The 115,343-nt window shown below is 32.9% G+C and carries 108 protein-coding genes, 2 rRNA genes and 1 pseudogene (2 of these 111 cut by a window edge); 59 read left to right on the plus strand and 52 right to left on the minus strand.

Annotated elements, in window-relative coordinates; translation table 11 throughout:
- Together NEF87_RS01535 and NEF87_RS01540 are read left to right on the plus strand one after the other, a co-directional pair.
- Positions 1–65, plus strand: the 3' end of a protein-coding gene (locus tag NEF87_RS01535) for a desulfoferrodoxin family protein (RefSeq protein ID WP_457918338.1). It extends 214 nt beyond the left edge of the window; only the last 65 of its 279 coding nucleotides appear in the window; its start codon lies beyond the left edge, outside the window; it ends in the stop codon at positions 63–65.
- Positions 66–105: 40 nt separating this feature from the next.
- Positions 106–609, plus strand: coding sequence for a rubrerythrin family protein (locus NEF87_RS01540; protein ID WP_457918339.1), 504 nt, complete (start codon positions 106–108; stop codon positions 607–609).
- 11 nt (positions 610–620) lie between these two features.
- Here the strand turns inward: NEF87_RS01540 and NEF87_RS01545 are convergent, their stop codons facing one another.
- The 5 genes from NEF87_RS01545 to NEF87_RS01565 form a co-directional block, all read right to left on the minus strand.
- Positions 621–1,577 carry a leucine-rich repeat domain-containing protein gene (locus NEF87_RS01545; protein WP_457918340.1) on the minus strand — a complete coding sequence of 319 codons (957 nt, stop codon included), beginning with the start codon at positions 1,575–1,577 and terminating at the stop codon, positions 621–623.
- Positions 1,578–1,629: 52 nt separating this feature from the next.
- A complete protein-coding gene (locus tag NEF87_RS01550) occupies positions 1,630–2,292 on the minus strand; it encodes a hypothetical protein (RefSeq protein WP_371804624.1) in 663 nt (220 codons plus the stop codon).
- Between the two features lie 311 nt (positions 2,293–2,603).
- Entirely contained in the window at positions 2,604–3,443 is an 840-nt protein-coding gene (locus tag NEF87_RS01555; protein ID WP_457920112.1) for a thiamine pyrophosphate-dependent enzyme, read from the minus strand.
- A 28-nt stretch (positions 3,444–3,471) separates the two neighbouring features.
- Positions 3,472–5,187, minus strand: a complete 1,716-nt coding sequence (locus tag NEF87_RS01560; protein ID WP_457918341.1) for a 2-oxoacid:acceptor oxidoreductase subunit alpha — start codon at positions 5,185–5,187, stop codon at positions 3,472–3,474.
- 133 nt (positions 5,188–5,320) lie between these two features.
- Positions 5,321–5,440, minus strand: coding sequence for a rubredoxin-like domain-containing protein (locus NEF87_RS01565; RefSeq protein ID WP_371804626.1), 120 nt, complete (start codon positions 5,438–5,440; stop codon positions 5,321–5,323).
- Between the two features lie 588 nt (positions 5,441–6,028).
- On the opposite strand from NEF87_RS01565, the gene NEF87_RS01570 reads away from it, so the two are divergent.
- The gene (locus NEF87_RS01570) at positions 6,029–6,175 is read left to right on the plus strand and encodes a hypothetical protein (protein ID WP_371804627.1); all 147 of its coding nucleotides are present in this window, start codon (positions 6,029–6,031) and stop codon (positions 6,173–6,175) included.
- Between the two features lie 115 nt (positions 6,176–6,290).
- Here the strand turns inward: NEF87_RS01570 and NEF87_RS01575 are convergent, their stop codons facing one another.
- The 3 genes from NEF87_RS01575 to NEF87_RS01585 all read right to left on the minus strand — a co-directional run bounded on the left by NEF87_RS01575 (position 6,291) and on the right by NEF87_RS01585 (position 9,593).
- Positions 6,291–6,929 carry a DUF599 domain-containing protein gene (locus tag NEF87_RS01575; RefSeq protein WP_457918342.1) on the minus strand — a complete coding sequence of 213 codons (639 nt, stop codon included), beginning with the start codon at positions 6,927–6,929 and terminating at the stop codon, positions 6,291–6,293.
- Between the two features lie 51 nt (positions 6,930–6,980).
- Positions 6,981–8,063, minus strand: coding sequence for an MBL fold metallo-hydrolase (locus tag NEF87_RS01580; protein ID WP_457918343.1), 1,083 nt, complete (start codon positions 8,061–8,063; stop codon positions 6,981–6,983).
- Positions 8,064–8,366: 303 nt separating this feature from the next.
- A complete protein-coding gene (locus NEF87_RS01585) occupies positions 8,367–9,593 on the minus strand; it encodes a right-handed parallel beta-helix repeat-containing protein (protein WP_457918344.1) in 1,227 nt (408 codons plus the stop codon).
- Positions 9,594–9,970: 377 nt separating this feature from the next.
- Between NEF87_RS01585 and NEF87_RS01590 the strand changes: the two genes are divergently transcribed.
- Together NEF87_RS01590 and NEF87_RS01595 are read left to right on the plus strand one after the other, a co-directional pair.
- Complete coding sequence (locus NEF87_RS01590; RefSeq protein WP_371804631.1) at positions 9,971–10,123, plus strand: rubredoxin; 153 nt, start codon at positions 9,971–9,973, stop codon at positions 10,121–10,123.
- A 51-nt stretch (positions 10,124–10,174) separates the two neighbouring features.
- Positions 10,175–11,029: an EamA family transporter gene (locus tag NEF87_RS01595; protein WP_371804632.1), complete on the plus strand. Its 855-nt coding sequence runs from the start codon at positions 10,175–10,177 to the stop codon at positions 11,027–11,029.
- Here the strand turns inward: NEF87_RS01595 and NEF87_RS01600 are convergent.
- Positions 11,026–13,137: a thioredoxin domain-containing protein gene (locus tag NEF87_RS01600; RefSeq protein ID WP_457918345.1), complete on the minus strand. Its 2,112-nt coding sequence runs from the start codon at positions 13,135–13,137 to the stop codon at positions 11,026–11,028. The genes NEF87_RS01595 and NEF87_RS01600 overlap by 4 nt on opposite strands.
- Before the next feature lie 179 nt (positions 13,138–13,316).
- Between NEF87_RS01600 and NEF87_RS01605 the strand changes: the two genes are divergently transcribed.
- Positions 13,317–13,877 (plus strand): nitroreductase family protein, encoded by a 561-nt coding sequence (locus tag NEF87_RS01605; RefSeq protein WP_457918346.1) that lies wholly within the window; start codon positions 13,317–13,319, stop codon positions 13,875–13,877.
- Between the two features lie 34 nt (positions 13,878–13,911).
- Positions 13,912–15,084, plus strand: a complete 1,173-nt coding sequence (locus NEF87_RS01610; protein WP_457918347.1) for a hypothetical protein — start codon at positions 13,912–13,914, stop codon at positions 15,082–15,084.
- Between the two features lie 41 nt (positions 15,085–15,125).
- Here the strand turns inward: NEF87_RS01610 and NEF87_RS01615 are convergent, their stop codons facing one another.
- On the minus strand, positions 15,126–15,467 hold the full coding sequence (locus NEF87_RS01615) for a phenylpyruvate tautomerase MIF-related protein (protein WP_371804636.1): 342 nt from the start codon (positions 15,465–15,467) through the stop codon (positions 15,126–15,128).
- Positions 15,468–15,554: 87 nt separating this feature from the next.
- Between NEF87_RS01615 and NEF87_RS01620 the strand changes: the two genes are divergently transcribed.
- Together NEF87_RS01620 and NEF87_RS01625 are read left to right on the plus strand one after the other, a co-directional pair.
- The gene (locus NEF87_RS01620) at positions 15,555–17,276 is read left to right on the plus strand and encodes an AMP-binding protein (protein WP_457918348.1); all 1,722 of its coding nucleotides are present in this window, start codon (positions 15,555–15,557) and stop codon (positions 17,274–17,276) included.
- 78 nt (positions 17,277–17,354) lie between these two features.
- Entirely contained in the window at positions 17,355–17,867 is a 513-nt protein-coding gene (locus NEF87_RS01625) for a DinB family protein (protein WP_457918349.1), read from the plus strand.
- 20 nt (positions 17,868–17,887) lie between these two features.
- On the opposite strand, the gene NEF87_RS01630 is transcribed toward NEF87_RS01625, so the two are convergent.
- The 6 genes from NEF87_RS01630 to NEF87_RS01655 all read right to left on the minus strand — a co-directional run bounded on the left by NEF87_RS01630 (position 17,888) and on the right by NEF87_RS01655 (position 23,282).
- On the minus strand, positions 17,888–18,922 hold the full coding sequence (locus NEF87_RS01630) for a zinc-binding dehydrogenase (RefSeq protein WP_371804640.1): 1,035 nt from the start codon (positions 18,920–18,922) through the stop codon (positions 17,888–17,890).
- Between the two features lie 35 nt (positions 18,923–18,957).
- Entirely contained in the window at positions 18,958–20,310 is a 1,353-nt protein-coding gene (locus tag NEF87_RS01635; RefSeq protein WP_457918350.1) for an acyl-CoA dehydrogenase family protein, read from the minus strand.
- Between the two features lie 166 nt (positions 20,311–20,476).
- Complete coding sequence (locus NEF87_RS01640; protein ID WP_457918351.1) at positions 20,477–21,118, minus strand: hypothetical protein; 642 nt, start codon at positions 21,116–21,118, stop codon at positions 20,477–20,479.
- 201 nt (positions 21,119–21,319) lie between these two features.
- Complete coding sequence (locus NEF87_RS01645) at positions 21,320–22,549, minus strand: FprA family A-type flavoprotein (protein WP_457918352.1); 1,230 nt, start codon at positions 22,547–22,549, stop codon at positions 21,320–21,322.
- A gap of 46 nt (positions 22,550–22,595) precedes the next feature.
- Positions 22,596–22,940 (minus strand): ferredoxin-thioredoxin reductase catalytic domain-containing protein, encoded by a 345-nt coding sequence (locus NEF87_RS01650; protein ID WP_371804644.1) that lies wholly within the window; start codon positions 22,938–22,940, stop codon positions 22,596–22,598.
- 42 nt (positions 22,941–22,982) lie between these two features.
- On the minus strand, positions 22,983–23,282 hold the full coding sequence (locus NEF87_RS01655) for a glutaredoxin family protein (protein WP_371804645.1): 300 nt from the start codon (positions 23,280–23,282) through the stop codon (positions 22,983–22,985).
- Positions 23,283–23,359: 77 nt separating this feature from the next.
- Here NEF87_RS01655 and NEF87_RS01660 point away from each other — a divergent pair, with 77 nt between their 5' ends.
- The gene (locus NEF87_RS01660) at positions 23,360–23,758 is read left to right on the plus strand and encodes a hypothetical protein (RefSeq protein ID WP_457918353.1); all 399 of its coding nucleotides are present in this window, start codon (positions 23,360–23,362) and stop codon (positions 23,756–23,758) included.
- 55 nt (positions 23,759–23,813) lie between these two features.
- Positions 23,814–25,004 carry an NAD(P)/FAD-dependent oxidoreductase gene (locus NEF87_RS01665; RefSeq protein WP_457918354.1) on the plus strand — a complete coding sequence of 397 codons (1,191 nt, stop codon included), beginning with the start codon at positions 23,814–23,816 and terminating at the stop codon, positions 25,002–25,004.
- 6 nt (positions 25,005–25,010) lie between these two features.
- On the opposite strand, the gene NEF87_RS01670 is transcribed toward NEF87_RS01665, so the two are convergent.
- From NEF87_RS01670 to arsB, 5 genes are all read right to left on the minus strand, one after another.
- Positions 25,011–27,656: an ATP-binding protein gene (locus tag NEF87_RS01670; protein ID WP_457918355.1), complete on the minus strand. Its 2,646-nt coding sequence runs from the start codon at positions 27,654–27,656 to the stop codon at positions 25,011–25,013.
- Positions 27,657–27,735: 79 nt separating this feature from the next.
- Positions 27,736–29,142, minus strand: coding sequence for a cation diffusion facilitator family transporter (locus tag NEF87_RS01675; RefSeq protein ID WP_457918356.1), 1,407 nt, complete (start codon positions 29,140–29,142; stop codon positions 27,736–27,738).
- A 15-nt stretch (positions 29,143–29,157) separates the two neighbouring features.
- A complete protein-coding gene (locus NEF87_RS01680) occupies positions 29,158–29,451 on the minus strand; it encodes an ATP-binding protein (protein WP_457918357.1) in 294 nt (97 codons plus the stop codon).
- 16 nt (positions 29,452–29,467) lie between these two features.
- Positions 29,468–31,231: a methyltransferase domain-containing protein gene (locus tag NEF87_RS01685; RefSeq protein ID WP_457918358.1), complete on the minus strand. Its 1,764-nt coding sequence runs from the start codon at positions 31,229–31,231 to the stop codon at positions 29,468–29,470.
- 45 nt (positions 31,232–31,276) lie between these two features.
- A complete protein-coding gene (gene arsB, locus NEF87_RS01690; protein WP_457918359.1) occupies positions 31,277–32,308 on the minus strand; it encodes an ACR3 family arsenite efflux transporter in 1,032 nt (343 codons plus the stop codon).
- Between the two features lie 122 nt (positions 32,309–32,430).
- On the opposite strand from arsB, the gene NEF87_RS01695 reads away from it, so the two are divergent.
- Together NEF87_RS01695 and NEF87_RS01700 are read left to right on the plus strand one after the other, a co-directional pair.
- On the plus strand, positions 32,431–32,850 hold the full coding sequence (locus NEF87_RS01695) for an ArsR/SmtB family transcription factor (protein ID WP_457918360.1): 420 nt from the start codon (positions 32,431–32,433) through the stop codon (positions 32,848–32,850).
- A 116-nt stretch (positions 32,851–32,966) separates the two neighbouring features.
- A complete protein-coding gene (locus NEF87_RS01700; RefSeq protein ID WP_457918361.1) occupies positions 32,967–33,818 on the plus strand; it encodes a pirin family protein in 852 nt (283 codons plus the stop codon).
- 95 nt (positions 33,819–33,913) lie between these two features.
- Here NEF87_RS01700 and NEF87_RS01705 read toward each other — a convergent pair whose 3' ends face one another.
- A complete protein-coding gene (locus tag NEF87_RS01705) occupies positions 33,914–34,264 on the minus strand; it encodes a hypothetical protein (protein ID WP_457918362.1) in 351 nt (116 codons plus the stop codon).
- A 327-nt stretch (positions 34,265–34,591) separates the two neighbouring features.
- Between NEF87_RS01705 and NEF87_RS01710 the strand changes: the two genes are divergently transcribed.
- Complete coding sequence (locus tag NEF87_RS01710) at positions 34,592–34,933, plus strand: cupin domain-containing protein (RefSeq protein ID WP_457918363.1); 342 nt, start codon at positions 34,592–34,594, stop codon at positions 34,931–34,933.
- A gap of 8 nt (positions 34,934–34,941) precedes the next feature.
- On the opposite strand, the gene NEF87_RS01715 is transcribed toward NEF87_RS01710, so the two are convergent.
- Positions 34,942–35,937 carry a tetratricopeptide repeat protein gene (locus tag NEF87_RS01715; protein ID WP_457918364.1) on the minus strand — a complete coding sequence of 332 codons (996 nt, stop codon included), beginning with the start codon at positions 35,935–35,937 and terminating at the stop codon, positions 34,942–34,944.
- Between the two features lie 18 nt (positions 35,938–35,955).
- The gene (locus NEF87_RS01720) at positions 35,956–36,603 is read right to left on the minus strand and encodes a helix-turn-helix domain-containing protein (RefSeq protein WP_457918365.1); all 648 of its coding nucleotides are present in this window, start codon (positions 36,601–36,603) and stop codon (positions 35,956–35,958) included.
- A gap of 92 nt (positions 36,604–36,695) precedes the next feature.
- On the opposite strand from NEF87_RS01720, the gene NEF87_RS01725 reads away from it, so the two are divergent.
- From NEF87_RS01725 to NEF87_RS01740, 4 genes are all read left to right on the plus strand, one after another.
- Positions 36,696–37,538 (plus strand): 4Fe-4S binding protein, encoded by an 843-nt coding sequence (locus NEF87_RS01725; protein WP_457918366.1) that lies wholly within the window; start codon positions 36,696–36,698, stop codon positions 37,536–37,538.
- A 115-nt stretch (positions 37,539–37,653) separates the two neighbouring features.
- A complete protein-coding gene (locus NEF87_RS01730; RefSeq protein WP_457918367.1) occupies positions 37,654–38,007 on the plus strand; it encodes a nuclear transport factor 2 family protein in 354 nt (117 codons plus the stop codon).
- A 49-nt stretch (positions 38,008–38,056) separates the two neighbouring features.
- Positions 38,057–38,572 (plus strand): PaaI family thioesterase, encoded by a 516-nt coding sequence (locus NEF87_RS01735; protein WP_457918368.1) that lies wholly within the window; start codon positions 38,057–38,059, stop codon positions 38,570–38,572.
- A 126-nt stretch (positions 38,573–38,698) separates the two neighbouring features.
- Complete coding sequence (locus tag NEF87_RS01740) at positions 38,699–39,316, plus strand: hypothetical protein (protein ID WP_457918369.1); 618 nt, start codon at positions 38,699–38,701, stop codon at positions 39,314–39,316.
- Positions 39,317–39,462: 146 nt separating this feature from the next.
- Here NEF87_RS01740 and NEF87_RS01745 read toward each other — a convergent pair whose 3' ends face one another.
- From NEF87_RS01745 to NEF87_RS01755, 3 genes are all read right to left on the minus strand, one after another.
- Positions 39,463–40,377 (minus strand): ATP-binding protein, encoded by a 915-nt coding sequence (locus NEF87_RS01745; RefSeq protein WP_457918370.1) that lies wholly within the window; start codon positions 40,375–40,377, stop codon positions 39,463–39,465.
- 132 nt (positions 40,378–40,509) lie between these two features.
- Positions 40,510–40,740: a hypothetical protein gene (locus tag NEF87_RS01750; RefSeq protein WP_371804665.1), complete on the minus strand. Its 231-nt coding sequence runs from the start codon at positions 40,738–40,740 to the stop codon at positions 40,510–40,512.
- Between the two features lie 255 nt (positions 40,741–40,995).
- Entirely contained in the window at positions 40,996–42,270 is a 1,275-nt protein-coding gene (locus NEF87_RS01755; RefSeq protein ID WP_457918371.1) for an Lcl C-terminal domain-containing protein, read from the minus strand.
- Between the two features lie 193 nt (positions 42,271–42,463).
- Here NEF87_RS01755 and NEF87_RS01760 point away from each other — a divergent pair, with 193 nt between their 5' ends.
- Positions 42,464–43,108: a helix-turn-helix domain-containing protein gene (locus NEF87_RS01760; protein WP_457918372.1), complete on the plus strand. Its 645-nt coding sequence runs from the start codon at positions 42,464–42,466 to the stop codon at positions 43,106–43,108.
- Positions 43,109–43,133: 25 nt separating this feature from the next.
- Here NEF87_RS01760 and hcp read toward each other — a convergent pair whose 3' ends face one another.
- The gene (hcp, locus tag NEF87_RS01765) at positions 43,134–44,807 is read right to left on the minus strand and encodes a hydroxylamine reductase (RefSeq protein ID WP_457920113.1); all 1,674 of its coding nucleotides are present in this window, start codon (positions 44,805–44,807) and stop codon (positions 43,134–43,136) included.
- Positions 44,808–45,080: 273 nt separating this feature from the next.
- Between hcp and NEF87_RS01770 the strand changes: the two genes are divergently transcribed.
- On the plus strand, positions 45,081–47,171 hold the full coding sequence (locus NEF87_RS01770; RefSeq protein WP_457918373.1) for a hypothetical protein: 2,091 nt from the start codon (positions 45,081–45,083) through the stop codon (positions 47,169–47,171).
- A gap of 142 nt (positions 47,172–47,313) precedes the next feature.
- Positions 47,314–47,550: a sulfurtransferase TusA family protein gene (locus NEF87_RS01775; protein WP_457918374.1), complete on the plus strand. Its 237-nt coding sequence runs from the start codon at positions 47,314–47,316 to the stop codon at positions 47,548–47,550.
- 4 nt (positions 47,551–47,554) lie between these two features.
- Here the strand turns inward: NEF87_RS01775 and NEF87_RS01780 are convergent, their stop codons facing one another.
- Both NEF87_RS01780 and NEF87_RS01785 read right to left on the minus strand, forming a co-directional pair.
- On the minus strand, positions 47,555–48,388 hold the full coding sequence (locus tag NEF87_RS01780; RefSeq protein ID WP_457918375.1) for a HesA/MoeB/ThiF family protein: 834 nt from the start codon (positions 48,386–48,388) through the stop codon (positions 47,555–47,557).
- A 26-nt stretch (positions 48,389–48,414) separates the two neighbouring features.
- Positions 48,415–49,485 carry a hypothetical protein gene (locus NEF87_RS01785; protein ID WP_457918376.1) on the minus strand — a complete coding sequence of 357 codons (1,071 nt, stop codon included), beginning with the start codon at positions 49,483–49,485 and terminating at the stop codon, positions 48,415–48,417.
- Between the two features lie 233 nt (positions 49,486–49,718).
- Here NEF87_RS01785 and NEF87_RS01790 point away from each other — a divergent pair, with 233 nt between their 5' ends.
- From NEF87_RS01790 to NEF87_RS01810, 5 genes and pseudogenes are all read left to right on the plus strand, one after another.
- The gene (locus NEF87_RS01790; RefSeq protein WP_371804672.1) at positions 49,719–49,961 is read left to right on the plus strand and encodes a sulfurtransferase TusA family protein; all 243 of its coding nucleotides are present in this window, start codon (positions 49,719–49,721) and stop codon (positions 49,959–49,961) included.
- Positions 49,962–49,975: 14 nt separating this feature from the next.
- Positions 49,976–50,344, plus strand: coding sequence for a DsrE/DsrF/DrsH-like family protein (locus NEF87_RS01795; RefSeq protein WP_457918377.1), 369 nt, complete (start codon positions 49,976–49,978; stop codon positions 50,342–50,344).
- Between the two features lie 50 nt (positions 50,345–50,394).
- Positions 50,395–51,561 carry a cysteine desulfurase family protein gene (locus NEF87_RS01800; RefSeq protein ID WP_457918378.1) on the plus strand — a complete coding sequence of 389 codons (1,167 nt, stop codon included), beginning with the start codon at positions 50,395–50,397 and terminating at the stop codon, positions 51,559–51,561.
- A gap of 27 nt (positions 51,562–51,588) precedes the next feature.
- Positions 51,589–51,993, plus strand: a pseudogene (nifU, locus tag NEF87_RS01805) (Fe-S cluster assembly scaffold protein NifU); the annotation flags it as partial.
- A 646-nt stretch (positions 51,994–52,639) separates the two neighbouring features.
- The gene (locus NEF87_RS01810) at positions 52,640–54,616 is read left to right on the plus strand and encodes a hypothetical protein (protein ID WP_457918379.1); all 1,977 of its coding nucleotides are present in this window, start codon (positions 52,640–52,642) and stop codon (positions 54,614–54,616) included.
- Positions 54,617–54,657: 41 nt separating this feature from the next.
- Here NEF87_RS01810 and NEF87_RS01815 read toward each other — a convergent pair whose 3' ends face one another.
- The gene (locus NEF87_RS01815) at positions 54,658–55,422 is read right to left on the minus strand and encodes a class I SAM-dependent methyltransferase (protein WP_457918380.1); all 765 of its coding nucleotides are present in this window, start codon (positions 55,420–55,422) and stop codon (positions 54,658–54,660) included.
- Between the two features lie 316 nt (positions 55,423–55,738).
- Between NEF87_RS01815 and NEF87_RS01820 the strand changes: the two genes are divergently transcribed.
- Positions 55,739–56,368, plus strand: a complete 630-nt coding sequence (locus tag NEF87_RS01820) for a hypothetical protein (protein WP_457918381.1) — start codon at positions 55,739–55,741, stop codon at positions 56,366–56,368.
- Positions 56,369–56,424: 56 nt separating this feature from the next.
- Complete coding sequence (locus tag NEF87_RS01825; protein ID WP_457918382.1) at positions 56,425–56,961, plus strand: hypothetical protein; 537 nt, start codon at positions 56,425–56,427, stop codon at positions 56,959–56,961.
- 115 nt (positions 56,962–57,076) lie between these two features.
- On the opposite strand, the gene NEF87_RS01830 is transcribed toward NEF87_RS01825, so the two are convergent.
- The 3 genes from NEF87_RS01830 to NEF87_RS01840 form a co-directional block, all read right to left on the minus strand.
- Positions 57,077–57,376 (minus strand): iron-sulfur cluster assembly protein, encoded by a 300-nt coding sequence (locus NEF87_RS01830; protein ID WP_371804679.1) that lies wholly within the window; start codon positions 57,374–57,376, stop codon positions 57,077–57,079.
- A gap of 137 nt (positions 57,377–57,513) precedes the next feature.
- Positions 57,514–59,008 (minus strand): 16S ribosomal RNA (locus NEF87_RS01835).
- Between the two features lie 588 nt (positions 59,009–59,596).
- Positions 59,597–62,782, minus strand: a 23S ribosomal RNA gene (locus tag NEF87_RS01840).
- Positions 62,783–63,085: 303 nt separating this feature from the next.
- On the opposite strand from NEF87_RS01840, the gene NEF87_RS01845 reads away from it, so the two are divergent.
- Positions 63,086–63,301 carry a hypothetical protein gene (locus tag NEF87_RS01845; protein ID WP_371804315.1) on the plus strand — a complete coding sequence of 72 codons (216 nt, stop codon included), beginning with the start codon at positions 63,086–63,088 and terminating at the stop codon, positions 63,299–63,301.
- 307 nt (positions 63,302–63,608) lie between these two features.
- Here the strand turns inward: NEF87_RS01845 and NEF87_RS01850 are convergent, their stop codons facing one another.
- A complete protein-coding gene (locus NEF87_RS01850) occupies positions 63,609–65,642 on the minus strand; it encodes a tetratricopeptide repeat protein (protein ID WP_457918383.1) in 2,034 nt (677 codons plus the stop codon).
- A gap of 245 nt (positions 65,643–65,887) precedes the next feature.
- On the opposite strand from NEF87_RS01850, the gene NEF87_RS01855 reads away from it, so the two are divergent.
- From NEF87_RS01855 to NEF87_RS01870, 4 genes are all read left to right on the plus strand, one after another.
- Positions 65,888–67,249 carry an FAD-dependent oxidoreductase gene (locus NEF87_RS01855; RefSeq protein WP_457918384.1) on the plus strand — a complete coding sequence of 454 codons (1,362 nt, stop codon included), beginning with the start codon at positions 65,888–65,890 and terminating at the stop codon, positions 67,247–67,249.
- Positions 67,250–67,424: 175 nt separating this feature from the next.
- A complete protein-coding gene (gene xerA / locus NEF87_RS01860) occupies positions 67,425–68,336 on the plus strand; it encodes a site-specific tyrosine recombinase/integron integrase (RefSeq protein ID WP_457918385.1) in 912 nt (303 codons plus the stop codon).
- A 68-nt stretch (positions 68,337–68,404) separates the two neighbouring features.
- Positions 68,405–69,250, plus strand: a complete 846-nt coding sequence (locus NEF87_RS01865; protein WP_457918386.1) for a DNA-3-methyladenine glycosylase 2 — start codon at positions 68,405–68,407, stop codon at positions 69,248–69,250.
- Positions 69,251–69,358: 108 nt separating this feature from the next.
- Entirely contained in the window at positions 69,359–70,102 is a 744-nt protein-coding gene (locus NEF87_RS01870; protein WP_457918387.1) for a hypothetical protein, read from the plus strand.
- Here NEF87_RS01870 and NEF87_RS01875 read toward each other — a convergent pair whose 3' ends face one another.
- On the minus strand, positions 70,103–70,522 hold the full coding sequence (locus NEF87_RS01875) for a secondary thiamine-phosphate synthase enzyme YjbQ (protein WP_457918388.1): 420 nt from the start codon (positions 70,520–70,522) through the stop codon (positions 70,103–70,105).
- 500 nt (positions 70,523–71,022) lie between these two features.
- Between NEF87_RS01875 and NEF87_RS01880 the strand changes: the two genes are divergently transcribed.
- From NEF87_RS01880 to NEF87_RS01890, 3 genes are all read left to right on the plus strand, one after another.
- Positions 71,023–72,054, plus strand: coding sequence for a hypothetical protein (locus NEF87_RS01880; RefSeq protein WP_457918389.1), 1,032 nt, complete (start codon positions 71,023–71,025; stop codon positions 72,052–72,054).
- Positions 72,055–72,158: 104 nt separating this feature from the next.
- Positions 72,159–73,361: an HD domain-containing protein gene (locus tag NEF87_RS01885; RefSeq protein ID WP_457918390.1), complete on the plus strand. Its 1,203-nt coding sequence runs from the start codon at positions 72,159–72,161 to the stop codon at positions 73,359–73,361.
- 466 nt (positions 73,362–73,827) lie between these two features.
- Positions 73,828–74,592, plus strand: a complete 765-nt coding sequence (locus NEF87_RS01890; RefSeq protein ID WP_457918391.1) for a hypothetical protein — start codon at positions 73,828–73,830, stop codon at positions 74,590–74,592.
- Between the two features lie 108 nt (positions 74,593–74,700).
- Here the strand turns inward: NEF87_RS01890 and NEF87_RS01895 are convergent, their stop codons facing one another.
- Positions 74,701–75,240 carry a hypothetical protein gene (locus NEF87_RS01895; protein ID WP_457918392.1) on the minus strand — a complete coding sequence of 180 codons (540 nt, stop codon included), beginning with the start codon at positions 75,238–75,240 and terminating at the stop codon, positions 74,701–74,703.
- A 157-nt stretch (positions 75,241–75,397) separates the two neighbouring features.
- Here NEF87_RS01895 and NEF87_RS01900 point away from each other — a divergent pair, with 157 nt between their 5' ends.
- Entirely contained in the window at positions 75,398–76,771 is a 1,374-nt protein-coding gene (locus NEF87_RS01900; RefSeq protein ID WP_457918393.1) for a glycosyltransferase family 87 protein, read from the plus strand.
- Positions 76,772–76,817: 46 nt separating this feature from the next.
- On the opposite strand, the gene NEF87_RS01905 is transcribed toward NEF87_RS01900, so the two are convergent.
- Genes NEF87_RS01905 through NEF87_RS01915 form a run of 3 tightly spaced genes read right to left on the minus strand, consistent with a single transcriptional unit; the run spans position 76,818 to position 79,800 of the window.
- Positions 76,818–78,419 carry a phytoene desaturase family protein gene (locus NEF87_RS01905; protein ID WP_457918394.1) on the minus strand — a complete coding sequence of 534 codons (1,602 nt, stop codon included), beginning with the start codon at positions 78,417–78,419 and terminating at the stop codon, positions 76,818–76,820.
- Positions 78,416–79,354 (minus strand): SDR family NAD(P)-dependent oxidoreductase, encoded by a 939-nt coding sequence (locus NEF87_RS01910; protein WP_457918395.1) that lies wholly within the window; start codon positions 79,352–79,354, stop codon positions 78,416–78,418. The genes NEF87_RS01905 and NEF87_RS01910 overlap by 4 nt, the downstream gene beginning before the upstream one ends.
- 5 nt (positions 79,355–79,359) lie before the next feature.
- The gene (locus NEF87_RS01915) at positions 79,360–79,800 is read right to left on the minus strand and encodes a nuclear transport factor 2 family protein (protein ID WP_457918396.1); all 441 of its coding nucleotides are present in this window, start codon (positions 79,798–79,800) and stop codon (positions 79,360–79,362) included.
- 484 nt (positions 79,801–80,284) lie between these two features.
- Between NEF87_RS01915 and NEF87_RS01920 the strand changes: the two genes are divergently transcribed.
- A complete protein-coding gene (locus tag NEF87_RS01920) occupies positions 80,285–80,761 on the plus strand; it encodes a hypothetical protein (RefSeq protein WP_457918397.1) in 477 nt (158 codons plus the stop codon).
- A gap of 7 nt (positions 80,762–80,768) precedes the next feature.
- Here the strand turns inward: NEF87_RS01920 and NEF87_RS01925 are convergent, their stop codons facing one another.
- The gene (locus NEF87_RS01925; RefSeq protein WP_457918398.1) at positions 80,769–81,791 is read right to left on the minus strand and encodes a DNA-methyltransferase; all 1,023 of its coding nucleotides are present in this window, start codon (positions 81,789–81,791) and stop codon (positions 80,769–80,771) included.
- Between the two features lie 207 nt (positions 81,792–81,998).
- Here NEF87_RS01925 and NEF87_RS01930 point away from each other — a divergent pair, with 207 nt between their 5' ends.
- On the plus strand, positions 81,999–82,745 hold the full coding sequence (locus NEF87_RS01930; RefSeq protein WP_457918399.1) for a CDP-archaeol synthase: 747 nt from the start codon (positions 81,999–82,001) through the stop codon (positions 82,743–82,745).
- Positions 82,746–82,971: 226 nt separating this feature from the next.
- Here NEF87_RS01930 and NEF87_RS01935 read toward each other — a convergent pair whose 3' ends face one another.
- Together NEF87_RS01935 and NEF87_RS01940 are read right to left on the minus strand one after the other, a co-directional pair.
- Positions 82,972–83,832, minus strand: a complete 861-nt coding sequence (locus NEF87_RS01935) for an MBL fold metallo-hydrolase (protein ID WP_457918400.1) — start codon at positions 83,830–83,832, stop codon at positions 82,972–82,974.
- 89 nt (positions 83,833–83,921) lie between these two features.
- Entirely contained in the window at positions 83,922–85,652 is a 1,731-nt protein-coding gene (locus NEF87_RS01940; protein ID WP_371804702.1) for an aminotransferase class V-fold PLP-dependent enzyme, read from the minus strand.
- Positions 85,653–85,898: 246 nt separating this feature from the next.
- On the opposite strand from NEF87_RS01940, the gene NEF87_RS01945 reads away from it, so the two are divergent.
- Genes NEF87_RS01945 through NEF87_RS01960 form a run of 4 tightly spaced genes read left to right on the plus strand, consistent with a single transcriptional unit; the run spans position 85,899 to position 88,885 of the window.
- The gene (locus NEF87_RS01945) at positions 85,899–86,405 is read left to right on the plus strand and encodes an Lrp/AsnC family transcriptional regulator (protein ID WP_371804703.1); all 507 of its coding nucleotides are present in this window, start codon (positions 85,899–85,901) and stop codon (positions 86,403–86,405) included.
- A gap of 5 nt (positions 86,406–86,410) precedes the next feature.
- The gene (locus tag NEF87_RS01950; RefSeq protein WP_371804704.1) at positions 86,411–86,971 is read left to right on the plus strand and encodes a TetR/AcrR family transcriptional regulator; all 561 of its coding nucleotides are present in this window, start codon (positions 86,411–86,413) and stop codon (positions 86,969–86,971) included.
- A 30-nt stretch (positions 86,972–87,001) separates the two neighbouring features.
- Entirely contained in the window at positions 87,002–87,721 is a 720-nt protein-coding gene (locus tag NEF87_RS01955) for an L-2-amino-thiazoline-4-carboxylic acid hydrolase (protein WP_457918401.1), read from the plus strand.
- Between the two features lie 24 nt (positions 87,722–87,745).
- The gene (locus NEF87_RS01960) at positions 87,746–88,885 is read left to right on the plus strand and encodes an NAD(P)-binding domain-containing protein (RefSeq protein WP_457918402.1); all 1,140 of its coding nucleotides are present in this window, start codon (positions 87,746–87,748) and stop codon (positions 88,883–88,885) included.
- A gap of 62 nt (positions 88,886–88,947) precedes the next feature.
- Here NEF87_RS01960 and NEF87_RS01965 read toward each other — a convergent pair whose 3' ends face one another.
- The 6 genes from NEF87_RS01965 to NEF87_RS01990 form a co-directional block, all read right to left on the minus strand.
- A complete protein-coding gene (locus NEF87_RS01965) occupies positions 88,948–89,814 on the minus strand; it encodes a hypothetical protein (RefSeq protein ID WP_371804707.1) in 867 nt (288 codons plus the stop codon).
- 30 nt (positions 89,815–89,844) lie between these two features.
- Positions 89,845–90,807, minus strand: a complete 963-nt coding sequence (locus tag NEF87_RS01970; protein WP_371804708.1) for a glycyl-radical enzyme activating protein — start codon at positions 90,805–90,807, stop codon at positions 89,845–89,847.
- 24 nt (positions 90,808–90,831) lie between these two features.
- Complete coding sequence (locus NEF87_RS01975; protein ID WP_457918403.1) at positions 90,832–93,360, minus strand: pyruvate formate lyase family protein; 2,529 nt, start codon at positions 93,358–93,360, stop codon at positions 90,832–90,834.
- 164 nt (positions 93,361–93,524) lie between these two features.
- On the minus strand, positions 93,525–94,100 hold the full coding sequence (locus NEF87_RS01980; RefSeq protein ID WP_371804710.1) for a hypothetical protein: 576 nt from the start codon (positions 94,098–94,100) through the stop codon (positions 93,525–93,527).
- 31 nt (positions 94,101–94,131) lie between these two features.
- Positions 94,132–95,964, minus strand: coding sequence for an ABC transporter ATP-binding protein (locus tag NEF87_RS01985; protein ID WP_371804711.1), 1,833 nt, complete (start codon positions 95,962–95,964; stop codon positions 94,132–94,134).
- A 1-nt stretch (position 95,965) separates the two neighbouring features.
- Positions 95,966–97,798, minus strand: coding sequence for an ABC transporter ATP-binding protein (locus tag NEF87_RS01990; protein WP_457918404.1), 1,833 nt, complete (start codon positions 97,796–97,798; stop codon positions 95,966–95,968).
- A 270-nt stretch (positions 97,799–98,068) separates the two neighbouring features.
- On the opposite strand from NEF87_RS01990, the gene NEF87_RS01995 reads away from it, so the two are divergent.
- The 10 genes from NEF87_RS01995 (at position 98,069) to NEF87_RS02040 (ending at position 107,391) form a co-directional block, all read left to right on the plus strand.
- Entirely contained in the window at positions 98,069–98,434 is a 366-nt protein-coding gene (locus NEF87_RS01995; RefSeq protein WP_457918405.1) for a response regulator, read from the plus strand.
- Between the two features lie 25 nt (positions 98,435–98,459).
- Positions 98,460–99,116, plus strand: coding sequence for a hypothetical protein (locus NEF87_RS02000; protein ID WP_457918406.1), 657 nt, complete (start codon positions 98,460–98,462; stop codon positions 99,114–99,116).
- Positions 99,117–99,152: 36 nt separating this feature from the next.
- The gene (locus NEF87_RS02005) at positions 99,153–99,761 is read left to right on the plus strand and encodes a hypothetical protein (RefSeq protein WP_457918407.1); all 609 of its coding nucleotides are present in this window, start codon (positions 99,153–99,155) and stop codon (positions 99,759–99,761) included.
- A 3-nt stretch (positions 99,762–99,764) separates the two neighbouring features.
- A complete protein-coding gene (locus NEF87_RS02010) occupies positions 99,765–100,349 on the plus strand; it encodes a hypothetical protein (RefSeq protein WP_371804716.1) in 585 nt (194 codons plus the stop codon).
- 24 nt (positions 100,350–100,373) lie between these two features.
- A complete protein-coding gene (locus tag NEF87_RS02015; protein ID WP_457918408.1) occupies positions 100,374–101,516 on the plus strand; it encodes a hypothetical protein in 1,143 nt (380 codons plus the stop codon).
- Positions 101,517–101,554: 38 nt separating this feature from the next.
- Entirely contained in the window at positions 101,555–102,988 is a 1,434-nt protein-coding gene (locus tag NEF87_RS02020) for a TPR end-of-group domain-containing protein (protein WP_457918409.1), read from the plus strand.
- A gap of 628 nt (positions 102,989–103,616) precedes the next feature.
- Positions 103,617–103,916 carry a hypothetical protein gene (locus NEF87_RS02025; RefSeq protein ID WP_371804719.1) on the plus strand — a complete coding sequence of 100 codons (300 nt, stop codon included), beginning with the start codon at positions 103,617–103,619 and terminating at the stop codon, positions 103,914–103,916.
- Between the two features lie 101 nt (positions 103,917–104,017).
- A complete protein-coding gene (locus NEF87_RS02030) occupies positions 104,018–104,860 on the plus strand; it encodes a hypothetical protein (RefSeq protein ID WP_371804720.1) in 843 nt (280 codons plus the stop codon).
- A 152-nt stretch (positions 104,861–105,012) separates the two neighbouring features.
- A complete protein-coding gene (locus NEF87_RS02035) occupies positions 105,013–105,744 on the plus strand; it encodes a chemotaxis protein CheW (RefSeq protein ID WP_371804721.1) in 732 nt (243 codons plus the stop codon).
- 18 nt (positions 105,745–105,762) lie between these two features.
- Positions 105,763–107,391, plus strand: coding sequence for a chemotaxis protein CheW (locus NEF87_RS02040; protein WP_457918410.1), 1,629 nt, complete (start codon positions 105,763–105,765; stop codon positions 107,389–107,391).
- Positions 107,392–107,582: 191 nt separating this feature from the next.
- On the opposite strand, the gene NEF87_RS02045 is transcribed toward NEF87_RS02040, so the two are convergent.
- Positions 107,583–107,846 (minus strand): hypothetical protein, encoded by a 264-nt coding sequence (locus NEF87_RS02045; protein ID WP_457918411.1) that lies wholly within the window; start codon positions 107,844–107,846, stop codon positions 107,583–107,585.
- A 226-nt stretch (positions 107,847–108,072) separates the two neighbouring features.
- On the opposite strand from NEF87_RS02045, the gene NEF87_RS02050 reads away from it, so the two are divergent.
- Entirely contained in the window at positions 108,073–109,350 is a 1,278-nt protein-coding gene (locus NEF87_RS02050; protein WP_457918412.1) for a zinc-ribbon domain-containing protein, read from the plus strand.
- A 661-nt stretch (positions 109,351–110,011) separates the two neighbouring features.
- A complete protein-coding gene (locus NEF87_RS02055) occupies positions 110,012–110,251 on the plus strand; it encodes a hypothetical protein (RefSeq protein ID WP_457918413.1) in 240 nt (79 codons plus the stop codon).
- 113 nt (positions 110,252–110,364) lie between these two features.
- On the opposite strand, the gene NEF87_RS02060 is transcribed toward NEF87_RS02055, so the two are convergent.
- Positions 110,365–111,486, minus strand: coding sequence for an actin family protein (locus NEF87_RS02060; protein WP_457918414.1), 1,122 nt, complete (start codon positions 111,484–111,486; stop codon positions 110,365–110,367).
- Positions 111,487–111,696: 210 nt separating this feature from the next.
- A complete protein-coding gene (locus tag NEF87_RS02065) occupies positions 111,697–112,266 on the minus strand; it encodes a Rab family GTPase (protein ID WP_371804727.1) in 570 nt (189 codons plus the stop codon).
- A gap of 275 nt (positions 112,267–112,541) precedes the next feature.
- Here NEF87_RS02065 and NEF87_RS02070 point away from each other — a divergent pair, with 275 nt between their 5' ends.
- The 4 genes from NEF87_RS02070 to NEF87_RS02085 all read left to right on the plus strand — a co-directional run.
- Complete coding sequence (locus tag NEF87_RS02070; protein ID WP_457918415.1) at positions 112,542–113,900, plus strand: hypothetical protein; 1,359 nt, start codon at positions 112,542–112,544, stop codon at positions 113,898–113,900.
- 221 nt (positions 113,901–114,121) lie between these two features.
- A complete protein-coding gene (locus tag NEF87_RS02075; protein WP_371804729.1) occupies positions 114,122–114,376 on the plus strand; it encodes a hypothetical protein in 255 nt (84 codons plus the stop codon).
- A 158-nt stretch (positions 114,377–114,534) separates the two neighbouring features.
- A complete protein-coding gene (locus NEF87_RS02080) occupies positions 114,535–114,975 on the plus strand; it encodes an FKBP-type peptidyl-prolyl cis-trans isomerase (protein ID WP_371804730.1) in 441 nt (146 codons plus the stop codon).
- A gap of 151 nt (positions 114,976–115,126) precedes the next feature.
- A protein-coding gene (locus tag NEF87_RS02085; RefSeq protein WP_457918416.1) for a hypothetical protein crosses the window boundary here: on the plus strand, positions 115,127–115,343 show its beginning. It continues 743 nt past the right edge of the window; the window shows 217 of its 960 coding nt (coding positions 1–217); the start codon lies at positions 115,127–115,129; its stop codon lies off the right edge, out of view.

Below are 115,343 nucleotides of genomic sequence, written 5' to 3' on the forward strand. Positions count from 1 at the left end.
TTGATGATGTAAACGTTCTTGCGCGCGAATATTGTAATAAACATGGCCTTTGGGCTAATAAATAAACTTTTTTCATTAACTATTTAATAAAATGTGATAAAAAATATGACTAAATCTGAAGAAGACCTGATGGCGGCCTTTGCTGGAGAAAGCCAAGCTAACCGAAAATATCTCGCATTTGCAAAAAAAGCAGATAAGGAAGGATTTAAACAAGTTGCAAAAGTGTTCCGAGCTGCTGCTGCTGCAGAAACAGTCCATGCACATAATCATCTCCGAGCTGCTGGAGGAATAAAAGATACTGTTTCAAATGTAAAAGCTGCTATAGAAGGCGAGCACTATGAATTTTCAAATATGTATCCGGAAATGTTAGAACATGCAAAGCAAGATGGAAATAAAAAAGCAGAGCAATCCTTCCATTGGGCAAACGAAGTCGAAAAAATCCATCATAAATTATACTCTGGTGCATTAGAAGCGATAGAAAAGAAGGAAGATCTCCCAGAACAAGAGATGTATATCTGTCCTGTCTGTGGTTTCACTGTTGAAGGTGAAGTCCCAGATCTTTGTCCCGTCTGTGGTGCTAAAGGATCCACTTTCCAGTTGATTGAATAAACCGAGAGAGATCATTTAATTTTACATTTTTTTTCCTTTAATTCTTGAAGCCATTTGGAGACTTCTTCTGATTCAATAGATATTTTATCTTTTCCAAACCAAAAATATCGCAATTTTTCTAAATGAATGAGAGAATCAGGTATTTTTTTTATGGGATTATCTGCTAATATCAAATTTTGTATTTCAGTCAAATTACCGACCCATTCGGGTATTTTTGTAAGTTCATTTCCGAATAAGTTAAAATCTTGTAAATTTTTTAGAGACTTTAAAGAATCGGGCAATTTTTTTATTTTATTTCTAAATAATGATAACTCTATTAGATTTTCAAGCTTCCCTATTTCATTAGGCAAATCTACCAAACAGTTATCACCGAGAGTCAATTCTTTTAATAAGCTCAGATCACCAATCCAAGTAGGAATTTTTTTAATTTTATTTTTATATAAAACCAATCGAGTTAATTGTGTCATTGTTTGAAGCCAATCTGGAAGTTGCTCTAAATTCAATCCAAATAAATAAATATGTTCTAATGTTTTAATAGAAGACAACCATTCTGGAATTTCTTGAAGAGGATTTCCCCCAATATTTAAAGCCTTAAGCTTCTTAACTTTACGAATCCAATTTGGTATTATTTTGAAATAATTATTTTGAATATGGAGTTCAGAAAATGCTTCTAAGTGCTGCAAATTTGAGGGAATGCTGGATATTTCATTATTGGCGATCCATAAATAATTAAGCGATCGTAATTTTGTAATGGAATCCGGAAGAATCTTCAATTTTTGATTTTGCAAAGCAAGTGCCAATATACGCCCTTCACGCGCAATAAATCCAAACATATTTCGATTAAAGCGAGAGATTGCAGGAATTGGTTTCGAAATAAGCTGCTCAATTTCAAGTAAACATTCGCACTCTTCTTTATGTAGTTCAATATTTTGATAAACTTCGAGATTTTGGGAGTTTTTATCTATCATTTAAATTCACCAATCAATAGAGAAAAAAAATCAAAAAATGATACTTAAGTGCTTAAAAATCATCATTATCTAGCATTAAAATACCAATCATAGCAAAAATGGAGACAATTTTTTGTAAAGGTGGTTGAAGATCTTGGTAAATACAGTTATTTGGAGTAGGACATAACACACCTCGCAGAATGGCTAATATCATATATCCAAGCAACAAGATGCATAAAAAGATCAAGAATATTTGATCATAATCGATTTTTTTCCCTTCTAATCTATCTTTTTGTTTTCGTTGTACTCTTAGGAATTGGCAGAAAATACAATAGATATAGAGACCCAATACAAAAATCATCGCACCAATCCGATGAATCATTGAGTATTTTTCAATGTTATATGGAAAACATGTCCCAATTGCACCTAAAAACATGGCATCTAGTGAAATTCCCTTCATTACATTCAATTTAGCCCTATTTTGCTTGGCAAAATATTCAAAGGACATTATAAGTCCAATTAGCCCCATTAGAATAAAACCTATAACAAAAATTAATCTCGATGTGGAATTATCACTACCTAAGATAGTAATAGTTGGTCCCAATTCGCTGATAAAGAATGTGAAGAACTTATAATCATCTGGATAAAAAATAATGGCTAAGCTTATGGTTGCAACAAATATAACCATTAAAATATAAATCATAGTTTTAATTTTTTTGACATTTACTACAGACATAATGTATTACTCCTATAAAAAATTGAATCAGTAAAAATATCTTAGTCAAAAAGCTTTAAAATTGTTTCTCAGTCAAATAAATTAACCTAAACATTTGCATTTTTAGTATCCTCCCTAAAAAATTCTACAATTTTTTTTTTAAAGATATAGAACTTATGATTTTCCCTAACAGATCCATCGACTCAAAATATGATTCTTGAATTGTAATTTAACCTGTATATTAGATAGTTGTTCTGGGGCCTGTCTATAATTTAGCTCAGAAGAGCCTTTGAAAAATTTGGACATTAAAAATAAATAATAAAAAAATAAAACTAGAAACGTTTAGAATCAATTAACTTTTGTAACTTCCCAAAATCTAAGGTTCTTTCATATAAGGGGGAAGAATTATGTTTATAGGCAGAACTTTCTTCAACGAAGGTTCGTTTATTCGTATTTTGATAAAAAATACCTGTGGGGTATTTTCCAGTTTCTAATGCTCTCGCAAAAGCCATCTGTTGATTTGATTTATCATGAGATGATTCGAGTTCGTAAGTATTTTCTTTATACCACTTGAAAGTATTAATTTTATTCATAGAAACACATGGTACAAAAGAATCTATCAAAGCATAGCCTTTATGCTGGATTGCTTGCTTTATGACTTCCTTAGTTTGTTCCATATTCCCTGCAAACACGCGAGCGACAAATGTTGCACCCATTGCAATTGCTACTGCTAATGGATTAAATGGTTCATTAGTTACCCCATTAACTTGAACGGGAGTAACTAATCCTTTTGGACTAGTCGGCGAAGCTTGTCCTTTTGTTAGCCCATAGATCATGTTATTATGCACGATTTGCACAATATTAGAATTTCGTGCCATTTGAGCTAAAAAGTGGTTTCCTCCTTCCCCATAGGAACAGCCATCGCCTGAATCAACGATTACAGTCAAATTTGGATTGCAAGCTTTTACAGCCATGGCTGCAGGTAAAGCGCGTCCATGTAATCCATTAAACATATGTCCTTTCGTATATTGAGGGAGTTTAGCGGCTTGTCCAATACCCGATACAAATACAAGGTTATCATTAGGAATCTCAAGATCTGCTAAAGCTTGTCGTAATACTTTTTGAAGTGTAAAGTGACCACACCCGGGACACCATGCTTTTTCATGGGGCATATCATAATCTTTTTCAGTTAAAGTCAAATTAATTGGCCTCCTTTTTAATAATATGAGTTATTTCTTCTACAGAATACGGTTTACCTGTATATCGTAGAAATTGTTGCTCTTTTGGTATTGAAATATCTGCATGGAGTTTTAATATATTTGCAAACTGACCAGTGGCATTATTTTCAAGGATTACAATTTTTTTTGGTTTCTGTAATAATTTTGTTGTTTCTGCAGGCAACGGATATAGTTGATGGAAATGTACTAAAGAAATGTTCTGATCATTCAATTTTTCTATAGCTTCTTTCACAACATGATAATTAGATCCCCAACAAAGGAAAGCAACTGAATTATCGAGATTTCCCTCAATCGTTGGCAACTCTGCAACTGCTTGAATTAAATCAAAGCGTTTGAATAGCCTTTTTTCCATCATTTTCGGCCGAATATACTCCATATCTTCAGTAATATGTCCATTTTCATCATGTTCATCGGAATCCGCACGAATTAATCCCGTCCCAAACCCTGGAACTCCCCGTGGACTAATACCGGACTCCGTAAACTTATATCGCTGATAATTATCCTGAGTTTCAACGATATTTTTATCAATTTGTAAATGAGAAATATCCAAACTTGGTATATTATAATAAGCATCTACAAAATCTTGGTCAGTTAAGACAAATACTGGGACTTGGAATTTATCTGCTAAATTGAATGCTTTTTGGGTTAAGTAAAATGCTTGCTGAATTGAACCAGGTGCAAAAATTATTCGTTGGAATTCACCATGACCGGCATATAAAGCCAAATTCAAATCTTCTTGAGCAGTACGTGTAGGTAAACCAGTAGCAGGTCCAGGACGTTGTGCGATATGGATGACTAATGGACTCTCCATAATTCCCGCTAAAGATACACCTTCGGTCATTAGAGCAAATCCACCTCCAGAAGTGGAAGCAATTGCCCGTGCACCCGCATACCACGCAGCAACAGTTTTATTTATTGCGGCAATTTCATCTTCAGCTTGATCTACAACAATTTCAAACTCATTGGAATTAGCTGCCAAAAATTGTAAGACTCCAGTGCTTGGTGACATGGGATAAGCTGAAATGAAATTACATCCGCCTGCAATCGCACCTAACGCGACAGCTTGATTACCATTGAATAATATTTCATTTTCTACTTCCGAATTTTTCTCAAGATTAATTTCAATAACTTTGTCCTTTAACATTTGAGTTCCAAGATCAAAACCCTTATTGAAAGCAAGAATATTTTGAGTTATTATTTTTTCTCCTTTCTTTTGAAATCGTTCCTTCAAATATTTCTCTGCAATTATTGGGTTTGCATTGAAAATCCCAACGATTACACCCGTCGCGACCACATTTGAGTAAATTTTACTTCCAAATTCAGATGCAATATTGTTGAAAGGAATTTCATGAGTATTGTTTTTATTCTTAATTAATTCTGAATTAATATTTGAGGGATCCGCAAAAATCACGGTTTCTTTACTGATCCGCGAATTTAAGTGGTTAAAAACGGCTTTAGACAATGGAATTAAAATATCGATCCGTTGAACATAGGCTGCGACTCGATGCGAAGAAATTCTCAATTCTGTTGAATTAGTTCCTCCTCGAACTCGACTTTCATATTCTTTTGTAGCAAAAATATGATACCCGCTCATTTTTAATATCCCCACCAGCATCTCTTCGACTGTTTTAACACCTTGTCCCGCTGCACCAGATATTACGATTGAATAATCTTTCACTTTGATCAACTTAATCTTTTATTAGTAAAATGACCTAAATAGTCTGTGATTTATTTTGAATGCAATTCTTATAAAAGGCTCGTTATAAAATAAAAGAAAAAATCGATGAAGAAACTAAACTTCATATCCTTAATTAAATACGTTCAAAATCATCTGGATCGGTAGCTCCACAAACGGGACATTGTTCAGGTGGATCTTCTGTTTCTATTCGTGATTTCCATCCACAAACGGTACATCGCCAATAACTTTTCATTTTTTTTAATCACCTTATTCTGATTCTTATTAGATTCGCAATTTGTTTTAGAATATTAACTTTTTTCTTTGATTTTTAAAGATTTTCATTTAACTCTAAAAACAGTATTTTAAAGAATCTAAAATCAATTTTGAATTCATCTGGTATATGTTTTTTAGTTTTTTTTTAACAGAGAAACTAATTAGAGGGTCAAGAATAACATCCAGATTGATTTTGATGGTTTTACGAAATTCTTGATTATAATCCAGAATTTTATAAAAATTCTAATATTATCTTCTGAAAAATCCACTTTTGGATTTTCCTCAATCGATTCATAGTGAAATGGATCATTTTAAGTTTTTTTTTTACCATAAGTCGAGAAAATATGATCATTTAACTGGGAGTATGGATCGGAGACAATCCATATTGCATTTAAATATGCAGACTAGTTTGTTGTAAATTATTTAATATATAAGGAAATGAGATGAAAATACGAAGGTTTTAATATTTAACTTGACTTAATTAATATAAGAAAATATTACTACTTTAAAACAACATCAAACAAACATTTATCAGCATTAGGTAATATTTATTTAAGAGTTGAATTATATGATACAAGAAAACTGGATTTTGGAAGAATTAGAACGTTATGATCAATCTCTGCTTGATCAACAAAGTGAAAATGCAATTAGAAGACAAGTAAACCACGAATCATTGTTAACCTCTAAAAAAAACGCTCATGCTTATAGAGGATAATCCTTTTTTTCTCAAAATTAAACCAAGTTTATCATTATTTTATATAGTAATTTTTAAAGTACTGTCCAAAGTTAAATCTAGCCGATAGTCAAATAAATTCATTTTTCAATCTAGATCATTCAGGATTTTGTTTTAATAATGACCAGAAATCATGAAACCCAATTAGGTACACTGTTATTAGTACCGATGAAATGATAAACAGAATCGGATTAACTAGCCATAATAGGGTGGCAATCATAAAAAATAATCCTCTCACGCCTAGCATCCAATGATTTTGGGCAGAAATAAATGTTCTTTTAGCTATATTAATTCCCTCAATTTTTTTTATCGAGTATTTGCGGGGATTTCCAGTTATTAACAATGATAATCGAGTTATGAATCTCAATGATAAAATGAAATTTACTAAACAATAAGAAATTACAACAATAATGCTGCTAATTTGAACTAATCCTGTGGTTAAACTATTAAATATAACTGTTTCATCCAGAAAACCCCCAGAATAGAAGCCAACAAGTAAACCTAAAAGAATAAAAAGTGCTGAAATAAAAGAAGAATTTCCCATCATAAAATTTCTCAATGCTTGAACGCCGGTTAATACAGAATCGTCATTTAGACGTTCTTCAACCCAATTTGCATAAATTAATCTCATGACATTTCTCTGCGATGGATTTCTCTTGATTTTGTTTAAATAAAAAAAAACAAAATAAGTTGCGATACAAACAATAAATGTAATTATGGCAAGTTCATGTATCATTTCAATCCCTAATGTACATTTCAGTTATCAGATTTCTCAATTCTTTTTGAGTTAATTGTATCCAAATATGCTTCTCCATGCAATCATCCCTCCTTCAAGCACAATTGGATTTTTAAACCCAACTTGTTTCAATATTTGAGCAGCTGTTGAAGCTCTTCCACCAGATCGACAAATAATCACAATATCATCTTGCTTATATTTATCAAGAGCATCGACATTTGAAATTAGCTTCACAATTGGAATATTTTCAACCCCATCAATATGTTTTAATTCAGTTTTTAATTCGATAGGCTCTCGAACATCAAGTAGGACTAATTTTTCATTGCTATCCATCCGTTTTTTTAAAGTTAAAGGATCAATAGTTGAAAAAAGTTGGTCATTCACCCCTTTACCCATTGTGCCTTTAATTTCACATGCAGGAGAATCAACTGGAATCCAAGCAGCTTGCGGATCTCGAGCACAATTATAATTTGCTTTTAGAACATCCTTCATCCAATCAGCGGGACCAAGTTTCAAATCGGTCAAATAATTAATGAACTGGGATTTGGTTCTCGGTTTTAAGTGAGGATTGGTTATCTTTTGTCTTTTTAGACTTGAGGGTTCTCGATTTCGATAATCATGGGCGGGATATACAATAATATCTTCAGGTAAATGGAGAAATTTTTGTAAACTCTCCCAATGTGCTCCAGGATCTCCACCCGGAAGATCATCGCGTCCAGCACCTCCATCATCTAAAAATAAAGCATCCCCAGTGAGAATTTTTCCAGGAATTAGATAAGAAACCGAATCTTGAGTATGTCCAGGTGTTTCAATGATCTCAATTGGAATACCATTTATATGTAAAACATCCCCATGTTTAACTCTAGTGGACGGACACTTCGCAGGAGCAGAGGAGTGCATAATCAATTCTGCATCGGTAATATCCTTCAAAGCTGCTGCTCCAGAGATATGATCTGCATGAGTATGCGTTTCTAAAATATGAGTTAAGTGAAGATTATCCTTTTTAAGGAGCTCATCATAAGATTTTAAATGGTCTAATAAAGGATCTACAATTATGGCTTCTTTTGCCCCTTCCATCCTAAATAAATACGTTTTACAAGCATGTGGATTTAATTGATCAAATATTATGTTCATGATTTTATCTGTTACTCATTTTTAAATTTGATCTTTATATTGATTTCTGTAAAAAAACCATTGTTAATTCGATTTTATAAAAATAGTCAAAATTGAAATTACAAGGTCAATTCCAAATGCATTATGGGAAATTCAGAATTGTATGAGGTGATAATTATTGGAGGAGGGATCGCCAGTAAAGGAATAAGAATTGCAATCGCTTAGTTAGCAGACAATATTAAGAAACTTAGAATTATAGAAAATGATTTTAAACTGTTTAATGAATATAAAAAACGCCGATATGTGCTAAATTTCAGATGGAATTTAGTTTGAACTTATCGATTCCGTAATTGTTTTTTTTTTTTGATTAGTAATAACTATCGCTGAAATTCCTAATGTAGTAAAAATTAACAAAATACTCGGAGCTCCAGTAATAGATTTTTGTTGAGGTGCAATATAATTAAAATCGAAACTAATTTCAAAGGGAAGGATTGATGGCCAAATATCAGCATTTTTAGAGTGATTAACCTTATATGGAGATTGCCAAAAACTTCCATTAATATCAGAATATGGATTATAAACTAAGTAATCACCCCAATAATTTCCATGCGTACCATTATCCCAATAATTTGAACCACGAGATCTATCGAAGGCTTGACCAAGTTCATTATCGAAAATATTATTTGCATAAATATGATTTTCGCTTGTGGTCCCCCATAATTCAATACCTTTAGCATTTCTTGAAATATTGTTATGATGGGCCGTATTGTTCATCATATCACCAATTCGAAGGCCAATTTTCCCATTGTTTATAATCATGTTGTGATGTACGACGGTGTTTGTCATTTCATAAAGATTCATCCCATTCGCTTGATTATTGGCAATATAATTATATTTCACTAATCCATCATAAGATCGATAATAATATAGCCCAATTTCTGCATTAAAAGATACATTGTTACCGATCAACTCTAAGAATTGATTATTGTAAGAATCCCACCCAAAATTTCGATTATTAGTAATATTACAATTAATTATTTGATTATATTTTGTATGAGCAGAAAAAATACCCTTATGATTATAGACTGTGTTACATTGGATTATTTTTACATAATTCGAACGAATTATAGTGATTCCTGCATCTTGATAGAAATGACCGGAATTGAAGATAGTACAATTCCGAATAATGAGATATTTTTGAACATTCTCAATATAGATTCCAGAACCTTCTCCATTGGAATCTATCACAAGATTTTCTAAAATATAGGGATTGTTGAGAGTTCCTCGTCCTGATAAATCATCGCAATCTCCAAAATTCTTATTTTCCTTTAAAGGATCTATATATATCTTATTATGATAGCCAGTTAAATTTAAAGGATTATTCGTTGAAGTTGCACCCATAGGAACCAAGATTGAGTCTTTTTTATTATTCGTTAAAAATGGATTCTCAATTTTATCTGAGGATTCATCAATATTGACAAACATTACTCCAATGAAAAGTATAATTACCAGACTTAGGGTTAGCTTATTGTGAATTCGTGAATATACCATTGTTCATATTGATTAAATTAAATACGAATAAAAATGTTTTGAAAATAAAAAGTATGTATTATTTATAATTAAATCTGTAATATTTGATATTAGCGAATTATAATCGGTTTAAATCTAAAAAATGATTGGTTTTATTTTTCATAATATTTTTAGTCCCAAGGATAATTTGAAGTATAATCAAAAATAGGCTATCAATTACTTAGTGAATATAATAAACGCCATAAATTGCTAAATTTCAAATGGAATTTAATTTGAACTAGTCTTTTGGTTATACTCTAAAAACACTAAGCTTTAAAGAGAAAGAAGCTAATTTGAATTTAGAATATTTCATTTTTTTATACGAAATATGCTTTTAAAAACACCAATGTGATAAAATTATGGCAACATGGACATGTACATTATGCGGATGGGAATATAACGAAGACGAAGGGTATGAAGATTTTGCCCCTGGAACCAAATTTGAAGATTTACCTGAAGATTTCGAATGTCCCGTTTGTGGGGCTAGTAAAGAAGATTTTGAAAAGAATTAATTTCATTGGAAATTCGAATTTTTTTTATTCTGTATTCCTTTTTACTCTTTAATGATAATAGCAATTTTTGCTATGATTGGTCGCATAATTCTTCTAGGATTTGAGCGCATTTTATTTAAAAAAGCAGGAAAAGATCAAAACTCTTTGGTTTCAACATTTTGGTTATTCGGTCTAGCGGCAGTTTTTCAAATCCCCCTTTTATTTATTTACCCTTTTACATTCCAAGATTTCTTAAATGCAGCCCCAAGTGCAGGAATTTACACTATTACATTCTCGATATATGTTTATGTGCTTTCAAATTATGAAGTTTCCTTAGTAACTCCTTTTTACAATTTCAATGTGTTCTTTTTGTTATTGTTGTCTGTCATTTTTCTTGATGAAGCATTTACAATCTTCAAAATTCTGGGTATATTTTTACTTTTCTTTGGTACTATATTTCTAAATAAGAATGAAAGTATATTAGAATCCTTTAAATCAGTTTATAAGAACCGAGGCTGCCAGTTAATGATTGTGGTATCTTTACTAATGGCAGTGGGTCGAGTACTTGATCGGAATATGATAGAAGAAACATCCCCTCCAATCTATTCCTTTGCCCTATATTTCTTAACGGGATTGTATATTGGAATTATTTTACTATTTCAACGAAAAGGGAAACTAATTGTTGAGTCATTTAAGTCCCAACCGAAAGAATTTTTAGCTGGTGGAGCGGCAAATGCGTATTCCTATTTATTTCTGTTAATTGCTTTTACTGAAATGGAAGTTTCCGTAGCGGAGCCTTTATCTATGCTGTCAGTTATCTTGTCAATCATCCTATCTTATTTCTTTTTTAAAGAAAAAATAAAAAATCGACTTATTGGAGCATTGATCATGTTTTCTGGTGCAATTTTGCTTGTAATAGGAATTTAATAGTAATTATGGAGTAACGCCTTTATACCCTCAAGTGATTGTGTTGGATTTGCGCAAATGAAATTGTGACATAAAAACGCAGTGAACGGGGCTCCAGGCAAATGAGATTTTTCTTTTAACCGCGAAATTGAGGCATTTTCACTACCAAAATAAGTTACTAAAAATGGAATGTAGAATTCTCTCAGCATTTTTTTAATTTCTTTTTTACTATTAGCATTTGTATTATCGATAAGAACTGTGAGCTCATCAAATCCATTACGAGCTAATTGAAAAGCCATTAGTAAAGAACTGGAAAAATCCGGATGATTCTCGGCCATTTCAAACTGACGACTTATGATTGAATTTGCGATCAAGTGGAAATCTTCATTATGGAAGAAATAGTGATACCGTAATAAATTTTCAGCCATAATCGCGCTTGGACTTGGTAGTGGCATGTCCATTTCTTTGATTGGACGGATTGATATGTCATTAACTGTATGATCTGTATAAAAAAAAGTCTTTGACTCATAATCGTAGAAATTATTAATAACATATTTCATCAAAAGCTCAAGTAATGCAAAATCGGAGTGCTGATAAAAAATACTATAACGATCTAAAATTCCTTGAATGAAATAAGCATAATCATCTAAATTTCCGGGAATTTTCGCTTGGCTTTCAGTAAAGATACGAAACATCTGGCCCGTAGCATAATTCACAATATTTTCCTCAAAAAATCCAAAAAGTTTAGCGGTCATTTGGAGTATTTTTGATCCATATTCTTCATCTTCAAATATCCGATGAGCTGAAAATAACCCATGGAGTAGTAATCCATTCCATGAAGAAATTACTTTAGAATCCTTACTCGGAGAAATTCGATTGCTCCGATGATGAAGTAATTTTTCTTTAATTTTAGTTAATTGCATGTTTTCTTCGAGATCAACGGAATTTGATTCCACATCACGAGTTTTATTAGAGTTAGATTGTTTCACGGTGAGAATATTTAAATTATTATCAAAATTTCCTTGTACTGAAATATTGTATTTTTCAAAGAATTCTTCTTGCTCTTGCTCATCTAAGAGCGCTTTTAATTCGGAGATGGACCAACCATAATATTTCCCTTCTTTTCCTTCAGAATCGGCATCCATAGCGGAGAAAAATCCACCTGAAGGATCTTTCATTTCAGATTGTATCCAAAAAATAATTTCTTTTACAATCGCTTTGAACTCAGGCTCTTTAAAATATAAATATGCCTCAGAATATGCCACTAAAGCCATTGCATTATCATATAACATTTTTTCAAAATGGGGGATTGTCCACTTTGCATCAACAGAATATCGATGAAATCCTCCACCGATGTGATCATAAATTCCCCCACTTGCCATTTTTCTTAAAGAATGAAGTATATTGCGCTTCAAATCTGCATGTAAGCTCGGTAAACTATTTTTAATAGAATTTAATTCTCTTAGTAAGAATACATAGGTTGGAAAATTGGGAAATTTCGGAGATTTTCCAAAACCTCCGTGGATTTCATCAAAATTTTGCTGAATTTTGGTCAGGATTTTCTCTATTTGGGGAGAATAATTAATCTCATTTAGTTTTACATCACTTTTCTCTTTCCCATTGGACCTTTTGAATATATTTTCAACATACGAGAGTATTTTAATACCTTGTTCCTCGATTTCTTGAGGTTGGGATTTATATATAGCAACTAATTTATGCAGTAATTCTTCAAACCCTATACGTCCAAAATTTGTTTGCTTTGGAAAATAAGTTCCTACATACATTGGCTTATTATTCGGAGTTAAAAATACGCTTAGCGGCCATCCTCCTTGGACACCCATAACTTGTCCCAAAGTTTGGTAGACATGATCAATATCCGGTCGTTCCTCACGATCAATCTTGATTGAAATAAAGTGATGATTTAAAATTTTAGCGATTTTAGGATCTTCAAAGGATTCATGGGCCATTACATGACACCAATGGCACGAACTATATCCAATTGAAAGAAATATGAGTTTTTTTTCTGACATGGCTCGCTTTATCGCAGAAGATGAATAAGAAACCCAATTAACAGGATTCTCTGCGTGTTGTTTTAAATAGGGGGAAGTTTCAAATTGTAACTGATTCATTGTTTAATAATCACACACTATTTGATGTATAACAACCTATACCTTACAATTTGAAAAGAGAAAATTGCAATCTAATATGAATTATAATGTTTAGGATAAATTTCCATTTGGGGATTTATGGAAGACTTCATATATACAATCTTGTCTAATAGGAAGTGTAAAAGAAAGAAGTGAAAAATATGGATGTAAATGTTGCATTAGAAAAAAGACGAGCGTATCGGTCGCTAACTAACGTCGAAATTTCAGATGAAATAGTAGAAAAATTGGGAAAAGCCGCTCAATTGATGCCCAGCTGTTTCAATAAACAACCTTGGAGATTTGTTTTTGTTAAAGATGATCCTAATTTAAATCGATTAAAGGAAGAAGCATTAAATGAAGGAAACCGATGGGCAAAAGAATCTTCTATGATAATTGCAGTATTCACAAAAAAAGATTTGGATTGTGTGATAAAAGATCGAGAATATTACATGTTTGACACAGGTATGGCCGTTTCCGCGATTTTACTACGAGCAACAGAATTGGATTTGGTCGCTCATCCAATTGCAGGATATTCTCCAGAAAAAGTCAAAGAAATATTAGAAATTCCAGATGAGTATACAGTAATTACCCTCTTAATCATTGGAAAAAAAAATGCAGAAATTCCAGATTATTTTGATGATTGGAAACGTAAAGCTGAAAGTACCCGACCAGAACGATTGAAATTGAAGGAATTTGTTTTTACAAATAAATTCCGATCATAAATTTTTTTAAAGTTATATGATTTGGTGAATAAAAATGCCTAAAAATATATGTGGAAAGTGTCATCATATTTATGACTCTCCGTTAGCTGGAAAATGTCCTAATTGCAATTCACCAACAGGACAAACCTTTGATTTTCAGAACGATGATACTTTTCTTAATGAAAGTATACCTAAAATTTTAGAGGAACGCAAAGAATTTGGATTAGAAGGCCTAGTCAAGGGATTAAATTGTATAATTATTAATACAGAACCGGAAAAACATCGTGCAGCGGTTGAAGAATTGCTGAAATACACGGGTTTTCAATTTAAATACACTTATGAATGGAATCAAGTACTCACAAGTGTATTATCATGCAAAAATTCACCAGATTTATTAATCCAATCCCGAAAGTTAGAAACAAATCCTTTTAGAATCTATAACAATGGAAAAAAGATTCACAATTTGCCCAACACTCGATTAGAGACTTTTGTATTCGCAACTGATCATTTGGATAACTATGTCAAAAAGCAGAAAGCTCGGGGAATATCGTTTTTGACCGATGAGATATTAAACACAAGTAATTACTCCTTTATTCAGAGTAAACCCACACCTTATATGGGAATTTCATATGGTTTTATCGAATGGAAGGATCCAACCCACGATTATTATTCGGATGAAGCCTCAGAACTAAATTGGAATCTCGAAAAACCCTCTCAAAATTATTTGAAAAATATTGGTCGCTTGGATCATACTGCTACTCGTGTACGAGCAAAGGATCGAGATGCTGCGATAATTGAATTTATGAAATATACGAATTATAACTTTGATTTTGCCGTTTATGTAAAACATTTAAATTCAATAACAAGTGTGGCTCGATTGTCCGCAACCGATTTTGCCATGGTATTTACCTCCGGAATCACAGCATTTGAAAATATTACAAAATCAGGACCGACAGAAGGTTTTATTTATAATTATGGTACGCGAACTCATCACATGGCCTTCGATACGACAAATATTGAAGATACTTTCAGTGAATTGCAAAATAACAAGATGGATTTCTTAATTGATTTAGTAGGATCGCGCGAAGAAGGATTAAAGCAGACTTTTTCAGCTCAATCACCGAACACTATGTTGGTGAATGAATATATACACAGGTATGATGATTTCGACGGCTTTTTCACTAAGAGTAATGTTACAGATCTCACAAAATCAACTGAAAAGCAATAAATATCCCAAAAATTTTTTTTACAATTCTTCACTAATTACAATTATCCGAAAGTTCCATGATGTTTTCCCCAATTTTCAGGAGAAATATCCATGAAATTAACATCAATATTCGATTTCAGAAGACCATAGGTAGAAAGAATCTCACAAATCGTTGTTGATAGGGTATTATTCACGGGTAAAGAAAATCCTCCAATGCTGCGAATTTCAATAAAAGCAAAAATTGATGGATTTCCTGCGCGAATCATAGTTTGAGAAGAACGAATTGAAACTGTAACATATTTTTCAGGTTTAGAAAGACCCTTAGCGACTGCTTTTGATAATTCTTGACCTAACAAATTTGGATCAGATATTTCCGCGTTGGTTTCCAAGAGAACTGCTGGCATAAAATAATCAAGGTGCAATCCAATTTTTAATCTTTTTATTGATCAACAACTAAATTATATTCAGCTTCGAAATTTAGAGAGATTAAAATGATAGAAAATAAACCTTGGTTCAAATTTTATGGAGATGTCCCACATTCGATTGATGTTCCGAATATTATTTTATATGATAAACTTGTTTTGACAACAAAAGAATTTCCAAACAATATCGCTTGGGATTTTATGGGAACAACTTATACCTATGCCCAATTTTTAAAAGATATTGATCTTTTTGCAAACGCCTTAGCTGCAATAGGTTTTAAAAAAGGAGATACTATCACAATAAGTATGCCCACCGCACCAAATGGCATCATCCCAATATATGCAGTCAATAAATTAGGTGGAATTTGTTCTATGATTCACCCCTTAAGTCCCTCACCCCAAATTAAGATGTTCCTTAATATGTCCAAAAGTAAATTTGCAATCACTTTAGATGCTTTTTATAAACCGTTTAAGGAAATATTGCATGAAACGGGAGTAGAAAAGCTTATTCTCTGTAAAATTGGGGATTATTTAAAACCAGTTATGAAATTTGGATTTTGGTTAACAAAGGGTCGTAAAATACCCAAAATTCCTGAAGATCCTCGAGTAGTATGGTATAGTAATATGCTTACATCTAATTCACCAATGGTTTCCAAATCAGATATGAAATCCGATGATTTAGCGATCATCTTGTATTCTGGAGGAACAACTGGGGTTCCTAAGGGGATCATGCTTAGTAATAAAAACATGATTGCGGAAGGAATGATGTGTGCGAAATGGGGGAATATTAGTACTGGTGATAAAATCTTAGCAATCCTACCAATTTTTCATGGTTTTGGATTAGGTGTATGTGTAAATGCGGCATTTATGGAAGGGGGGCAAAGTATACTTATTCCAACCTTTACGCCGGAAACAGTCGCTTCTTTGGTCAAGAAAAAAAGACCACAATATTTAATCGGCGTTCCAACATTATTTGAAGCGTTAGCCAATAGTAAAAAGTTTCAGAATACAGATCTATCTTGTTTGAAAGTGTGTTTTTCTGGAGCAGATACACTTCCGCGTCAAGTGAAAGAAAATTTTGAACGAGTTGCTAAACAAGCGGGAGGAAATGTTGTGTTATTAGAAGGATATGGATTAACTGAAGCGGTCACCGCAATAATGGCATCTCCGATTCAAGAATATCGTGAAAACAGTATTGGTGTCCCATTTCCCAACATGGATGCCAAAATATGTAAGTTAGATACCATTGAAGAACAAACTTTAGGAGAAGAAGGGGAAGTCGTATTGAATGGTCCCGCAGTTATGTTGGGTTATTTAGACCATCCTGAGGAAACCGCAAAAGTGCTTAAAAAACATGCAGATGGAAAAATCTGGTTACATACTGGTGACATTGCGACTCAAGATGAAGATGGATTTTTCTATTTTAAATTGCGTCTTAAAAGAATGTTAAAAGTAAGTGGAATCAATGTTTATCCCAAAAATGTGGAAGAAATTCTCCGAAAACATCCTCAAGTTGATTCTGCTTGTGTGATAGGCTTACCAGATAAAAAGCAAATATCAAGAGTTAAAGCTTTTATTGTATTAAAAGAGAATCGTGAGGGAACAGATGAGGACAAAAATTCAATTCGGAAATATTGTCAAGAAAATTTACTAAAATATGAATGTCCTCGGGAAATTGAATTTCGGAAGGATTTACCAACGACATTAGTTGGAAAAATCGCTTTTAAAAAATTAGAAGATGAAGAGATTCAAAAATTGAAGGACACAAATGCCTATCCTTATGATTCATAAAGTCAAATACTTTTTTTCTTGATTAATTTTATTGATTGATGATGAACTTTTTTTAATGATGAATTAATTTTAATGTTCATGTCAACCGAAACATATTCCTTAATCTTAAAAATGCCAAAATATAACAAGTGGGCTAATGATCAAATTCGGAACATGTTAGAAGTCCTCCCCGAAGAGAAATTTGACCAAAATCTAGGTAGTTTATTTGTAAATGACACGAATTTTAAAAATCCAAGCATCCGTTCTCTGATTGAACATTGCATGATGGGGTTTTACTTTACTTCAAACATTATGCAGAAAAAGGAATTTGAACCCGAACGAATCATTAAAAGAATGCACACTTTAAATAAAACACAACTACTTAAAGAATGGGAGCAACTTGATACCAAATACGTAGAATTAATTCCGCAACATTTGAATACTGAAGTTGAATGGAATGAAAAATCAATAAAACTCAATGATGATTTTCTATTTACCTTTCTAAATCACTCTACCCACCATCGAGCACAATTAATGGTTGCAATGCGCATGATTGGTGAAAATGGCTGTGATACTGATTATATGTCTTTTATTCAAAGTTTTTCAGATTAATTTAGTTAAGCAAAAAATAGTTAGAATTGAACCAACACTTTTCCGAAATGTTTTCCTTCACTTAAATATTTTTCAGCGGCTTGAATCTCGTCGATTGGAAATATTGTATCAATAATAGGAGTAAAAGTTCCATTTAACACCAATTTCATCACACTTGAAAATTCATGATGATTACTCATCGTTGACCCATAAATTTGTAATTGTTTCCAGAATATTGGCCGAAGATCTAAATCCACCTTCGGACCAGTAGTGGAACCACAAGTAACTAAACGACCTCCCGTTTTAAGCAATTTTAAACTTGTATTGAAGGTCGCTTGTCCTACACTATCAATTACTAAATCTACTCCATGCTTCCGGGTTATATCTTTAAATATATATTTACTATAATTAGGGGTTTCATGATAATTTATAACGATATCTGCCCCTAGCTCTTTTGCTTTCTCTATCTTTGCTTGGGTACTGGTAGTGACTATCACCTTGGTTTGAAAATATTTGGCAATTTGAATTGCGGCAGTCGCAACACCGCCACTAGCACCTTGAATCAACACATATTCTCCTTGCTGAATATTACCTTGGGTTACTAACATTCGCCAAGCAGTTAAAAAATTTAAAGGGGCTGCAGCAGCTAAATCTAAGGGATAATCATCAGGGATTTTTAAAACATTCTGACTTGGGATTTTGAAATACTCTGCAAAAGTACCAGAAGTATTTTCCCCCAAAATTGAAAATTTACGGCATAAATTTTGTTTTCCAGAAAGACAAAGATCACACAATCCACATCCAACCCCAGGATTCACAAGCACACGATCTCCGGCTTGAAAACGGGTGACATCATCCCCCACTTCTTTAATAATTCCACTTCCATCACTTCCTAAAATATGAGGCATAGGTAAGCGTAATCCAGGCCATCCTGGAATCACAAATAAATCAAGGTGATTTAAACCTCCATATTTGGTTTCAATTAATACTTCAGAAGATGATATTTTAGGAGTAGGGACTTCATCGACTTGGATGTTGTTAAGAGAGCCATGTTCGTTTATGATTGCTGCTTTCATGTAGTTTCACCACAATTAAAAAAAAAATAGAAATATTACTGTTGGGGCCACACTTTTTTAAAGGTACCTTTTTTCATACGGCAAACAGGACATTCTTCTGGGGGTTCTGTGCCATTATGAATATGCCCACATACTTTGCAACGCCATACAATTTGTTCTCGCATTCCTTGACGAGCAGCATCTTCAATATCTTCGGCTCGAAGGCGTGGTAAATCGTCCAAACTCGGCATGATTGGTGTAAAACCTCCCTTCATTAAACTTTTAATTACAACCAAACGCTGAATTTGATTCGTTCCTTCATAAATTTGTAATAGTCTTATATCCCGTAATAATTTTTCAACAGGAAAATATTTTGTATAACCATATCCGCCTAAAATCTGCAAAGCATCATTCGCTACTTCAAATGCAGCTTCCGTCGTGTAAAATTTCGCCATTGAAGCCCATAATGTACAGTCTCGTCCTTCATCGGCTTCCCATGCAGATCGCCAAACCATTAAACGTGAAGTTTCCACTTTTTGAAACATTTCTGCAATCTTGAACTGGATCCCTTCAAACATTCCAATTGGTTTCCCAAATGCTTTACGTTTCATAGCATATTGCATTCCGAATTCCATAGCAGAACGAGCGGCCCCTACTGCAAAAGCCCCGATCATTGGACGTGTATGGGAAAATGTCTTCATTCCCAATTCAAAACCTGGTCCACCTTCTCGAGCTAAAATGTTCTCAGAAGGAACTCGAACATTATCGAATTTTACTGCAACGGTATTTGAACACCTTTGTCCCATTTTAGGAATGTGTTTTTCGACTGATACTCCGTCCCATTTCATATCCACCACCATACCTAATATTCCCTTATGTCGTTCCTTAGGATTGGTGGTTGCAAATATTGAGGCATAATCTGCATATCCTCCATTAGTTACCCAATACTTTGTTCCGTTTAGAATGTAATCTTGTCCATCAGGTGTGGCTTTACAGCGCATTCCAGCAACATCTGACCCCATACCTGTTTCCGAGGTGGCAAAACTAATTAACTTGAAATTATTGATTAATTCTGGAAGATATTTTTCCTTAGCTACTTCATTATCACTTAATATTAAGGGTTCTTCTCCTAAACCATTGTCAAATATGGATGTTGCTAATCCTGGACCGCATGATGCGAATTCTTCAACCATCAGAGAAGTATCCAACATCCCCAAGCCTTGGCCGCCATATTTCTTTGGAATTCCAACATTTGTTAAACCTTCTTCATACGCTCTCTTCAAAATATAAAGAGGCATTTGATCTTTCTCATCAAAATACCACGCTACAGGAAGAATTTCCTTTTGAGCAAATTCACGGGCTTTTTTCTGATAGGCTAATTGTGTTTCTGATAAATCAAAATTGACCATATTTTCTCTCACCAAAGCTCAAAAAAACCAAATTTATTCTTTTGAGATTATTGGATTATGTTTTGATATACTAGCATAAAAGCGTTGTACTTAGCTAAACTAGTTTTTTTTCTTGTATGAATATGAAAATATTAGAGTAGGGTAAAGAATACTTATAACAAAAAAATTAGTAATAGGAATCCATGAAAGTGTCCAAATTACTCAAGGCACTTAGATCTCCTTCCACAGCACGTGAAAACATGTCATCAAGTTTTTCATCTAAGGCAGTAATCTCAACAAAATCATTTTCTTCTCTGATATTAGATTCAAATTTCTCACGTATTTGTTTAGAAACATATAGACTAAACAAATTAAATGAATTTAGATTTCCATCCCAATTGATTATTTCAGTATTAAATTGATCTCGAAATTCTGATAGGATTTGTTTAGCAAATTTTTGAAATTTATTCTTTTCTACCGAATTTTTTAATAACCCTACAACTACTAAACGGTCGGAATAACTTTGATTATCGTCTTCAACGTAGGATTCTAAGCGATCGTCATCACCTTCAAGCGTAAATCGAGCCATTTTCTCATTGAGAGACTCAGCACCAAATGAAAAGATTGCAGAAAGAAAACCACTCAATAATACAGGATTTGACACTTTATCATTAATGATGGTCAACATATTTATCCCTGCTGCGTTCATAATTGAGAAATATTTCAAGTTTAATTTTTTTAAGTTATCCAAGCACAATTCCTTCTTTATATAATCATATACCAGCATTTTTAGTATAATAAACTGGGTTAGACCTCTTTTTATCACCATAGAACTAGCTATTCACAAATGAAATTAACTATCAATTGTAATTATCCGATTTCAAAAAAATGTAAATTGCTCAATCAAAATAAGAGACCATATTGGTTTTTCTATCTTAAATAGTAAAACAAGTGAAAATTGAACTCAAAGATTGAAAATGATACATTTTTATTGTTTCAAATAAAAAAAAAAGAGATTACATTCTCAAAATTATTTCAATTTTCGAGGTATAACTTTGATTTCTTGAGCTAACTTCTTCCCCATCTCAAAACCTTTGTCAAGGTCTTCATAACTTGGAGCACCCTGAAATTCTAAAGGATCCAAAACATCCCACTTCATCTTTTCAATCATAGAATCAAAATCTTTTTGGGCCCCACCAGACCAGCCAAAGGAACCAAATCGGAAGACTTTCTTCTTCCAAGTGTGTTTTTGAGCCAAATGATTCAAGACATCGCGCATCGGAGGATACATTTTATATTCATAGGTAGGCATTCCAAAAATAATTCCTGCAGATTCCCAAGCAGAAGCTAAAATAAAGGAAATATTATCCTGAGGAACACGAAAAACTTCGGTTGAAACTCCTTCAGATGCAACCCCCTGTATTACCGATCGTAGCATAAGCTCTGTATTACCATACATACTTCCCCATATCAGAGTAATTTTTGGTTCTGCATAATCCTTCATATAATTGGCATAGGCAATATATCGATCAATTATTCGTTTTGGGTTACCTCGCCAGACCAATCCATGTGATGGAGCAATAATTTTGATATCTAAACTGGAAACTGCGTCAATTGCTTTGAGAACAAAATTAGAAAAAGGTCCTACGATGTTTGAATAGTATCGTAATGATTCACGTTCATAAAATTTATGATCTTCTTCGCTGGTTTGATCATCAAATAAACAACCCTTTAAGGCACCAAAAGATCCAAAAGCATCACATGAAAATAATGTTCCAGTGCTTGAATCAAAGGTTACCATCGTTTCGGGCCAATGGACATTTGGAGCATCATAAAATGTTAACACTTTACCTCCACCCAAATCCAATGTGTCTCCAGAAGAAACACCTCGCACCTTATCTTTTAATCCATAAAATGCATCCACTAATGGGACTCCCTTCTTAGAGGTGATTATTTCGGCCCCGCCTGCTAACTCATACAATGCTCGAAGATCACCGGTATGATCTGGTTCAAGATGATTTAAAATAAAATAATCAACATCTTTCAAGCTAATTCCTAAAGATTTTAATTCTTCAATTAAATAATTCGAAGCTCCTGCCCAATCACGAACAAGATCAATTATTGCAATTTTTTCCCCTTTAACAACATAAGAGTTAATTGTTACTCCATGTGGAATTGGCCATATTCCTTCAAATAAATCATTTGTTGAAATATTGGCCCCAATCCAATGAACACCATCTGTTATTTTAGTTGCTTTCATATAATCACCAAAAATTCTAAAAAAATATCATAAATTAGTTTTAAATTTAAAGTTCAAAAGGTCTTCTTTCAGGAACACCTTGGGGTTCCTTCCCCGATTCGTAAAACTCCTTTGTTAGATATAAACCACAAAAACAATGCCCAAATTCATCCATATCTGGCCGACAATAGTCACAAGGACATATAATATCTTTATCCAAATTTTTATCCTCATCGGAATCGCGACATGGACAACAATAATACCCATACCGATTTCGATTAGTTGCCAGTCCTTCGTAGAGCATGCCCAAAAATTCCGTATCCCGATTTAACTTCCATCCTTGCTTTTTTGCTACCATTTCAGCAAATTTTTGAGCATCCGCTTTGGTCCATATTTTTTTTGCTTTAGCCATTTCAATCCCTAATTAGATATTAGACCCTAATATTAAAAAAATTTAGAGTAAAGAATTGTAATCGTTTTGCATAAATCCAACAATTGATTTTTCCTGATTTACAACAAGGAAAGGAAAAGCCACTCTTCTTTGAAATTTTTCTTTCAGGTCTCCTTTCAATTTATTTTTCCGTTCGAGCGGTAAACTATCAATGTAGACCCACTTAAATGCAATTTCATTATTCCTTAAGAATTGTAATGCCCGTTTGCAATGCCCACATGTTGAAAGAGCGTATAAGCAAATATCTTTTTCTTTCTTTTTTCCTTCTTCGACAGTTAGTTCGATACCTTCATTCAAATCCATTAATAGTGTCCTCAGTTAAAATCTATTTTCACACCATTTAAAAATTGACATGTAATTACAATGGAGAAAAATATTTCTTGATTATTTGTTATAAGTTAAACCCTCAAGAAAACATGGAATATTTAGACCAAGATATTTTAAAGTCCTTGACAAATGATAAAATAACAAAGAACTGTCGTGAGTTTATGAAAAAATTCCATATCATATCTAAGGAAGATTGTTCGCGGTGCGAAAATCTAAAAAATTGGTTCAAAAATAACAAAATCAAGTATGAAGAATGGTCGATTCAAGACAATGAAGTAAAAAAACGCCTATTGAAAGATCCAAAGTTTCTAAGTTCGTTTTGCGATGAAAATGGTTGTATAGTATTAACCCCAGTTCTGTATCTAGATGAATCGGGCAAATACTACATGAAGCAACTATTTGGAATAGATGGAGTCCGAGGGGAATTTATCAAAAAAATACTCGAGATTTAGAGAAATTATTTTTTTTACGGAATAATAACAAGTTTAAAGATAGGATTAGCTAAAAATGAAAATAATCATCATTGGAAATGGAATTGCTGGACAAACAGTAGCAGATCTTGCTCGAAAGCAAGATCCAAATGCACTTATCGATATTTATTCTAAAGAATTATATCCTTATTACTCAAGAATCTTTCTCCCCCAATATATTGCAAATGAAAAGTCCTTGGACAATCTTATTGTGAGGAATGAAAAGTGGTTTGAAGAGAAAAATATCAATTTACACTTAGGAATTGAGGTTGAAACGATCTTTCCTCAAAAAAAGCAGATAAAACTAAAAAACCAACAGGAATTGGAGAAATATGATAAGTTATTCATTGCAACGGGAAGTAATGCACGATTCTTACCCTTCGATAATCCGTCAGTCGAAGGAATGTTCACTCTTCGAAACATCAAGGATGCAGACGAAATTAAACGTTTTATAGAAAAAAATCGAGTAAAAGATGTTTTAATTATAGGTGGAGGGTTATTGGGAATAGAATTAGGCTATCATTTGCGAGAACTCAATTTAAATGTGTCGATTTGTGAAATTAGTAATTATTTGTTGCCACGTCAACTTGATGAAGGTACTTCTAAATTATTGCAAAAATACTTAGAATCAAAAGGAATCAATATCATTTGTGGGCAGTCTGTCTCTGAAGTCTTAGGAAAAGATCAAGTTGAGGGAATACGATTGAAATCTGGTAAATCAATTAAATTTCAGATGATTTTACAACAAATGGGAATTATTCCAGAAATAAGCATCGCAAAGAATGCAGGGTTAGACACCGAACGAGGAATTTTGGTTAATGAATATCTGCAGACTTCAGATCCAGATATATTGGCCGTGGGAGACTGTGTTCAATTTAATGGATTGATCTGGGGAATAATTCCAGCCAGTATTGAACAAAGTAAAATTGCAGTACAATATGTTTTCGGTCAAAATCCTGAACCTTACTTGGGAACATTTTGGAATACGCGCTTGAAAATTGCGGGACTCAAACTAAGCTGTTTTGGGGAACCTCCAACAGATCAATTGGGAGAAGAACAATTACTGGAAAACATTGATGAAGATTCTTTTATTTGTCGAAAAGTGACCTTGGAAAATAATAAAATTAAAGGCGCCATTTTAATGGGACCGGGCAAAGACTCTTTCTTCTTAAACAATCTTGGAAAAGAAGTTGATAAAGAAGAGTTAAAAAGAAAAATTAATGAATAACCTTTTTTATTTGTTTAAAATTGAATTAATGATCGCTGATAACTCGCGAACAGTATAGGGTTTATGTAATGCGGCAATAAATCCATATTGCTGATAATTACTTAAGATAGGATCATTAGAATAGCCACTTGACACAACTGCTTTAATTGCAGGATCATTTTTTTGTAGTATTTCTACCGCTTCTTTACCACCCATTCCACCAGGTATAGTTAAATCTGTAATTATGAAATCGTAGGGGTTTTCTGTTTTTAGCGCGAATAAATATTTCTCAATAAGAATTTCCCCATCAATTGCTTGATCCACATGAAATCCAAGTTTATTAAGTAATCGCGAGACAGATTTCAGGATTATTAAGTCATCATCGAGTATTAAGACTCTTCCAACAAAATTGTTATTTGAAAAATGAATCTCTTCTGATTTTAAGGGTTTGTCAGAACTAACAGGCAAATTTATGAAAAATGAAGTTCCCTTCTCAACTTCGCTTACAAAATGAATAAAACCATCGTGTTTTTTTAATATGGCAAAAGCAGTCGCGAGTCCCAAACCATTTCCTTTTGATTTAGTTGTGAAATATGGTGAGAATATTTTTTTTTGATTTTCTTGCGGAATTCCACAGCCATGATCAGAGATTTCAATTTCAATAAAATCTCCTGATTTAGCACTTTTTTCATTATTGTTATCAAGATGAACAAGTTTAGCAGTTACTTCGATAATACCACCATTTGGCATGGCATGTTGAGCATTGATGATTAAATTATTTAAAACTTGACTTATTTGACCTGCATCTATATTAACATTAGGAAGATCATCTTCAACATCTAATTCATAAACTGAATTTGACCCTGTCATAACAAAACTTAGAGAGTCCATTAAGAGAGGTTTAATTTTTTGGATTTTCTTTACAGGAGTTCCCCCTTTCGAAAAAGTTAATAACTGTTTGGTTAATCCACTGCCACGTAATACCGCTTTTTCGAGTTGGGATAAAATTTCTACGTGTTCTGCGGGCAAATTATCTTCCAACTGCAGAAGATTAATATTTCCCAATAAACCCATCAAGATATTATTAAAATCATGAGCGATTCCACCAGCCAGCAAAGAAATGGATTCTATCTTTTGATTACGCAGAAGTTCTTCTTCTTGTTTCTGCCGTTCCGTTTCATTTTCTAAAGTTAAATATTGTCCTCCATTTTCAAGATGCATTAGCCTAAATCCAGTATAGATTCTTTCTCCTGATTTTGCAGTAACAAAAAAATGGATTGGTTTTTCAAGAATAAATTTTTTGTTATCAACATGTTCTTTCCATTCATTAGTCACAACTTCTCGATATTCTGGATCTGGATAGGCTTTAGGAAACCAAGCAGTTAAATCAGGAATATCAAATAAATTATAGCCATAAACTTCTAAGAATCTTTTATTTATATATTCGATTTTCCCTTCCTTTGAAATCATCATTATAGGAGTGGGAGACCAATCAGAAATATATTGTAAATGTGATATTTGTGCTTGAATATGAAAGACCATTTTTTGGAAATTTATAATTAATTCTTGAATTTCCCCCGAAGACCGAATTTCAATTTTGTCATCTAAATCTCCTGCAGCAATTTTCTTTGTAATATGTACTAGAGAATTAATTGGTTTTGAAATAGAACGAGATAACATATACAAAAGCATACCAACAATAATCAATAAAAATACGCCCAATCCCGATAAGTATATAATTATTTGGTTTACATCTTCTAAAATAACCGAGGTTGGAACGGAAATATATAATTTCCAATCAATATTGGGATTTCTTAATTGAACGCAATATAAATAGTTTTCAGATTTAGAAGAATCCAAATAGGTTCCTGAAAATGGATTTTCGGAATTACTTTCCAAATTTGATATTAATGAGTTTAATGCACTTTCAGAGTTTTCTTGAGCATATTCTTCGAACTTTCGTCCATAATATGAGGAATTTTGGATTGCAAGAATTATATCAGAGTCTTGTAAAACAAAAGCAGTACACTCATTATCGATCGTAAGTTTGTCAACTAATTCATAGAGTTTATCAAGTGTTATGTCACAGCCAACCATCCCAATCAAAGTTTGATTATAATCATAGACTGGATTTAAAAAGGATACCATCCACACTTTCATAAAATTTTCATCGAAATAAGCATCTTGAATAACAAATTTTTTCTGTTCAATGGGTAAATCATACCATTGTTCCCCCACGCCTACATAATGGGTGGGAGGATGAATATCAGTTTGAATTTTAGAATCGTTTCTATAAGTCACCGTCAAATTTCCTGCATTTTGATAAGCGGCATATATATTGTGGATCTCTGGATATATATTTAATATTTCTTCAAAATAATTGGGAAATAATGTTTCTTGAATATTTCTGATTATAGGATTAAGCGCAACAGATTTTGGAATCATTTCTATTTTAGAAAGTAAACCGTCAAGATTTTCTGCAGAATTTTCCAATTTTTCAGTCATGATCACTTCTTCATCTTCAATACGTAGTGTCCTATAGCGAATCATAAAATCAACATAAGTTAAAGAGAAAATAATCATCACGGGTATAATGCCTAAAAAAACAAATTTCTGGAAAATTGTATATCTACGTGATTTAAACAATTTCAATCTTTTTTTTGCTTTGCTCATATGATCCCTTTGATTATCTAAATTTAGAAATATCCCTAAAAAAATATTAACAAATTTAGCCTTAATAGTTATCGAAGGTCTATTCTTGAGGTTCAGTATGAATAAGACAATGATCTAAATTATTAAAAGCATAATGAAGATCATATTCAAATTTTTCTGCTATATTGTGAGCCATCTCTACGGTTAAAGAAGGTTTAAGAGTAATGGAAACGATGAGAGTGAATTCATTTTTATCTTCAATGATTTTTAAGTCATGAAATCCATGGATCATAGAATTTTGAAGAATTAAAGCGTTCAAAAAGGATCTAACATCATCTCGCTCAATTTGTTCAAATGAATGGGAATGACTTTTTTCCTTTCGTTCAGCAGGTTCTATATGCGATATAACTTGGATTTCTCTCCCTTCGGAAAATTTCTGAAGTCTTTTCAAAATAGATTCTTCAACATTGGTTGCCAACGAATGAGCTTTGACTAAATTTAAATCTGGGGCTAATTTAATGTGATATTGAACGAGAAGGACATTTTTAAACCGATCGATTATAATATTATGAATATTATATTCTTTTTCATCCTGTTTGACATGTTCCCGGATTTCATCGAAATAATTGATGCTCTTTGATGGATCATTAATATTAAATTGAATAAATATATTGCAATCAAACCCTGAACAAGCCTCTGTTATTGTTGATCGGATTTGATTTGAAATCGCATTTCCGTGTAATACCGAATATTGCTCATCTAAACATATTGAAACTGTGGCATCCAAATAGTTACCTGCAGTTTTCAATGCTAATGAATCAATATGATTTACACCATCAATTTCATTGATTTTAATCATAATTTCTTCAACTAAATCATCATTAATCGCATTTGCATCGATTAATTCATTGAAGCTTTGACGTAAAACTTTGATTCCGTCTACAATGGAGATAATAGAGAAAATTCCTGCGATTATTGGATCTAATAGAGCTAATCCAAAAGAAGAAATTATCAAACCAATAATAACAGATATATTGCGATAAAAATCTCCTCTAAAATTCAATCCTTGAGCAATTATTGCTTGATTATTTGTTTTTTTCCCGATAGATACAACTTTTTGGGATACAAAAAAAACTATGACTACAACAACTCCCAAAGAAATAGCAGCAACAAGACTGTTATCTGGTCGATATTCATCAATATTTATTAAAGTTGAAATTGCCTTTACTAAGATAAAGCAATAAAGACCTATAATCATAAATGACTGAATAAATCCAGCCACAGAATTTACTTTATAATGACCAAACATATGTTCATTATCTGCTGGTTTTTTACTCTCTTTAAGAGCTATAAAAGTGATTAAAACTGCAGCAAAATCCATAATTGAATCGGATAATTCTGCAAGGAACGAAATTGAGTTAGTAAAAAAACTTACTGTGATTTTAATTAGAAAAACGGATAATACTAACGATATTGATAATAATGAGACTTGTTTATCTTCTTCCACAATAAAACACCTTTATTAGCAATCACAACAACTATCTTTGCCACTTTTACGGGCTTTGACATCCCATAAACAGCCACAACCTTGCCGTTCTTCCATAATAATTGCCTGAGTTGGACAATTACGTTTGCAAGCACTACATTCAGTGCAAAGATCTACGCGTAAAATCTCATATTTCCCTAAATCATTACGTTCAGGTAATCCAAAAGGACAAACATCATCACACATTCCACAACCGATACATTTGTTAAGATCGATGTAAATTTTCAATCCACTTTTGGGATTTTCAGATTTAATACTTGTTATTTCCATTGAAATTACCTATGTTTTAATTCCGTATGAATAAAAAAAGACCCACCAAAGATAAACCTACGCCTCCAATTAATAATACACGGCTAATTTTTTGATAATTATCATACTGTAGTTCGATTTCATTTGGTCCTGTGTCAAAAGTATAACCACTAAACGACATTGTTGAAAAAATAGATAGCCATAAGACCAAAATAATATTCCAAAGCGGAAAAATAAAAGAACCATGGAAAATCCCACTGAATAGACTAATAATGATGATATTTATGATTCCAAAAAAGAAGCCTTTGAGAATAAAATTCCGAGTAAATGTAGATAATGGATAACCGAAGGTAATTATAGCATTTATTATCAGTACATAAAGTAAAAATTCTCCCAAAAACCACCATGCACGTATGAAAGGAAGAAGACCCATTAGAATAGCAAAAAGAATTAACCGAGAAAGGAAGATTTTCCGATAGAGAAACATGGTATGGGTAATACCGGCTCGAAATCGATGCTTCAATGAAAAATGCGCTCGTTTCATTTTTTCTGGTTTTTTTTTTGGCCCAACTAATTTCAAGTAGTCCTCAGTATCTTTAGCCCAAACAGGACCATAAACAACAGTAAATGGAAATTTAGAATTCTTTTTTGGAAGTTCAGGGATAGCAACGCCGCCTGCTGAAAGCTGAGGCAAAATCAATTTCCGACTATCAGTTACTTGAGAAATGTTTGTAGCTTCAACTGCTTCAATAATTTGTTGATTTCCAAAATCATTCCCTCGAGCAGCACACCACACATTAATTCCTCTTGAATCCACGCAAAGCACCCAAGCATCAGTATGCTTGATTTTTTGCATCAATTTTATGTAAGTATAATCATAATTTGCAGTAACTAAAATAGGAGAAGTTTTATTTGGACTTCCAGACTTATATATTCCTGGTTCAATAGGTACATGATCAACTTGACCAGTTAAGAGACAACGCATAGATCTTAGCCACGCTTCTATCCCTTTAAATGATTTTTGGGGTGGTGTGTAGTATCCCGGTTCGATTTGATCTTTCTTCTGTACTTTTTGCAAATGAAGTAATTGTATTGCTCCGTTTTTCCATGAAATATGGTTCTTTAAGGTAAATCCAATTGGTTTCAGATATTTTGTAAAATTTTTTAATGGATTTGTTGTTGTTTTTGTTCGTTTCATTTTTTTCTTAAAATACCATCGTTCAATATTAAATTTAACCCTTGCAAGTCTTTTTGGAACAAATTCAGCCGCAAGGAACATCTCTCCATCCTTATGAAGTTTTTTCCAAGCATTTCGAAGAAAAATTTGTTGCTCTAAAGGGCGTAATTCCGATAACATAAATGTGCTTACAATTTTTGTATATTTTTCCTCTGTAGACACCTTTTTGATAGGGGTATTGGCAGTCGAATTTTTAGTTAAAGTAATTGAGAGAGGAGATTTAAGGATAAAAGTTGGTTGACTATCAAGTAACGCGCTTTTTTCTAAAGTTAAGGCATTTCCTTGAAAGAATTGTAATTGTAGGTTCTTTTGATCATTCAATTTTTGAGCGGTTTTGATCATCTTAGGGTTGATATCTAAACCCGTTACTTCACATCCTTGACTTGCCATCCGCTTTGCAAGAATTCCGGGACCACATCCTATTTCTAAAATTCTATCGCTCTCATGAATATTTTCAACAATCCTATCTTGAATTAGAATATTTACTCCTTTAGTAAGTGAAGTGAATTTTGCATGATACGTTTCAGGCTCATTTTCCAGCTTTTTCATGTACACGACTGCCATTTTCTTAATGCTCCAAAAATTTGATAATAAAAAACAAAGAAAAAATTATTCTTCCGATTCCCAAAAATGCTTTTTCCTTAAATATTTTCCAAGGAAAACTAAACCAAGCATTATAGGAACTTCCCAAAATAGACCCATTGTTGTACCTAAAGCAGCAATAGATCCAACCCCATACATTGCAACGGCTGTTGCTATTGCAATTTCAAAATGGCTGGAAGAACCGATGATAACTGATATAATGGCTTGACGGTATTTTAACTTGAATAATTTTGTCACCAGCAAATTGTATCCCACAACGATTATAAAACCTAATAATAGCGGAATGGAAACTTGCCAAAGGAGTTCCGGATTTTCAAGCAATACCGTTCCATTTAATGAAAATAGGACCACCAATGTTATGAGTAGTGCGAAAATCGATATTTTCCCTATGATAGGGCGATAAGTATTGTGGAACCAATCTTCTCCCTTAAATTTAATCAATAGTTTCTTAGATACCACACCAAGTATTAAAGGTAAACCTATAAAAACTAACACAGAAATGATCAAAAGCCCTCTATCAATTTGTATATTTTGAATACCAGTTAAAAGTGCTACTACGGGACCATATAGAAATATGATGGTTACTGTATTCAAGCTTGTATTTACAACATTTTGTTCTTGATTACCTTCTGCCATCGATCCCCAAACTAAGACCATAGCAGTACATGGGCTTGAACTCAACAATATTACGGCCACAATCAATTGAGGTTGGTCTCTTACAAAAATCCACGCAAGTAAAGCGCCCACCAATGGTGCAACGATCCAATTTGATAAAAGGGTCAAAAAAATGGGTTTTGGATTGTTCTTGAGTTTTTTTAACTCGGAAACTTGTAAGTTTAGCATCGCTGGATACATCATTAAAAAAAGACATACTCCAATAGGGATGGAAATTCCCCTTATAGCCCATGAATTTAATGTTTCTCCAATTCCCGGAATAGTTACTGAAAGTAAAATCCCTACGAGAATACATAAAGCAACCCAGATTGCAAGAAATTTTTCAAAAAAGCTAATTTTTTTTCCTTCTGCTTGTTCTACCATACGTGTCACTTTCTAATTGTATAATTATTGAAAAAGAATGTCAAATAAAAAATTTTTTATCTGTATTTGTAAATATGAATATGTAAAGATTTTTTTTTATGTATTACCTATCTAATTTGATTATGGTTTCTGAATCAAGGGAAGAAAAAATCGTTGAAACGTTAGCTAGTTGTGAATCCTTCGGTGATCCTCAACAATATTACAATAATTTAGTGGAATTAAAAAAGCAATTTTATCAAAATCCTCGAAATATTCAGCTCATTTCACTGTTAGAATCCTTTGGAAATAAAGAACGATTTTTGATTTTAGATATGCTTAAATCCAAAGATCGCTGCGTGTGCGAATTGGAAGCGATTTTACAAAAATCCCAACCGGCAATATCGCACCATTTAAGAATATTGGAATCAAGTAACTTGATTCAAGCGCGGAAAGTCGGTAAATTTAGCCATTACTCACTGGTTCATTCCCAATTTGAAAAATTCCAAAATTCATGGCGTGAATGGGTGGCAGATATCTCAAATTGGATGGGAGCTTTCGATTAACTCTTTTCATCTGAGACAAGAATTTTATTATTAATTGAGTAATTTTAGTTATGAAACTCATACAATTCCTTTATAATTGTAGATTTATCCTTATTCCTTAAAATAAAATGATGCCTATGACGATAAGAAAAATTAAGGAGATTACGAAAAGCCAACAAACGATGGAAGGAGCGGGAGTGCGATTAAAACGAGCATTTGGTAACACTTCTCCAGAGAAATATGATCCATTTTTATTATTGGATGATTTTCATTCCGATAATCCTAATGATTATATTAAGGGATTTCCTTCACACCCTCATCGAGGAATTGAGACTATCACCTATATGATTCACGGAGAAATGAAGCATAAAGATAGCATGGGAAACGGAGGAATAATTAAATCAGGAGATGTTCAATGGATGACCGCCGGGAATGGGATCGTGCATTCCGAAATGCCATGTCAAGAAGATGGGTTGATGTGGGGATTCCAGCTATGGGCAAATTTACCATCAACTCACAAAATGATGGATCCCAGGTATCGTGATATTCAAGAGTGTGATATGAAAACATTGGAAACGGATGCCTTTTTTGTAAAAGTTATCTGTGGAGAATACCAAGGGTTGAAAGGTCCGGTTCAAGATATTATCACACAACCTTCGTATTTTGATATTACTGTCAACCCAAATTCAGAATTTAGGTATGAACTCAATGAAAAATTCACGATTTTTGCTTATATCTTGGAAGGAGAAGGTCTTTTTTCAGATGAGTCAGAAGAGCAATTTGGAAAAGATCACCTAATTCTTTGGGATCAAGGAACTGAAGTTAAAATTCGAACAAAGGAAAATTCTGTAAGATTCTTACTCATTAGTGGCAAACCGATAAATGAGCCTATTGCGTGGTATGGTCCAATAGTAATGAACACGGATGATGAACTTGCCATTGCTTTCAAAGAATATCGGGAGGGAACATTCCTAAAGCATAAAAAGTAAATATCCCCTTGCATAACAGAATAATAATCTAATTGATATTTGTTTAATTTTTTCATGGATTTAGTCATTAGAAGATATAAAAAAAATAAAAAATCTTATTCTTCTTCTGGAGCTTCGAACAGATCTTCTAAGGCTTCACGATCTTCATCCGTGATTGAAGGATTTCTTTTCTTCCTATCACTTTCCTCAACAATAATAGTTTTAGTCTTTTGGATATGACTTTTTTTCTTAACTGGAGGAACCTTCCCTTTCTTTTTATATGGTTCGAGCTCATTTTCAGAATTTAACTGAAAATCTACATTACAAGTTTTACAAAACAGACTTTGAGTTCGGGGTTTTGGTAACAAAATAGAACCGCAAGACTCACAAAATCTAAATTTTTTCCCGCTAGAAAGCGCACTATTTATTCTCGATGCTTTACTCGGTTTCTTCAAATCCGATGCCATATCTAAGACCTCATATTTTAATTATTGTAAATGATTACTTGATATTAATAGATATCAACTATATAAATACTTCGAATCTAATTTCTTATATCTAATAAATAGGGTTTATCGAATTTTATCGGCAGAAAAAGAAAAGTGGCGTTATCTCCCCTAAAATAGGTCAAAATTAAGTAAAAATATTACAATAGAAAGAAAAAAATTATTCCCTAAAAAAAATGAATTCAGAGATACATATTATATCAACCAAAAATTTTTTAGTTTCAATAAAATTTGAACATGTTCGTACATAGTTATTAATCTCTCTGGATAATAGTACAACTGATAATCATGCAAACGATTAATGCTTTTGATGCCCCTGAAATGAAAAATCCTCATAAGGTAAGTGCTAGAAAATTACTCGATTTCAAACATGCTCTGGTGATAATGCTCGATATTAAACCCCATGAAACATTACTTCCACATATCACCCCCGTGGATGTGTTTTTTTATATTTTAGATGGGGAAGGGGAAGTTAAAATTGGAGAAGAAGTTGAACAAGTAAAAAAAGATGATATTGTTTTTAGTCCAGCGAAAATTGTCCATCTTTTAAGAAACAATCACGATGAAGCCAATTTCCGAGTGTTAGTGGTTAAAACACCTAAGCCAACTTCAGAAACTAAGTTGTTATAATAGATCTCCTAGGAGATTTCAACTATTTTTTTTCTAAAATTCTCCATATTTGCTTGATGGTTTATGATAGAAGCAGTCTCCTTCCCGCTTTGATAAGCTTCAATTGCGTATCTATATTCACCCCGTTTAACGTAATAATCACCAAGAGAGTCAAAAACGAACATCAAACACCGATAATCATTAATGCGAGTTGAAATTGATATTGCTTCTTCATAATGCTTCAGGGCTAAACTTGATTTATTTGATAAGACATAGAGATTTCCTAAACCCCAATGAGTATAGGCAACACCAAATATGAAATTTATTTCTTGCCGTAAATCGAGGGCTTGTTTCATAAATCCAGTAGCCTTTTCAATTTTACTTTGCTTTAGAGCCAAGTTCGAAAGATGACGAAAAGCATAGGATTTTCGAAGTTTTGATCCTAATCTACAACTTTCTTTATAGAAATATTCTGCTTCCTCGAAATTTTGCGAAAACTCATAAATTAAACCTCGATGGAATAATGTCTCCGAAAGAATTTCATTCAAATGTAAGGTTTCTTGAACTTTTAGACTTTTTTCTATCCAAACAATAGATTCTTCAAAATTCCTTTCTGGTTTTTTGAAAGCATCAAAATAATGGGCAAAACCAATATAATCCAATATTATAGCATGTAATGAGAAAATAATTTGGTCATTACTATTTGATATTTTAGGATGCTGAGTTTGAAACTGTAATAGGAGATCTAAAGCAGACTTTAATTTTAAAATTGAAAATTCTATTGGTTGATAATTTCGGATGTTAATCACTAGCAATTTACCATATTCCAAAAGAAATTTAACACGATCTAAAGGATGGATTAATGAGATGAGAAAAAGATTTTCATTTTGGGAAAATAATTTTAATGCATCAAGTAGATGACCTTGATAGTAGAGATTTTGAGTTTTTTTAAGAAAATTTGTTAATTTTGGACTAGTGCTATAATTTTGTGAAGATTTTAGTTCAATTTCATCAAAAGAATCCATGAATATTTTTTGAATACATCACTTTTTATTTTTCTTCTGAAAATAATTATTTGCTAAATTTCGGGAAATTCTGCGTATCATTTCAGATAATGATGTAGGTGATATATTTAAGGATTTTGCAAAGATAGATAACGAAGATCTCCTAGGAATTTCGTAATAGCCCCCTTTAAGTAAAACTTGCAGAACATTCTCTTGTTTTGTTGTTAAAACTGGTTTAGAATTATAGTGTCGTATATATTCAATAGAATATGCCATTAGTTGGTCTTCAAACTTCATAAATAGATTATCTATCTTACTTCGTTCTGCGATTAATTTAATATTAATAATTCCATTTTTTATTCTAATAGGATAGTGAAGAATTAAATCTGATTGGATAATAGCCTTCAAAAACCAAGGATTCTTCATTTTAACGTTAAAAAGTAAATAATTTGCAGATTTATGGAGAAATACATATTGATTGGAATCATAATACTTCTCAAATTCTTCAAAAAAGATGTGATTTCTCATACCCTTAACTTGCATTAAGCAATTGCCTTTATTACTTGCTAAGGGAAGAAGAGAAAGAATGTAGAAGTTAAGATCTGAAAACTTACAGCTAAAATTATACAACCATTTCTTATCTGGAATAGAAAAAGAGAAAGAAGTTTGAACAATATCATTTTCCATTTGAAAAACTTAATGTTTATTCATTTAAAAGAATACCGCACCTATAAGGGTAAACTGTTATCTTCAACCAAAATTTAGTTGTTTTGATTCTTATGATATTTCAAGCACATTTACATGTTTTAGAACCTGCAAAAATGATTCCTGTTTTTTTAGTCTGGATCCTTGCAATGGCAATTTCTTTGATTCTGCTATTTACCAAAAAACTCACTAAACTCTTATCAATAGCAATTTTAACAGTATCTTTTATTGTCACTGGGTTAATTTTCGGTGCAATGCCAAACCCTGTTTTTCCAATTCAGAATATCGCAGTTGGGATAAACATGAACGCACCCTTACAACAACTTCTACCATTAGCTGTTATCCTATTGGTGTTAATTGTCACCACAATTTTATTTGGACGCATATTTTGCAGTTATGCATGCCCATTGGGAGCCATCCAAGAAATAATGTCAAAAATCCAATTTAAAACAAGTTTAAAAGCTCAAAAAAAAGAAAAAACTATTCCATTGAACTCCAAAATTGCCAGTTATATTCGCTTAGGTTATTTTATTCTGTTTATTGGAGCAGGAATTATTTGGGGAGCATCAGTTATACAATATTTAAATATTTTTATTGGATTGCAGATTTTTGCAAATCCCTTATTCCCTATGATTGTAATACCGGCAGTTTTGCTCGGTATCATAATTATTACAAGTATATTAGTATATCGTCCTTGGTGCCGACTTTTTTGCCCCTTTGGCACAATTGCAGGATTTACAAGCAGATTTAGTAAATTTGTCCTATGTAGAACGGAGGATTGCACTGATTGTGGGTTATGTGAAAAAATTTGTCCTACTCAAGAAGCTGAGCTTGATTCTAAGAAGGGTGAATGCTATCTTTGCAACCGTTGTGTAGAAATTTGCCCTCAAAATGCAATTGTCTATAAAACAAAATAAATCGGTACTAAAAGATCTTTTTTCCTTTATTTCCTTGTGGAGAGAGTTTTATTTTACTTCCAACCTCATCATATTATTAGCGGTTCAAAAAAATAAATACAATGTAGTGATTTCAATGAAGATTGAAGAGAAAATTAAAAAAACAGCTTTAAACTATGTTGAAGGATGGTATTCAGCGGATAGTAAGCGGATGGAAAAAGCATTACATTCGAAATTGGTTAAAAGAAGATTCGTATCCCCACAAGAAATTTGGGATGTAAATACTCCTTGGATGATTGAAGCGACCGAGGAAGGAAGAGGGAAAATCGATGATATTAATCAAGGTAAGAAAGAAGTAACTATTTTGGATTATTATAACAATATTGCTTCAGTTAAGATAATCTCAGATAAATTTGTCGATTATCTTCATATGGTGTTCATTCAAGGCGAATGGAAAATTGTAGATGTTTTATGGGATTTTGTGAAATAAAATGCAAGACTAACAAATTTTTTTAAGTGATTTGTTCTTTTAGCCAGATATGCCTAAAGAAATATGTCAAGATCGACCCACCGAAGAAGAACTAGAGAATCTTTCAAAAAAAAATATAGCTATGTTAAAAACAGGCTTAGGTATGCCAATGGCTAATCTTCCCGTGGCACCTTTTAGTCAATGGCTAAATGGAAAATTGCTGTCTGTCGATCGTGGAGAAGTTTCTGCAAGGTATCAATTAAGGCCAGAGATGGCAAATCCAACCGGAATTTTGCATGGAGGGCTTCAATGTGCACTTATTGATGAATTAATTGGAATTGCTTGTTTTACGTTAGGATTTCCAGGTTTTCATCTTTCAATTGATATTACAGTGAATTATCTTGGCCGAGTGAAGGTTGATGAAGAAATTACGTGTTATAGCAAAATAATTCGAGAAGGTAATAAAATTGTAAATGCTCAAGCGGAAATTCGCGGTCCTGATAATCGAGTAATTGCGAGTGGTCATTCTAATCTTTTAGTGACCACAAAAGAAGTGGATTTTGTTAAAAATTTTGAACAAAACTAAAGTTCGACAAATTTGACAGCATTTTGATAATTTCTTTTTGCAAAAACTATGCAAAAATAAAATAATCATTCATAAAATGAAAAAAAGGATGATCTTATTTATATTCATCAAAACCATATGAGTTCCATGACATTCTTATTTGTAGTACTAGTTTTAATAGGTATTGCTGCGTCTTCTTTAAACATTTATCATTTTCTAAAAAGACGAAGTGAAAGTAATGAAGATTCCAAGAAAATTCAGACATATTTCATCATTTATCACATGTTCTTTATAATAGCAATCATATTTCTATTTATATCTGATTTTGCAGATGAATCGTTTACTTCTTATTCACTTGTGATTGCAATTACAATGAGTTCTTCCTTATTAGCTGCCACATTTGCAATTCAGGCACATTTGGAATACAACATTAAAATTGCTCGAATCATAGTATTGAGTGGATTTACTCTTGGTTTAATACTCATGATGATTGAAATAATTACAGACATAGAGTTTCAAATAATAATATTGATCATAAATGGCATTATCACTGTAATATCTATTGGATTTTTAATTTATTATCTAATTAAAGCGCCATTATCACCATTATTTGGATTTTTAATTTCCCAAATTCTTACAATTATATTCCATTCCTCAGGAATTTTGAATGAAAATGGCAGAGCACTTCTCTACATCATACTAAGCATTATAATGTATTTGGGATATAAAAATAAGTATAGCTTTATTGAGAAAATTAAAAAATAATATGAATTTTTCCCATTTTTTAAAGTTTAAATTTATTTTTCATTTATTTGGCCAAAAAAAAAAAATATTTGGAATTATAGACCATTTAATTCATTATCTAATATTGTTTGGAATTTTCATTAAGAATAATAGAAACCCCATGAGAATTATTGTTTTATTTGACCATTTGTCGTTACAACTGTGATTCGAAGGGGTATTTTTGGACCTTTTCCAGCCTTTTCTAGCGCCATTTTTGCAATCCGCAATAATCCGGAACAACATGGGACTTCCATAATAACCACGTGGAGAGAATGAATAGCATTTAATTCAAATATTTTCGCAAGTTTTTCAATATAATGGGTAGAATCATCCAATTTTGGACAACCAATCATCAAAGTATGATCCTTGACAAATTCTCTATGGAAATTTGGATAACTTGCAGTTACACAATCCGCAGCTAACAATACATCCGAATCATTAAAATATTTCGCTTGTAATGGAAGTAAATTTATCTGAATTGGCCAATTCCGAAGTTCTGATCTTTGTGAGGCTTGAGAACTTGTTTCAAGTATACTTTCTGAAGTAGATATGGGGTTTAACATTCGACTTAAAGATCCAGGACATCCCGACACGATTTTCGGAATTTTTACTTGATTTGATAGTTTATTATTAAATTTTTCTTGAACATCTGCAGAGCCACAATCACAAGTTGGTTCATCTGTCTTGGAAATATTGGGAACTACGATTTTATTCTCATTTAAATATTCAATGGCTTGATTATAGAGTTCTGATTCACCGTGATGATTTAGATGTTCAAGATGAGCTTTAATCGTATTTACTCCTTGTTTTACAATATTTGCCATAACTATTTTTTCATTATACGCTTCTGCTTCTCGAGTAACTGTTGTAATTGCCCCTTCAGGACAATGTCCTAGACATGCACCCAATCCATCACAAAATAAATCGCTGACTAACCGAGCTTTTCCATCTATTATTTGAATTGCTCCTTCGGGACAATTAGGAATGCAAGCACCACATCCATTACATAATTTTTGATTAATGTTAATAATTTGACGTTTCATTGTAACCACCAGTACCTACTTCATTTAAAATGTGGATTCAACTTGATAGCTTGTACGAACGGATTCGGATTTTTTTTATAAAATCCAAAAAGAACTTTTCTTAACCTTTAATAAGGCAGTCAAAAAGAACAATTACTCATAAAATAAGCGAATATCTTTTTTAATTAGAGTCAAATTATCTTGGGCAAATTTTTGGATGTTCGGATCAGAGTTCTTCAACAACATAATCAAGTGTTCTTCCAATAACATCGGAGGTTGTTCCATAGCGGTGCTGATAACATCTCTATAATTAATAATTTGGTCAAAAATGGACTCTGTTGACGCTCCTTCCTTTTTTGATAGAATGTTTTTTTCTTTACTCATTTTTTTTTCCCTCTTAAACTCACGTATATTAAAAAACTGTTTTGTTTATTGAAATTAAGTAGTTCAGCTATATATGGTTAAGCCATATAAATTCAATGAGAATTATAAAATATAATAACAACTTTAATTCGATTAAAACAAATGGAGAAATTAATGAATTTTCTCATTACTAAGAGAATCAATGCATAATAAAACTATTGGCAGAGTTAAACTAAAATTGACTTTGATATGGAAATTAAAAAAAAAAAAGAGATGTTATACTATTCTCACAAGCCGAACAGAATTCAAAATTCGAATGCAATCTCCCTGTGGCCCATGACCTTCAGTATAATCATCGGGATCTCCTACCTTAGGATCACTTCGTTGGGAGCCAGCACCATGCACATCCTGCCATTCACCATCCATGTATCCTAAGGATTCACCAAATGCGACATACGCAGCATTTGCTCCAAGCCCATTTGAGGATGCATGAGTTGTTCCTGACCAATAGAAAGCATAATCATCAACATTTAGTTCATTGGTTATGATCGTGCAATTAAAGAGAGGATCAATGGCTGCAGAATCTGTAGTATCTGGGCATCTAGAATAATCCACAATACTTTGTAATTCTTTAACATTCGGTAAGCACCAATCGCTATATCCTAAATAGTTTTCAGCATTTTTTTGTTGAACCCAAGCTAAAGCATCTTCCCAAAGCATTGATTCACCACTATCTTCTTGTGCCCACATCAATCCGGTGGCATTATCGGTTATCGTCTTATCGGTATTATCAATAAATTCATTTTGACCATATTCAAGATTTCCTCGCACATACATAACGGTAAAAAGCTTTCCATCTGGCTGACCTGGCATTGTTCCAGTCCCATATCCTTTTATTCTTCCGTCCGCGAAATTCACTCCAAAGACTGTTTCAGCTCCATCCATAGTGGTACTTTCATAAACTGTACTACTCACATATTGAGCATCAATAATTCGTTCCCTATTTGCAGTATCCCCATATTCAAAGACAAAATAATCGGTATCGATGAAAGGCACGAGATTTGATGTATCATCACCTTCTTCCCCGCTAGGATCTTCTCCAGTAAAGAGAATTAGAGAATATAATTCCTTTATAGTTGGCAAACGCCAATCATCATATTGAGATAATACGAAACTATCTGCCCCACTCACAGCATCATCATAAGTCATTTTTTCACCAGGATCTTGTTGCCACATTAATCCTGTGTTCAAGTCGGTGACTGTTCCATCTTCATTATCTACATAAGATGCGGAAAATCGAGTATATTGAGCATCTTGCCCATAAAAATCATCTCCTAGAGATGGTTCTAAAATCGACTCAAGATTTCCAAAGAACGTGGTCTGGCCAGTATCAACAATCGCATATGAGAAATTGTTTGTTTTTTCAACCACAGTATTAGATACTTCTGCATCCTTTGCACCATTATAGAGTAAGCCAACAACAACTGCAGAAATAATAATAACTACACTAAGTAAGCTAATTAAAGCTACTTTACGATATTTTGGATCCATAAATTTTCATTTCCTAAGATTACTGCTATTCGGAAGAAGTAAAGTACGATATATAAACCATGTTTAACCTTTGGTCTATACTAGTTGACCTTTGTTCTGTTAGAAATAGTATGTTAAAAAATTATTTTTCAATTTTGAAAATGAATTACCTCAAAACCAAAAAATTATCAATCAACAAGAAGTTAGTTTTCCTATGGTTGGTTCGAGTACGACTTCGAAATTACTTATTACTTTTCCAAACAAATTATGGTTAGGGGAATTAAGCCGGGAATTTCCCTATTTTCAATTTGAAATTAAAGCCTTTGTCCCAATTAGTCATGATCCATTTATAGGCAACTCTCTAATCACTATAACTGGTCATAAGCCATCCCAAATACTGCCTAAATTAGATACTCATCCTTCTTTAGTAAAATATTCAATAATGGAACAAAATGAATCCTTCATTTCAATAAATACACAAACAAACGATCAATTTTTATTGATGTCTATTGTAAAAAATTTAATTTTAGTTCAACTTCCTTTTAAAATTGCCAATGGAATTGCTGAATTTATTATTTCAAGCACCCGCGAAAATATAGACAAATTTATTGACGATCTTACCTCTAAAGGAATATCAGTTGAAATTAAAAGTATTGGGCATTTTTCAGAAGATTTGTTGAAGGAAGAATTGACATCACGGCAGTTCTTCATTTTTCAAGAAGCAAAAAAGGCGGGATATTATGATGTTCCTCGGAAAATTACCCTTACGGATCTAGCTCAGAATTTAGATATTGCAAAATCATCACTATCTTCGATGTTACAAAGAATTCACAACAAACTCTTAGGATATATTGGATAAAATAATAAAAAAAAAGTGTAAGGTATTATTGCCCAGTCATTATCGCTGCAACATCGGTTTCAGCAGTAGTGATTCCTTTTAATCCAAAGGTTTCAATAATAATTTTTGCGACATTTGGGGAGAGGAATGATGGAAGGGTTGGTCCCAGTCGAATATTTTTAACACCCAAGTGAAGTAATGCTAATAGAACGATTACAGCCTTTTGCTCATACCATGCAATATCAAAGGATAAAGGTAAATCATTAATAGAGTCCATTTCAAAAACTTCTTTAAGTTTTAACGCAATAACTGCTAAAGAATAGGAATCATTACACTGTCCAGCATCCAAAACTCGTGGAATTCCTCCAATATCCCCAAGATTTAATTTATTGTAACGAAATTTGGCACAGCCTGCAGTTAAAATAATCGTCTCTTTAGGTAGTTTTTCAGCAACGTCGGTGTAATAATTTCTTGATTTCATTCTACCATCACATCCTGCCATGACAACAAAACGCTTAATTGCACCTGATTTTATAGCATCAACAATTTTATCAGCTACAGAAAGCACAGAATTATGAGCAAATCCTATTGGAATTGTACCTGTTTCTAATTCTATCGGAGGATTTAATTTTTTGGCCATTTTAATAATTGCAGAAAAATCCTTAGGATTACCATCTTCACGTTCAGCGATCCGTTTTGTTCCTGGAAAAGCGACATTTCCGGTCACAAAAACACGATCTTTATAAGATTTCTTTGGTGGAACTAAACAATTGGTAGTAAATAGAATCGGCCCATTGAAAGATTCAAATTCTTTCGTTTGATGCCACCATGAACCTCCGTAATTTCCCACCAGATGTTTAAACTTTTTTAAACCAGGATAAGCATTTGCGGGTAACATTTCACCATGAGTATAAATATCTATTCCTTCTTTTTCAGTTTGCTGCAATAATTCATAAAGATCTAGCAAATCATGGCCTGTTATTAAGATTGCAGGCTTATTCCCAACTCCAAGATTAACATCTGTTGGTTCAGGGTGTCCGTAAGTTGTGGTATTTGCTTGATCTAATAAAGCCATCACTTTAACTCCAAAAGCCCCTGTATCATCTACGAGTTTGAGTAATTCATCTATAGTTAAATCAGTTCGTAGCATCGTTGCTAAAGCGGATTCTATAAATTTCCAAATTTCGGTATTTTCATATCCAAGGGGAAGAGCATGATCTGCATAAGCCGCAATTCCCTTAAGACCATATAAAACAAGTGAAATTAAAGCTCTAATATCTTCATTGGCTATTGCATTTTGATTTACTGCATATCCTTTTTCCGTTAAATGATTTAAACTTTCAATATTTACTTCTTCATTCCAATTAGCGGCTTCAGGAATATTTTCAGAAAATTCTTCATTATTTTTCTTGGAGAACTCCTTTAAGAAAAGAGATTTCATGTCTTCTTTTAATTTTAAACCTTCTGCTAATTTAATTAAAGCCCAATCTAAATCAAAATTTGCATTTGTAATAGTTGCAAACAAAATTTTGATTATATAATGCGAAATCTCACTTTGCTGTAAATCAAGATTTCGTGCTTTTGTCTGCCAATAGGCTAATCCTTTGAGATTGTATATTAATAAATCTTGGAGATTTGCAACATCGGCCTTAATTCCGCAAATGCCATTTACCGTGCATCCTTTGCCTCCAGAAGCTTCTTGGCATTGGTAACAAAACATTTTCATTTTATTTTCATGCTCCATCGAATTCAATTTAGTAAAGAATTCTTCAAGTGATCTCTACCTTCAAAAAATGAAGAATTATCACACGAACATGTTCGGAAATGCCAAATCTTGAATAACGAATAAGTGAAAAGTATTAAATTATTATAAATTAAAATCAGTTTTTTTATTTTCAGGTAGGATTTTTCCTGAAACGAGCCCACATATTTTGGAAAAATTGGATTTCTTCTTAAAACCAAACTTTTTACCTTCTCTAGAAATATTATTGCTATGCCTTTAGATCCCAAAAAAATTTTGGAATTATATGAAAAAGCGGAGAAGTTATATCTAACAGATCCAATTGAAGCGGAAAAAATTTACGAAAAATTACTTCTTCAAGATACAAATCAACAACAAATTGTGAGATATAATATTAAACTGGGATCTATTAAAGAGAAGAAAGGAGAGAATGAGGAAGCAAGGAAGTTATTCTTAGAAGCAAAATCAATTTCCGAGAAAATGGGATATCAATTTGAACTCGCAGAAGTTCTCCATGAAATAAGCAATTTTTCAATGAATGAAGGAAAATTGGATAAATCGATAAAATTAGCGAAGGAAGCTCTAAATATATTTCTAAGTTTGGAAAAAAAAGATGAAGAAATTAAAACCAGAACCACTTTAGCCTATGTTCTATATTTAAACGCCCAAATTGATGAGGCAAGAAATTTATTTGATGAAAATATTGAGAAAGTTAACGATAAAAGGGTATCAACTATGCAAAAAGCACGACTTTTTAATAGTTGTGGGTGTTTCTATGAGTCCGAAGGTAATGTTGAAAAAACTACTGCTTTTTATGAGAAAGCAAATAAATTATTCAATGAAATAGGCGCAACAAGAGGTATTTGTGTGACTTTGGCAAATCTTGGAGAAAGTTATTTATTGACAGGAGAAATGAAGAAAGCAGAAAATGCATTTCTTAGAGGGATTGCTATAGCCAAGAAATACCAATATTATAACCTTCATACAGTTCTATTAGGAGGCTATGCCAATTATTTTATGAATTTAGGAGATTTACAAAGTGCTCAAATTCATTTTGAAAAATCTATGAAAATGCTTGAATCTACTCAGCGATACCGATCTAAAGAAGAAACTCTTTACAAGTATTCATTATATTGGATGATGAAAGGAAATACACCAAAAGCCAAAGAATTTTTGTTAGAAGCGCTTAAGATTATAAAGGAATTCAATATCACCGATTTTGCTGTTGAAGTTCTAACTTCACTTTCTGAAATCAGTTTAGGTTTTAGAAATTTCGATCAAGCAAATAGTTACCTGCAAGATGCTGATCAATATGCATGGAAAAGAAAATCTGATATAGATTTTGCAAAAATATTGATTCAAAAATCTCGAAAAGAATTGGTATTACAACAACTGGATGAGGCAAAAATGAATTTAACAAGAGCAAACTGGATTTCAGAATCTAAACATAACCTCGGATTGCAGATTAATACGTTACTCCTTCTAACTTTAGTTTATCTTAATAAATTTCAAAAAGATTCAAGTAGTGATAATTTTGATAAAGCAATGTATTATATTACCAAATCAATTGATCTTTCACGCGGAAAAGGTTTGATTCCAAAATTAATCAACTCTTTAATCATTCAAGGGATGCTTTATAGTTGTGAAAAAAATGGTGATAAAGTCAAATTAATATTTGAAGAAGCAATTTCATTGGCAGAGCAGTATAACATTCCAAATTTAGTTAGAATTTCCAAAGAATCTTATGCTTTTTCTTCAAGAAAGCTTAAGATAAAAAAAGAAGATGATGATAAAAATATATCCAATAATTTCTATCTACAGATCGCGATTGATGAAATTAAAAGTGCAACTCGAACTTTTAATCAGAAAAGCTTAAAATCTGAGGATTTAAACAAAATTCATCTTGTATTATTTAAAGTTGATGAAATTAAAGGCCCAGATGTTGTTTTAGCAGACAATTTAGATCCTTATGACACTCATTGGCATAAAGATCTAATTTTGAGCGGTGCATTATATGCTTCAGCTTTAGGACAAGGTCATAAATATCATGAAGGGTTATTTGGATTTTTACCTTTTGGGGGGGAAAACTTAAGGGCGATGGTTTATGCTGTGAGAATTAAAGATGGTTCTCAAAAATCTTTCCGACAAGCTGGAAAAGCATATTTCTTATTTACTTTGATCTTTCCAGAGGATTTCAAGCATTTATTCTTGGATCGTCAGCAAATGGAACTTGTGTTCTCAGAGGAAATATCTATGTTAGAGGATGCATCTGAACTAACCCAAAAAAAATTGATAGACATTAGTAATCATGTTCTTACCAAATTAACCAAAGATTTAATTTAACAAATGTAATTCATCAATTTTTAATTTAACATCTAAATGGTGCCCATTTTTTTGGAAGATGAATTTTAGATAAGTTAAGGGTACTTTCTTATTATATATTTCAAACGACAGCTTTATTTAGAAAGCATAAGTGTTTTGAATAATGGATTTCAAGGAAGATCAAATATTAGATCTACGAGGAAGGCAATGCCCCATGACATTCGTCTATACTAAAGTTGCTTTAGAGAATTTAGCAACGGGCAAGGTACTGAAAGTAATCCTCGATTTTAGATCTGCGTTTTCAAATGTTCCCAAGTCTGTGAAAAAGCAAGATTTAGGAGATGTTATTCAAGAAATTGAAAATAGTGGGATAAAAACGATATGGATTCGGCGAAAATAACTAATTAAAGAGAACATTTCTTCGTTTGCACTTTATTCAGTGTTTCACCATAATCTTCGCTTTTATAGTACGCAAACTGTGGATCCGAACACGCCTTACATGTTTTATCTCGATAAATATTTATAAAATCAAAAGAACTCATTAAAAGGTCAAATGAAAACATCCCATCAATGTATTTTAATGGGATCCCCAACAAAGATTTGATGCATTCATTAGCTTGAAGAACTCCTGCAAAATTTGGAATTGTACCCATCACTCCTACTCCAGAACAAGAAGTGCTTTCGTCAAGTTCATATATATTTCTAAAAATACACCGATAACATGTTGTTTTTCCTGGTACCACAGAAATGATCTGCCCAAACCACTGCACCACACCCGCAATCGTAAATGGAATTCCATGATAAATGCATGCATCATTAATGAGAAATTTGGTGGCAATATTATCACTTGCATCTAGAACATAATCGCAACCTTCCAAAATTCCTTGAATATTGTCTTTATCCAAGAATTTCTTTATTGGAATAACTCTAACATCTGGATTCATATCCCCTATCTTTTCCATTAAACTATCCACCTTAAATTTACCAATATCAGAAGTATAATGCATTGGTTGCCGGGGAAGATTCGTTAATTCAACGTGATCTCCATCAATTAGCTTGAGTGTCCCAACCCCCATGGAAGCGAGCATTTGAGCAATTGGACAACCTAATCCTCCTGCACCAACAATTGCCACTGTGGAAGAAAGAAGGGCTTTCGTGCCTTTTGATCCAACTTCCCGTAACAAAATTTGTCGTGAGTATCGTTCAATTTGGTCCATTGTGAGTGTATTTTTTTCCAATGTTAATTTCTCCTTTTTCACCATAGTTATATTCGATATTCTTTAATAATTTCTTCGATATTTGGGCTTTTTTCCAGTGAAAAGTTTTTAAAATCTGAATTATTACTGAAAACTTCCATGTAATTCGTATTTTCTTCTGTATCAGAATATCTTAGAGTTATTTGGGCAGGTAAAATCAGATCATCTTGTTTTTTGGGTTTAAAAATTAAAGTCATTGGGGAACTAACGTCCTTTGTTTCTATGAGTACATCTGTACTTGAAGCCCATGTTTTTAACTTTATATTTTCATCTTGGTTTTTCCCCACTATAAATTTAAGCCCTTGGTGACGAAAATGACGTCCAATGCGTAGAAATTTCATATCTGCCATTTTAGGATTCTCTGTGAAGTAAAAATAATCTCTTAAACGATTTGCAAAGTTTTTATCTGTCAAACGACAACCACCTCCCGCACAATATTGTTCAATCAGATTGAAATTGCGTCCAAGCTCCACTTGAATATTTCTCCGTCTTCCTTGAATATCCAATAAAAGTGAACGATCGATAATGCCTTCGTTTTCCATGATGGTTGGGACTAATAATTTGGCGGATAATGGCCGTAATATCCGTCCGGCTAATCCCGCTTCATTTTCAATGGTTTTTAATGCACGAATCATTTGAGATTTAGGTCTTTGACCTAAAACTTCACCCGTGATTATAAATTGCGCCCCAATTTCATTCATATAGTCTTTGGCTCTTTTTAATATATGAATTCGGCAATCAATACATGGATTAATATTTTTACCGTAAGTAAATTTCGGATTTTTTACTAAACGTAAATAATCATCGTCTTTACTTACATGTTTGATTGGAATTTCTAACTTTTCAGCAAAAATCGCTGCGCTACAACCTCCTGAAGAACATGTACAAAATGGAGAATGAAAAGTCATGGCATAAACATCAATACCTTGGTCGATGATTAATTTCACCGCAATAGCGCTATCTAATCCTCCAGAAACGAGTGCAACGGCCCTAATCTTTTTTGTGTTTTGGGGAATATTTTTTGTTTTTGAGATTTTTTCTAAGTTACGAGGGAAAGATTCTCCTTGTGATAATTCCATTAAGAAAAAAAGAAATTCAATATTCTTGTAGTTATTGTTTATGAAAAATAATGAAATCCTTCATTTTAGTTTTAATTCTCTATATCTTTCAATATTCCCGTGAAATTAATTGAAATTTTCACAAATTTTCCTATTCATTATATAAATAAATAAGCAAAAATGCCTAAAATCTTTCCTTTTATTATCACAACCAATAATTATCCGTGCGAGTAATTTCTCAATAGGTATTTATTATGACAAATGAAATTAATCCCACACAAAGTCTTGATTGCATTGGATTTTTCTGTCCAGAACCATTGTTCCAAACGCGTCAAGAAATAGATGGACTCGAAATAGGGGATGTTCTGGAAGTTTTAGCTGATGATCCAGCAGCTGAAGAAGATATCGCCCGATTTTGTAAACGAACTGGACATCAATTGTTAGAATTAGAGAAAATTGGGAAAGAATTTCGATTTCTAATTAAAAAAACAAAGTAAGGAGAGAGACAAAAATGGAAAAAAAAAAAAAAGATTCATTATTATATATACAAACGAGCGACGATCCTGAGCGCCAATATTCACCTTTTGTGTTAGCACAATCAGCAAAAGCTATGGATATTGAAGCTCAAATTTACTTTTTAGGTCAAGGACTACGCATTTTAAAACCTGATGCAGCTGAAGCATTAAAAATGGGTGATTTCCCAACAATTAAAGAAATGATCGAAAATACTCTCAAAATGGGTATTCCAATTTATGTGTGCGAAGCTTCCAAAAAAATGCTTGGATGGGACAAAGTGGAATTAGTAGATGGCTTGAAAATAGTAGGTGCCGCAACTCTAAATGATTTAGTCCTTGATGCTGGCGGAACAATGTGGTTTTAAAGTTTTTTGATAGTTTTTAGTAAAATTATATTTAATGGAGATGAAATAGGATGAATAATAAAAATATATACATGGATTATCAGTCAGCGAAACCAGTGGATGCAGAAGTGATTGATTCGATGAATGAATATCATCAAACTCGATATGGAAATCCTTCTTCCCTCCATAAAATTGGTGATGATGCTACAGAAACTCTCGATTCAAGTCGGGAAACGATTGCAAAATGGATTCATGGAGAAAAAGATGAGATTTTATTTACAAGTGGTGCAACTGAAAGTATTAATTTAGGAATAATAGGGTATGCTCTGCGTAATAAGCGTAAAGGAAATCATATCATAATGTCTGAAGTGGAGCACATTTCGCTTCATAACATTGCAAAATACTTAGAAAGAAATGGATTTCAAATTTCAAAGGTTCCCGTTGATCAATATGGTCGGATAAAATTAAATAAACTTCGGTCTCGGATAAAGGAAGAGACCATTTTAATTTCTGTCCAGATGGCAAATAATGAAATTGGAACAATTCAACCCATCAAAGAAATAGGTGAAATTGCGAAAGAAAAAGGAATCGCTTTTCATACTGATGCGGTGGCTGCAGAAGGACAAATGGATATAGATGTGCAAGCGAATAACATTAATTTAATGACATTATCTTCTAACGATATCTATGGTCCACGAGGAGTCGGAGTTCTGTATATGCAAAAAGGCTTTCGAGTCCAACCTCTTATAATAGGCGGAGGACAAGAACGAGGTTTTCGATCTGGGTCCGAAAACATGCCTGGAATCGTTGGTATGAAAAAAGCAGTTGATATTCTTGAACATAAAATGGGTGCGGAATTAGAACGAATGAAATTATTTCAAAAACTCTTCATTAAGGAAATTTTAGAATCAAACCCCGACACATATTTAAATGGCCATCCAGTACATCGGCTAATTAATAACTCCCATTTTAGATTTGATGGAATCGAAGGGGAATCAATTCTTTTATCCTTCAAGGATAAGAATATCGCAGTGTCCACAGGATCAGCTTGCAGTTCCAAAACACTCGAACCATCACATACTTTAATTGCTACAGGCCTTCTTCATGAAGAAGCACATGGATCATTAGAGTTAACAACTGGTCGATACACCAGCTTAGAAGAAGTAAAAACCGTAATAGAAGAAGTTCCAGGAATCGTAAAACGGTTGCGAGATCTTTCACCTTTATACAAAAAATAATTTTTTATAATTACGAGGAGAATCAAGATGAAATCAACAGAATATTCAGAAAAAGTTTTGGATCATTTTAAAAATCCAAGAAATGTTGGAACGTTATCAGGAGCAAATGTCGCCAGTGGAAGAGTTGGAAATCCTACATGTGGTGATATTATGGAAATTTTCATAGAAGTTAAGGATGAAGTCATCAAAGATATCAAATTTAAAACCTTCGGCTGTGGATCTGCAGTAGCGACTAGCAGTATGGCAACAGTTATGGTAAAAGGTATGACCTTGGATGAAGCTTTGAAAGTAACAAAGAAGGATGTTGCAAATGAATTAGATGGTTTACCCCCAATTAAAATGCACTGTAGTAATTTGGCTGAAGAAGCTTTACATGAGGCGATAAAAAATTACCGAGAAGGTAAAGTTGGGGTGTTTCCAGACCAAGAAAAGAAGGATGAAGAAGAAGAAAAGGTCACACCGATGAATATTAAGGGTGAACTCGATTATTTAGGTAAGGGATTAAGCTATAATGTCACAAACATAGAAGAATTTAGAGACAAGCGTACGTTATTACTCTATACATCAGAGGAAACCATTGAAAAAGCTATTGAACTGACAAAAGTTACTGGCAGAGTTATTCTTCTTTCACCTCAAAAAACCCTCCAAATTTCTTCTGAATTAAAGAAACGCTTAAATCAATCCGATGTTAAAACTCTCCTTGAGTCTCAATTACTTGAAGTAATGGGTGAAGGAGAAGTCGAAAAAGTTAAAATTTTAAACTTAGATGAAGACGAAACCTATGAATTGTTTATAGATGCCTTAGTTATCTTGCAAGGGATTAAACTCGTGAATCAATGTGCTGATGATGATACATTATTTTCCGAGTAATTTCCATTTTCTATTATTAGAGAATTATTTTTTTTTTGGTTGGAAAAATCGCATTATTTCAACAGAACTAGCTTTTTTATAGATTTTTTTAAAAATAATAACTCATTCAAATTTCATTTCCCAATTTGATTCCTAAACATAATATTGATGTACAATTAGTTCCAAACTTGGAACAAGTTTTATTAATGAATAATTCAAATAACTTAACATGAAAATAAGTCAGAACGTGAACAAATTAGACTTTTTATATGTGTTTTTTGTTATAATTGGGTATTTTCTTAAGTACTACCTTATAATGGTGGATCATTCCATCGTGTTGATAACTTGTATTATCATTTATATCCTGTCAGAAAAGAATCTTGTAAATGACAAGACACAAAAGCTTCATGATAAATGGATATTTCCCTATTTAATTTTCTCAACATTTATATCAATCTTTTCGATCTTCTGGGAAATCTTTGATAAAGACGATTTTTCATTATACCTTGACCTAATTTTTATTGTTGTTGAAATTGCTTCATTAATATTTATTTTTTTAAAATATAAAAAAAGCACAAATAATGAGCTAAGAGAAGCGAAAGATCTAAAATATATGAAAAAAATTGAGAAATTAGATTCCTTCTATTATTGGATATCATACTATTTACGACCAGCGATAATTCTATTCATTTTATTCATTTGTTTAATTAGCGCAATAACTTGGACAAATATGTCATTTTCATCGTTTTTATTGGTAGAATTTAACCAAAGTAAATTATTGCACGTGATAATGATATTACTAGTCTACGGATACTTAGCGTTCTTTTTTATTACTCATTTTTCAATAAATTTAACAAAAAAAAAAGAAAGTTTTGATTTTAACTATAATATTAAAGAAAACTTAGAAGAATCTAAGGACTACAACACAAATAGTGAATTGTTTGAACGAGGAATTTTAAAAATAGGAAAAAAAAGCATTCCAATTACGATATTCTTCTATTTTCCTATTCTGATAGTTGATATGACTTTATTCCTCACCTTGGAAAAAGACTTGATATATTGGACACCCTACAAAGTTATTCCCCAGTTAATTATCCCAGCAATAGGTATCTTGACAATTTTGGGAATGATCTTAAGTTTCAAGGATAATCGCCATAGTTTTCGTATTGAACAGATGTTGATGATTGCAAATTTCATAATGACAATAATTGCAATTATTCCTTCAGATTTTTATTCCGGTTTACAAGCTCTTAAATATATGCCATTATCGGTCGTTCTATTGTGGATCGTTGCTTTTTTACAAATTAGTATTTATCTGGCCCATATCTCCAAGATGGACTTTAGTAATAGAAGTTTAATCATTTTAGAACTAATTTCAATCATATTTTGTTTATTTTTCTGGATAGCAACAGGTGCATATAAATTAGAATTCTCTGCTGGTTATTATACGAGTAATTTATTGATGGATTTTGTAAGAAATCTGTTCTCGCTTGATAATTTCATATTCCTTTTTGTATTAGGTTCACTCATAGAAATACTTGGTGTTTTTGTCAAAAAGCCAAAATTACGTAAATTAATTAATATTATTCAGCTAATTCTATTAATTGGATATATTTTTCTATTTTTCAGATATTCAGTAACATTTAATGAAAATTCATTTTTCTCATGGCCCTCTTTACACTTGCAAAAAATTTTAGGAGTTTTGATGTTTGTTTCTACATATACCAGTTACATCGCCAGAATTTATGAGAAATCTGCAACCAGTAGTAAAGATTTCAGAAAATCTCTGATAATATCGATACTTTTGGTTGGAACAATAATAATAAATTTCTATTCAGTGCTAAACTTACCTTCTGACATTTTTTATAGCACAAGCGCAATTTCCAATGTTAGCTCCGGTTTATTGTTAATGCAAGTTGGTTACAGTATATTAATTATTTCAACAACTTTAATGTCATTCTTCTACAATTCGAAGAAAAAAAGATTAAAAACTAAAGGATTAGTAATTTGGCTTTCAGTCAATATAGTTCTTCAAATATTTCAGATGTGCCTCTGTATTTTTATTTATCAATTTATTTTTGAAGATATTATCTGGTACATGATCTCGAGCATTATAGTATTAACTTTTTGGATATTTACTTTATACTTTCAATTAAAAGCCCCAAAAGAAGTTGTTCTCAAAGAAAATATAGCAATTGTGGAATAATTTTTTCTTTTTTCAAAATCCAGACGCAATATAATCCCAATTTATTTATCAAAATATGAAATAATCATTTCAGTATTATATTCAAATACAACTTTGCCTTGAATTTGATTGTTATAAAAAATATTTTTGAGTTCCTCATACATTGGGGCATATTGAGGATCCTTTTCTAATGGTATGTATGAGGAAGAAAGAGTACGTCCAATAAAACCTTGAAAATCGAGTAATTGCTGGGTTTCAAAGTGATAATATTCATTATGGTTGTTAGGGAAAAAATTTTCAAACAAAAGAGGCTTTTTCAAATAAGCATAATCTGATCCATATTTTAACATAATATCTTCATATATTTCATTAAAAGATGAACCAACTGTTTTTCTTAAATTCCAAACGAGTAAAACGGTACCTCTTGATTTTAATATTCGTTTAAACTCAAAAATGGCTTGCTTCATGTCAAACCAATGAAAAGCTTGCCCTACAGTTATCAGATCTATAGAATCCGATCTCAAAGAAGTAGCTTCGGCAGAACCATTTAATGGTTGAAAATTGGGATAAATCTGAAGTAATTTTGCCGATTCTTGGCGCATTTCAGAATTCGGCTCAATTCCGTAAACCAAATTATTTTCTTTTAAAAAAAGTTCGGATAAAATTCCGGTTCCTGATCCAATATCTGCGATGGTAGTAGTTTCTTGGAGAATTCGTTTTTTTTTTAAGAGATTTATAATCTCATTAGGATAGCTAGGACGAAATTTCGAAAAATATTTACTCCTTGAAGTGAAACGAGTTTTAGGGTCTGGCAGATCAAAATCCATCATATATCATATAAATGTAACTAAATCTACAAAAAAAAATCTGTGCACTCGATTTGTATATATTTCATCCATTACAATAACCATGTAATTGATGTATGTGGTCGAAAATATGTAATTTACACCAACGATCAATTTCTTTACAAATTCAATCACGTTTGATGATTTAGCATTGAAAGGGACATCTTTATTCTTAAAAAGTGTTGTATATGTATATCTACCAAAACAACTTGATTTAATTTTCTAAAATTCTTATTTTTTATACAGATTTAAAAAAAATTCTCAAATTGAAAGAAATTTTAAATGAAAGTGATTTATTATGTCGATAGAATCAAAAATCAAAATATCCCCAAAGTTTAAACTAAATCCAGAGAAAAAAGTTGAGTGTAAAAATCACAGCAAAAAATTTGATGAAAAAACTGATGTTAGCAAAGTTTTCAAAGAAAAAGAATCAAATTGCTTGAATTGTGAACATTATAAAAACAACAATTGTGAGATTCCATCTATAAAAATAAAGAAAATAGCAAAAAACAATAATAAAGTTTTTTGTGATTTCTGTGGTGAAAGAATAGATTCGGTAAACAGTTTGGTTTATGTGGACTACATTGAGTCAAAAAATAATGTAAAAATACCATTGTTATGTTGTACGTGTTTTAAGGCTTTGGAGAATAATAAAATATCTGTAGCATTTGAAAATCTTAAAAAACGAAAAATTTACGAAGATCTATTAGTTTCAGGAGCATTACTAATTGGAAATATAGTATTTCTGGTAATAATCATTAATGGAGCCATTTTGAATCAATCATTAAAGTTGATAGGGTGGTTTTTATTACTTGGAGGATTTGGAGTTTTCTTTTATCTACTCAAGTGGTTTTTGGAGTCGATCAAATATATTAAAAAACTCGGAAGATCTAAGGAGAAATTTAAGAATCTTTACGGATTGGAATAGTTTTTTTTAAAAAACTCAAGGTTTATCTTATGAATGAAAATCACACCTCAAAATTTATGACTAAAAAAAAAACTAATAAAATATTACGAGATTTTACTGAAAAAGGATTATCACTAAAGGAAGAAGAGAATTTTGTCCATGAAATTAAAGAATATGGAATAGAAAATAATTACACAACTCAAAGCATCAACTATCCAAAACTTAAACATTTTATTAGAAGATTTATCACATTTCAAGCATTTTCTGATGATAGCTCCATCCCCCTTCATGTTGTTTTTGAAGATGAAAGATGTGTAAACAACTATTTCTTCCAATATTTGCGAGATGATTTCATAAACCATACTAAACGAAGTACAGTGTTTTTAAATATACGTCGTATTAAACTTAATTCTTTAATTACATGTTTGGTTGCATTATTAGCAGGAATTACTGAAATCTTAATTTTAAAAAATACAATGCTATGGTTAATCGTTTTATCACAGTTCATTAATCTTTTCGTTTTTTCTTTTCCACTACAACCTCTATTATATTATTTTTGGTATTCAATAAAAAGAAAACTACGTTTAGAAAAGATTTATGGGAAATCCAACTGAAAATTATTCTTTTATAACCATATCACTTTTTTTTTGACACTTTTTCATTCAAATTTGCATTTATTAAAAATTAAATTCATTTTGCTAATTAGTCGAGATTTTAAAAGCTGAAATTTCAACTAATATCACCCGCTTCAATTTTTCTATAAAGAGTAAGTTCTTCTTTAGACATTAAAATTTCACCAATACTTACTTTCGCTCCAAGATTTTCAATAGAATTGAGGATTGATTGATGAATTTCATCTTTATTTGGAAAATCTGCTGTTGGCCATACAATAGTTAGAGAGACTTCCTTTCCTTCTACAATAATATCGCGAATCATTCCCATATCTATAAGAGAATATTTCAAAATGGGATGCATTTTTGATTTTAAGATATCCATTACTTCTAAACCAGAAATATTTACATAATTCATTTGTTAGCACCTAAATAATAATAATCTATCATCAAATATCAAGAAAATGAAAAATCAGTAACCTGAATGAAATTAAGATACTCAAATAATAAAATAAAAAGAGAAAAGTGGGGTCGTTATGACCCCACTTAATGGTGTGGAGGTGATCCAGCCGCAGGTTCCCCTACGGCTACCTTGTTACGACTTCTCCCTCCTCACGCAGCACAATTTTAAATCGACCCTGAGGACCAACTTTCAACTATACTGCACTCGGATGGAGCGACGGGCGGTGTGTGCAAGGAGCAGAGACGTATTCACCGTGCGATGATGACACACGATTACTAGGGATTCCACGTTCATGTCGGCGGGTTACAGCCGACAATCCCAACTGAGATATGGTTTCGAGATTGGCTTCTCTTTTCAGAGTCGCAACCCATTGTCCATACCATTGCAGCCCGCGTGTGGCCCGGGGGATTAGGGGCATACTGACCTGCCGTGGCCCACTCCTTCCTCCACCTATATGATGGCAGTCTGCTTAGTGTTCCCAACAAACCCGTAGGCTCTTGGTGGTAACTAAGCATGTGGGTCTCGTTCGTTGCCTGACTTAACAGGATACCTCACGGCACGAACTGGCGACGGCCATGCACCTCCGCTCAGCTTGTCTGGTAAGGTCGTCAACCTGACCTTCATTCTGCTGTCGCCCCCGGTAAGTTTCCCGGCGTTGAGTCCAATTGAACCGCAGGCTTCACCCCTTGTGGTGCTCCCCCGCCAATTCCTTTAAGTTTCACTCTTGCGAGCGTACTTCCCAGGCGGCGCGCTTAACAGTTTCCCTACGGCACTGAAACGGCTCATAGCCCTTCCAACACCCAGCACGCATCGTTTACGGCCAGGACTACCGGGGTATCTAATCCCGTTCGCTCCCCTGGCTTTCGTCCCTCACCGTCAGGCGTGTTCCAGCTTGGCGCCTTCGCCACTGGTGGTCCCCCGAGGATTATCGCATTTCACCGCTACCCCCGGAGTACCCCAAGCCTTTCCCACCCTCTAGTAAGATAGTATTCCTAGCTGACTGATAGTTAAGCTACCAGATTTAACCAGGAACTGTTCAAACCGGCTACGGACACTTTAAGCCCAATAAAATTCCCGACCACTTGAAGAGCTGGTTTTACCGCGGCGGCTGGCACCAGCCTTGCCCTCTCCTTTCTCATAGGGTTATTTACACACCTATAACAGCTAAAAGTTGTTCTCTTAGCACTCCGGGTAACCTTATCACACTGACGTGCATTGTAAAGGTTTCGCGCCTGCTGCGCCTCGTAAGGCCTGGATCATTGTCTCAGTATCCATCTCAGGGCTACCGCTCTCACGGCCCTTATCGATCATAGGCTTGGTGAGCCATTACCTCACCAACTACCATAATCGAAAGCGATCCTATCCTTCAGCGAACATCCCGCAATTGGGAATATCTTTTGATGGAAAACCCTTCCAGGCAGTTCCAACTATGGAGAATTAGCCTCAGTTTCCCGAGGTTATGCTCCACTGAAGGGTAAGTTGATCACTTGTTACTGAGCAGTTCGCCATGGAACAAGCTGTTCCATTCGACTTGCATGGCTTAGTCTTACCCGGATAGCAGTCGGATCTGGCAGGATCAACCAGAGTTATTAATTCGTTCTCGATCCTTCCAAATGTTAAATTATCTCGCTATCGTTATAAACTTAAGTTTAAGAATTGGCAGGTTAACTCAGAGAGTTTACCTGCCCGTTGCTTCGTTGTAACTACATCGGTCCCCCTACTGTGTAAAAGGACTTCATATGTTTTCCCAAGTCGATGGAAAGGAGTGTTTCATATCAATGGCTATGCCGTGATCCACACTCACGCCGATAAAGACATGGGTTAGGTATAAGTGATGACTCACTTACAAACTATATAATCACACCAGCTATATAAAGATATGCAAAGGTAAAGATTAAATAGCATGCATCCGCACCTGATGATATCAAGTTTACAAAATTGGCAGATTAGCAGAATAGAATAAGAAGTTTACTGAAGGAAAAGTCTATTTTAAGTTTTGTCCCAAAACAGCCCAAGCGCTTTTCGAAGAAAGAGACACTTTTTCTTGGGAGGGGATAAATAAGGAGGAGAGAGTAAAATCAGTCCATGGCAAAGTCCTGTTGTACCATTGTATTAGCTCTGTATGAAATCCGGTTCCTTGGCTGATTCAAAGCCAGGGTCCATATGTTCCTTTTCCAGTCCAAACACTCGCTCTATTGAGATCGGCCGGCTACGCACGTCGCAAAAGCTTCGTGTTTACACCGCCTGACTCACCTACCCCGTCTTTTACGGGTGAGCTCGTCTTAATCATGCGGTTGCTGTCACCAGCCCCCGCCCATAATCCTTTGCCGGCAATACTACTCCACGCGGCAACGCAGAGGTTCTCTTACCGGCCAGTTAATTATTAAAATAGTTAAGAATGGGAATCTAGTTTCGAGGCATCCTTCATGCTTAGATGCTTTCAGCATTTATGATTTGCCGCGTAGCTGTGGGGCATGCTCTGTCGAACAACCCCTCACCAGAGGCGACCGCGCGTTGTTCCTCTCGTACTGGACGCACGCTGCTCTCAAATTCCCAACAACACCGTTAGATAGAATCCGACCTGTCTCACGACGGTCTAAACCCAGCTCACGTTCCCTTTTAATGGGCGTACAGCCCCACCCTTGGACATTGCTGCATGTCCAGGATAGGAAGAGCCGACATCGAGGAAGCAAGCCGCAGGGTCGATATGAACTCTTGCCTGCGACAACTCTGTTACCCCCAGGGTAATTTTTCTATCACCTTTACCACCTACTAAAAGATTGTAAAGGATCGTTAAGCCAGACTTTCGTCTCGGGACCCCTTGCTGTCGAGGGTCCCATCAGGCCAACTTTTGCCTTTCCACTCTTCAACGGATTTCTGTCCCGTTTGAGTTGACCTTAGGGTACCTTGGATATCTTTTCCAAGGTCTGGCGCCCCACCGAAACTGCCCACCTGCACGTGTCCTCGGAAGCGTCTTCCGAGTTAGACATGCCCCTTTACAAGGCTGGTGTTCCATTATTGCTCCATTGCACCCGAAAGCACAATATCTACGCTCCCAGCTACACTCTGCATGTAAAAGAGTATGTCAAGAACAAGCTGCAGTAAAACTCCATGGGGTCTTCTCTTCCCAACGGTGTGTGACGGACCGTTCGCCGTCCTGTAGGTTCACGGAGTAGAATGTTGGGACAGTTACCACCGCGTTGATCCGTTCATGCACGTCGTTACTTATACGACAAGGCATTTGGCTACCTTAAGAGAGTTATAGTTACTCCCGCCGTTTACAAGAGCTTATTCCCGTTGAACCGGGTATTGACTGACTTGCACTGGGCAGGATTCACTTTCTGTACACAACCTTTCGGTCTTGCAGAAAGCTATGTTTGTATTTAACAGTCGGGTGGTACTAGTTATTGCAACTTAGAATCCCTCGCCTAAGCAAAGATTCCAAGCAAGCGTTCTTCCGAAGGTTCCGCTCCATTTTGCCGATTTCCCTAACAATCTGTATTTCCACACGCCTTAGGCTTCTCACCTTAGGTACACCTGTGTCGGTTCTGGGTACGTCTTGAAAGTTCGTTACTAATTTGCTTTTCAGTGGGAATAAGAGTCGCCTCAGACCTCCCACAATAAGGTGGCTATTCATGCTTTAATCTGGTTCTCGCCGCAAAGGCACACCCCAGATGTATACATTTAAACAGGAACGACAGTCCTGCCTGAGCTATCTTCTTCCGTCACAAATCAGTCGTTCGTCACCGAATACCTACCTTCCAAGTACAGAAATATAAATCTGTTTCCCTTTCGCTCAAGACGGTTAAGAATGAGCTTAGGAACGACTAACTCTTGGCTAACGACGTATTGCCAAGAAACCCTTGACCTTTCGGCGGATACGATTTTCACGTATCTAAAATCGTTACTACTGCCAGGATCTGCACTGGAGAACGATTCATAGGACTTTACAGCCCTACTTTATCTCGAACCCCACGCCCCTCTACCGGATCATACACACTACTGCGTATGCCCCTCGGTATCGGTGGTAGACTTGAGCCCCGTCCATTTTCTGGGCCAATTTTCTTAGCAAATGAACTGTTACGTACTCATTATAGGGTGGCTGTTTCTGAGCCTACCTTTTTGCTGTCTTAGAAAATTGACGCCATTCGGTTTAACACTTAGTCTACACTTAGGGACCTTAACCGAGGTCTGAGTTGTTTCTCTCTCGCCACCCACGCTTACCGCGGGTAAGCCGTCTCCCATAGTCAACAAAGATTGCAGCTTCGGAGTTTAAGAGGCCGGCGAAGATTTTACTCTCCGTACCAAGCGAATTAGTGCTCTACACCACAATCATTCTCGTATGAGGCCTGCCTTTGAGCAGCTTCGAGGGGAACCAGCCATCCTCGGACTAGATTTGGCTTTTCCGCCTAGACCCAGTTCAACTCAACGAATTGCACGTCAGAACGATATCGGACCTCCATGCTCCTTTCGAAGCACTTCGCCCTGACCAGGCCTAGATCGTCCGACTTCGGGCATTACATCAGTGACTATAGGCGCTTTCACACCGCACCCCTGGACCTATCTCTTCAAAGTTGAATTCCACCGGCGCACCGGTAAAACCACAACTAAGTGTAATAATAGGCTTGCGGGTGTATTGGTTTCCCTGCGACTTCGGGGATGATCCCCTTAATCTCGCCACTAACATAAGCTCCCTGGCTAATGTTTCTAGAATAAAGAAGCAATCCTGATCCGCTCCACTCGTCTCCAAGTTCACACAAGGCGACTTCGAAGAGCATTATCTCTTTCAGACCGCTTCAGTCTTAACTGTATAGTTTCAGGCACTTTTCACAACCATTCCTGGGTGCTTTTCATCTTTCCCTCACGGTACTAATACGCTATCGGTCTTGGGTTATGTTTAGGTTTACCTGTTAGTATCAGGTACATTTGCACGGAAAAACTATCCCGCGCTACTCAGGATACTCGCCATAAGCCACTTGGATTACGTTTACGGGACTGTCACCCTCTACGGTCTAACATTCCAGAAAGGTTCAACTTCTCCAAGGAGGCTCGACACGAGTCCGTACTCCACATCTCCACACAGTTTCCCGTGCGGATTCGGTTTGACCTATTCCGTTTTCGCTCGCTGTTACTCACGGAATCGCTATTGCTTTCTTTTCCTGCGCTTATTATGATGCTTCGCTTCAGCACGTTCCCTCTCCCTGACGGGAGTATATTAACATTACTTAATATATGATGTCACATTGGGGCATCCCCGGATCAAAGGTTACTTGCACCTACCCGGGGCTTATCGCAGCTTGTCACGCCCTTCATCAGATACCAAGCCGAGACATCCACTATACAGCGTTGGCGTATGGACCTTAATCAGGAACGAACCCTGATTACTTATCTGAGACGAATTGTCTCGAACGGTCTTCATACTACTTCGTAGGTTATCAAAATCGTTGGGAGACTTTTGATAACCTGGAATTTTAATACAATAATTAATTGTTTTTGACTTAATATGCATTTCACGATCTAGTTACTTTGCATATATGTGTCGGTACAACATGTTATCCGAATTGAATGCTAATTGTAGTTCAAAAAGTAGAAGTGTACAAATTTAACACGAACATTGGATCACTTTAACCTGATCAGATGTTACAAAACGAATAAGACTTTGCCATGGGACCAATGTTCATGCGTAAACGCATGCTGAACGGAGATTCGCCCGGATATTCCGACTATTCCAATCAAACTGAGTGGTGTTCTGTAACAGAACCAATAATCAGACCGATGCCTCAACGTTCCCATATCAACACGAGATCGATGTTTTTGGCTTGTTGTCGGTCAAAACATCGTCGCACTTTTGATATGCTTTTGAGATTAGATCGAGTTTGATAACTAAATCTAAGATAATAAGAGGTCTCTAATATTTAAAGTTAATCAGTCATCGGGCGTAAAATTTAAATTAATCGCTACAACGTCGTAATTCTGCAACATTGCATATAAGCCTTATGGCTGAAAAATTATTGTCGAAAAAATTGAATATATCTACTGAAGATTTAATAACACATGCGCATTATTTTTGATCCAAGACATGAATCCAAAGATTTACCAATATTTAGATAACATAAAAGAAAATTATTTCACAATATGAGAAGAATATACTTAGAAGTTTGATACAATGGAAAAATAAAAATGAATTTCATGAAAAAATTCCATTAAATATCAAGTCAATATTTAGTTTTTGCTCGTCCGAACGAATTATATTTTCATCTAAATCTAACTCATTTAATTTTTCAGAGAAACTTATCATTTTACTACGGATTTCAAATGTATCAGTATCACAAATCAATGCAAGCAACATATTTGAATGATACTCCAATATGATATTCACATCATCATGTTGAATGGATTTTAAGTGGCCAGAAGATTTAGAAGCAAAAATTGAACTACTAAAAGAAGAAATTGCACTGATCAACCCTGAAATAACTAGTTCACTGGCACTAAAGTGGGTATCCAAGTAATTAGAATATAAAGGTAACCCACTTTTACTTAAAACGAGCAATCCATATATTTCATAATCAATTTTCTTGGAATTGTCTGCATCAATATTTGAAAAGGAAGAAGAGAGTAAATTGAATGAATTTTGTAGGATTTGATTCCGATCTAATGATATATTCGATTCTCTTTTTTGACTTTCAATCTCATTTATTTTTTCTTCAACATCCTTGGGATCCTTTTCCATTCTATTAACTAATTTTAAGCAATCGGCCAAAATATCAATTGCTTCATCATAATTTTTGTTCAATTCTTCAATATTTACTTTTAATAATAATGCTTTATAGTGTAGGTCATAAAAACTCTGTTCTTTTGATACCATAATGATATTATCAAGAAATTTATTGACATTTTCTAAGGAGTCTGCATTTCCAGCTTCACTAAAACGTTTTAAATATAATTCAGCCATATATATCTGCAGTAAAATTTGTTTAGCAATATCTCTTGCATTAATTGCTTGATTTAAAGCATTCATATAATTATCATGTGCCAAATTGGTTTGATTTTCCATTTCTGCTAATTTTCCTGTATAGAAAAAAAACGCAAATTGGACTGGATAAATAGGATTATTATCCATTAAGGGTTCTAAAATAGATAATTGTTCTTTCAACTTGTTTTTGTTCTTCTTAACAACTAATAAATTCATGTAGGTCTTTCGAACCTCGCTATTGATATATGAATTCTCAATACTCGGATCAAGCATTTCAATTGCTTCTTGAATGTATTTCATTGCTAAATCAAGATTATTCTCCTTAATGTAAAGTGAACAGAGATTATTATATAATACAATAAATGAATTTGTTTGATTCGCGCGATCTGAAGTTTCTTCGAGAATTTCAAGCGCATCTAAAGCATTTTTAATCGATTTTTTTAATTCTCCTCGTTTATTGTAGATTTCAGAAATATTAGACAAAGCAACAAATTCCATTCGATTATTGCCAATAAGCGCAACAATTTCAAGCAACTTACCGAAATATGCTAAAGCAGCATCAACATCTCCTAAATGAGATGAATAAGAGCCTATGGAATTTAAGGCAATGCATTTTAGGACAGGAGCATTAATAGTGTTTGAATAATCTAAAGCTTTTTTGACATAAATGCCGGCCTTTTTTATTTTCCCTGTTGTCCAAAGATTCCAACTATAAAATCCAAGAAATTGGGCAAAAATCCACTGAATTAACGGATCTTCTAAATGAGAATTATGAAAATTAGTTATCTTTTCTTCAAGCTCTTGAACTTTTGCTGAATTATTTAGTGTCAGATAATTGAAGAATTTAAAGCTATAAATAGTCATTATGGCAGCATTTCCTTCAGGATCGTGCTCTGGAGTAATCTTTTCAAGTATATTATTTTGATTTTCAGCTATCAATTTTGCCTCATCTGTTGTGTTTGACCCGAGAATCATACATTTTGTAAGAAGATCATCTGATGTTAAAGTTTGAACAAAGGAGTTATCTTGAATTAAGAAACTTAAACGAATGGTTAACCGCAATAATTGTGTTATTTCTTCTGATGACAGAAATGCAGGATTTTTCTCCGTTTCCTTCCAGAAATTTTGGACGATATTTATGAGCTCTATAATTGAAGAGGGTTTTTTCCGTAAGATTTTTTTATTCAGTTTTTTTGATACCCTTTCCGAAATTTTGCTTGAAAGGAATGAATAATCTTGTAGAATCACTTTATTATATGTTCTTCTAATTCTAATGATGAGCACCCATTATATTTCATAAATATTTTGAAAATCATTATGCTATGGTTCTTATGAAGTTTTAATGCTAATAGGTTTCTTTTTTCAATTGATAAGTTTTTAGTCTATCTGATATAATTTTGTAAATAATTATTACTTATTCTACTTTCTTTTAACTTAACATAGATAAGATGGTTTTATATTTATTTAAAACAGATTTAAAGTAGGTATTGACTATGAAAACAATAATAATCGGTGGAAATCCTGCGGGTTTGAGTGCTGCAAGTGCAATTCGGAAAAAACATAAAGATTGGGAAATTGATGTATATGAAAAAGGTCAGTATATATCATATGGAGCATGTGGTATTCCTTACTTTGTAGCAGATGATGTTAAAAATTTAGATAATTTGATGACCCTTACAAAAGAAGGACTGATGGAAAAACGAAATATCCCGGTTCATATTTATCATGAAGTAGTATCAGTTGATTTTAATCGAAAAACGGTTAAAATCAAAGCTATTCAAAATAATCGAGAATTTGAAGAAAAATATGATTATCTTGTTATTACAACCGGAGGACAATCCAGTACTGAAAAAATCCAAATTCCAAATAACATTTTAACACATTCACGATTATTCAAAGTCCACACCCTTTCTCAAGCAGCAAAATTGAAAACTTTTCTGCAATCAACTAAAGTTGAAAATGTTGTAATTATTGGAAGTGGATATATCGGTTTAGAGATGTTAGAAGCATATGAAGCTCTCAATGTAAAAAAGATCACATTAATTGGGCCTCGTTTAAATTTCCGGACTAAAAGTCAAGATTTTATTCAAAAAGAATTGGAAAAACATAATATACAACTTATTTTACAAAATAGAGTTCAAACTTTGAATCAAATTTCTGATACTTCCTTAGAAGTTCTATTACAAGATGGTACTAAACTCCAAGCAGATGCAGTGCAATTATCTATTGGGGTGATCCCAGCGACTCAAATGTTCAAAAACACGGAATTGAAGACTCTTCCAAATGGTGCAATTCTTGTGGATGAATTTTGCCGAACTAATATTGAAAAAGTTTATTCGGCCGGAGATTGCGCAACTTCATACCACAATTTACTTAAGAAAGATGTATACCTCCCACTTGCTCCAACTGCCAACAAACAAGGTAGAATCGCCGGATCACATATAGCAGGTATCCCTACAAGTCCTTTTCCTGGGATAATCGGAACTTCGGTCTTCAAAGTTTTTGATCTTTATTGTGCTCAAACGGGAATTCAAGAAGATATTGCCAAAGAACTTAGTTATAATGCCACCTCCATAATGATAACAAATAACGAAATTGCCCACTATTATCCAAATGCGAAAAAAATGTCAATTCAACTCTGTTTTGATATCGATACCCATCTAGTCTTAGGAGCAGAGATAACTGCTCCAAGTTCTTTAGGTGCAAAAAAAATTGATGTTTTTGCAACGGCTATTGCAGCTCACATGAAAATTGATGACTTGCAACAGCTGGATTTAAGCTATGCACCACCTTTTGCACCAGTATGGGATCCTATTTTAATTGCAGCAAATATCGCCCGAAAAAAATGTAAGTAATTTTAATTTTTCAATCCATATTTTTCGAAAAAAAAATTAATTACAATTTGACACTTTTTTCATCGAATTGTCCTACATCTCTTCTACGATGTAGTGTAGATAATATCCTCATATACTTGGTGATTTTTAATAAAAATCTCCCCAATACTATCTATACAAGGAATAAATGAAGAATATGCTATTATCCGAAATAATACCCGATTTTCTTATTGCGAAAGAGGTGGAAGAAGGATGTAGTCAGAATACTATAAAGGCATACAACTATGATCTTCAGATCTTGCTGAAACATTTATCCCAAATAGACGTTGATAAAATTCAGATTTTTCATATTCGAAAGGTCTTAAAATATTTCTACGAGAAACAATATTCTAAAAGAGCAATTGCTCGAAAAATCGCTTGTTATAAGTCATTTTTTCAATTTTGCGTTGATAATGAACTTCTTTTAAAAAATCCTATGCGTGCTATTAAGAGTCCGAAAATAAGTCAACAAGAAGCCTTACCGAAATATCTCTCACTTGAGGATATCCAAACCATTTTTGGAATGTTGGACAAATGGAAAGGGACAACCAATCACAAATATTGCAGGTTAAAAGTTATCATTCGCTTAATGTATGCATCATTAGCTCGAATCAGTGAAATTTGCAATTTAAACATTCAAGATATAGATATTTCCAATCGGTCAATTAAAGTTACAGGAAAGGGTAATAAGGAAAGATATATTCCCATAGATTTTACAACAGCGAAATATCTCGCTGAATTCATCAATTTTAGACAAATGGAATCAAGTGAAGAATATACCCCTCTTTTCATTAATTCTCGGAATAAGCGCATAAGTCCTCGAACAATTCAACGAGATTTACAAGAATTAAAAGAACATTTAGGTTTTCCAAAAGAAAAAAAGTTCACACCCCACATCTTTCGCCACTCCGGTGCGACCCACTTACGACAAAATGGAATGGACATAAGCGAACTTCAAGATCTTTTAGGCCATGCTAATCCAAATACAACGCGAATTTATGCAAAAAATGATATTTCCCGCTTGAAAAAATCCTATGATGAATATCACCCCCTAGCCTTAAATTCGTAACCAGGGGTTACCACTAGCTTTTCAGTTATAATCGTTCTTTTTTTTACTTCTTAGATGTTTTGCAATGTGTGATTGAATTATCTTTTGAAAATGAGTTTAACCTAATGAAAACCTTTGAATGCGGTCAGAATTTTCTATTTGAATCTTTTGATAATGGACAAACTTACTATGGTCCCTTTAAAGATCGCATTGTTAAATTAGTGCAAATTACACCTCACATCATAGGAATTGATTCCAATGTCAAGAAAAACCTAAAAAACGAAATGGAGATCTTTCTTCGATGTAAAGATGATTACAATGAAATGTTAAAAGTTATCGCGATTGATGACTTAATGAATGAAGTAATCTCCTACAGTAAGGGATTGAGATTATTAAAACAAGAAGAATTTGAGTGCAGTATTTCCTATCTATTATCCCAATGTTCTAATATCCCCCGTATAAAGCATCATCTCAGACAACTAGGAGAAATATATGGCCAAAAAGTTAGATATGAAAAACGAGAATTTTTCTTGTTTCCAACCCGTGAAGATCTTTTAGATGTTTCTGAAGATACTTTTCGAGAATTGGGATTTGGATATCGAGCCAAATATATTTGGAATTTTATAAACTGTCATCCTGGTTTTTTATTAGAAGAATTTGAGGATTCGGAGGAATTTAATAAAAATTTACAATGCATTGATGGGATTGGAAAAAAAGTGGCAGATTGCATCCAATTATTTGGATATGGAGATGTTACGCATTTTCCAGTAGATATCTGGATAAAACGATTTATGATTCAATATTATAATGAGGGAAAAAAAGCATCTACAAAGATTCTTAGTCGTTTAGGGCGTCAATTATTTAAGAATTGGGCTGGATATGCGCAAGAATTCATCTATTATTACGCTAGAAAGAACATGAAAATAGAAAACTAAAATTTTCTTCTTTAGTTTTCAATTAGAACATTGTTATTCGGTTAATTAATTTGACCAAAATACTGCCATAGTCTTTTTAAAGATTTAATAGCTTATACAATTGAACCTATGTATATCTGTAAATCCGAAAAATCAGCCACTATTACGCAATTAGAGCTGTCAGATTATTTTTCTGAAGGAAGAAAAATAGTATTTGACATGGATAATGAGCGAGAATCTAAAAAGGCAACTCGGATTTTAAAACCAAAGGGATTAATTAAAAAAAGAAGAAGAAATGCAAAAAAAGTCAAACCTCAGAAGCAAACAACTATGGCAGATATGTTTGGAACGAAATTGAACAAGAGTAGGAAAAAAAGGAGTTCAATCAAGAAGGAAACCAAAGATCTCAGTAAAAAAATCCCTCAAATAATCAAAAAAGAGACAAAAAGTATTGTAAAACCAAGTTCTACAAATCAAAAAATTGAACCAAACCCTCAACCAGAAATTAAAAAAGTAGTTCAACCCAAATTGAAGAAAAAAACAAAATCTATTCCTTCAATGACAAAACCTTTTGTGGATTATGATACTATCACTAAATTTGGTCAAGATGGAGATGTTGAGATCACTTGTCCATTCTGTTCTGACACGATGTTCTTTTTTTATGATGATTTAGAGGGAAAAAATATACGGAATACCCGGGTGTGTTCGTGTGATGCCGTTGCTCGAATCAGTACACGACAATATAATAAAAAAATCTTCTTAGACTTAGGATTGAAGGAAGAACATAGTAAATTAATCAAATCATTTGAAAACGACCTACAAGATGAGTATGGTAATCCCATTTTTACTTTTGCTTTTCAAAACCAGATCTAATTACGCTTCTGTCCAAATTGAAACTTGAATATTTCGAGTCCGTGGACCATCAAATTCACAAAACATAACTCCCTGCCATAATCCCAGTTGAAGTTTGCCATTTAGAATGATAATTTGTTGATGGAACCCCATGAGAGAGGCTTTCACATGAGCATCCGAATTTCCCTCAACATGCAAGAAAGTTTGTTTTTGAGGAATAAGATCAGTCAGAATAGACATAAAGTCAGATTTAACGTCCTTATCAGCATTTTCATTGATAGTTACTCCGGCAGTTGTATGAGGGATAGAAATATGGCAAATTCCATTCAATGATGTTTGTTCGTTTTCTTTAGCGATTATTTTTTCAATTTCATTAGTGATATCAACCATCATTTCATGTTTTGTTGTAATTATTGAAAAATTATAGTTAGAAAAAGGCATATTTAGATATATTGTTAAAATAGAAATGAAGTTTTGGAAAAAGACCTCAAATATTCTTGAAAATCATTTTTTGTAATTCCTTAATGGTTTGTTAGAATATTTCTGATAATTTTGTAAAAAAGTGGATACAAATGATAAATCTATTCTAATACTCTTACCAGAATCGATTTCTATGGAATTGAAAAATTTGAAGGGAGGGGGGAAAGATAAAAAGTTTAAAGGAATATGAAGGAATTCCACTACATATAGCAGAATATAACGCCATTGTAGATATAGAAAAGGAATTAGGACGCCCGATCCCATCTTCAACAAAAACAAACTTTATTAATGGATTTGTTGCAGAGAATGGATCTATAATATTTCTTGGTATTGATCATGAAAAATTAAAAAAAATCCCTTCTTCTATTCAAAACCTGACTAACTTAGAAATTTTAAATCTCAGTTATCTAAAATTAAAGACTTTACCAGAAGAAATTGGCAATCTTTCAAAATTGATCCAGTTGAATCTTGATAATAATCAAATCGATAAATTACCTGAAAGCCTTGGAAATCTCACTAAATTAGAACAATTAGATTTAGCCTATAATAACTTACACACTTTACCAAATTCTTTTGGAAATTTAACTAATCTTCACAAACTCATTTTAACAAAGAATACTATTGATATAGAACTCAATTTTGAAAATTTGAAGAAAGTTTACAAAAAAGGCTGTGAAATCGAACGACAGACGGCATTTAAATGGACTGGTGCTAAAATTCAGAATTATCTTGTCAATTCTGGAAAAACTCAAGAAGAGTTATTCGATGATCTGTTTCAAATGGATGATCTGCTTTCATTTAATGAGCTCTGTTCATCCATGCATATGGTTGAAGATGATCTTGAACTAAAATGGAAGAGTAAAGATACTGAAAGAACGAAATGGGAAGAAAATGAAGTTTTTACAGATGGTCGGGTTGAACGAACTCAAAAAGAATATGAAGATTATAGTTGGGCTATGTTCTACCAAGACGTGCCACTGGTCATTGATGATTATGAAGTACTTATGCTGTTGGAAAGTATCTTGAATATGCCCGTTCCTGTTGTGGATAGTGCAAAATTGAATTTCGGATTTGTTTCAGATGAAGGTAGGATTATTGAATTGGGACTCTATTATACTGGAATTGTAGAAATTCCAGAAGCTTTAGTATTATTGAAAGAACTCCAGCTACTCGATTTGGGAAAAAACAATATTAATTTGATTCCAGAATGGATTTCCTATCTGACTAATTTAAATTCACTAAATTTGGAACAAAATAATCTTTATTCCCTACCGATTGAACTCGGAGAACTCGAAAATTTAAGCTTTCTAGATCTTAGCCATAATAATTTAATATCACTCCCAAATTCGATTGAAAACTTATTCGGACTACAATATTTAAATTTACAAGATAATTCATTGAATTTTGAACAGCTATCTGAGATTCTGGAAATGCACCGACGAAGAGGATGCAAAATTGAAACAATTAGGGCTTTTAAACTCCTAAACACATAGAATGAAACAATATTCATATCAATTTATCGAATAATGTCGAAAATACTTGTTTTATATTAATTAGAAAGATTTTTGGGGATCTTCTTCTAAAAGTACTTAAGTAAATGCAACTTCTTCCCGATCTTGTAAATCGTCTTAAGAGAGAAAATCAAGAAAAAGAAAAAAAAAATTTTGGTCCCTACGCATATTTCAGTGATAAAGCCCAACGTAAAGTGAAAGAAATAAATGGATATCGCTCATACTTTACAAGGGATGCCGATCGGATCAATCATAGCCTATCCTTTGCACGTTATTTTGATAAAACCCAAGTATTTTTCTGGTTGCAAAGTGATATTCATCAAAAACGAATGCTCCATGTTCAGTTAGTTTCTAAAATTGCTCGAGAATTAGCGGAGGTTTTTAAATTAAATACTTCATTGGTTGAAGCAATCGCTTTAGGTCATGATATAGGCCATGTACCCTTTGGGCATGATGGAGAAGAATTGTTAACTAAAATAACCGAACAAAAAGGAATTGGTCAATACCATCATAATTTTGGAAGCGTTTGGTTTTTACAAGAAGTGGAAATGCAAAATCTTACACTCCCGGTCTTGGATGGTATACTCGGCCATAACGGGGAAAATCATCAAGGTAAATTATATCCCGCTTCTACAGAATTAACTTGGACTCACTTAGAACAGGATCTTGAAAACTTGAAATTAGGAAAAATTAAAGACCCAGTCCCCAAAACTATGGAAGGAATTTTAGTTCGATTTGCGGATACCATTAGTTATATCTCTAGAGATGTAATGGATGCCCAACATTTAGGTATTTTGTCATTCAAAGATATCCCTGAATCAGTAAAAATTCAGTTGGGAAAATCTAATCGGGAGATTATTAATTCTTTAATAACGGATTTAATCCAAAATTCTATTGATCAACCCTATATTTCCTATAGTGAGGCAACTAATGCTGCTTTGCAAGATTTATACAAGTTTAACTTGAACCATATCTATTTACATCCGGATAAATTGCAACCTCTACCAACAATCGATAAAGCCATGCATCTACTTTGGGACCATTATTACGATGATTTAATCAATGAACGTTTAGATTCTAAAATTTTCAAAGATCATTTATTCCTAAATCTCAACCAAATTCGGACCCGACGTCCTGAAATTAATTCTTTAGAAAAATATCCTTACTATAAACAGCCGCCGGAGATTATTGTTCGTGATTTTATTGCAGGAATGACTGACCAATTTTTCTGGAGCTTATCTAGTTCATTAGATCCCACATTAGAATTTGAACGAAAAATTGTTTATTGAGTAACACATGAAATTTTCCCTTGATGTTAAAATAAGAACTTCAAATACTTGAAAATTCATAATTTATTGATTTTTAGAAAGGAAATGTACTTCCTTCGGTATATTGTTAAAGAAAAAATTGTGTAATCGTCCAGAATTATAAAATTACTCAATAAAATCCAACTTTTCTCCTGTTTTTTTCCAAAAACATATATTTCCCCTTAAGATATTTTTTCAGATGAATATAATAGTAAAAGTCTCTTTTCGTATGTCCTATCAAGATTAACAGCAACGGAGATATATTCGATCGTTAAATGAAAAATTTACTTCTAAAAAAGACATAATCTATTCATTAGAAATATTATAGTCGACCTTCTGGAGTTAAAATTCAAAATATAATATAAGAATAAAATAGAATCAACACTTTTGAATATATCATGACGGAAAAAGGAGGTATAATTAAATATTTTAACAAGTAATTAGTATTATGTTAGATCTCAGCACAAATCATATAATATCAATTGTAATTTCCTTTTTAGTAGTTGGAATTGGATATGTTATATCACTTTTCATTTTTATGAAGTACGTGAATAAAAGAAAGAATATTGTCTTATACTTATTTATGACAGCATTCTTTTTAATAACTGCAGCGTTAATCGATCCAATTGTATTGTTGGTATCCAGAAATCAGTTAACATTAGAATTGGCAGATATTATGATTAATAAAGGTGCATCTATTTCATTTTCGTTGACAGCAGTAGCGAACATATTTTTGTTATTATTTCAAAAGGATGTTTTTTATCTTAATAGAAAATCAACTTTAATAGGGGTTTTAATTGTAATTGAAATTTTTATTGCAATAATAACTCCAATCTTAGGACTCATGAGTATAGATATCTTTATTTTGCTTGTTATTCATTTGCTTACAAGTTTCATAATTTATGGTAATCAAGCACAAAAGGCAAATCAAGTAAGCAAAAAAAGTGTTAGTAGAGAGGATGTAGTTGGAAAAAAAGGATTAAGTTATTTAAAATTCTCTGGGATAGTTTTAAGCTTCGTTCTAGTTTCATTTATTTTCCAAGAAATAATTAGAATGTTCAAAGATTTCTTTATTCCAATTGGATTAATTGATGAGTTAGGTTGTTCACTTTTTGTACCCCTTGCTTGGCTATTAAGTCTAATTGGGCTTTATTGCATGTATATTGGTTATTTAATGCCTGAATGGATTAAAAAACGATGGGAAAAAAAGTAACTGCCTAATTAGCCTAATTTCATCTTCATAAAGAATAATGGCCTTTTTACTTAGATCAACTTAATTCAACCGATTTAAGTAATGATCTTTCAAATTCTCTAGGCATGATTAGCCGAAAATATAATACATGGAAAATCCGATAGTTGAAACGAGCATTACTACAAGTAAATCTCGACCATTAGGCCAATTATACCGTTTTCGTAACCTTACATCCAATAAAAATGAACTACCGTATACAATCAATATTCCAATGAGAAAGGGTGTTACTTCTCCAGGAGGAACAAAATTAGGGATACCAGCAATATACATATATAACCCAGAGATTAAAAGAGGAGGATGCATAGTGATTCTTTCCACAAAAAGCCATCTTCGGTTCTTCTTCCAATAAGTGCGTTTTTTAAATTTACTATAAAAATTATAATCCCATACCGATGTGAATATCATTGCAGGAAAACACACGGCAATGATGACATTAAATATTGCAGATTGTAGATTGAATATAAGCATCATACAGAAGTAATAATTGACTAATCTACTTACATAAAACCGGCGAAATTGCAATTCTTCTCGTAATTTGTATAAACTTAACCAAATTCGAAATAGAAGAAATAAGCCTCCAAAAATGGGGATCAGTACTTGTGTAGCCATATTTAGATTACCTGAAAGCCATATTCATAATAATTTTAAAAAAACTTTTAAAATTAACTGCTGAATTCAATATTTAGCAGTTTAATTTTTCATATAGTCGGAATAATCTATGAAATAATTTATAATTTGAGTAATAAATCTTTACATGTAATAAAAAATGATTGAAATAGAAACGATGAAAAAAAAGATTTCACCCAAAAAAAATCTCTTTTGGGAAGATATCAAAGGTGAGTTTAAGTTATTAAGGAAAAGCAATGTACTTTGCTTTGGAATTGTCTTAAATGCAATCTTTGTTGTACTTATAATCCTTTTATTCATCCTGTCAGAATATTCTGAAAAAGTAGATCTTGCATTCATGTCTTTCGATTTTCGGATTTTTTATACATCCTTTAGTTTAATTCGCTCAAATCCATCTGCATTATACACGTCTCAGCAGTATGAATTTCCTTTTCGCTATCTTCCAATCTTTTCTTACATGAACTCTTTTATTTCTTTAATTCCTTATCCGATAGCATTTATAATTCACACTTTGATAATGGAAATACTGCATATATTTTCATTTGTTTTATTTCTTGTCTTATCTAAGCGATTTTATAATGTTGAATTTAATTCAAAACGAAGAAAAAGTTATTTACTAATTGGAATCGTTGCTCCGCTTCAAGTTCCGAATTTAGCATTCGGACAAATTTCTGAAATTTATATTTTACTAGTTCTTTGTAGCATTATTTTAATAGAAAATGAAAAAATCGAACGTTATCAGATTCGAGGGGCAAAGTTTTTATCGGGATTTTTGATTGGCTTAGCAAGCTTATATAAACCATTTGGAATTCTATTAATTCCTTTATTGCTTAAAGGATCTATATCATGGAAAAAGAAAAAGTTTCAAATCTCTTTCAAATCTAGTTTTATAGCATTATTGGGATATATCATGCCAATACTTCCAAATATATTTTTCTGGGTTATGTATCCTAATTTATTGCAAGATTTTATAAAGATAAATCAATCTGCTCAAATCTTAATTTATCCAAGTACAAGCATCACACGAGTTCTCGGATTATTACCTAAATTTTTAAACTTTTCAATTTCTCAAACCATCTTAATGATTATATTAGCAGCCATACTTTTTGGGTTCATATATGGAATTTTCCTTATAATTCCTTTACACAAACGAAATTATTCAATGTTCTTTGGATTGAGTCACTTGATTTTGTTAATAGTCTATCCCGATTCTTGGTTTCTATATTTCCATATTTGGTTTTTTGTTGCTTTGCCTGGAATTTTGAACATTGAAGATGCCCTTAATAGAAAAGCAGACAATTTAAAACAAAAACAAAAACAAAAAATGCTGACTTCATCAAAAATAATATTCATTATTTGCAATTATGGTATGGTTTACTTTACCTTAGGAATTGTTATTGCAATGCTATTAACAGAGATTGATATTATTTTTCCAATTTTACTACTAATCCTTTTATACGTAATTCTCTGGCAACTAATTCTTTTTCTAAAGATTCCAGAAGAAACCAATTGATGCAGAATTAATACAAATTATCTCAAAAGTTTAGGAAAAAAAAAATTTATTTCTTCTTTTTCAAAATAGATTGAGCAGCATGCCAACCCGTCAAAATTGCAATGGGAATTCCGGAAGGACTATACGCCCATTGCCCTGCTTTCAATACGTTTGGAATAGGTGTGTTAACAGAATTAACCATTTTTTTGAGGTCATTTACAACAGGCACTGGTGTTTCAAATGACCATCCGGTAATTCCACCTTCTGAACTCCCCACAATTCTTGAAATATCTAAAGGTGTTGAAGAAAATTGAAATAGAATTTTATCTTTTATTCCAGGATATAATTGTTCACCAAGCGTATCCAAAATACGATTCTCAACTTCTATTTTGAATTCATCATACCAACCTGCTTCATGTACTTTTTTTATTAAGTCATATTCAAAGAGGAAGCTAAAAATAATACCAGTTTTTCCTTCTGGTGCTAAAGAAGCATCCCTGAGGGCAGGAATTGATATTTCATAAGTATTTAATTGACAATATTCGTCCAACCATTGCAATAATTCTTCTTTCGACACATTTTCAAAATTTGTCAGTATAGATTGGAGTTTAGATCGAAATAACTCATTGAGACCTTGTTTTGAAGGTGTATAAAAGAAGTGTCCATTAGATATAGAAGCAAATTTTGCAGGAATCTCATCCACTCCAATCATAAATGAAAAGATAGAATCCCCTCCACGGTGAGAAAGATACTTTTCATTATGGGCAGCAATATTTTCGGAAATGCTCGCATCTAGATTTTGAGGATTGATAATTTGATATAAGGTTTTTAAATCGGCACACCAAATGAGATTGTCATATTCGTAGGAATTACCGAGGACATCTAATATTTTTTGCTCAGAAGGAATAATTTTAGAGATTTGTGTGTCAAATTTGATCTTTCCCCCCCACTCAAGGATTTTTTTTCGAATTGAGTTAGGTAATTCCCCTGTCCCGCCTTTTGGATAAAAATAATCAAGGTATACATAATAGTAACCTAATGCAAAGAAAGTAGGTGTCTTTTTAAAGAAATGCTGATCAATTATATCAATGAGCGAGCGATTTGAGGATAATTTGTGTAAAAAGGATTCAACGGGTTCATTCAAGCGACTTATACGGCGAAGAGTAAAAAAGAACTTTCCTACCCATGGAAGTAGTTCTTTAAATATGAATTGCTTATCATGTTTTAAATCTCTAAAATAAGGATTATCAATTCCATATAATACTCCCATATCCTTCAAAATCTTTTTTATATAGACAAAAATTTTACTAATATCTTTGAGACTTTCGGGATAGAGTTTCTCTAATAATTTTCGGTAATCTTCCAAACGATCGAGGGAATCAAAATTGATTATTTCATTTTCAATCCCAATTGAGACAGGACTATCAATTAAGTCAAGTTCAATTCCAAGATCCCTTAACATAGGACGTACGATTCCGGAGTTTTCAATAGATCTTGCTCCAGCATCAAACAGAAAACCATCTCGCTCAAATGATGTTAGAAGCCCTCCACATTCATTATTTTTTTCAAGTAAAAGAACATCCATTCCAGCTTTAGATAAATATGCCGCCGCTGTTAAACCAGCCATTCCTGCCCCAACAATTACAACTCGAGAATTTTGAGAATTCATTCCATCCCCACCAATTGCAAACTTTTATCCCATAGTCGTTCCGCCATATCCATATCTAAGGCAGGAGGTGCAGGTTCTTCTTCAGTGGTTAGGTTGAAAAATTTACCACTCTCTGTTTCAATATCTTTTGACACACCAAGATAATATAACGATTCTGCTGAAATCTTGGGCGATTTTGCGGAAGGATTGATAAAATGGTGTTTGAAAAACCGATAAAGTTTGCCATTATTTTCTCCCATATTTGTTTTCACATCACCAGGATGCATAGCATTTATGGTTACACCACTATTATTGAAATATTCCTTAAATTTGAGCATTGATAGAAGTTGGGCAACTTTTGCAGATCCATATCCTTTCAAACCAGTGTACCTGTGTTTTTTCCAACGAAGATCATCAATTTTCAGCCCAGAAATGGCAAAACGATGGCCCTCCGAATTAACAAATATGATTCTTGCATGATTTTGAGCTTTCAATTTATCCTTAAGCATATAATTTAAAATAAAAGAGCCAAGGTAATTTACTTGAAAAACAGTTTCAATATCATCGTCAGTAAATTTTTTCTTTGTCAAATAAACGCCTGCATTATGAATTAAAACATCGATAGTTTGATTTAGAGCCAAAATATCAGTAGCCACCTTTTTTATTTCTTCAAGATGAGTAAAATCTGCAATTTTATAATTACATTCAACCCCATATTCTTGTTTAATTTCTTCGCACAAATTGATAGATTTTTCTTCATTTCGATTTATACAAAGGAGGTTAGCACCTTTTGATGCGAATTTAATTGCTGTGTGATATCCAATTCCCGTTGTTGCCCCAGTAATAAGCACTAAGCGTCCAGTGAAATCCTCTTGACATTCAATAGGATCCACCTTATTATTCCGTAGCATCGCCCGAATATTTGACCATTTATACTCTTTTAAATATTTATTCATTTTAATTACCCAAATTTTTTCTTCATAAACTTCCGATATCTTTTAGCTAGCTTTGGAATATTATCAAAAATATCACCCCAAAGATCATAATAATCCCGTTGATCAATAATTTTTCCTGCTTCGTTCAAGGTTAGTCGACTGGAACCAAACATTGTAGAATTTGGGTATTTTCCAAAGCTTAAATTCATCTCCCATTCCAAAAAAATGATATTTTCTTCCTTCACACTATTCACAATTTTCATTTTCAAATCTTTAGAACGCTTAACTAAACGTTCAGTCATTTGTTTAAACTCTTCAATACCATGAATCGTTTGAATGGAATCCCGGAAAATTATTTTTTCATCATAATATGGAATGATATGCGACCAATCTGGCTTCCCATCAGTATTATAAATATTGGTCCATAACTCACATAATTGTTCTTTATCAATAATCGAGAGGCTCATGATCAGTATCCAATAAAATCCTAAATCGAGATCTTATATTAATGTTCTATTTCAAAGTTAATAAATCGATTTGAAAATGCAATTTAAATAGTTAGGCAATTTGAACTAATTCCTTGTTTTATATTAGTAAATTATTTATATCTACTAAAAATTGAATAGTTGGAACAATTTCTTGGAATATACCAATCTAAGATTTGAAAATCTTCGTAAATATATGATTTTATGAGCTTTACCACCTCACTAAATTGGTACAATTCTTGTTTACTTAGATTTAATTTTAGTAAAATGAGTATTTATATAAAACAGTTTTTACATTATTTTAAATTTCTTCTAAATCTGTAAATTATTTCTTTACAATGATTTCACCTGACTTTACCTTGACTATTTACAACGCCTTCTTCTATAATAAATTTGAATAGATGATTTATATTGATTAAAATTAATTATTTATTGTTAAAGTTCAAATGATGAGTTGCAATCTAAAATGAATTCACAAAAAAACAAATATGCAAGCATGTTAGAATGCTACCAAGCAAATAAACTACCTAGGGGGAATAATGGAAGTTTTTTTCATGTAAAACTTATTAGATATTATAAAAGATTTGCTCATTTCCATGCTTTTGATCAAGAATCAGCAATTCCTATCGATGAATTTGCATCTGATCCCAAATTTCAGGTGAATTTAACTAGAGGATACATGGAAATGGGATTTATTAGAAATACTCCCGATTTTCGCACTTATTTTCAACTCCGTAATATTTTCTGGACGATATTTATCGAGCTTCTATTAGTTTCCGTATTAACTGGACTCTGGATAAATGCCAATTTACAAATATGGTTTCTGTTTACCCCTTTATTGCTTTTTATAATATATAATCTATTAAATTTATTTATAGTCATTTATGCATTGCTCAAGCACAAATTTTACAGGAATAATAAAGAAAAAAACGTTTTTGATTAAATTTTTACTAAGAATTTATCCCATTATTGAATTCTTCAGAGATTTTTTTTATATTTGCTTGTGAAAGGATTTTTTGATGTCTTAAAGTCTTTAACACAGCTTTCAGTATCAATCTCCTCTCTTCTTCATTTTTTTTTTGATCATAAGTTTTTTCTGAACCAATTTTGCATTTTTCAAGAAAATTTAAGGAAGTATTAATTGATTCTTGAATAATTTTAGAGATATTGCGGGAACTAAATGTTTTATACTGTGAATCTATGTAAGGTGTAGTCCACTCTTCCATGATCCGATCTTTAATCAAATTCGCATATGCACCATTAATTTCATACCCAATCCCTCGACGTTGAGTAAGACGAGTCATTTTTAATGTAGTTCCACTTCCTAAAAAGGGATCCACAACCAATTCATTTTTCAATGTGTGCATTCGAATCAATCGATATGGAATATCTTCAGGATATGGGGCACTATGTCCAAATAGGTTCTCTTTGTGTTGATTAATTTTAATTACAGGAGAAATGTCATCCCAAACCATCCGTACAGCCCAATGGCGCCACTCATCCTTTGAAAGAAGTGATTGGTTCACTAAATGCTTATTTAGAGGGCGCGTTTTTCCCGGTTTTACAAAAGTATAAATTTGCTCAAAAGCAGTATTTGTGGCAATATTGGAGGGTTTAGGATATGACCCCCAAGATACATTATTGATATAGGGTGCTTTATCCCAAAAAATCATTCCACTTAGAAATAAACCTTGATCAAACATGAAGTTCTCCACATCATTCATAATGTCCTTAATTACTCTTCTTCCATAGCCAGATTTCTGCGATGATATAGGAAGGGGTTGTAAATTGATCGCAATTTTCCCATTGGGTTGTAATACACGAACACATTCTTTCCAGACTCGGTTTAAAGCAAGGATGTAGTCTTTGTAAGATTGTTGAAAGCCAATTTGATCAGATCCATAGTCACGTACATCCCAATAAGGAGGAGAAGTTACCACTAAGGTTACCGTCTCATCTTCGATTTCGTCCATATGCTCTGAGGAAGAGAAAAAAATTTGCTGGTTTTCAATTTCAAGATGTGTGATTTTCGAGCACCCTATTATATTTGTTCATCCTTTATTTTTTAATTTCTGTCTTTAAAATCGACAAAATAGTTTTACCTAGACGATCATTTGAGCAAATAAACAAATAAAAAAGTAAAAATAGCTTAAGAGATATTTACTCTTGTTGATATTTTAATGAGACGTATTAAAGACGATCCGAACATAAATCCCAAGGATTTGCGAAAAGAAACGATTTTTGTTGCTTCTTCAGCGATTATTTTATTCATTTTTCTTCTAATTTGGTCTATTATATACACCTTCATTGATGCAATCGTAGTTATGGGATTAGGGTTTTTCATGCTTGTTCCTGCCTTTGTAACAAATGGAATGATGGTATTAGCGGGTAAAATAAAAGGAATAAAAAGTTACCCAATGGATGGCGGTCGCTATTACAAAGATGGAAAACGTATTTTAGGAGATGGCAAAACATGGAACGGATTTATTGGTGGATGGATCTTAGGATTTGTAGTAAGCTCAATTATTTGTTGGTGGTTTCTCAATCGAATTGGTGAAGCACAAGTTTATGATAATTTTAAGCTTATTGATCAAGATTACGTCTTATCCTTTCTGGATTTAATCATGAATGATGATAATCATGTTAATTATCCCATGTATTTTCTCAGCCAAGCAGTTATTGCTTTAGGAAGTCCAATTGGAGATGCAATTGGAAGTTTTATTAAAAGAAGAACATCCCTCGAACGCGGGGAAGTGTTCTTGTTTTGGGATCAAAATGATTTCGTAATAGTCTCATCCGCCTTAGCCTTATTTTTCTTCCCTTTACGATGGTATTATTGGGTTTTTCTACTATTAATTACTCCTTTATTAACGGCATTAGCTAATTGGGTCGGTTATTTAATAAACAAAAAAGATGTTCCGTGGTAACCTAAAACAAGGATTATCTCATCAATAAAACACTATTGATAAAAAAAGCGATTGATTGGGCTTTTTACTCCTTTTTTCTTTCCTTGTATGTATATTTGTATATTTCATTTGATCAAAATAACGAATGAAAGCATAAATTTGGTTAAATATGATACCTTTCTTTTTGAGAATTATTATAAATGAATAAAAAGACCAATATGAGGGCATATCGTCAAATAAGAAGAAGTTACTTTGCAAACAGAGTGTTTTTGATGACAACACCTAATCGGCGAATCAATGGAGTGATAGGTTCAAGATAAGTGAAATGTTCATCTTCATATTGCCACATTCCAAAACATCCAACAATACTCCTATTTGAGGAATTTTTATTTCTCATTGCAATTCCATTCAATAATTGATCAAAAATTTCAGGATCTAAGGGATATTGCTCATGTCCAGGATAAATTTCCATTTCAGGATTACTCTTTGCTAAACTTTGCAATTTTTTAATACTTTGTTCTAGAACAGGTATTTTTTTCTTGTCAGGTAGAAAAATCGTTCCATAGTGAACTGTATCAGAAGTGAAAAGTTCTCCTCGGTCTGTGAAAAGGGAAAGCATTCCATCTGAATGGCCAGGTGTATGAATAGCAGATACTATTAAGCCTCCTAGATCAAATTTTTTCCCATCAACAATTTCAATTACATTTTTTGGAGGGTTGAATTTAAAATTCCTATCTTTATAACGTTCTTTGATCTTCATTGGTGATTTTTTTAACAAGAAGGCATTAAATGGTTTTTTTATTACCTTCGCTTCCATTTTATGGATGTGTACTTCTTCAAATTCTTCATTTCCTCCAATGTGGTCAAAATGACCATGTGTGTTTACAACAATCAATTTGCGATCTCCAATGATATTATCAACAATCTTTTTTATTGGATATAATCCAGCACCAGTATCTATGAGAAGGGCTTTTTTCGTCCCTAATAGCAGAAAGTGATTTGAGAACTTCGTTAAAAATCTTGGGTCAATTAAATCTAATTGCTCTTTAATATTAATTAAATCATCCTTTATTTTATGTACTTCATACCAATCTGAATTGGAACTCATAATTAGGGGTTAAAACTTAAAACTATTTATTCCTTACTAAAGATTTCAAAAACTTCAACAGTAAAGTCAAAAAAAAATGGAAATTATTTTTAAACGCTTTTAATGTTAATAAAATTAAACCATCTTATTTCTTCGGCGTTTTTGTCTTTCAAAGTTCCAAATTGAAGGTTTTTTTTCTTTTTTCTCGCTATTTCATTTGCGAGTCTCATATATTCTGAGAATAAGTTTTTTCTATCTACGTCCTCTTCGTCAAAGCAATCACTTAATTCCATTTTGAGAATATTGGCAGTATTGGGAATTACTTCCAAATCTTTATCAATAAAATTCAAATGATGCCAATCTCCAGATTTAAAATCAAAGCTATAATCAGGTAAGAATAAATACCCGTAGGTAGCAACAAAATCAATGGCGTCACAAATGAAATTAAATTCATCTTCAGAAAAGGCATAATGGAAATTAACACGTACCCAACCAGGTTTAATACCTAAGAAACCTGCTTGAACGACCTTGCGGAATTTTTTTGATTTTTGAGTATTAATATTCATTAAATGATGACCATATACTCCAGCACAAGAACACCCTGCTCTTGATTGTATTCCAAAGAGATCATTCAACAATTTAGTACAAAATTTGGGATGGAGATATTTATCCTGATTTTTAATTAAGAAGGAAAAGATACAAATTCTTTGATCGGGATCTTGAGGGCCTAAAATTTCAATATTAGGATTTTCATTGAAAAATTTAAAAGCACGATGAGTATACTCTAGTTCTTTTGCTTCGATATTTGAAATACCTATTGAATCTTTAATATCAATTGCTAAGGCAGCCTTGATAGTTTGTAAAATTCCAGGTGTTCCGGGTTTTTCTCGAGTTTCCACATCTTCAATAAAATCTACAGCATAAGAACTTACAAAATCCACCGTTCCTCCAGCTGCGAAAGTTGGATCAATGGAAGCGTCATAAATCTTCTTGTTAAAAACGAGAATTCCCGTAGATCCTGGACCTCCAATGAATTTATGAGGGGAAATAAATATTCCATCAAAATAAGAAAGTTCATCCTTATTCATATTTATTTCCACATAGGGTGCACTTGCCGCAAAATCAAAGAAAGCTAAAGCATCGTGTTCATGAAGTATTCGTGCTACTTCATAAACTGGTGTCTTAATACCAGTTACATTTGATGCTGCTGAAAATGATCCAATTTTTTCACGACCGGCATATTTAGGATCTTCCAATTTAGCAATTAAATCGTGCAAATCTAAATATCCATCCTCGGATAACTTAATTTCGACTACATCATTAAGAGCTTGACGCCACATTATGTCATTTGAATGGTGTTCATAAGGACCTACAAATACAATTGGTTTAAATTTATTCATATCAGACTTAATTTCATTTACAAGTGCTTGTTTTGCACTATCTTTACCAATCGCTTGATTTATTGTATGTTCAAGGAGTCTTTTTGAAGCAGGAGGCAATCTCACTCCAAGAATTTCTTGTGTCTTTGAAATAGCTCCAGTAGAACCCGTCCCCGTTGCAATAACATAGCAATTTTGGTCAGCATTGAATGCTTTTTTAATGATATGTTCGGAATGGTGGAGTAAACCAGTCATATGTCTTCCAGTGACATCATCCTCTGTATGAGTATTTGCATATTGCCGTTGAACTTGAACTAAATACTTTTCTACAAATTTCAATGAACGCCCCGAGGCGGTATAATCTGCATAAGTTAATAATCGATCACCGTAGGGTGTTTTAAAGAAAAAATCTCTCCCGATAATTTCATCTCGTAATTTTTTAAATGTTAAAGCTTGACTCATAATTTTCGCCTTCAGAGATAATTGCTTGATAAGATAACTAAGTAACTTAAGCGTTCTCATTCTTTAAAAATGATATGAAAATGAACCAAAGTAGAATTTGTTAGTTAATTAAAAAGGCAGTCAAAATTTCATTATTAGTTATATATATATAAATGCAGAAGATTTATTTAGCCAAAATAACAATTAATAAAAATAGAAGATAGTTTATTTCTAAAATTTCATAAATCACCCCTAAGGATTGGAACAATGGAAAACGAACATGATGATAAAAAAAGACGAAGTCTTTTAGATAAGGTAGATAAATTAATTCTAAATGAATTGCAACATGATGATCGAATTTCTTCATCAGATCTAGCAAAAAAATTGGGAATTGCAAAATCTACTTTGACTTATCGAATAAAACGCTTGGAAGATGAAAAAATCATTCTTGGTTATCGAGCAATTGTAGATCCATCGAAACTGGGTAAAGATGAGCAGATGATTGTTCGAATAAGAGCAAAATTTGGTTCTGGATATCATGAAAAAGTGGGAAAAATGCTGTCCAATATCCCAGGAGTATATGCAGTTTATTTTGTTTTCGGTGAAAATGATTTTGTGATTTTGGCACGAGCTGAAAACCGCGAGGAGTTATTTGAAAAAATGCAAATACTTTTCAATTCGGATTTTGTTGAACGAACAACTACTGAAGTTGTTACTAAAGTGATAAAAGAAGACTTTGGCACGTATCTACAGGTGAATAATGGGACGAAGTGATGAATATGAGTGAAGAGAAATCGAAGAAAGAAATTATTGCGGAAACCTTCCTTAAATTCTTTTTACAACACGGAATGGTGCAGACAATTATCAATGATGTCGCTAAAGAACTCCACATGAGTAAAAAGACCATTTATAAGTATTTCCGTGGAGGAAAAGAAGAATGTCTTTACTTTATTTTTAGTAATATAGCCACAGAATCATTGAAACATTTGGAAAACGATTTGAATGACATTCCCGATCCCAAAGAAAAATTAATTTATAGCTTAAAACACATTTTTGGGTTGGCGGTTCCGTATGTTTTAGGTAACGCCGCAGAGAAAGAAGAAGATTTCTTACTTGAAAATCAAATCGTTGGGGAATCTTTTCGAGATGTTTTTCAAAATAAATTGAAAATGATCATTCATGAAGGAATTGAGAAAAAAGAATTTCATGTAAAGGACGTAGAACTATCATTTCATTTCATTTATGGAATAATTACTGAAAGCATGGTAGTTGTCCACCAGAATCCAAAGCGGAATATAGTAAATGAAGTGACCGAGGCAATATTAAAAATTTTGAAATAATAATCCAGATATATTGAGAAGGCCCGAATTATGACTAAAACGATACAATATACATCTAAACACCATGCTATCCTCTTTGGATTTATTGCCAAATCTGTAATTGATACAATGGGTGAAGATGGGCGAGAGATTATCCGCAATGCTGCACATAAATATGGAAACCAGCGAGGAAAACGAATGGCATTACGTGTTTTAAGCGATGAATTACCATTGACAATGGAAAACTATTTCGTATATTCAGAATGGAATACGCAAGATGGAGATGCCAAGTCTTATGTCAAGGATTTAACTCCAGAATATATTTTTTGTGTGGAAGTGTGTTCTTGGTGTGAAAACTGGAAAGAGTTTAACCTCTCAGAATATGGGAAATATTACTGTTCAGAAATCGACATCGCATTGTTAGAAGGATACAATCCCAAGTTGACTCTCGAAGTCCCCAAAATTTTATCTTTAGGAGATAAACAATGCCAGTTCCATTGGAAAGATGCCCATTTCACAAAGCAAGATTTAGAGAATATAAATCAAATGAAACAAAGAAGTGAAGGAAGTCATGTTGCATCATGGGAATTTCATACAGCTCATCTCTATTTTACAATGAAACAAGAAATTTGCACTCATTTAAAAGAAAAAGCCCAAATTATAATGGAAACGGCTGAAAAACTGTTTAAAGACGCTTTTGGCCAAAATTCCATAAATCAACTGATGACTTATGAACTGGTGAATTTTTCCACCTTAGATTTTTTTAAATAAACCTAATATAACGGTTAATTCGCTATGAAAGAAGATAAAAATCTCAAAGTTACCATTATTGGATTTGGAAATTTAGCAGAATCTCTATTCTACTACTTAGAACAATTCATTGGTCCTGAAAATTATCTATCCCAAATAAATGCAACTACTGCTGATGTAGAAACTATTGAGAAAAAACGAAATAAATATGGAATTTCAATTATATTGGAGAATAATGTGGAAGCTTTAAAACTCCTTCAACCAGATATCATCTTTTTTTCCCCTCCTCCTTCGGTTGCTCCAAGAATTATTCAAAATGAGTTAACCAAATATTTTGATTTTATCAGACAACATAATCTCCCTCTCCCGGACATTTATGCATTTCCACCAGTTCCGGATGCAGAGCTTTATCAGACACTCTTAGGAAAAAATGTTCAAGTTGTTACTATACTCCCTAATGATGTACGAGAAATCGGCTCTAAACGGCTTATTGGTGAAGGAGTCACATTTTGTGTTTTCCCTTCTAAGTGGAAACAAGAATCTTATAGTCGATTGAGACGATTTTTATCACCTTTTGGAGAAATCTACACATTTAAAACTCCCGAAATTTTACCAATTCTTTCCACCCGTGTATTGACGACTGCTTTTGCCCAAATTGTAGTAAAAACAACAGAAATAGTTAAGAAGAAGTTGGAAGGTACCCAAATAAAAGTCTCCCATAACAATATTGCAAAAACCTTCCAAAATTTATTTTTGAATTTTAAAGATAGCAAAGTAGAATTGGACACGTTTGAATCTAGCTTTAAATTAGATAATATTACCAAGAAATCTTTAGAATCAATTATTATTGCATGGTATAGCGGAATTCTCGAATATACTCGAAAACAAAACTTTCCTCATGAAAAGGCAGATTTCATTGTGAGTTCAATGTTGGACTTAATATTGCAGCTTTCAGCAAATGTTCCGAAGGAGAAACTCAATGATTTACTCTTTATTTCTGCCACGAAAGGCGGACTTCTTGAAACATGTTTGAATTACATCCAAATAAACATCTTCGAACATTTACAAGATATATTGACTGTTGACACAATTCTTGAAAAAGAACAAGTGAAGAGTAAAATATATAATGAAGTCATTAATGCCTGTAATATAGTTTTAGAGCATGGAAAAAATCTCACGAAGTAAATTTAAACTCTGTATTAAGATACAAACTCAAATTCAAATTAGGAAAAAAAAATAAAAGGTTTCTAACTAAATTCTGTAACTTTTTCCCTCACAGAGAGGTTGGGGAACATTTCACCAACTAAAGGAGGCATGGAATTGTAAACTACCTCAATATCCACAATTCCACGTTTATTCTGAATCCCAAGAAAAGTTCCTTTTACCATCTGGGTGACCGTTTCAAAATCCATTGCAAAAACCGAAACTTTTGCCCCATTAGGAATTTGTAATAAATCTTCTTTAAATTGAGCCAGATTAAACACGATTCGTTTATTTTCTACAGATCGTGCTTGGAAAAGAGGAATAATCACAGGATATCCATCCTTAGGATCAATATAGCTAATAAATTTTGGGAATACTAATCCTTTAAACAAACGATTCCCAAGCTCTTGTAATCGATTCTCGACCTTCCCAGTTTTTCCACCGATTTTGAAGAGATTTTGAATGATTCCTTTAACAATTCCTACCAAACTTATTCCACGGATATGGCGAGCGGCTTTAATTTTGTTGAAGAAAATTCGATACACCCGCATATAGGTATTATAACGGAAAAGATTCATAGAATTGAACTCAATAGCATCATCCCCTTCCATTGAAATATAATCTAAATCGGCTTTGAGTTGTAAAAACTTGAAGGGCATCGCTACCGTCATATAAAGCATACCTTGTTTGGGATTTTTTAGAACATTTCCTTTGGACATTCCCCGAGTAAATTCACCCCATTTGACTACTTCTGGAGACATAGCGATATTGGATGTGATGAAACTCAGATGTGGATATCCTTCTTTATCAATCGTAGACACAAACTTTGCCATAATTTCTGGTTTTGTGAATTTGACTGCTTCTTCACTTAATTTTGGATTCCATTTGAGCATTTCAGTTTTATTTGACATTTTTTCACTTTCCTTGTTCAATTAAAAAAATTATACTTTTCGTGTTAGACCGGACCACTTTACATTGTGAACTCCAATACTAATGGCAATATCGTAATAATATTCCATTTCATCCTGTGTGAATAATTTATCTTGAGTAAAATCCCAAGGTAAATTCATGCGAGCATACTTTGCGGCTGCAAGATTATTAAAGGCTAGGATATCCCAACGTTCAATTTTATTATCCAATTCTTCCACAATGAAAGATGCGATACCTCGAATATTTTCATCTGATGCGGTATAGCGTGGAATTATTGGTGTTCTAATCCATAGTTGCTTTTCTTGATTATCAATTTCTCGAGCCAACCATCGTATATTAGCTAAAATTTTCTCATTAGGATGACCTACAAAGGATTTATGCTTTTTTGAATCGATTTCCTTGATATCAAGTAAGAAAATATCCACTAAAGGCAATAATTTCAGATAATTCTTTTGAGAAGATAACCCGCATGTATCGAGTGCAGTTGAAAAACCATTCGCTTTACATTTTTTTAATAAGGCTAAGAGAAAATCCATTTGTAGGGTTGGTTCTCCTCCTGAAATTGTTATTCCCCCGCCTGATTTATCATAAAATGCGCGATCCTTAGCAATTTCTTCATACAAATCTTCCACAGACCAATATTTTCCGATCATCTTCAACGCTGTTGAGGGACATTCTTCAACACATTCTCCACAAGCAGTGCATTTCTCTCGATTAATTTTAATCCCTGATTCAGATGAAATGATTGCTTTTTGCTGACAAACCTCTAAGCATGATAGACAGCCAATACACTTATTTTTAAACCATTGGATACTTGGTTTTTTCCATATCGATTCAGGATTGTGACACCATGCACAACGAAGGGGACACTCTTTGAAAAAGATAGTTGTTCGTATTCCTGGACCATCTTCTGTGCTGAGTTTCTGAATCTCAAAGACCCACCCTCCATTTTCTCCCGATTTCTGTTCTGTCATTTTCTATATTACACCGAAATTTACTTACATTTGATGGTTTTCACGAGCTATTAATTCATCCTGTAATTCTTTTCCTATGGATGTGAAATAGGCATTATAACCTGTGACCCTAACTAGAAGATTTGCATAATTTTCGGGATGATGTTGAGCATCAATTAACATTTTTGCATCTAACATGTTGATCTGAAGAGCAGTTCCACCGTTCTCAATATAACCGCGAATATAGGCTTTAAATTTTTCTTTGTGCTCAGAATCACGCAGAAGACTCGGATTGAAAGTTATTGTGTGTGAAGCACCATTTGGAAGGAAATTAATGTAATCCCCAGTTTCTGTTTTGCCTCCTAATGCATTACCCACCGAGTTTGTTACCGCAGTAGGACCTTTAGTATCTGCGCCATTGGTAGGACAAATAGCATTTGAAAGAAATGTCCCAGCTTTCCTCCCATTAGGTGTTGCAGGGGTAAAAGCAGCATCTTCTCCAGCCCAATAATTCCAAGAAAGCATGCCGGGTCTAAATTTATAGTTAGTTGGAGTAGTATACTGATAGGTTTCTTTAGACCAGAACTCCATTGCTTCTCGTGCAATCTCATCCATTTCTGTCTCGTCGTTACCAAATTTCGGTGCCTTATTTGAGAGAATTGCTTGCATGATTTCATATTCCTTTTTGCCTTCAAAATTATTTATTAGAGCTTCTTTAATTTGAGCAAAAGAATATTTTTTCTCATCAAAAACATATTTTTTAATCGCTAAAAGCGAATCAACCATAGTAGCAAAGGCGACACCTTCTATAGTTACAAATCCATATTTAGGAGGACCCGCATGTATATCAATGCCTTTTGAAATACAATCATCCATTAATATTGATAAGTAAGGTACAGGAAGATATTTTGCGCGAGTTTCTTCACCTAAATTGTAAAAATCAACTGTATATTTGATAATATATTTAATCTGTTTTTTCCAAGCATTGAAAAATTCATCCCATGATTGAAATGTCTCTGGATCTCCTGTTTCTGGACCAAATTGTTTTGATTCTTTATATTGTTTAAAAGTATTATCACCCATTATACGTTTAAAGCCTGGTTGATTTTTACCGTTCCATAATGTTAACTCAATACTTTTTGCGAGATTAGGATTACAATTAACGGTTCCTGATCGATCATTTCCGCACATTGTATTTTCAAGACATCCAACACATCCATAATCCCATACTTCATCTTTAGGAATACCTTCTTCCATTAATCCCGCCATACTACGTTCATCAAAGTTCAAAATGAAGGGAGCACCTTGTGCGCGGGTTATCATTTCAATAAGTTTATCGATTAATTTATCTGGTGAACCTCGGTGTAATCTCACATTGGGTTTTGGTTCTAAGATCGGAGCCCATTCGTCAAAACATTCTAAAATTAAATAAGTTAATTCATTGGTGAGATCCTCTCCTTTAGGTCCTAGTCCCGATAGAGTTATAAGTTGACCGAACCCAGCAGTAATTCCTTGATTTCCGATCTTAATTTGTGCATCATAAGCGGTGTTACAATGAAATATAAAGGAACTGAAAATATCTTTGGCCATATCTCGGGATAATGTTTGGTCTTCAAGCACATCCCTTTTATAAAGCGGCCATAAAATTTGATCAATTCGCCCAAAACTAAAACCAGGTCCAGGATAACTTCCTTCGGACATGGTTAACATATGTGCAATCCAAATAGATTGAAGACTTTGCCAAAAGGTGGTAGCTGGTCCCCAAGGAACTTGCTTTAAATTTTCATGCATCAATTTCAATTCTTCTTTTCTTTCTTCCGTAGATGCTGAAGCAAGTAAGTTTTCACATTCTTCCGCATATTTTACTGCCAAATCTCGAGGTAATTCCGCAGCAATCATCATCGCTCGTAGTTCAGAACCTTTAGATCCTTTTTTTTCAGAGTCGGAAAGTGCAGAGTAGGTTTTTTTTGCTTTATCATAAAGATAGGAAAACCCCTTTTCAACAACTGTTTTAAAATCTGGAATTATGTGTCCACCAGTTGCCCCTGCATTCCCAAAGCCTTCTTGGTGATAATGAAGAGCAGCAGTGCGATTTCTTAAATTTTCCTTTTCATAAATTTCATATTCTTTAGCATTCAGACATTTAGAGAGTTGTGTATTAAATCTTCCTCCCGCGAGTAAATCATTTTCAGAAATTATCTCTTGAGGAATATAATCGACCATTACCATTTTTAAAAATGTAGCTCTTCTTTCAGGAAGGGAAAGATCCCAAAATTCTAAGGGTAATTCTACCTTCTGTGCCATTTGAAGAAGTGAAAGGCCAAATAACCCTTTTCCCTTTACTCCCATAAATCCATAGACTTCTGGAACAATATGATAATCCCCTTCATTCCATACTCTATCTCCCCATGATGCCCCTGTTGTATAGGGAGAATATTCGTTATTCCATTTCCGATCATTTCCTTTAAAATAATAATCACGTAACCATTTTGCTTTTGGAGAAAGATCATGGGATTGGGCAACCGAATATTGTGGTATATTTACTGAATTTGATTTTTTTTTTGTATCACTCATTTAAATTCGCCTATTAAAAAATTTTAAACGTCCCAAACTATACTATATATATCTAAGGATGTAGATATATTTATAGATATCCGAATTTTCAGCAAATGTTGGCATGGAAACTCGGGTTTCCATTAGTAAACGGGAGTTTCCATAATAAACTAATATTGTGAAAATTATTTTAAAAATGAGTAAATGTGATCAATCAGTTCTTGAGGTACTTTCATATTTTTATTCTTTATCCATTGTTTAAGATCTTCTGGGATAGTTACATCCAAATTGGCATTTGTAAAATCAGATTTTCGTTTATAAAAATGAAGAAATCCATCTTCAACTTCTTCTATAAAAATTTGGCAACGGAAGTTTTCTTCAAACCACTTATTATATTTGTATTTTGCGCGTAATGGATCTTTATATAGACATTTATATTTTAAAACAAGATATATTTTTGTCTCATCTTGAATATCTTCTTCATATTTATTTGTAAACATTTTGGTTATTTGCTCTTTAGTCAAATTATTAATTAATACATCTAAAAACTCAAATCCACGTGTTGAATATCGAAGATACTTATCTTTAGAGGAAAATATCAAGCGTAAAACAGGATTCGCATCAGTACCAATCCAAGTACAACTCAATTCTTTGGTTTTTTCAACCCGAACTTTTATGATCTCCAGAATTTCTTTAAAAGATAACTCTGTTTCTAATGTTTTGATAATTGAAATATCTAAAAAAATGTTATTTTGATCCACATAAAATATTATTTTGGTGAACCTAAAAAAATTAGACTGTTTCATCTATAGCGGGGTCTTCATCCCAATTTTCGATTTTTTGGATGAAATCATAAGATTGGTGCTTAAAATAGGTATTATAGAGATTTGAATAATGACCTCCTTTTTGCATTAGAGTATCGTGGTTCCCTTCTTCAACAATAGTCCCATGATCTAAAACAATTATTCGATCTACGTGACGAACGGTTCTTAAACGATGAGCGATGATAATTGAAGTTCGACCTCTCATCAAATGTTCCATTGCTTCTTGAATTTTAGTTTCTGTAAATGGATCTACACTGGCAGTCGCTTCATCCAAGATTAATATAGATGGATTTTGCAAGAGAACACGAGCAAAAACCACTAATTGTCTTTGACCCATCGAAAGTAATTTACCCCGTTCTCGAATATTAGTATCAAGACCATCAACCAAATCATTAACCCAATCTGCCCCCCCTGCTTGCTCTAAAGCCCAAATTACATTTTCACGTGTTGCATTAGGTGAACCATATTTTACATTATTTTCAAGTGTATCAGCCCAAAGGAAGGGAGACTGGGGGATCATTCCAATAAATCTTCGGTATTCTTTCAAAGAAATGTCACGGATATTTTTCCCATCAACTATTATATTTCCTTTTTGAAATTCATAAAAACGAAGTAATAATCGTGCTAAACTGGATTTACCCGCTCCTGTATGGCCCACTATTGCAATTGATTCTCCTGGTTTGATGTCCAAATTGAAATTTTGAAAAATTGGCTTTTCAGGCTCATAATAGAATGACATATCTTCAAATTGCAAATGACCATCCAATTTTTCAAAAACAAATTCTTCTTTCTGAATTACCGCAGGTTTACTATCAATAAGTGCAAAAGTCCTTTCTGCTGCAGCCATCCCAGTTTGAAATTGAGGCCAAAATGCAGCGATTTGAAAGAGTGGGAAGAAAAGATTCCATAAACTTTGAATAAATAAATAAAGATCTGCACCTTGTAAACTTCCGAAAAGTATAGAATCCCCTCCAAAATAGATTAAACAAGCGAATGTAACACCTTGAATTATGCTTAATCCGGGAAAGATGAGATTCATATACATAGCCCTATTAAAATTGACTTTGAAGCATTGTTTATTTATTTTCTTGAATTCATCATATAATTTTTCTTCTTGTCGGAAAGTTTTTGCAATCTGAATTCCTGCCATTGTCTCTTGAACAAAAGAATTAACCGAAGCCAGAGCTCTTTGTCCCAGTAACGTTTTTTTCCGAGCTACTTTTCGAAAAGATAGCGTGAAAATGAAGATCAATGGAATCATGATTAAAAGAACGGAAGTTAAACGAAAATCGATCGAAAACATTGGCACAAATAAAATAAAGACGGCTAATAGTGCCGAGATGGACTGAATAAATAGCAGAGCCATCTCACCAAAACTTTGGGTATCAGAATTTACTCGACTAACGATTTTTCCAGTTGGATATTTATCAAAGAAAGACATATCTTGAATTAAAACATTATTGTTGACATCAGTTCTCAAATCATAAATAACATGGTTGAGAACTCTGGCAGAATAGTATTGATTTATCCAATTAAATACCCAAACAAAAGTATTTAAAATAAAGATAAGGACAATTCCAAAAGTGATCGCAGAAAAATCCAAACCATCTTCAAGGCTTGCGAGAATTTTACTCGTAAAATAAGGAATAATTCCATTCGAAATTGAAGCAAGCAATATGAAAATAGTCACAATTACCATTTTTTTTTTATGTAATTTAAAATAATCCAGAATACGAATCATTAGTTCCTTATCAGTGTATTTTCGATCGTATTCTTCAGCTTCTAGTCCAAACCAAACCATTTTAATTATTCTCCTCCAATAATTCTTCTAAAGTTTTATCAAAACGTGTTAAAAAGATTTTTCTATATTCCTCTGAGGTTTTCAATAAGTGTTCATGGGAACCTTGTGCAACAATTTTACCAAGCCGAAAGACAATAATTTTATCCGCCCACCGAATTTGACTCAATCGGTGAGTAATTAAAAGCGTTGTTCTTCCTTTGAGAATGCGGGAAATTGCCCTTTGAATATTTTCTTCCGTTGCAGAATCAATTGCTGAAGTAGAATCATCTAAAACCAAAATTTTAGGATCCGAAATAAAAGCGCGAGCGATTGCAATTCGTTGACGTTCTCCCCCACTCAATTGAACACCACGTTCTCCGACATTAGTATCGTATTGTTTTGGTAACTTTAAGATAAATTCATGAGCTTGAGCATCCTTTGCGGCTTTAATTACTTCTTCTTTACTTGTTACTCTCCCAAAAGCGATGTTTTCAAAAATACTTTTGGAAAACAGAAATATATCTTGCTCAATGTATGCAATTTGATTGCGAAGAGAATGCAATTCATAGTCTTTAATATCAATACCATCTACTAATATTTGACCTTTAGGTACGTCATATAATCTTGAAATTAATTTTGTGCAAGTTGTTTTTCCCGATCCTGTTGTCCCAACAATAGCAATTGTTTCACCAGCCTTAGCTGAAAATGAAACACCTTTCAGAACCAGATTCTCGGTCCTAGGATAAGAAAAAAACACTTCTTTAAATTCAATATCTCCACTAATATTCTTTTTAATGGAATTATCCATTTGAACAATTTCTGAAGATTTATTCATTGTATCCAGTAGTCTATCAGCCCCCGCTATCGCACGTTTTACTAAAGCAAAAGCCCATATTGATATTCGTGTTGGAAAATAAAGTGTCAAAATCAACCCCATATAACCAATGATCTCATAGACCTCCATTTCACCTCTTTGTTGGAGAATAATTGCGTAAACAAGACTTAAAGTTATTGTTATAGCAACCATAAGAAGAGGAAAATATCGAGCTTGAATTTGTCCTTCCTTAACTCCAATTTCAAGGTATTTTTTTGCTTGCTTTTGATATAACCGAATTGAACGTTTTTCTTGAGCCATGCCTTTTATAACTTCTATTCCAGATAATGATTCATTAAGGATGGCGTTAAGATTGCCATATTCCATTTGCTTAGCTTGAACTACTGGCCCTAAACTATTAACATACTGTTTTAAAGCAACAACAAAGAGTACACTATAGATTGAAGGGATTATAGCCAATCTTGGGGAGTAAATTAAGGCAACCATGACAATCGGTACGATTGTATTAATAACCGATTCAAAAATTAGTGATATACCGGGACTAATTAAAAAATTTAATTGACGGACGTCATTTGTTGCTCTAGCCATTATATCCCCCAGTCTTTGTTCATCATGGAATGATTGACTTTTTCCTAATAAATTTAAATATAGTTCATTTCGAGAATCCCGTTCCATCCGTTGTGCTAATATTTCACGGAGAACATTTCCCAATAAATCTAATAAAGGTGAACCTATTCCTAATAGCAAGATTAAAACGGAGTAAAATATCAAATCTTGAGTGTTTCCGGCAGTAAAAGACCCAATTGCTTCTCCTAAATATACTTTCACCCGGGCATAAACAATTGCCGAAAAAATTGTTAAAATGACCCAAGAAAAGATAAAAATTTTATTATTTCTATATAATAGATGTTTTAATATCCAAACATAGGTTTTTTTTTGACGTGCTTCATAAAAATCATCATTAGTTGGCTTAAATTCTAGATGATTCAAATTTCTGCTAGTTTCTACTTGTTTTTGCACTTTTCCACCACAGTTTTTAAATGATTAGTTAATGGTCAATTAGGATTGAATTAAAAAGCTAACTCCTATTGATAATAATAGCTTACTTAATGAAAATTGATGAATAAAAATTTCGATTTGAGTTTATTAAGATTGCCCCATTTCTTGAATACTGTTAGAAAATTTTCAACAATTTGTTCATATTCTCATTAAAACTAAAACATTTATGAAAAAGGAGGTTTTTCAAATTATTCAAATATTTATAAGATTTGTGAAGAAAGTTGATAGAAAATGGCTAAAATTTTAATTGTTGATGACGCGAAATTCATGCGAAACATATTGGTGAAAATTTTGACAGCAAATGGTCATCAAATAGTCGGAGAAGCAGATAGTGCGAATGAGGGAATAGAAAAATTTAAAGAACTATCTCCAGATTTGGTTACTATGGATATTTGCATGCCCGATAAAAGTGGTATGGAAGCGATTAAGGAAATTATCGAAATTGATCCCAATGCAAAAATTGTGGTATGTTCTTCACTTGGACAAGAATTGATGGTTATGGAAGCAATTCAAATGGGGGCAAAAGACTTTATTGTAAAACCATTTAAAAAAGAAAAACTCGCAGAAATGATCAACAAAATCGTTCAAGAACCATGAATTAATTATAGAAGAATGATTAAAAATGGAACCTGAGAAAACACCTAGCAACCTATCCAAAAAAGATGTGTATATAAAAAATTTAGATATTTTCAGAGAATTAGGAAACATTTGTGCTGGGGGGGCTGGAAATATATTATCAAAATTGATAAAAAAGAAAATTTATTTTGATATACCACCTGCTAAATATTTATCAATTTCCCAAATAATTAAAGGGAGATTGATTGAAAATCAAAAACAAATGTGTTTACATGGTACAATAAAAGGTTTCTTTCAGGGTAAGATTTTTTTAATGACTCCTATTGATGAAACAGAAATTCTTCTTGAAAATTTATATAAAGTAAAAAAAAAGGCAGAAATTAAAAAAAATCAGAATTTTAATTCAAATGACAACCAAATACTTCATAATTTTTTTAAAAAGCTTATCAATGCATATACTGATGCTTTAGCGAGTTTTCTACAAGTTTCATTAATGTTTGATGAGGAACAATTTATAACAAAACAAGGTTCTGATTTCAAATCTTGTGTTGCTTCAACCACAGATGAAGAACTAAACAAGGCGATAACTATAGAGACAACAATCAAAGTTGAAAATGAAGAAATAATCCACTGCAGCTTCTTGTTTATTCTAGGATCAAGTGAAGTTGATACGATTTTAAATCGAATTGAAGAAATATGGTAAGATACATAGATTAAAAAAAATTTTTAGATGAAAATAATGAAACGAAAACCTTTAGAATTACCTAAACAAATTGAAAAGATCCCATACTATTGTTCTGTATGTGCAATGACACATGTTGTCCAAATTCGGAAAGAAAATTTACAAGGAAAACACTTTCCCATTTCCTATGTATATATTCACGGAAATCCTCAACTAGCAACTGTTCTTTATATAGACAAAGATTTACAAGTCCGTGGATACGAAAATGTGAAAGGAATTGGTATAAACTCAGATCAATTAGATGAAATTCTGCATGAATCCCGTTTTAATACCTTAAAAAGAATTCCACTATCATCCATCTTAGCCTTTCGCCTCTTTCAAAATGAAGATATAAAAAAAATGTATGTAAAAAAGGGGTTTGAAAATTCGATTAATTTTGATGCCATCTCAAACTTAATAAGCGATACTCAAAAAATAACACATAATTTCGAAATGTGTAGCGATTTTTATATGAAATTCAATGATTATTGGATTGGAGCATTGCAATTATTGGATTTTCGATTTATTATGATTGTATCTTCCGATATTGATGTGGATCATTTAAAGTTTCAAATTATGAATTTGTTTGAAATATTCTCTGCAAACTATAAAACTAAGGATGTATGAGCCATGGATGATAAATTTAGTGTCTTAACAGAACAGATAATAGAAACAATGTTTTTTTGCAATAAATGTCAAGAAAATCATTGGGTGCAATTACCAAAATCTCTTTTTAATACGAAATCTTTTCCAGTTTCCTATGCTTTTGTACACGGAAATCCTCAGATCATCGCAATTTTATATATCGATAAAAATCATACAGTAAGGGGAGTTGAATATCCTAAGCAAATTGGAATTAATCGAGATCAATTATCTGAAATTATTGATAAAAGTAAAAGTCAAACTTTTTCTTCAATCCCAGAAGATTTAATCTATGCATTCGAAGTGATTGCTGAAGATAAAATTAAAAAGATCTACTCAAAGCAGGGCTTTGAACAAATCGTTAACTTTTCAGCAATTAGAGAAATGATCACCCTTACCCCAAATTTTGTTAAAACAAAAGAATCTTTCAGAGAATTCTTTATTAAATATAGCGATTGTTGGATTGGAGGAATGGAATTGTATGATCACTACTTTACAATGGTAGTTGATGCATCAATTGATATTGATCATTTTAAATTTCAAATGATGGCAATGTTTGAATCTTTAATTTGAAAGATTCAGAGAGACGAGTTTCACATGGGAACATATCATTATATTAATCTAACACATTTCACAGATCCTTTTGACTTTTTACCACTACTTTCTCAATTATCGGAATCAATTAAAAATCCTTTTGTAAAAATTAATAGAATAATTTTTTCCAATTTTGCCACAGCGCGACAATTTTTAGAACAAATATCAGATACCCCGTGGAAAACCCAAACTCAAGATATTATTCCAAAATGCGACCAATGTAACACAGATTTGGATAAAAATATAGACGAAAATCAAGTCGAATCACAGATTTCAATAAAAGCACCCAAAATAATAACTTCTAATGAGAGTGCTTATGAAATTGAACGAGTTTTACGCATTTTCGGAGAATATCAATCTACAATTAAGACCGAAATATTATGTTCAGATACTTCTGAGGCGCTTGACACTATGAAATATTTTTTGCAAGATAAATTCCCCGATCTTTGTTTAACAACTCCCATTCGTTGCTCACTCGTTCATAATGAATTCGAAATCGATACAACAAACAATAAAAAGACAAGAAAAAAAAATCGAAAGCCACCGGCACCCTTTCAAAGATTTCTAAAAATATCCGCCCCACACCTTTATCCAAATTCTATTGGAAATGACTATTATGGGAATCCTGTGTTTTCTTCCTATCTCACTTTGTTTAATAATATGCTTTCACCTTCTCTTTCTGAAAATGCATCCTATACTGAAATAGAACAGAAAATTGAGCAATTTGACCAAATTCCCCTTCCTCCTTCCCCTTTAAAATATTATGATCTGCAAACGAAGGAAGGAGAAATTGAATTGCGGTTTCAGACTTATTTACCCCTCCCATTGTTTATGGATTGGATGAATGTGCTAAAAAGAATAATAGATCAATTTGATCAATCCCTCGAAATGTTCCGATGTTCTCTGGTTTATGATCATTGGGAAACAGAACTAGAACAGAAATCGGCGAAATTGGATCGTTTCTTTTTCTCTTGGAACGATATAGAATTTGCTTATACCGAAAAAAATTATCTATTTTTATCTCAATTTTCTGCAAAACCAGGATCTGGCGCACTTTATCTCAAATTGACACCTTTCATTGAAGATTCCGATTTTCGAATTCAACTTCTCGAATCTGCTACTAAACAAAAACTTCAGCTCATGTAAAAAATTTAAACGGTGACCCCTTTCCAATATCATATAAAATGAGTTTAGAAGAAGAAAAACATAATCGGTTTAAAAAAGGACAAATGCTAATAAAAAAGGCTCAAAAGTTTATTTTAAAAAAGAGATATTCTAAAGCTCGCGAGTTATTGTATGAAGCGCAAGAAATTTTTGAATTTACTGAATCTTCACTTACTGAAGGTAAAGTTTTTGCTTCAATTGCTGAAACTTTTGAGATACAACACATGTGGGACAATGCATTGAAATTTTATCAAAATGCACTAGAAAAACGAAAGATTGCAGGAAGTGTTATTTTATTATCGGAAACGCACCGTAAACTGGCAATAGTTCAAATGGAGTTAAAAAATTTTGAAATGGCCCATGCATCCGCTCAAAAATCGATTGATTTGGTAGAAAATCTTGAACATCCATTATCGAAAGCAGAAGCCTTTCATACCCAAGGGATAATTTATTTAAAGGAATTAGATTATGAAAGTGCTCTTTTTTATGAAAATTTTGCGTATGAAAATGTCCAGATACAACTATCATGGAATTTAGCCTTGGATATTTTTGAGAATTTAGCCTTTATCCACTATAATATTGGAGATTATTCCCAATCTAATATTTTTTGCAAGAAAGCCCTTGAAATGGAGCAAAAACAGAGAAATTATGTTGTTATCAGCACTATTTTGGAATTGATGGCATTAAATTATCGACTCTTAGGTAAAATTGATCAAGCTTTAACATACATTAAAGATGCGCTTTCAATACAAGCCCATTTAAATCCAGATATAGCCTTAAAACAAAAAAACAAAATGAAATTAAATTACGCTACAATTCTTTTTGACTGTCACAAATTTTCAGAAGCAGAAATAATTGCTGAAGAACTTATTGAACAAGCGGAACTATCCCAAGATTCAGAACAATTAGTGCAAGGGTTACTCGTTATGGTCAAAATAATTATGGCTTTACCAACTCATGAAGAATTTAGTAATACTAAACATTATTTAGAAGAAGCGAAGAAATTAGCTCATACTCTAAAAAATCAGGAATATTTAACTGAAATTTATATATATTATGGTAGATATTATGATTTGTCTTCAGAAAGGCTTAAAGCGGAAGAAATGTATCAATTGGCGATCGATACCGCAATGATATCACAATCAAAATTGAAAATTGGAGAGGCATTTGAACAATTTGGTTTATATTTTCACAAACATAAAAAAATGGAATTGGCTCATACCAACTTCAAGCAAGCGGTTCAATATTTGTCAAAGACACACAATAATATGGATTTAGCAGAAGCTCATTATAATTTAGCTTGTACTTGTTCAGTTTTACATTTAGGAGAAGATATTTTGACACATCTTTCCCAAGCAATCAATTTGGATCCAAAATACAAACAGATTGCCAAAATGGATGAAGATTTTACAGGAATTTCAACACAAGAAGTATTTCGCAATCTTGTTGAATAAACTTTACTCATTTTTTATTTATAGATCCTACGTTGTAATTCATGCTATTAGTGAATTAATAAATTGGAAGACCGAAGCTAAAGCAATAAATACCGTTACTTTCAGAAGCTGTTCGAGAAAATTGGACGTCCAATTCGCGCTGCGCTTATTTTATTAACACATTATTAAAAACTATCTGATTTTTGTCGGTTTTTCATATTTGTCACCCAAGAAAAACTTCCCATTTCTTCCAAAATCGAATCAAATCCAAGTTCCGACATTAATTAAAAATTGTGATATAATGAAGTTTTATGATATGTGGAAAATAGATAATTATTTTGTCGAATTAATTCTTGCGACTTAAACCGCTAGCTTTTAGTATTGATCTATTTTTGTCGAATATTGTCGAAGCTGGAGATCTTCACTTCCAAATTGCGGTAATTGTTCCTCGGTTTTTCACTTGGTCCCTTAAATATCCAACTATACTTTGATTATAATAGAATCAAAATCATGATATCCCAATCTTATACTCATCTGATTCCGATGTCGAAGAGATTGATTAAAAAAATGTGAATAATTATCTTTGGAGATAGTATGGGGATGTGTGATCCCCTTTATTCCCATTGTTTAATGTGTGTGTGAAGCAAAAATGTCAATGTATAGAAAGTATCTTTTAAAGAAAAACTTCTGGGCTCAACCCAAGAAGGACGGGAGCGATCCCAGCTGCTATGTGAAACATGATATACGAACAGGGGGAATTTATGCCTACGTTCAACATCGCGGAGTTAAAATCGTAGCCGATAATAAATCTAAAGAATTTAGTAACTTTAATGAACTCGATCAATATTTAGATCAGCTTTCCATGTCTACTCGCGAAGATACCACTCAATTCATGCAAGTGTTAAACCGTCGCAACTCGTCCAAAATGCTCCGAAAAATAACCATTTAATCAATTGTAAACAAAACTCCGCTAAAAGAACTTAAGTAATCCTTACTTTTTTATTCCTAAGTTTTCAAATTTAATTAAACTCAAGAAGGTCACTGTTCTCTATGAAACATATTTGGATTATCAATAAATTTTCATCTACAAATTTACTTTATCGGAATTATTCTGATTTTAGTATCGATCCTGATTTGGTTAGTGGTTTATTGACTGCCTTAAACTCCTTTTCAGAAGTTGAACTTAAAGCTCATGGAATTTCCTCGATACATATGGGTGGTTTAAAGTGGGTATATTCAGATCAAAAAGAAATGCATCTAATGCTGATTGCTGCAGATAAAATTGAAGCTCAAACTGAAGTCCTTCGGGCTCGTTTAGAGGTAATCTTCAAAATGTTCATTGAGAAATATGGAATTATCCCTGAACAAATGGAAAAAACCTTAATTGATTCGGTCCGCTTTGATGATTTTGCCGAAGAATTGGATTTATTAAAAGCCCAATGGATACAAGCAGAAGAAATAATCACAGGGGGAGCCGCAAAAATATTTGATCTTTTAGGCGTTTTTCAGCAGATCTACTCGGCTTTCAATAATATTATTCGACTTAACTTTTTCCAAGCAGATTACGATAATACGGTTATCGAAATAAAAATGATATTGGAAAATATGAAGGGAACCCCAGAATTCAAAAAATATCCCGAATTGTCAAAAATTAAATTTGATAAATATGGATGGGATGTAATTAACTTAAACCCAACGAATTTGGATGAAAAAGTTCTGGCACGAATCTTAATTATGTTAACCCTCCATTTAAACAATATTCTTACAACGAAATTAAGTAGATCGTCAAAATATAATGCGTATTCCAAAGAAATCTTTCCATTATTGCTTGAAAAATATGATCTACTCGTTTCATTGGATATTTTGCATACTTTAATGCGAGTTTTTTTGTAGAACGAAGATTCAAAATAAAAAATTCTGAAATTTCATGATTTGGTTTCCCAAACTAGTTTTTTTTTTTGAAAATTTCATGCAAATTTTATGGATTTTTCATGAATTTTTTTTTAACACTAAGGGATAAATTCCTTTTTGTGCAAAAATCACATATGAGTAGCATGCTAGATGGTTCCATAAAACTAGTAATATTCGAATTGGCATCGGAAGAATTTGGAGTAGATATCCACAAAATTAATTCTACGGTCAGAATGCAAGAAATTATCAAAGTACCCAATGCAAATGCGTTTATTGAAGGTATTTTAGATTTTAGAGGTACACCTTTGCTCGTCATAGATCTTCGTAAGAAATTTGGACTGTCAACTGAGGCTAAAAACATAGAAAATATGCGAATTTTGATCATTGAGTTTCAACCGCATAAAATCGGTTTTATAGTAAATGCAGTTACTGAGGTTAAACAAATCCCCTTTAATACCATAGAACCCGTTCCATCAAATATTTTAACTGATGAACTAGAAGAAAAGTATTTGCTAGGGATAAGCAATTTAGAAAAAGGCGAGCGATTAATTTTAATGCTAGATCTAGCGAATATGTTTTCACCGCCAGAAATTGATGAACTCAGTCGTCTACTCAATGATCAAGAGTTTTTGCAAAATTGTCTAAGAACTGGATTAGAAGAAATGAAAATCTATGATGAACAAACCGCCTCCACATTTGATCAAGAACATCGTAAAAAAATTGAATCTAAAATAGAATCAAATGATTCGAACAAAATAATTGAAGATAATATCTCAACTGAACGCAAAATTGTACAAAAATTGGCAGTGAAAGAAATAGAAGACGAATTACAATTATCTATTAACTATAGCGACGAAGAAGAATAAGACAATGAGGTACCTGAAATGAGTAATATAACTGATAATGGTGAAAATTCGGAAGACATAGTCGATGTTCTTCAATATCAAGAAGAATTAGAATTAGATGATGAAGAAATTGAAGAGATAACACATAATCAAGAACAAAATAAAACGGTTTTATACATAACAATAACATTACAACCCGAAACCGAATTGAAATATACACGCGCATATCTATGTTTAAAAAAAGTTCGAGAATTTGGAAAAATATTTAAAACTGTTCCCAATGAAGCAAATTTAAAAGAAGAAAATTTCGATCGTAGTTTCAGAGCAATACTAATTTCTCAAGAAATAATAGATATTCTCCCTCTAAAACAAAATCTTGGGAGTATTGCCGCAGTTGATTCAGTCGAGATCGTAGTATTCAACATGCGAGAATTATCTGAAAATTTAGATGCGAATTCTCAAGAATCTAAAGGTAAAAAAAATAATATTATGGCTGTCCAAAATGTTAAGGTCTCGATCAAGCATTTAGATAATCTAATGAATTTAACTGGAGAATTATTAATCACCAAGATTCGTCTAGATAAGATTGCTCAACAAAGACATGTCAACGAATTGAATGAAACTTTAAACTTGATTAATCGTATAACCTTTGATTTACAAGATGAAGTACTTCAAATGCGAATGATTCCTGTATCTCATATTTTTGATCGCTTTCCAAGGATGGTACGAGACTTAACAAAATCCTTAGGAAAATTAATTGACTTTTCAATGGAAGGAAGAGAAATAGAATTAGATAGAACAATTATAGATGAAATCGGAGATCCTATTGTCCATCTACTTCGAAACAGTGTAGATCATGGAATTGAAAAACCAGATATAAGAATAACCAAGGGGAAGAATCGAATTGCTTCATTAAAATTACGCGCTTACCGAGAACGAAATTTTGTAATTATTGAGATTGCAGATGATGGTAAAGGGATAGATTTTGATAAAATTAAACAAAAAGCATTAAAAAGAAATTTGATTACATCAGAAGAAGCTGATCAAATGACAGATTACGACCTTAAACGGTTGTTACTAGGAGGAGGGATCAGTACAGCAGATAAAATATCGGAAATCTCAGGTAGAGGAGTTGGATTAGGTGTTGTGAAACAAAAAATTGAATCAATAGGCGGAATAATTGATGTTGATTCAAAATTAGAGAAAGGGACCAGGTTTTTATTAAAACTACCTCTTACTGTTGCCATCATTAAATCACTTCTTGTAAGTTTGGGTTCCGGGAGAGATATGGAAATTTATGCAATTCCTATTAATAATGTGGTTCGTACAATCGTAATTCATGAGAGCGAGATTCGTACGATTAAAAATAAGGAAGTAATTACAATTATGGGAAAAATTGTCTCAATTGTAAGATTACGAAAGTTAGTTTCATATGAAGATAAATCCAATGAAGATCAAACACTCAAAAATGTTAAAATGAAAACAATAATCGTCATTGAACGTAATGGGATGGAAGTCGGATTAATGGTAGATTCTTTGATTGGTCAACAAGAAATTGTTATTAAAAGCTTAGGAGGTTTGTTAAAAGCAATCAATGGGGTTTCAGGAGGAGCTATCCTCGGAGATGGGAAGGTAGCATTGATTATTGATGTAGGTTCCCTTTTTTAATACAATATTAATGGGTGATTGGAACAGCAACGACTCTTTTCGAAAGCGAGATAAATTCTGAACTTTATTTGACTAATGAAATGCTTTTTATTACTGAAACATCAAAAAATTAAAAAAAAAAGTCGAATTAAAAAAAGAAGTAATTTTTTATCATACTTTTCAAAAAGAAATCTTTTCTATGTTGTTTTTTTCTAATTGTTTTGTTGAAGATAAGTAAGCACTTTTTTATCCCAAGTATCTAGAGATGTTCCAGATAATTTGCTTCCATTTGGCATCATATTTACAGGGACTAATGCCATCCCTAATTTTGCTTTAATTTTTTTCCTTACGCATTTTTCTTGTTCTGGACCTTTACAAAATTTCCGAACAAAACCTTTAAGAGCTAAACGACGTTTTTCATCTCTTTCAAATTCCTTGAAAAAGGCACATGATTTTAAACTTGGACATTCTGACATTTTTAATTGTGATGATTTAAAAATGTCATGAATATATATTCACGGTTTTAGAAATTTTCTATACTCTTTCTCACCAAAAAACTAATAATCAATTCAAGGTTCAAAAAATTTCATGAATAGAATTAACATCAAAAAAAAAGAAATGGGCTACTGATGATTCTAATAGGGTACCAACCTTTTTCTGTCATGACTACCAATTTTTATTCCCTAAAGGTGTGAAAAAAAAATGATCTATTGTCCAAATTGTGGGGAAGAACTCGTCGATGAAGCCGTTTTTTGTGCAGAATGTGGCACAAAGATCGATTTACGACATCCTTCAGATATAAAACCCAAAACCCAAAAAAGAACTCAAAAAACCCCCCCTCATCGAAAACCTACCCCTGCTTATTCAAGTGTCCAAATGAATAAGAAGGCGAGGTCTCCAAATCAAACCAAAACTGCAGGTAAAATTGGCATTGCTATAATCGTAGGAATTATGGTGATCAGTGGATTATCTTATGGTTTTTCATTTATTGGTCCAAAAACTACCCTTCAAGACACAGTTACATATCAAGATCAAGATCCAATTCTTAGTGCCCAAACAATGATTCCAGTGAGAATGGATATCACATCCGCAGATGTGAAATTCCAATATAATTCAACAATCATGAATAATAGTATTAAAATTCAAGCAAACTATGATCTATTGGGCAGGTTCAAAGAAGTTGAAGATGTGAATCAGATCTTAGATATTAATTTTTCAACCCTTAACGAGGAAATCAATTTTGAAGTTAAGTTTAAAGATGATAATAATGATTTTTCAGATAGAACTTCCATCAATATAACTTTAAGAACCGATTTAGAATATTATTTGGATATTGAACTTTATTCCGGAGATCTTATTATTGAGACGGGTGAAGATTGCGTCATTAACAGAATGGAGGTGCAATTGACTTCAGGGGATGCTCAAGTTATCATCACACCAAACAGTTACGTTAGATCTGCAATAAATATTAACTCTTTGTATGGAAATATTGATTTTACAGCAGAAAAAACAATTTTCAATTCTTCCTTATCTTTAACTGTTACTTCAGGAACCATTTCCAGCGATATTTCACAGTCGCATTTTCGGGGAATAATTGATTTTCAAATGACTACAGGTCAAATGAATTTAATCCAAAGTGAGATAACTTGTGAAAAATCTTTGATCTGGAATATGCAAGGCACATCTGGTGACATTTATTTAGATCTAGAGCAGCATATTTCACCTTTAGCAAATATGTCAATTCAAGTTGAACTAATTAGCGGGGATATAGATGTAAATTATTTAGGAAATGCATCTGTAGTCAGAGCAATTGTTAATTCTTCCACTTCAACGGGAGAAATTAACTATCAAGCCGCTACTGGATTTAATGAATCAGATGGCCAATTATATTCAACAAATGTGGATATCTTAGTTGGATTTAATCTAGATCTATCAACTATAAGTGGAAAAATAGATTTTATTGGATCTAGTTTAAAATAAGTACACTTTTTTTTGCCAACTGAGTTATAGCATGTAATCCCACGACTTTTTGACTCCTACGGACCACAAACCAACGAATTGACATGACCGTTCATAGTCAATATTCCATGGAAACCTTTGATAGAAGGATAGTCAATTGTCGTTCCGACAATCAACTTAGGATAGTCAAGATTGTGGAACCCTATGGACTGATAGGATAGTTAACATATTAAACTTTCAGATAGTCAGGGGTCCGGCAAAAAGGAGTAAAAAATGCGCTCAAAATACGCTACGAATCAGTTAGGTTAAAGAAGCGAGATTAATTTTTTGATATTTTTTGAGGATTTTTTTTAATTTATGGTTTTCTCCTAATTGTTAGTTTGTTAATAATACGTATCGGAATCTTTTCATTATTCCATCCCTAAAATTGGAAAGTTTCTAATATGATTATCTCAGTTTTCTGAATGAAATGGCGCTTATTTCTTATTTCAAAACTCCTAAATTATGAAAAAAAGAAAATATGACCAAATGCTTTTAGGATCAAAAAAAAAAAAATAGAAGTAGCTCAAAAAAAATTGGACAAATTCTAAAAAAAATCTAGCGAAATAAGCAATATTCTCGGCACAAATTATATATAGGCTCGGAACCATGACTAAATCAAGCATTTACAGTGGAATCAAAAATGAAAATTGCCATTAACTACCGTGAAGAAATTGAAACCAATATCCGTGAAGATATAGAATTTGTTCGAGATGAATTTGAATGTCTTTTCGGTCAAAAAAATAAATATACTCTCCAAGATAAAAATATTGCTATAGGATTACTAAATCACTTGTCCAAATTAATAGAAACCCCTATATGCTTAGATTTTCTATCTCGCACCCTTGAAGATTTAGAACTAAACTATCCAACCTTATTTTAAACCGACTTGATCTTCAATTTATTCCTTTATTCTCGCTTATTTTCAAGAAGAATGAGCATCATTATAACGATCAGAATTAAGTTAGAACGGAAACAAAAAAAAACATTTTAACTTCAAGAATTTAACATTTCGTCTGATACACCTTCATCATAATATCGCTTGCGTGTCATCCAACTTTGCTGAAATTCGGGAATTACAGACAAAATAGATCCACCAACCCAATTTGAAAGTGTTCTCCCCTTTGGAGCAATCACCCTAATCATTTGAGCAACTTTTCCCATCTTATTTAATTCTGTCTCAATCTCTTGTTTCAATTTTACTTCAAAGAGAGGAAACTTAGATGAACCTCCTGTGATAAAAATATTTTGTAACAGTTCTCTACGAATATCCACATCACAAGACTGAGCAACATTCACTATGGCTTGAGGAAGACTCTCACATTCAATATTATGTAAGGAAGGATCAAACAACAATTCAGGTACAATAAAACGTTCACTCCCAATAGTAATCGTAGAAGAATCGGGAAGAACAAAATCTTTTTGAAAATTAGCATGATTCTTTAAATCATTGTCAAAATCTAAAGAACAGAAACAAGCACGTTCTTTTAGAACTCGAATTAAATTTTTTTGCACAGAACTATCAACCGGGATCCCAAGTTCATGAACTTTTTTTGACATAAAGGAGTCCAACACATTTCCCCCCAAGGGAAGAAATTTAACTGCGTGTTGTAAAACATATGATTTGTAGATTGGAGTAATTCGAATATTTGAAGAACCCATATCAACCACAAGCCCAGTATCAAATCCACCAGAATACATAGTAAGCAAGGCCCCACGAACAGGATAATATCCCGCTACATTTATCTTCTCAAGAAATATTTCAAAGAGTTTCCTTTTGGACTCAATAGACATAAAAGGGTTTGTAGTGAACATTACTTTACATAAAGTAGGATCAACATGTAATAAATAAAATATATAATCTAAGATGGAAAGAAATTGATCCCAGTCTTCTATTTCCCCCCCTTTACCAATAGGAGAACTTACTTTGTAGAGTCCCAAGGAATCGATGATTTCGTTACCAATGAAAAGTTGTTTCTTTTGGTCGAATCCAATAGTTTTATACTTAGGGGATCCTGTTATGGTAAAAAAAGAATAACGTGGCTCATTTTCTCCCCCAAAACCAATTTTGGTTGAAAATTGGCCCATGTCTATAATTACACTATAAAAATTTTCCATCTAAAAAATCCTACCCTCTTTCCATTTCATATCAATATAATATATATTGAAGATATTATAAATATCAACTTTACATAATAGATTGACATAGAATAAATTAAAGATTTGGGTAATATCTCAGTTGAAATCGGAATAGGTTATTGGGGCATTCAGATGTATAACAAAATAAGATTAACTTTCAAAAAAATAATTTAAGAAAAATATGGACCCTTAAGGATTTCGCTCAATGATCCTGCGACCGATTGTTTCAAACAAGAGATCAACGTTTTGACCCGTAAGTGCACTGGTTTCAACATAATCAGGAATTGTAAGTTGTTCTTTTAAATGGTCTACATGAGCCAAGCTAATCTTTCGATCTTCAGTCAAATCGGATTTATTCCCTACCAAAACCATAGGTAGATCTATTAATCCATCTTTAATTAACTCTGCATGCCAACTTTTGAGATTGCTATAAGTATGTGTACGAGTCAAATCAAAACCTAACAGTACACCATTTGCTCCATTGAAGTATACTTTGTGTAACAGAAAGAATTGAGGTTGTCCCGCAAGATCCCACAACATTAAATCAATTTTTACATCTTTTCCCCCAACATTAATGGTGATTGGTTGTTTGCTAATACTTACTCCAACAGTAGGAATATAATCTTTCTCAAATTGATGTTTTACGAATTTGCGAATGAGACTGGTTTTTCCAATGGAAGGATCTCCAATGACGATAATCTTATACACCCTATCACCTTTATCTCGTGTTTGCACGTATAATTCTTCTTCTTTACTCATGATAAATCACTTAATTAATTCTCAATTATATAATAATTATCTTCGAGCCAAATAAATGTACTTCATTACCATCTGGTTAGCAACCTTAGGATTGTGAAAAACCAAATTCAAATACCATTCAAAATTTCCCAAAAAAAAATGTGATTCCTTTCAAAAATCCTTAAGGAAGAAAAGTATTAAAGAACTAAAAAAAAACTAACAATATAGTCCGCAATATAAATCAAAATTTATTCAACAACAACAAAAAATTATATGAATAAAACGAAGGCAGAAGTATGACAGCAACAAACCAAGAATCAATAGTGTTTTACCTAGATTTAGCCACCAAAATCTTAGGAAAAAAAGATATGGTGAAGTCGATTCAATCGTTTTTAGAAGAGAAATTAAAAAAAAATCCGGATACATCGTTTAGCGCTTTCTATTTTAAAGAAGGAAATGAGCCTTTTTTATCGGAAGAAGTCTCTAATATTAAAGATTTAACAAAAATAATCAACAATGATTGGAAAACCCGTGAACAATCGGAATCAAACTTTGAAAATGGCCTCTTCTATTGTCTCTCATTTTTAGCTTCCAAAGCGGCCATTTCTTCGGGAAGTTTTCGAGTCATTTGTATAAGCGATTTGCCGAGCAAAAAAGGATCCGAATATGCTGAAGCTTTAATGGCTTTGGTCGAGACGGTAAGGACATTTCCAACCTTTATTGATATAATCAGAGTTGGAAAATCTGAAATGTACCCAGATGATGTAAAACTGAGAATAGTATCCACACTAACTTCAGGTGGGTTGTTTTACGCTTCGGATTCCAAAGAATTTAAATTAACTTTTGTAGGTTTGGCAAAAAACAAAACACTCCCAGATTTAAGAGTCGAAGGAGGCCAAGAAATTGATCAAGATAAGAAAACCTATTATGAAAATTTAGCAAAAGCTCTCGTGCAAGGTCAAATAGGGAAAGAAAAATGTAGCCTGTGTTCCAAAAAAACATGCGATTACTGTAATGAAAAAGATGATATTTATAAATGTAGTCAATGTGGGACATTTTACCATGAATGCTGCGCAGCCCTTTATTCTTGGAAATTTAATATGGGATTAAAACACATCTTTCGATGTATAACCTGTGGAGCCATATTGAAGTTAGAAGAATCTCTTGTATATGAGATAAATGGGGAAACTATGCCAGATCAAGAAGAATTACCAACGATTGAGGAAGAATCTGATGAAGAAAAGTGGACTCCTGAAGCAGAACCAGAAGAAATAATCGAAGAACCCATTGTAGAGCCAGAGGATACCAGTGTTAGCGAATCAGTAGCATCGGAAGAACAAAAACCTTCAGAAGATAGCAGTGATAGTAAAGTCGAAATGCGTCCCGGTTTGTTTGGCCCACGCCCAGTACCTAAACGACGAAGTGGATCTAAACCAACAGAAATTGAATCAACAGAAACTAAACCCAAAGAAACTGAAGCCGCAATACCCAAGGCGAGTAAAGCGGAAAAAGCAATTAGTGCCCGAAAGAGTCTTGCTGAACGAAGAAGAAAAAATAGGTCTGGAAATGGAACGATTAGGATTTGCAGAGTATGTTCCACTCGATTAAAACCAAATGATCGTCGATGTCCAAAATGCGGTTCTCCAGCTTATTAAAGCACCCCCTTTTTTTTAAAAATATTTTCTCAAAAATTCTTCTTGTTTCAAAAGCATTTAAGTAAAAAACTTTTTTGGTATTTCAAATAATTGTTGGCATATATTTTAAAGATCGAATTGCGTTAAGTATGTTGAATGACTGTTTTTTCAATATTTTCCAACAATATCTACAAAAAAAAAAATGTAACAAATAAATGCTTGTTTTAAGGTGAAAAAAAATCATGACAAACCGAAAGAAAGTAAAAGCAGAAATTTCTAAAAATCTAGATAAGGACATTCAAGTATTAGCCGATATTGAAGTAGAAGAAAGAGACAAAGTATTTGAAGGTGATAGTAATCGATATAGCCAAATTCTTGAACAAAGGAAACAAGACAAACGTGAACGTGAAGATGCAAAGAAACAAAAAATCCATCTAGGAAAACGAAAACATATTGAAAAACGAGCCATAGCAGAGGTCGAAGAACAACAAGCATAAATATCAAATCATGGTTTTCCAAAGGAAAATCATTGACCTACTTTTTTTTTGAATTATAGTCAGAGAAAAAACATCCTCACGAAATGCTTCATATTCTTTTAATATACTCCTAATCTTCAGATATTTACTAATTGTAAGAAGAAATGTGATATAGAAAAATGCCAGTAAAAGATGGAGATAAGATAAAAGTCGAATATGAAGGTTCGTTTGATGATGGGGAAATTTTTGATTCTACAAAGATGCATGGTGGCGAGCCGCTTGAATTTGGAGTCGGCCAACATCAGGTAGTTCCTGGATTTGAAATGGCTATGCTAGGTAAAGAAATCAATGAAGAATTTCAAATTCACCTTGAACCAAAAGATGCATACGGGGAATATCATGCAGAAGGAGTACAAGCGATCCCACGAACCCAATTTCCCCCTGAAATGAATCCTCAAGTAGGAATGATTGTTGAATTACAACAACAACATGGAGATCACACTCACCCAATCCCAGCTAAAATAGTTGATGTTAATGAAGAAGAAGTAAAATTAGATTTGAACCATCCCCTAGCTGGAAAAGCCTTAAATTTTAAAATTAAAATTGTAGGAATCAATTAATTCTTTTTACTTCATTATCAAATGAATATTCAAATGGAGTTATTTTTTTATTGTTTTCTAACTAAAAGAGAAAAAAGAACGATGTCTTGAATGAGATTAATCCAGAAAGAATTTGGAAATGCTTAAATACTTGCTATAAGACATTATCAATATGTTAAAAAAAAATTACATTTATGTAACTAAACATACAAATCAATATTCAAAATATTTTACAATTTTAATAGGAATTATAATCTTTTCATTTCTGAAGGTAAACATTATTATATTGGAATCTAAAATATATAGTAACGATATTGAGCACATTCCAAAATCTGCATTACATTTACAACTTGTAAATGAAAGTATCCCCCATATAATCTCACCTGGAA

Source organism: Candidatus Lokiarchaeum ossiferum (assembly GCA_025839675.1).
In the GTDB taxonomy this organism is placed as follows: Archaea; Asgardarchaeota; Lokiarchaeia; order Sigyniarchaeales; family Promethearchaeaceae; genus Lokiarchaeum; species Lokiarchaeum ossiferum.

Excerpts from the sequence above, each read along its gene's own strand:
- NEF87_RS01570 (WP_371804627.1), top strand. The coding sequence starts at position 6,029 with ATGATACAAGAAAACTGGATTTTGGAAGAATTAGAACGTTATGATCAA.
- NEF87_RS01955 (WP_457918401.1), top strand. The coding sequence starts at position 87,002 with ATGACTAAAACGATACAATATACATCTAAACACCATGCTATCCTCTTT.
- NEF87_RS01755 (WP_457918371.1), bottom strand. The coding sequence starts at position 42,270 with ATGGATCCAAAATATCGTAAAGTAGCTTTAATTAGCTTACTTAGTGTA.
- NEF87_RS01725 (WP_457918366.1), top strand. The coding sequence starts at position 36,696 with ATGATATTTCAAGCACATTTACATGTTTTAGAACCTGCAAAAATGATT.
- NEF87_RS01575 (WP_457918342.1), bottom strand. The coding sequence starts at position 6,929 with ATGATACATGAACTTGCCATAATTACATTTATTGTTTGTATCGCAACT.
- NEF87_RS02005 (WP_457918407.1), top strand. The coding sequence starts at position 99,153 with ATGAAACGAAAACCTTTAGAATTACCTAAACAAATTGAAAAGATCCCA.
- NEF87_RS01600 (WP_457918345.1), bottom strand. The coding sequence starts at position 13,137 with ATGAATCAGTTACAATTTGAAACTTCCCCCTATTTAAAACAACACGCA.
- NEF87_RS01700 (WP_457918361.1), top strand. The coding sequence starts at position 32,967 with ATGACGATAAGAAAAATTAAGGAGATTACGAAAAGCCAACAAACGATG.
- NEF87_RS01825 (WP_457918382.1), top strand. The coding sequence starts at position 56,425 with ATGACTAAAAAAAAAACTAATAAAATATTACGAGATTTTACTGAAAAA.
- NEF87_RS01635 (WP_457918350.1), bottom strand. The coding sequence starts at position 20,310 with ATGGTCAATTTTGATTTATCAGAAACACAATTAGCCTATCAGAAAAAA.
- NEF87_RS02050 (WP_457918412.1), top strand. The coding sequence starts at position 108,073 with ATGATCTATTGTCCAAATTGTGGGGAAGAACTCGTCGATGAAGCCGTT.
- NEF87_RS01925 (WP_457918398.1), bottom strand. The coding sequence starts at position 81,791 with ATGGACGAAATCGAAGATGAGACGGTAACCTTAGTGGTAACTTCTCCT.
- NEF87_RS01590 (WP_371804631.1), top strand. The coding sequence starts at position 9,971 with ATGGCAACATGGACATGTACATTATGCGGATGGGAATATAACGAAGAC.
- NEF87_RS01935 (WP_457918400.1), bottom strand. The coding sequence starts at position 83,832 with ATGAGTTCCAATTCAGATTGGTATGAAGTACATAAAATAAAGGATGAT.
- NEF87_RS01545 (WP_457918340.1), bottom strand. The coding sequence starts at position 1,577 with ATGATAGATAAAAACTCCCAAAATCTCGAAGTTTATCAAAATATTGAA.
- arsB (WP_457918359.1), bottom strand. The coding sequence starts at position 32,308 with ATGGTAGAACAAGCAGAAGGAAAAAAAATTAGCTTTTTTGAAAAATTT.
- NEF87_RS01760 (WP_457918372.1), top strand. The coding sequence starts at position 42,464 with ATGGTTGGTTCGAGTACGACTTCGAAATTACTTATTACTTTTCCAAAC.
- NEF87_RS02035 (WP_371804721.1), top strand. The coding sequence starts at position 105,013 with ATGAGTAGCATGCTAGATGGTTCCATAAAACTAGTAATATTCGAATTG.
- NEF87_RS02070 (WP_457918415.1), top strand. The coding sequence starts at position 112,542 with ATGACAGCAACAAACCAAGAATCAATAGTGTTTTACCTAGATTTAGCC.
- NEF87_RS01885 (WP_457918390.1), top strand. The coding sequence starts at position 72,159 with ATGCAACTTCTTCCCGATCTTGTAAATCGTCTTAAGAGAGAAAATCAA.
- NEF87_RS01655 (WP_371804645.1), bottom strand. The coding sequence starts at position 23,282 with ATGGATTTGAATGAAGGTATCGAACTAACTGTCGAAGAAGGAAAAAAG.
- NEF87_RS02080 (WP_371804730.1), top strand. The coding sequence starts at position 114,535 with ATGCCAGTAAAAGATGGAGATAAGATAAAAGTCGAATATGAAGGTTCG.
- NEF87_RS01775 (WP_457918374.1), top strand. The coding sequence starts at position 47,314 with ATGGATTTCAAGGAAGATCAAATATTAGATCTACGAGGAAGGCAATGC.
- NEF87_RS02045 (WP_457918411.1), bottom strand. The coding sequence starts at position 107,846 with ATGTCAGAATGTCCAAGTTTAAAATCATGTGCCTTTTTCAAGGAATTT.
- NEF87_RS02020 (WP_457918409.1), top strand. The coding sequence starts at position 101,555 with ATGAGTTTAGAAGAAGAAAAACATAATCGGTTTAAAAAAGGACAAATG.
- hcp (WP_457920113.1), bottom strand. The coding sequence starts at position 44,807 with ATGTTTTGTTACCAATGCCAAGAAGCTTCTGGAGGCAAAGGATGCACG.
- NEF87_RS02075 (WP_371804729.1), top strand. The coding sequence starts at position 114,122 with ATGACAAACCGAAAGAAAGTAAAAGCAGAAATTTCTAAAAATCTAGAT.
- NEF87_RS02025 (WP_371804719.1), top strand. The coding sequence starts at position 103,617 with ATGTCAATGTATAGAAAGTATCTTTTAAAGAAAAACTTCTGGGCTCAA.
- NEF87_RS01945 (WP_371804703.1), top strand. The coding sequence starts at position 85,899 with ATGGAAAACGAACATGATGATAAAAAAAGACGAAGTCTTTTAGATAAG.
- NEF87_RS01610 (WP_457918347.1), top strand. The coding sequence starts at position 13,912 with ATGCCTAAAAATATATGTGGAAAGTGTCATCATATTTATGACTCTCCG.
- NEF87_RS01710 (WP_457918363.1), top strand. The coding sequence starts at position 34,592 with ATGCAAACGATTAATGCTTTTGATGCCCCTGAAATGAAAAATCCTCAT.
- NEF87_RS02010 (WP_371804716.1), top strand. The coding sequence starts at position 99,765 with ATGGATGATAAATTTAGTGTCTTAACAGAACAGATAATAGAAACAATG.
- NEF87_RS01940 (WP_371804702.1), bottom strand. The coding sequence starts at position 85,652 with ATGAGTCAAGCTTTAACATTTAAAAAATTACGAGATGAAATTATCGGG.
- NEF87_RS01750 (WP_371804665.1), bottom strand. The coding sequence starts at position 40,740 with ATGAGTAAAGAAAAAAACATTCTATCAAAAAAGGAAGGAGCGTCAACA.
- NEF87_RS01960 (WP_457918402.1), top strand. The coding sequence starts at position 87,746 with ATGAAAGAAGATAAAAATCTCAAAGTTACCATTATTGGATTTGGAAAT.
- NEF87_RS01790 (WP_371804672.1), top strand. The coding sequence starts at position 49,719 with ATGACAAATGAAATTAATCCCACACAAAGTCTTGATTGCATTGGATTT.
- NEF87_RS01820 (WP_457918381.1), top strand. The coding sequence starts at position 55,739 with ATGTCGATAGAATCAAAAATCAAAATATCCCCAAAGTTTAAACTAAAT.
- NEF87_RS01870 (WP_457918387.1), top strand. The coding sequence starts at position 69,359 with ATGTATATCTGTAAATCCGAAAAATCAGCCACTATTACGCAATTAGAG.
- NEF87_RS02030 (WP_371804720.1), top strand. The coding sequence starts at position 104,018 with ATGAAACATATTTGGATTATCAATAAATTTTCATCTACAAATTTACTT.
- NEF87_RS01855 (WP_457918384.1), top strand. The coding sequence starts at position 65,888 with ATGAAAACAATAATAATCGGTGGAAATCCTGCGGGTTTGAGTGCTGCA.
- NEF87_RS01900 (WP_457918393.1), top strand. The coding sequence starts at position 75,398 with ATGATTGAAATAGAAACGATGAAAAAAAAGATTTCACCCAAAAAAAAT.
- NEF87_RS01785 (WP_457918376.1), bottom strand. The coding sequence starts at position 49,485 with ATGGAATTATCACAAGGAGAATCTTTCCCTCGTAACTTAGAAAAAATC.
- NEF87_RS01770 (WP_457918373.1), top strand. The coding sequence starts at position 45,081 with ATGCCTTTAGATCCCAAAAAAATTTTGGAATTATATGAAAAAGCGGAG.
- NEF87_RS01555 (WP_457920112.1), bottom strand. The coding sequence starts at position 3,443 with ATGCCCCATGAAAAAGCATGGTGTCCCGGGTGTGGTCACTTTACACTT.
- NEF87_RS01995 (WP_457918405.1), top strand. The coding sequence starts at position 98,069 with ATGGCTAAAATTTTAATTGTTGATGACGCGAAATTCATGCGAAACATA.
- NEF87_RS01985 (WP_371804711.1), bottom strand. The coding sequence starts at position 95,964 with ATGGTTTGGTTTGGACTAGAAGCTGAAGAATACGATCGAAAATACACT.
- NEF87_RS02015 (WP_457918408.1), top strand. The coding sequence starts at position 100,374 with ATGGGAACATATCATTATATTAATCTAACACATTTCACAGATCCTTTT.
- NEF87_RS01605 (WP_457918346.1), top strand. The coding sequence starts at position 13,317 with ATGGATGTAAATGTTGCATTAGAAAAAAGACGAGCGTATCGGTCGCTA.
- NEF87_RS01615 (WP_371804636.1), bottom strand. The coding sequence starts at position 15,467 with ATGCCAGCAGTTCTCTTGGAAACCAACGCGGAAATATCTGATCCAAAT.
- NEF87_RS01585 (WP_457918344.1), bottom strand. The coding sequence starts at position 9,593 with ATGGTATATTCACGAATTCACAATAAGCTAACCCTAAGTCTGGTAATT.
- NEF87_RS01920 (WP_457918397.1), top strand. The coding sequence starts at position 80,285 with ATGAATTCACAAAAAAACAAATATGCAAGCATGTTAGAATGCTACCAA.
- NEF87_RS01810 (WP_457918379.1), top strand. The coding sequence starts at position 52,640 with ATGAAAATAAGTCAGAACGTGAACAAATTAGACTTTTTATATGTGTTT.
- NEF87_RS01800 (WP_457918378.1), top strand. The coding sequence starts at position 50,395 with ATGAATAATAAAAATATATACATGGATTATCAGTCAGCGAAACCAGTG.
- NEF87_RS02065 (WP_371804727.1), bottom strand. The coding sequence starts at position 112,266 with ATGAGTAAAGAAGAAGAATTATACGTGCAAACACGAGATAAAGGTGAT.
- NEF87_RS01540 (WP_457918339.1), top strand. The coding sequence starts at position 106 with ATGACTAAATCTGAAGAAGACCTGATGGCGGCCTTTGCTGGAGAAAGC.
- NEF87_RS01670 (WP_457918355.1), bottom strand. The coding sequence starts at position 27,656 with ATGAGCAAAGCAAAAAAAAGATTGAAATTGTTTAAATCACGTAGATAT.
- NEF87_RS01965 (WP_371804707.1), bottom strand. The coding sequence starts at position 89,814 with ATGTCAAATAAAACTGAAATGCTCAAATGGAATCCAAAATTAAGTGAA.
- NEF87_RS01645 (WP_457918352.1), bottom strand. The coding sequence starts at position 22,549 with ATGAAAGCAACTAAAATAACAGATGGTGTTCATTGGATTGGGGCCAAT.
- NEF87_RS02040 (WP_457918410.1), top strand. The coding sequence starts at position 105,763 with ATGAGTAATATAACTGATAATGGTGAAAATTCGGAAGACATAGTCGAT.
- NEF87_RS01830 (WP_371804679.1), bottom strand. The coding sequence starts at position 57,376 with ATGAATTATGTAAATATTTCTGGTTTAGAAGTAATGGATATCTTAAAA.
- NEF87_RS01745 (WP_457918370.1), bottom strand. The coding sequence starts at position 40,377 with ATGAAACGTCAAATTATTAACATTAATCAAAAATTATGTAATGGATGT.
- NEF87_RS01625 (WP_457918349.1), top strand. The coding sequence starts at position 17,355 with ATGTCAACCGAAACATATTCCTTAATCTTAAAAATGCCAAAATATAAC.
- NEF87_RS01695 (WP_457918360.1), top strand. The coding sequence starts at position 32,431 with ATGGTTTCTGAATCAAGGGAAGAAAAAATCGTTGAAACGTTAGCTAGT.
- NEF87_RS01950 (WP_371804704.1), top strand. The coding sequence starts at position 86,411 with ATGAGTGAAGAGAAATCGAAGAAAGAAATTATTGCGGAAACCTTCCTT.
- NEF87_RS01665 (WP_457918354.1), top strand. The coding sequence starts at position 23,814 with ATGAAAATAATCATCATTGGAAATGGAATTGCTGGACAAACAGTAGCA.
- NEF87_RS02055 (WP_457918413.1), top strand. The coding sequence starts at position 110,012 with ATGAAAATTGCCATTAACTACCGTGAAGAAATTGAAACCAATATCCGT.
- NEF87_RS02060 (WP_457918414.1), bottom strand. The coding sequence starts at position 111,486 with ATGGAAAATTTTTATAGTGTAATTATAGACATGGGCCAATTTTCAACC.
- NEF87_RS02000 (WP_457918406.1), top strand. The coding sequence starts at position 98,460 with ATGGAACCTGAGAAAACACCTAGCAACCTATCCAAAAAAGATGTGTAT.
- NEF87_RS01905 (WP_457918394.1), bottom strand. The coding sequence starts at position 78,419 with ATGAATTCTCAAAATTCTCGAGTTGTAATTGTTGGGGCAGGAATGGCT.
- NEF87_RS01620 (WP_457918348.1), top strand. The coding sequence starts at position 15,555 with ATGATAGAAAATAAACCTTGGTTCAAATTTTATGGAGATGTCCCACAT.
- NEF87_RS01705 (WP_457918362.1), bottom strand. The coding sequence starts at position 34,264 with ATGGCATCGGATTTGAAGAAACCGAGTAAAGCATCGAGAATAAATAGT.
- NEF87_RS01975 (WP_457918403.1), bottom strand. The coding sequence starts at position 93,360 with ATGAGTGATACAAAAAAAAAATCAAATTCAGTAAATATACCACAATAT.
- NEF87_RS01730 (WP_457918367.1), top strand. The coding sequence starts at position 37,654 with ATGAAGATTGAAGAGAAAATTAAAAAAACAGCTTTAAACTATGTTGAA.
- NEF87_RS01685 (WP_457918358.1), bottom strand. The coding sequence starts at position 31,231 with ATGGCAGTCGTGTACATGAAAAAGCTGGAAAATGAGCCTGAAACGTAT.
- NEF87_RS01875 (WP_457918388.1), bottom strand. The coding sequence starts at position 70,522 with ATGCCTTTTTCTAACTATAATTTTTCAATAATTACAACAAAACATGAA.
- NEF87_RS01890 (WP_457918391.1), top strand. The coding sequence starts at position 73,828 with ATGTTAGATCTCAGCACAAATCATATAATATCAATTGTAATTTCCTTT.
- NEF87_RS01565 (WP_371804626.1), bottom strand. The coding sequence starts at position 5,440 with ATGAAAAGTTATTGGCGATGTACCGTTTGTGGATGGAAATCACGAATA.
- NEF87_RS01680 (WP_457918357.1), bottom strand. The coding sequence starts at position 29,451 with ATGGAAATAACAAGTATTAAATCTGAAAATCCCAAAAGTGGATTGAAA.
- NEF87_RS01795 (WP_457918377.1), top strand. The coding sequence starts at position 49,976 with ATGGAAAAAAAAAAAAAAGATTCATTATTATATATACAAACGAGCGAC.
- NEF87_RS01630 (WP_371804640.1), bottom strand. The coding sequence starts at position 18,922 with ATGAAAGCAGCAATCATAAACGAACATGGCTCTCTTAACAACATCCAA.
- NEF87_RS01595 (WP_371804632.1), top strand. The coding sequence starts at position 10,175 with ATGATAATAGCAATTTTTGCTATGATTGGTCGCATAATTCTTCTAGGA.
- xerA (WP_457918385.1), top strand. The coding sequence starts at position 67,425 with ATGCTATTATCCGAAATAATACCCGATTTTCTTATTGCGAAAGAGGTG.
- NEF87_RS01640 (WP_457918351.1), bottom strand. The coding sequence starts at position 21,118 with ATGGTGATAAAAAGAGGTCTAACCCAGTTTATTATACTAAAAATGCTG.
- NEF87_RS01930 (WP_457918399.1), top strand. The coding sequence starts at position 81,999 with ATGAGACGTATTAAAGACGATCCGAACATAAATCCCAAGGATTTGCGA.
- NEF87_RS01650 (WP_371804644.1), bottom strand. The coding sequence starts at position 22,940 with ATGGCTAAAGCAAAAAAAATATGGACCAAAGCGGATGCTCAAAAATTT.
- NEF87_RS01715 (WP_457918364.1), bottom strand. The coding sequence starts at position 35,937 with ATGGATTCTTTTGATGAAATTGAACTAAAATCTTCACAAAATTATAGC.
- NEF87_RS01910 (WP_457918395.1), bottom strand. The coding sequence starts at position 79,354 with ATGAATAAATATTTAAAAGAGTATAAATGGTCAAATATTCGGGCGATG.
- NEF87_RS01845 (WP_371804315.1), top strand. The coding sequence starts at position 63,086 with ATGGGACCAATGTTCATGCGTAAACGCATGCTGAACGGAGATTCGCCC.
- NEF87_RS01720 (WP_457918365.1), bottom strand. The coding sequence starts at position 36,603 with ATGGAAAATGATATTGTTCAAACTTCTTTCTCTTTTTCTATTCCAGAT.
- NEF87_RS01580 (WP_457918343.1), bottom strand. The coding sequence starts at position 8,063 with ATGAACATAATATTTGATCAATTAAATCCACATGCTTGTAAAACGTAT.
- NEF87_RS01735 (WP_457918368.1), top strand. The coding sequence starts at position 38,057 with ATGCCTAAAGAAATATGTCAAGATCGACCCACCGAAGAAGAACTAGAG.
- NEF87_RS01815 (WP_457918380.1), bottom strand. The coding sequence starts at position 55,422 with ATGGATTTTGATCTGCCAGACCCTAAAACTCGTTTCACTTCAAGGAGT.
- NEF87_RS01970 (WP_371804708.1), bottom strand. The coding sequence starts at position 90,807 with ATGACAGAACAGAAATCGGGAGAAAATGGAGGGTGGGTCTTTGAGATT.
- NEF87_RS01895 (WP_457918392.1), bottom strand. The coding sequence starts at position 75,240 with ATGGCTACACAAGTACTGATCCCCATTTTTGGAGGCTTATTTCTTCTA.
- NEF87_RS01915 (WP_457918396.1), bottom strand. The coding sequence starts at position 79,800 with ATGAGCCTCTCGATTATTGATAAAGAACAATTATGTGAGTTATGGACC.
- NEF87_RS01550 (WP_371804624.1), bottom strand. The coding sequence starts at position 2,292 with ATGTCTGTAGTAAATGTCAAAAAAATTAAAACTATGATTTATATTTTA.
- NEF87_RS01740 (WP_457918369.1), top strand. The coding sequence starts at position 38,699 with ATGACATTCTTATTTGTAGTACTAGTTTTAATAGGTATTGCTGCGTCT.